Here is an 87,621-nt window from a genome sequence, read left to right as displayed (position 1 = left end):
AATCCTGAATAACTCCGGACACAATTTCGGAAGCAGACGCACTTCCTCCATTTGTTAGAACTATTAATGGAATTTCTGTATCTGTGGGTTGGTTGAGGGTTTTATAAGTTTTGTTCCATTGTTCCATTTTACCTCTGGTAGACACTACTTCCCGCCCCTTAGGAATAAACACATTAGAAACATTCACAGCCTCGCTAAGCAACCCTCCTGGGTTACCTCGTAAATCAAGAATAATTTTGTTGGCTCCTTTACCTTTTAAATCCTTAACAGCATCAGCCACCTCCCGGCCTGCTTCCGTTGTAAAATCATCAAGCTTTATGTAACCGATATCTTCATGAATGATACCGAAGTAAGGCACATTATCTACTGTAATAGTTTCTCTAGTAATGGAGAACGTTAGAAGAGCCTTTTCTCCATAACGCTTAATTTTCACCTCTACGGTTGTATTTGCAGGCCCTTTAAGCATGGCGCTGACATCGGCAGTTTCACTCTCACTTATTTCCTTACCATCCACGGCTATTATTTCATCTCCCACTTTCAGGCCGGAATTATAGGCTGGAGCTCCCTCATAAGGCATGGTAATAAGTACCCGATCTTTAAGCTTACCGATTAAAGCTCCTATACCGGCATACTGACCAGTAGTCATAGTTCTAAAAGACTCTAAATCTTCTTCTGGGATGTAATTAGTATAAGGATCAAGGGAGGTAAGCATAGCATCAATCCCTGTATTGATCAGTTGATCTGGATCAACCTCATCGACATAATAGACATTTACTTCTTTAAACAGCGTAGCAAAAATGTCTAGGTTTTTAGCTATTTGAAAATACCGATCTGGCGGTGAGATGGCTGAAATAAGCCCCACACAAATTATCAGTATAAAAACATGCCTTCGGTTAAGTACTTTTCTTCCTTTCATCTACAGTAGAACCTCTTTTCTTTTTCAAACGTTCACTAATATTTATCAGCTTCCGCTCTATGTCTTGATAAGACAAAATTTCTTTAGCAGTATAAATATAGGCAATACGCAACTTTTGTTCATCAGGAAAAAGAGTCTTATTGAGTCTATAGGCTTCTCGAGTTCTTCTTTTAAGCAGGTTTCTTTTAACAGCCTTTTTGAAATTCCTCTTTGGAATAGAAATTAATATTTGGTGAACAGGGCTGTCACTTGCAGGCAAGAAAAAAACCTTGAATGGGTATAAATAAAAAGAGGAACCCTTAGCAAAGAGTTCCTGAATTTCTTTTTTCTTATATAGTCTCTCTGACTTTTTTAAAGTCTCTGGCATTACGCGAAAGCTATTTCAATAGATAAAACTTTACTGCGTAACCTCACGATTACGAGCTTAAAAAAGAAGAGAATTATTTGTGAGTTTTCTCGTCAGAAACAGTAAGTTTTTTTCTTCCTTTAGCTCTTCTTCTTGCTAAAACCGCTCTACCATTAGCAGACTCCATTCTAGATCTGAAACCGTGCTTGTTCTTTCTTTTTCTTTGCGATGGTTGAAATGTCCTTTTCATTACTTTATAATTTTAACTCTTAACAAGAAATACAATTTTCTAATTTAAATAAGGCTGCAAAGATAAATAGCTTTTCGATATTATCAAACAAGCAGACGTTATTTATCCGTATTTTTAATTGATAAACAAATATACTACGGATTTTGATAACATAAAACCTGCACAAAATCTTAATAATAAAGATATTTTGTAACTATGGACTAGCTTTGATAAAAATCAGTAGATATGAATTACAGACTTACTTTAAATAACCCACTCTCCCACTTTATCAATATAGAATTAGAAATAAATAATATTTCGAATAATGAAACTACATTGGCGTTACCCATTTGGCGACCAGGTAGATACGAAGCGGCTAACTTTGCTAAATACCTTAAGAATTTTACTATTACTAATGACACAGGTGAAGAATTAACTTATACAAAGCCTTCTCACAGCCAATGGAAAATTAATACCACTAACGAAGAAAAAATAAAGGTTAGCTACAATTTTTATGCTAATAAAATGGATGCCGGAGGCAGTTGGTTTGATGATACTCAAATTTATATCAACTTTATTAATTGCATGATTTACGATACTTCTCGAATGAATAACATTTGTGAAGTGGCAATTAATATTCCTGATGATTACTTTGTGGCTTGTGGTTTACCAAGAGAAGAAGGTGTGTTAACCGCAAAAGATTACTATGAACTTGTGGACAGCCCACTTTTAGCATCTGCCACCATGTATCATGAAAATTACCTAGTGGGTGAAACTAATTTTCATATATGGGTAAATGGAAAAAATGACCTTAATTTAGATACTGTTAGTAAAGACTTTAAAAAATTTACTACAACACAAATTGAAATAATGGGTGAGTTTCCTGAGAAAGAATATCACTTTTTAATTCATGCACTCCCATTTAAATTTTACCATGGGGTAGAACATCATGATTCTACGGTTATTTGTCTTGGTCCTGGTGAAAATTTAAACACTGAAGAAGCTTATACACAACTTTTAGGTATCAGCTCGCATGAGCTTCTCCATGCTTGGAATATTATAAAAATAAGGCCAAGCGAATTAATGCCATATGACTTTAACGCTGATGCGATATTTCCTACTGGCTTTGTAGCTGAGGGCTTTACAACTTACTATGGTGATTTATTTTTATCAAAAAGCGGGGTTTTTAACAAAGAATCTTATTTCAAGGAGTTAAACACATTATTTAAAAGACATTTTAACAATTTTGGCAGGCTCAACTATTCTGTATATGATTCATCTCTTGACTTGTGGGTGGATGGGTACGCACTCAACTTTCCTGATAGAAAAAGTTCTATTTATGTAGAAGGAGCGATGGTAGCCTTATGTCTTGATTTAATGATAAGACAGAAGACCAAGAGTGAAAAATCATTAGATGACGTTATGCGTATATTGTGGAATAAACATGGAAAAACAGCTATCGGTTATACTTACCAAGATGTTATAAACATTTGCTCAGAAGTATATGGAGATGACTTGAAAGACTTTTTCCAAAAACACGTAGAAGGTGTAGAAGACAAATACGTAATCATCAATTCTTTGTTAAAATATGTAGGCTGTAGCCTTATAAAAAGTGAGTCAAATATTGTGTTAGAAAACCTGTTGGGTATTAAGCTCACCAATACTCCTTCGGAGGGAAAAGATCATTTCAAAATTGCTCACATCGCCCCTGAATCTATCAGCGAAAGCTATTTTGCTCTCAATGATGAAGTAATCAGTATCAATGGAGAAAAACCAGCCATAGAAACCCTTAATGCTCCGGCTCTTGAAGCGTATGATTTTGTGGTTAAAAGAAGTTTTGGCAGAGAACTTAGTTTTACCATCACTCCTGCTCATGAACGTTACTTCCACCAATACACGATATCTCCAGTAAACTCTCCAAGTGAGAGTCAGCAAAATGCCTTTCTTGCTTGGACAGGACACTCATTAAAATAGAAAAGGCGGCCAATTGGCCGCCTTTTCTATTTTAAGATGATTTTATTCTTATTGAAATTTACTATCGGGGATAGCATCATTCACTTTTATTTCGCTGGTTTCAACATTTAACTTCATTCCACCGCCCATAGGCTGTACCATAGTGAATGGAAATTTAATTCCAGATACTTCTTTATAATCTTGAAAGTCTGTAGCCAATTCCATCTCGCCTTGTGGCGCTTTAACTACTCTTACTTGTCTGATTTTATAACCAGTTTTAGTATCAAAATATAAAGTAAAGCTATTACCTGATTTAGAAGTTAATTTAATGGCATAAGCTTCAGTCCCATCAATTTTTTCAACACCAGTAAGTTCTGCTTTTACACCTGATTTAACATAATTTAATTCAGGAAAAAGGCTAGCCTCTAGTAACAATTCTTCTTTTGAATTCTCATCTAAAGGAACTTTATTACCCATCTGGCTCACCTCAATGTTATCACCATTTACTAATTGTTTGCTAATAACTGAACCCGCCATTTTAATCTCCATCAAAAACTTATTTGGAGCCTTTTTATAGGCCTCGAGCTCTAAACTTCTTCCCATCATATCAGCGGTCATTTTTGACGTTAAAGTTTTTACTGATTCTAACTTTTCTTTACCGCCAATGACTTTAATGTAATTATCAATCACCTTTTGTCCTGTTAGGCCTTCAGGGATTGTTGCTTTAATAGCAGGATCATACTCCTCTCCTTTGATGTCAAAATACTTTACTTCACCAAACTGTGATAACTTATCAGCCACCTCAGAGGCCTTGCCTACCACAACAATATTAGCATGATCAGGAGTAATGTACTTATCAGCAGCCATTTTCACATCATTTAAAGTGGTGGCCGATACATTTTTAAGGTAATTAGCATAATAATCTTCGGGCAAATTATAGCGCGCAGTATTAATGGCAAAACTTGCTATAGTTGAAGGCTCTTCTAACGATCTGGCAAAACTCCCTATGATGGAGGCCTTGGCCGCATCGAGTTCAGTTTGTTTCACTTCCTCGTTTCGTATCTTTTTTAATTCTTTTAAAAATTCGAATACTGCACTATCCGTTACTTCATTTCTTACACTGGCAGAGGCGGTAAAATCGCCAACAAGCTCATCGCTAGAAATAGAAGAACGCGCACCATAAGTATAGGCCTTATCTTCACGCAAATTCTGCATTAAACGAGAAGAGAAGCTTCCTCCAAGAATTTGGTTCATCACTCTTGCCTGGATACCATCGGTTTGTCCTGGTTTTAAGTTTACGGGGTAGCTTACATTAATTACAGACTGAACACTAGAAGACCTGTCTACCATGGCTACATAAGTTTTAGCAGGACTTTCAGGCACAGGGTAAGTTTCTGTAGGTACATCTCCCTTTTCCCAATCGCTAAAATACTTGTTGACTAACTTCTTGGCTTGTTTAAACTTAATATCACCCACTACAGCTAAGTAAGCTACATTGGGTTTAAAGTAAGTTGCATAATACCTACTAGCATCTTCAACAGTAATGTTCTCTACCGTTTCTTCAGTGGTAATCTCTCCGTAAGGATGATTTTTTCCGTACACCAAAACATCGGTTACATTACCTGCAATGGCATTAGGGTTTTCTTTACTAGCAGCTAAACTTGATAAGGTCTGTTTTCTGATTTTCTCCAATTCTGTGTTGGAAAATGCCGGATGGAATAAAACGTCAGTCATTAAATCCAATAACTTATCAGTGTGCTTGGTTAAACTAGCTGCATACACTCCATGTGCTGAAGTACTTAATGAGGCTCCAATAAAATCGATCTCCTCATCTAGTTCTGCTTTGGTTTTATTAGTAGTACCACTTCTTAAAAGCTGGCCAGTCATAGATACATACCCTGCTTTATCACCTTCCATTATAGGGTCTACATCTAATGTTAATGAAAATGCTACCCTAGGAATTTTATGATTTTCTACCACGTAAACCTTTAATCCGTTGTCTAGTTCAAATGATTGATATTTACCAATTTGAATTTTAGGGGCAGCGGCAGGCTCAGGGGCTTTACTTCTATCAACCTGAGCAAACAGACTCATTGAAAACAACAAGCCCAGTATTGAAAATATTACCTTTGTTCTCATTATTCGTTGTCAGTTTTAGGTTGATTTTCTTCCGTTTCCGGCTTAGCAGACTCAGGCAAATAATGTAATACTACACGGTTAGTCGCTTTTAAGTATTGATTGGCTACCCTTTTTATATCTTCTCTCGTCACTTTCATGTAACGGTCGATTTCTGTATTGATAAGGTTAGCATCTCCAAAATACACGTGGTAGTTAGCTAAATTCTCAGCTATGCCAGTAACTCTACTATTTTCAGTTACGATGTCACTTTCCACCTGATTTCTGATTTTTTGGAATTCTTTCTCAGAAATGAGTTCCTTTTTCACTTTTTCGATTTCGGCATTCATACCTTCCTCTAATTTATCAGCCGAGACACCAACATTGGCTAAACCAAACATTAGGTATAAGCCTGGGTCTTCAGATCCGAAAGGAATTGCAGCCACTTGCATAGCAATTTGCTCTTCATCCACTAACTTTTTATACATTCTAGCACTTTGACCTCCAGATAGCAAAGTACTCAACATATTTAATGCATAATAATCATCTGTTCCCTGTGCTGGCATATGGTACGCTTCTATTACAGCAGGAAGCTGAATTTTATCATAGATTATATCCCTTACCTCTTCCTTTTGCTCCGGCTCCACTTCCTTAGGGCGAGGCACTTCGTGGCCTCCTTTTGGAATATCAGCAAAGTACGCCTCTATCCATTTTTTAGCTTCTTCAATGTCTAAATCTCCCGCAATGGACAAAGTTGCATTTTCAGGAACATAAAAAGTTTTATAGAAATCTCTGAACTCTTCAATTTTAGCAGCATTCAAATGATCTAAAGAACCGATGGTAGTCCATCTGTATGGGTGTACTTTATATGCTCTTTTGCTGATTTCAGACAATATTGAGCCATAAGGTTGGTTATCTATACGCTGACGCTTTTCCTCTTTTACTACTTCACGCTGCGTTTCCACACCTACCTCATCAACCTTAGCATGCATTAATCTTTCTGACTCTAGCCATAAACCAAGCTTCAACTCATTAGAAGGCAAAACTTCGTAATAAAATGTACGGTCATTTGATGTATTAGCATTGTTAGTACCTCCAGCATTGGTAATGTACTTATCAAACTCTCCTCGGGCAATGTTTTCACTACCTTCGAATAGCAAATGCTCAAAGAAATGAGCAAAACCAGTGCGACTAGGATCTTCATTTTTAGAGCCAACATGATACATCATGGTTACAGCCACAATAGGAGTACTGTTGTCTTGATGTAAAATTACATGCAGCCCATTTTTAAGATCATATTCAGTAAATTCTATTTTCTTGCTTTGAGCATTAACAACAATGGCTACAGCAAGCAACAGAATAAACAATAATCCTGTTTTTTTCATTGTTTAGGTTTTATAATGTTTATTAAAACAGATGGTTTAAAATCTCTTTAGCCTGATGCCATTCTAAACGAGGGCCAAACTGCGTCACCACTTTTGATGAAGCCAAACTTGCTAATTTTCCGGCCTCGGCCATGCTATGTCCATTTGTGATAGCATAAAGAAATGCTCCTGCAAATAAGTCTCCTGCTCCATTTGTATCTACTGCATCTACTTTATAAGGCTCAATATCTACAAAAGTATCACCATCAAAAATCATGGCTCCATTTTCACCCAAAGTAACAGCAAACCTTTTTGCCACTTTTTTCAACTCTTCTCTGGCTTCGAGCATGGTCTCTTTTCCTGTAAATAATAATGCTTCTTCTTCATTACAAAACAGCAAATCAACACTAGCGCCTACTACTGCCTCCATTGGCTCTTTAAAGTATTTCACCATACTAGGGTCAGAGAAAGTAAGGGCTACTTTTACTCCATTGTCTTCTGCTAATTTTTTAGCATATTTCATCGCCTTTTGGCCGTTTTCAGAAGTTATTAAATAACCTTCAATATATAAATATTCTGAGTCTTTTAATTTAGCCTCATCTATAAGTTCTTCTGTATAAGATGCCGTAATTCCTAAATAGGTATTCATTGTTCTGGCAGCATCGGGAGTTGTCATTACTAAACACTTGCCTGTAATTCCTTCAGGGGCTGTAGCTTCAGTAAGTAAGGTATCTACTCCATTGTCTTTCAAATCATTTAAATAAAACTTACCCATCTCATCATTAGCCACCTTACAGCTGTAGAAGCACTTTGCACCAAACTGCCCAGCACCAATAACAGTATTAGCCGCAGAACCTCCACATTTCATATTAGCTTCTTCTAAATTAATCGCCTCCACTAATTCTGTTTGACGATCTTCTTCCACTAATGTCATGAAGCTCTTTTCAATTTTATATTGCTCCAAAAAGTTATCATCAACTTCTGTTACAATATCTACCAAGGCATTACCCATGCCATACACATCATATTTCTTTTTCATACTCTGATATTTTATATAAATGACGGGCTAAATTAAGTTTTTAGTACAGTAATTAAAAGCCCTGCGATTTTAGAGGGTTACTCAGCTACTTTTACGGTTAGCCCTAAAGCTTTTGCTTTGTTAGGATAGTCAGTAATAATTCCATCCACCTTCCACCTGATAAGTCTTTTAAATTCAGCGTCTTCATTAACAGTCCATGGAATAACTTTAATATTTAATTTATGTAAAGCTTTTACATCTGCCTCGGAAATTAATGTGTAATCAGGGCTATAAATTTCTGGCTTAAACCCTAGCTGTGCTAAGTTGGTGGTTACTGAATTTTTATTTTCTACTAATGCTGCCAATTTTACCTGAGGGTGTTTATCATGCCAGTACCTTAGTACTCTAAAATCAAAAGACTGGATGATTATACGATCCCACGGTAAATACTGATCGATAAGCGAATATACCAGATCAGAAAACTCTTCTGGTTTAGGGTGCAATTCACCATCTCCTTCTTCGGTGCTTTTTATCTCGATGTTATAATTAACTTCATATTGAGTTACGCTCTTGACATGTTGTTCCACAGCCTTAATCACATCACTTAAAAGAGGTTTATTCACTACCATTTTCTGCTGCTGAGGAAAACGAGTATTATTTAAACTACCGCAATCAAATCCCTTCACTTGCTCATAAGTCATTTCATAGATTTTGTACTCTTCATCTGGTCCAATAGCAGAACTATCGATATTTAAACAAATGGCAGGTGATATGTAAGGATCGTGCGATACCACCACGCGTTTGTCTTTAGTGATTACTACATCTAACTCCACAGTGGTTATGCCTTGATCCAGACCATAAATAAAAGCCGGAATGGTATTTTCAGGCATCATTCCTCTCGCTCCGCGATGCCCCTGTATATCGATTTTTTGAGCCATAGAGACATTAATTAATGTTAAGCATACGATTATTAAAGAGATTCTTTTCATGGTTTTGATAATGTTATACCCTATTTGTAATTTAAATTACATGTATAATATGAAGTAATAAAAAATTCTTGACGACTTCTATCAATGATAGAAAACGTCAAAATGCTAAAATTGATATATAAAGAAATTTATTAAGGCATAAAAAAAGCCTGAAATTCAGGCTTTTGATTTTAAAATTGAAGATCTGCGACCACTGGAAAGTGATCTGATGGATAGTGCAAATTGTATGAGTCTGTAAGGGTAGCATGATCTAACACTTGAAAACCATCATTTACGAAAATATAATCGATACGCTGAGTCGATTGTTTATTAAACTCAAATCCGTTGTAAGTGCCTACCCCTCCATAATGTGGAATTTCTGACAGGAGATATGTGTCTTTCATTTTTTTAGTAATAACTAAATAGGGTTTTGTTTCAGGCGTAAAATTAAAATCACCAGAAAGTATCACTTTTGCATTGCCTGCCTTTTCAGCTATTTGACTCAATATTAATTTTACACTTTCTTCTCGGGCTGTTACACCCACATGGTCAAAATGTGTGTTAAAATAATAGATAACTTCTTGTGAGCCCTTATGCTTTAACTTACCCCATGTACATATTCTTGGTAGCGCAGCATCCCATCCTTTTTTTATTTCGGAGGGTGTCTCATTTAACCAAAAAGTTCCGGAATCTAATAATTTAAAAACAGTAGTATTATAATAAATAGCACTATACTCGCCCTTATCTTCACCATTATCACGCCCTACACCTATATAACTGAATTGAGGCAAAGCCTTATCTATATAATTGATTTGATGATTTAGCGCCTCTTGCACGCCAAATAAGTCTGGCGAATGATACTGCAACAAGCCGATAAGATGTTCTTTCCTTTTATCCCAGTTATTTTCAGCATCATTAGGGTTGTCATATTTGATGTTATAAGTCATTAGCCTTATTTGATGGTGTTCATTTCTAATGGACGTGGCCTGAAAAAGAGGGTAAGATAAAAGCACCCACACCAGAATAACGGCTAGTTTACTATATATTTTCATTTTAATATCATGCGTTTGAGCTTGTAAACCATAAATGTATTAAAAAAATACAGCTTTCATTTTAGCAATATATTTTCTTAACATAAACTTCATTATCACTAAATAACAGGCACAAAAAAGCCCCGAACTAAAGTCCGAGGCTTCAACCCAAGTAAAGGTATATTTAGTTAACCAAAGTAAAATTCTTAGCATTAGTAGTGGACGAACTTGAGCCCACAAAAACAGTAAACTCACCTGGCTCAGCACCAAATTTTAGATCATGATTATAAAAAGAAAGGTCTTCTTCTGTCAGTTCAAAAGACACAGTTTTAGTTTCCCCTGGCGCCAGCATTATCTTTTCAAATCCTTTTAACTCTTTTACAGGTCTTGTAATGCTACCCACTATGTCTCTGATGTACAACTGCACCACTTCCGCTCCTTTTACCTGACCTGTATTGGTAACATCTACCGATACATTGAGCTTATCATGCATAGCTACATTTTCTGCACTTAACTTTACATCGCTGTATTTAAAACTTGTATAACTGAGTCCATACCCAAAAGGGTAAAGAGGATCATTAGTAACATCTAAATAATTTGATCTAAATTTCTGAAACCATCCACCTTCAGGTAAAGGCCTACCTGTATTTTTATGGTTATAATACAATGGCACTTGTCCTACATTTTGAGGGAAAGTAGCAGTAAGTTTTCCTGATGGGTTAACATCACCAAACAATACGTCAGCAATAGCATTGCCGGCTTCAGTACCAGCAAACCAAGCATTTAGTATGGCAGGTACGTTATCATTTTCCCATTTTATAGCCATAGGTCTTCCTGCAAATAATACCATTACTACTGGCTTCCCTGTTTTTAACATGGCCTTCATTAAATCTCTTTGATTCTCAGGAATCTCAATATCCGATTTACTAGAGCTTTCTCCAGCCATCTCCGCTGACTCTCCCATTGCCATTACTATAACATCGGCATTCTTGGCTATGGCATTAGCCTCCCTAATCATTTCTGATGCAGACCTCGAGTCTCTGTATGTAGGCTTCCCAAAAATACTTACCCTGCTTTCGAGCAAAGAATCAGCTGTAACATTGGCTCCACGAGCATACTTTACATTGCTCGCCCCTACTACTGCCTCCAAGCCTTGTTTTAATGAAATAGACTTTTTGAAATCACCAGCTACACTCCACGTTCCGGCCATGTTCTCACTATTGTCAGCCATTGGACCTACCAAAGCTATTTTAGTGTCTTTTTTTAATGGCAATATGTTATTATCATTTTTAAGTAACACTAAAGTCTGAGCGGCCAATTCACGAGCTTCTTTTCTATGCTCAGCAGTAAAAATGTCCGTTTTAGCCCTATTCACATCACAATATTTGTAAGGATCCTCAAACAGTCCTAATTTATATTTGGCTTCGAGAATTCTTCTGCAGGCTTCATTTATTTGTTCTTCTTTAATTACCCCTTCATCTAAAGACGCCTTCAACGTGGTCAAAAAGCCTTCGCCCACCATGTCCATGTCTACACCAGCATCAAGAGACCTGGCAGAAACAGTTTTTAAATCACCAATACCATGAGCTACCATCTCGTTAATAGCCGTATAATCCGTAACCACAAAACCATTAAAGCCCCATTGTTTTCTAAGCAAATCAGTCATTAACCATTTATTAGCACTTGCAGGAATTCCATCCACCTCATTAAATGAAGTCATAACGGTGCCCACACCAGCATCTACAGCTGCTTTGTAAGGCAGTAAGTACTCATTAAACATTTTTACCTTACCCATATCTACCGTATTATAATCTCTACCGGCCTCAACTGCTCCATATAATGCAAAGTGCTTCACACATGCCAAAATTGTTTTTTCATCGGTAAGGTCATCTCCCTGATAACCATGCACCATCGCCTTAGCTATTTTGGCTCCCAGATAAGGGTCTTCTCCACTACCTTCCGAAATTCTACCCCACCTTGGGTCTCGTGACACATCCACCATAGGAGAAAATGTCCAACAGATACCATCTGCTGTAGCCTCTTTAGCTGCTATCTGGGCAGTTCTTTCAATTAAGCCCATATCCCAACTACAGCTAAGCCCCAAAGGAATAGGAAATAAGGTTTGATAACCGTGAATAACGTCCATTCCAAAAATCAATGGAATTTTCATTCTGCTTTCTTCAACCGCAATCTTTTGAACATCACGAATCTTCTCGGCAGACTTAATATTAAATAGCCCTCCTACTTTACCTTCTTTAATTTTTGAGGCAATGTCAGAACTATTGGCCTGCCCGGTAGTAATGTCTCCTGAAGAAGGCAAGTTGAGCTGCCCCAATTTTTCTTCAAGTGTCATTTCATGAAGTAGTGAATCAATAAATTGATTGGCTTCTGAAGCCTTGCCAGTAGTATGCTCTACCTTACTACAACTTGCAAAAAAACTGGCTATGATTATTAAAGATAAAAAATGCCTTATCATAATATGTGTTAGTAAATTCTGTTGGTATTATTTATTTAAGCTTTGTTGAAAAAGCCATTCTAAAAAGTCAGGTTCTTTAAATGCCTTATTCCAGCTATTATGATCTATGTTTTCATAAAGTGTTAATTTGGCATTGCCTCCGGCATCATTAATAGCCTTGGCCATAACTTTGGAGTGCTCCACTGGCACTATGCTATCCTTTTCTCCATGGAATATCCAAAAGGGAACTTTTTCCGCATAAATTTGAGCGCTATTAGGGTTGTCTCCTCCGCAAATGGGTATGGCTGCCGCAAAAACATCGGGTCTTCTGCTCACAATTTCAAAAGTGCCCATGCCTCCCATGGATAAACCTACTGCATATACGCGTGATTTATCAATGTACTTAAGGGCAAGAAGGGCATCGAGCAATTTTTCTGCCTGCACCATAGCATGAGTAGGCACAGCGTCAGCAGCAAAGTTGAAAGTTCTTTTACCTTCTACTCTGGTGATGTTCACGTCTGCCCAATAGTCTCCCTTCTTACATTGAGGGAAAACCACTACAGCAGGATATTTTTCTCTTTGCTCAAGAAAAAGACTGCCACCATGCACCATTTGCGCCTCATTGTCATTACCTCTTTCTCCTGCTCCGTGTAAAAAGAATACTAATGGATATTGTTTTTTAGGGTCAAAATTATTGGGCAATAACATTCGGTATTTCAAGGTATCGTACCTGCCTGTAACCATATATTCATGGCTATAAGCAGAAAGATCCTGAGCTTTACTTGCCGTAAAGGATAGGCAGCAGCCAATGATTAGTATAAAACAACATATTGCTTTCATCTCCTATTCTGATTTGGCATACTCAAAACCCAGCTCCTGGAGACCATGCTGAACCTCTGGTGCTTGCATAAATAAATTCCATAACAGGCCAGACCTATAATTTTCAATCATTACAGGAATGGGGCCTTGATCTATAGCCAGATAATGTGGCACATACCAATCAGAGGAAATGCTAAACGCATCATAAGGACCATATTCACCAACAAGACTGTCGGCATCGTTGTACAAATATTTTAAGAACGCCATGCTTTCATCTGGCGTATAAGGGAAAGATGATAAAGCTGCGGTAGGCGAAATAACGCCTAAATCTTCCGCTACAGGATGATGCCCTGCATAACCATTGATGGAATAACTTGATGTCAAGCCCCAACAGTTAGGACCATAGCCTTCGTATCCTTTTGGGTTTTCTACACAATATTTGTAATCAATTAGTGCATGATTTTTAGTAGCCTGCCAATAATCAGTATGCTGGTCTTTAAGGTTACGCGGGTCTAAGCCTAAGTAAGAGTAATGAGCCCAAAATAATGGACCTACTGGGTCGTTATTAGTTTCATAATGATCCACTCCAGTTCTTAAGCCCATAAAAACGGTATCCATAGAAATAGAATCATTTCTAGCCCAACCTTTTTCATAAACTTCTTTTGTAATAGGATAAGTAGGTGAAGAAGCGGCCAGCACATACATAACCAAACATTCATTATACCCGCCTACAGGAAAATTCATTTTCCATTCATAATTTGGAGACCAATGCCAGTAAAGTACATCTTCTCCTTTAGTATACCAGCTCCACTCTACCTCTTTCCACATCTTATCTATTTTAGAGGCTACTGCTTTTTCTCTATCATTTCCATCCTTAAAATACTCTCTTACGCTCAGCAAGCCCTGAATTAAAAAAGCGGACTCTACCAGATCTCCACCATCATCCATTTTACTAAACGGTTTGGTGGTGCCATCAGCATTTAGCCAGTGTGGCCAAGCTCCATGAAAACGATCCGCAGCATCAAGGAATTTAACCATTCTTTCAAAACGCTCCAGCCCTTGCTCGCGAGTAATAAAACTCCTTTCAATACCTACTAATATGGCCATGATACCAAAACCAGAACCTCCTATAGTAACCACATTCTTATCATTCTGAGGATATTTGTTATCCATATGCGTACGTTCTCTGGCTAAACCAGAATTCGGCTCTGCATTTTCCCAGAAATACTGAAAGGTCTGATACTGAACTTTAGTTAGTAGAGAATCATCAGAGATGGCTACTTTACTTGTAGAAGACTCTTTTTCTTCATGTTCTGCCTTTTTATTATTGCCACATGAAGTAAAAAATAATGCTCCTGCCACAAAAGTTGACACTAGCAATAAGCTACTTTTAATACGAATTTTTAGTTTATTCTCACAGCGTGATATCATTGATTAGTAAGATTTAAAGTTTAGTTTCTCTAGTCCATTTTTAACTTCTTCATTTTCCATGAAATATTGCCATAATAACCCTGTTCTATAGTTTTCAATCATGATTATTATAGGTCCTTGGTCTATAGCCAAGTACGAATCAGCCACCCATTGCTCTGTATAGCTGAAAGCATCATAAAATCCGTAATTACCCCACAGCTTATCTCCTAATAAATAATAGAAAGTGTGCAATGCTGTCAAGGAGTATTCGGGTGTATAAGGTAATGATGATAATGCTGCTGTTGGGGTTATCACTCCCAAATCGTTAGTAGGTGAGTGCGCAGAATAGCCATTATAATTATCACTGGCTGTGATTCCCCACATTGAGCTATTATAACCAATATAATTTTCAGGGTTTTCAACACAGTAGGAATAATTAATCAGGGTATGATTTTTATTCTGAGTCCAATAGTTAGCATACTGGTCTTCAAGGTTTCGTGGATCTAGCCCAAGAAACGAATAGTGGGCAAAGAATAGCGGGCCGCCCTTATCGTCTCCTAATGGCAATGTATAATTATAGAATGTATGCCCATTAGCCATGGCTCCGTTTGATGCCCAGCCTTGCTGATATGTGGCTAAATCTATACTATGTGTGGGCGATGAAGCGGCCAGCACATAAGTGATCAGGGCTTCATTCCATCCCTTGATGGTGTGGTTCATGGCCCATCCATAATTAGGTGACCAGTGCCAATAAAGTACTTTTTCTCCTCCTCTGGTATACCAATCCCACTCAACGGCTTCCCATAAAGCAGTGATGTTATCTATAATTTCTTTTTCCTCTGGCCGGGTATCATCAAGATACTGCCTAACAGTCAATAATCCTTGTACCATAAACGATGTTTCTACCAAGTCACCGCCATCATCATTGGCACTAAAAGGAATAACATCACCTGTATTTCCATCAAGCCAATGAGGCCAAGCTCCATGAAAACGATCTGCTGTAGTTAAAAAATCAATAATCTTAGTAAACCTAGTTAAGGCTTCAGTTCTGGTAATAAAGCCTCTTTCAACCCCAACAACAATAGCCATAAGCCCAAAGCCTGATCCTCCTACTGTCACTATATTGCCCGAGCTATTTCGCTCTCGTGCCATACCGCTATTGGGCTCAGCCAAATCCCAAAAATATTTAAAGGTCTGCTCTTGTACCTTTGTCAGCAATTGATCATCTGTTAGCTCGGGAAATACCTGTTCATTTCCCAACTCCGTATAAAAGGAAAGCTCTTTACCTCCAAAAGCCTCTTGGTCTTGGCCGGCCAGTGTTTTGGCTACTAAAATTTGATATCTGGTGAGTGGCTCTAAAGTTTTTTCAGGAGTAATTATAATTTCAGATGCATTTTGGCCCCATTGCATTTGTACTCCTGAATTAATTCCATTTTTTTGAATCGAAATACTACTGATTGCTGCAGGAGAATCTAATGGCACTGAAAATTTCAATTTAAAAGAAGGTGATAACAGAATATCTTTATTTATAGCATTGAGATTGAGCGTGTCATTACCCGTGGTTACGCTTAATAATTCAATTTGCTTTGATGCCGTTTTAAAACGATAAGTTTTATTGTTTATAACTTCACCAATAGTAGAACTCAATGAATTTATTGATAGCCGATATACGGTATTATAGTTTAACGGTTGATTAGGTTTTAATAAAATGGTTTGATCATTATCGAGGTAGCTGATAGTAGTTTCCTTCAAAATATTATCAGATTCTACTTTTAATAACACATCTATTTGGCTTCTATCAACAGCAGCGTTTAGTCTGATTAAAATACCCTGATCTACTGCTACACCTTGAGTTACCGATGACTCGCTAAGCGAGATAGTACCATAAGCAACAGTTTGTATTTCAAAGTTATTTGCCGCAGGCTGTTCGGAGTCATCCTTATCAGAACAGGCAAATAATAATGCTATTAAAGAAAAGAAAATGGGTTTGTATTTAATCATAATTTTATAGTTGAGGGCAAGACCGAATGCTAAACAGTCTTGCCCCATCTTCAACTAAACTGTATATGAAAATATTTATCTTATGGCTTCTCTGAATTATACATCAGACGAACTTCTGTGCTAGTAATAGCTTTAGAGAAAATTCTAATATCATCTAGTTCTCCTTTAAAATGGTTATTATTTGGATCAGACGGGTCTGCCCAAGCATCTCCTACCACTCTGTTTTCAGATCCTTGGATAAAACCCAACGCTAATTTATTACCATTAGGATTTCCATTGTATGCAACTCCTGTCACTCTATGCTTCACATCTCCATCAGGCCACAGGTTAAAATTATGCACCTTCACTAATTCAGAATCGATATACATAGAATTCACTCTAGTAACACTATTGTAAGTGACTACTACTTGCACCCATCGGTTATCAAACCAAGTTTCGCCAACACCGCCAGAGGCCGTTACATCTTTATTTAAAGTGGCTCCTTGCCAACCTCCGTTATCTTTGGTTGTTCCATCACCATTATAAAAGCTATCTTCTCCTGTTTTGGTACCATCATCAGTTTTATACATCATGGCCATTTTCAGAGACTTTACACTATCGGCCATTTCAAACTGAAAGCCATACCAAGCCGCAAGTCCTAACACAAATTGGCCTTTTGGCTGAATTTGTGTTTTCACCCAAAAACTAATACTAAAATCATTATGAGATAAAAAATCATCAGCATTAGGTATTTCAATAAGAGAAGTGCTGCCGTTAAAAGAAGCGGCCTTACCTGCATTATTATTTCTAGAGTCTACATAAGTAATATCTTTTATGTATGCTGCTTCAGGATCATAATCACCTATCACATCTTCGGCAGAATTTTCGAAATTGTAATGCGCCACCACACCACTAGGAGCAAACGTGCCCTCTGTAGTAAAAGCCCTGGTAGAATTAGGGTCAATTAACTGACCCGTTTGAGACTTAAGCCCAACAAATGATACTCGGTATAAAGTCCCCTCGCCTAACACTTCTGAAGGTGTTAAAGTCAAAGTATTTCCTGAAACGGTCAGTGTATTTTCTATTTCTGCCAAATCATAATCTCTTATCAGCTTAACAGAAGCATCAGAAACACTAGACTCATCAAGGTTAGAAGAAAACTGCATAGTAATTATAGGGGCAGTTTCTATACCAGTGCTAGGATAAAGACCATTGAGGTCTTCATTAGCAGTGGAAATACCAGTAAGGATAAGTTCAGAATTACCATCATCATCGTTACAGGCGGCACTTAGTAACACAACTAGTGCCAGTATGTATATTTTATTGAATATCTTCATTTTTTATAACGTTAATAGCTACTACTGATTACCAATTATCATTTTGTTTCAATGAACCTTCAGTAAGGTCTATCTCAGTTTGAGGGATAGGCAATACTTCATGCTTGTTAGCTTTAAAACCTAATGGACCTAAAACCTGTGGAGCTTTTCCTGTACGCACTAAATCCCAGAATCTATGCCCTTCCATGGCCAATTCGTGGCGTCTTTCTTCTAAAATTAAATCCCTTAAGGCACCTTGCGCTGTTTCTGTAATATCAGGTAAAATTGAATCATCACCACCTCTTGCACGCGCTCTCACCTGGTTAAGGTAAATCAATGCCTGAGCTGGCTTATTATTTTCATTAAGTGCCTCAGCTGCATTCAATAAAACTTCGGCATACCTTATCAGTCTTCTATTGTGCGCTCGTGAGTCTTCAGGAGTTGCTCCTGGAGTCCATACTTTTTGATTATAAGTTTCATTGGCGTCATCCGTAAGGTCATCACCTATAATGGTCACACCATCGATCACCTCACCTAAGAAAATGACTGTAGCCTCCATTCTTGGGTCATCGTTATCAAAAGAGTTGATAAGGTCAGGAGTAGGCCTGTTAAAACCATAACCTCTGTTAGGATTGCCTCGCACACCTTGTGCATAAGCATATTCGTTTCCTCCCGCAGTTGTATTTTGAGCCCCTACACCTCCTACTTCAAATACTGATTCTATACCAAATTCTCCATTAACACTATTGGCATCTGCAAAATCTACCTCCAAGCCATACTCCATACTGTTAATCACTTCTAATGCATATAACTCAGCGCTGTCATACTGCTGTTTATATAAATAGGTTCGAGACAACAAAGCTTTGGCCGCGCCTTTTGTAGCTCTTCCTAGGTTGCTTTCGGCCATTCCAGATTTCTCAGGAAGCATTTCTATGGCATTTCTTAAATCGCCAATAATAACATTATACACCTCATCTTTAGAAGATTTGCTCATACCACTTTCAGGAGTTGTAGAGTTCACTATAGGAACCCCGCCAAAGCCCCTTACCAAATCAAAATAGAACAGCGCACGCAAGAACTTTGCCTCACCAATGTATCTGTTCTTAAGGCTGGCATCCATTTCTATTGAAGGTACTTTTTCTATCACCACATTAGCTCTCCTTACCCCAGTATAGAGGGCTCTCCACCAGCTATTGATCACCGTGTTGGTAGGTGTATGTTCAAACTTATCAAAAGGAAGCAATGTAGAAGCTCCATCATCGGGGTTACTCCCTTTGCTGGCATCATCAGACATAATATCATCAATAGGAAAATACCCTCTGTGATAGTTACCATCTCTCAGCGTGGAATAAACGGCATTGGTAGCAGAAAGTGCGTCATCAGCACTAACAGGGAAATTTTCTTGGTTGAGCTGCCCCTGTAGAGGCTTATCCAAAAACTTATCTTCACATGCAGTAACTGCGAAAACGAGTAGTGGAAGAATATATATATATTTAAATAATTTCATAAGTCTTAAATTCTAGAAGGTTAGATTTAGTCCTATAGTATAAATACTTGATACTGGGTATGAGCCAAGGTCCACATTACTCAATAATGGATTTGTTGAGCCTGTAACTTCAGGACTATAACCTGTATAATCAGTAACTGTAAAAATATTAGTACCTCGGGCGAATACCGATGCGCTTTGAATGGCCAATCTGTTAGCAAAGGCAGCAGGCACTTTGTATGAAATAGTAACATTTCTTAACCTGAAGAAATCTCCACTCTGCAAGAAATGAGTAGATGGCTCATAGTTATTTCCTCCTTGTGAAGGTCTTGGTTCAGAATTGCTAGTTCCTTCACCTCTCCAATAACCACTTACGTGTTGCTCGAAGTTGTAAAGGTTAGGTCTAATCAACTCTTTAATATTATAGATTTCATTACCACCTTGACCTTGGAAATCGAGGCCTAAGCTTATGTTTTTATATGTTACCCCTAAATTGATACCATAGTTGTAAGTAGGAATAGGCGAACCAATATTTGTTCTATCATCGCCATTGATTACTCCATTACCATCATAATCTACAAATTTAAGGTCACCTACCTGAGCGCCTGGCAATGATGGGTAATTAGCTAACTCCTCTTCGTTTTGAAATACGCCATCAGCAATGTAACCGTAAAACGCTCCAATAGGATCTCCCTTTTGCGTTCTTGTAATGGTTCTGGCATTGTTAGTTCCGAATAATGCTGCGTTACCGGCTCCAAAGCTGCTAATATCTGTAGTTTCATTATGGATAGTTGTTCCTACAACGCCAACATTATATTCAATATCACCAACTCTATCATTCCAATTTAAGGCCAGTTCAAAACCTCTGTTTCTTACTTCGGCAGCATTATAAGTAACTTGGTTACTACCATTACCAAAATACCCCGGCACATCTAGTGCTACTAAAATATCTGATGTTAATCTGTTGTAGTAATCTATTTCACCTGTTAAACGATTATCAAAAAAGCCTAACTCAATACCAATATCAATTTGTTTATTTTCTTCCCATACTAAATTAGGATTACCTAATGCACCATAAGTTTGACCTGGAGCTAAGGCCTCATCAGGACCAAAAACACCATTGACACCATTATCAACTACTGAATAAACTCTTGAATAGTCGATTTTTTCATTACCAATGATACCCCAACTGGCTCTTAGTTTTAAATCACTAAAAAGGTTAAGGTTATTCACAAAATCTTCGTTAATAAGATTCCAACCTAAGGCTAAAGAAGGGAAATTTCCAAATCGGTTATCGCCTAGAAACTTAGATGAGCCATCGCGCCTGAAGGTTGCGGTAAAAAGATACTTATCATTATAAGTATAGTTTAACCTTCCTAAATATGATACCATAGAATAGTTAAGCCCCGGCTCTACGGTATTCGTTAATTGAGACGGATCAATGTTATTACTATTAATATATCTAAAGTCTTCTTCTGACCTGAAAAGGTCTAACCCAACTAATTCTGTATACTCATTAGTATTATCTTGCAAAGTATAACCTGCTAACGCATCTATCCTATGCTTACCTATTTCTTTGTGGTAGTTAACCGTGTTTTCAAACAACCATTGCGCTCTATCTGAGGTCCTTTTTGTTAACCTACTCTGGTCTGCCTTTTGTGTTGGAGAAACAAAAAATTCAGGCAAAAAGCTCTCGTATTTTTCATACGCAGCGTCTACACCTAAACTAGTTTTAAAGGTAAAGTCTTTTAAAAATTTCGCTTCTAAGAAAAAGTTACTCACTGTTCTTATGCCTCTTGTTTTACGATCTGTATCGTATTGTAAATCTGCCAGCACATTACCTACACCAGGCACTTGAGAAAAAGATCCATCAGCCTGAAAAGGTTCGATTACCGGAGATGCTCTATAAGCAGTAAGAGGAGCATCAGAGCGTGTATCATTCTTTACAGTAGGTGTAACAGTAATATTGTTTCCCACCGTGATGTTATCAGAAATTTTAAACCTATTATTCATTTTCAAGGTCACTCTCTGATATTTTGATTCAGGGATAATACCTTCTTGGTCAAAATAACCTACACCAAAATAGTATTGATTTCTATCAGAAGCTCCACTTAATGAAACTTGATAGTTTTGAATAGGTGCTGTTTCAAAAATTTCATCTTGCCAGTCTACATTAGGAGCAGCATAAACATTATTGTAAGTTCCTGGAGTAATCTGATTGACTACCTCTGCATATTCAGGCCCGCTAAGCAAGTCTATTTTCTTCTGTAAAACTTGCAGGCTGTAATCTGCACTTACCGTAACCACAGGTTTCTCCTGACCCTTTTTACCAATTTTTGTAGTTATAATAATAACACCATTAGCACCTCTACTACCATAAATGGCTGTAGCTGAAGCATCTTTTAATACCTCCATCGATTGGATATCAGCGGCATTTAAATAATCAATGTTATCAGTGATCATACCATCTACTACATAAATAGGAGATGGATTACCCGGAGTACCTACCCCTCTAATTCTTACCGTAGGTGATGACCCCGGAGCACCAGAACCACTACTTACCTGTACACCGGCCATTTTTCCTTGCAATGACTGCATAGGATTAGAAGCGGGCACTTTTACAAGTTCTTCGCTATCGATAGATGAAACAGAACCCGTCAAATCTGACTTGCGTACCGTACCATAACCGATTACTACTACCTCGGCAAGCTCGTTGATGTCACTTTGTAATTGTACATCAATAGAAGACCTTCCATTTACTTGTTCTTTTTCGCTTACATAGCCTATAAAAGAAAATACCAATATGTTTCTGTCAGAATTTACCGAAAGAGAATAATTACCATTAAAATCGGTTACTGTTCCCTTGGTAGTTCCTTCTATAAGAATATTAACCCCCGGTAAGGGTTCCCCGTCATCGGCAGAGGTAACTCGCCCCTGCACCACATTCTGTGCTTGCACATCAATAGCCATAATTGCTAAAATGAGCAAACATGATACTCGTAGAAATTTAATCATAAGGTTAAAATGAATCTTAATTTTATCAATCGATTGCAATTAATGCTTAATGCTAGATGTATGTTTAGAATTTACCAAAAAACAATTACAAATAACCCCACAATTATGTCTTATACACACCAGTATTGAAGTGACATTTTGCGCTTAATAAACAATCATTTTAGGGCTATTTGAACTATTTTGAGTTTTAATCACAAATGCATTGCGCATTAATAACAAACCGGACAACTCCGAGTTATTTCTCGAAAATGTAGTAGAAATTAAGATTAGATTTAAGCCCAATAAAAAGGCCGGAAAACCTACTAAAAGTAAGTAATCCGGCCTGAAAACTTGACCTTATGTTAACTACCCCTTATTTAATTCTTCTATACTGACCTCTTTGGAATTATCAGTTATTAGAAAATCTTTTTTTGTTCTATTAATATAAGCTAATGCCTTTACTTGCTCTAGCATAAAAACGGGAATCTGCTCTAGGGCCTTCCACACTGGCTTAGGAGCTTCTCCTAGCTGCAATACCAGCAGAAAATTGCAAACAAAAAACACTAAAGAAATTATCAAAAACCCTGCTGATACCGGTGAAATAAACAATGAAACCAGAATAAGCGCAGCCGTACCTATACAAAGTAAAAACAATGGCGGAAAGCTGTTATAAACACCAAATAGCACCTGATTCCAGCTTTTATTCTTTACGCCTAAAAATGCAACTGCTAATGATGCTTTTAAATTATCGAAGTATGATTTTAACCACCTGCTCCTTTGATTTTGGATTTGATTTTTATCCTCCAGCTTTTCATCATACACTATGGCATCGTACTCATACGAAATCACATAGTCTTTTTTTATAATGTAATTGGCCAGCATCTTATCTTCACCAGATATTACACCGTCTATCTGCTGGTTGATTAAATCGCTATTAAGAAACTCTTGTAAAAGACCTGTTTCTAAGGCCATTCCAGAGCCAGATATGCCAGAGGAGGAGCCTAACTTATAAGGCACATACTTATCAGAGTAGTTATGGTACAACTCCCCGGCCGCATCTAATGCTGCTACAGGAGTATCCATATTTTTGGCCACACGCCTACCTTGTACCGCAGGATAATACGTTCTATGAATGTTTACTTTACTTAGAAAATCCCTGTGTACAAGATTGTCGGGGTCTAAAATAATGGAAGTGTCGTGCTGCCTGACAAAATTATCAATAGCATACCGAATAGATTTGAGCTTAGAGTTAAGGTGAGTAATGGGTAACAGCACCGTAACTTTATCGCTTTCAATGTTTAAATCCTCGCCTTCGCAAGCATCAGCAACCACGTATACATGATAGTTTTGATACTTCGATAGGGAAATTGACTTCAAAAGAGCAGGTATTAATTTCATGCTTTTATAAGCAGTAATAATTAATGCCATATCTTTTTCATCTTTTTCTTCAGGAAACTCTACCTTGTTTACAGTGAGGGAGATTAATGTGGCAACCAAATTGAATAACAGCAAGCATACCACTGCTGCTATGAATACAGTAAGAAGAGTGAACATGTTGAGTTGGTTTTGTTGATTAATAGGTTATTTTTAATTTAATCACAAACCATTCTAAAACAAAATATATTTATATAAATTCAATATTTAAAACAAGATTTTAACTTAATTAACAATTTTAAATATCGAATTATTAACCAAACACAAAATATAACAATCGCTAATATTTATTCCATTATTCAACATTCTTATAATAGAATATTAAAATAATACAACAGATCAAACAACTACCAGATTAATCATATTGTTGTTTATACAGACCTAGCAAAAGCAGAGCAGCATTAATATAAAGCATAAGATAGAATACTCGAAAAAGAATGGTGTCAATACATTTCACAATAAGAGCAGTGGCTAGAGCTTATACCATTAAAACACCGTGTCATTGGAACCCGGAGTGAATATAAGTAAAGTTCAGGTGCTATTGATGCATAACTAACCAGACAAGCAGTCAATGCCTACCTCTATGGAAGAGAATTAAAAACACTTTAGAATGAAACTTCTCTGACTCCGCTATATAGCTAGTATATTTGGGAGAGCATTTCAGACAACTTCTGGTAAAGAGACATCACGTTTAAGAAAGTTTGTTTTAGACAATAACAATGTATACATAATATATTGTGGACCTGATTGTCGAAATGCTGCAATATATAGATTAAATGACATGCTCTCAGTGAATATTTTTGGTATCTTAAAACTAATGTGGCCGTGCTGAGCACATGAGCAATGTAAATTACATTAATTAGGTCTTTTACATAAACCTGAGCAGGCTACATGGAAAAACCGACAACTCAACTATAACAATTAAATGTTCGAGCAATTCAGAGACAAATTTCACCTTGATGAAAATAAATGGAACGAATATATTTTCTTATCCTAACTGCATTAAGCTCCTGTAATTTTCAATTTGATAATTCTGAGACGTCCGAAATAGGATCAATGAACCCTTACTGCCTCGATAGTTTGGCTTGGGAACAAATGTGCTCCAAATTTTCAATTGACAGTATTAAAGATAAAAAACTTTTAAAACGAGTGAAGGACATTAAAAACCACTTCATTAAACCTGAGTATATACTATATTTTGACGAAGAACCTACAGAAATTATTGGGTGTGATTCGTATTCAATAAAAGTAGTATACAATGAAAAAATAGCAGATCAATTAATGACTGGGCGCTCACCCTTTTTAAGCAATGCTCAACAAAAAAGAATAAGAAATAGAGTTTTGAATGAGCTTTCGAAATATCAATGTGAGGAAGGAAGATTAGAAACTCTAGAAAAGCTAAAAGAAGAAGTTCCTTTTGCTGAATTGCATAGAGATTATCCTCTTAGTCTGCAACCAGAAATGATGGAGGCAATTTCGGATGAGGATATAAAAACTAATAAACCATAACATTCGGCCTTTCGTACTTAATAGAAAGCCAGTCAAATCACGGATTTGGTTTAGTTGCAAAATGAAATTATAGAACTCAAATCAGCCAAGCTTTATGCAGGAGGCTTTAGCTCCAATTTATTTATTGACAGATGAGTTATAGAAAACAAGAAGTAAATATTCCTACCGACTGGGAGATTAAGCGCCATGAGTTTTACAACATTGACATAGCTGACAACTCATCAGAGAACGACAAATACTCTTTAATTTTTGTTCAAGAAGACATGTTGTGGATAAAAAAAAGAAATTACAATCTTGACTTAGGTTGGTACGGAGGAGACGATTTAGATAATAAATGGACTGGATTCTGCATTTACTTATATCGTGGTGACGATTGGAATAAATGCGATCTTTTAGAAAAACACACTACTAGGAATAAGAAAAGCGTTGTTGACCTACTTCATCGTTTAATCCAATCCGTTGACAACGGAGAGTATGAAATATTATTGGCTATCAAATTGATGAAAACGACAGAACAAATCAAAACTCAATGGAGGACTTTAAAACATATTCCGCAAGAAAATAAACTGGCAATAATCAAGTAAACCGTCCTAATCGATTTGCTGCTTAGGGAGATTCTCACACTACGTGTAGAGCACATATCTCATACTACAAAATTCATTAAATCTCAGAATTTCAATCATTTACTACTTATTATTTCTTTATTAAATACACAAAAACTATATTAAGTTATAAAATACATCTACAGTAAATAATTTAATATATGTCACTTTTTAAGAGAATATTCGGAAAAGGAACTAAAGAGTCTGATGAAAGAGTTAATGACGATGTTGAAAAAATTAAGTCTGGCGAAATAACGAAAATATACCCTATACTAAAACCAGGCAACTGGGTAGGTATTCAGGCTGGTGCATTGAAGCAAACCTTAATAGGTTCACCGGAAGATCCCCAGCTAGTAGTAGGTTTTGGATATGACACTCCCTCTAATTTTATATTTTTAATGCCAAAAGATTTAGAAGGAAAAGACCCAAATGCACTTTTAAAGCAGGCCTACGATAATCTAGAAGAAATAGAATCTAAATTTGAAGTTTCTGACAAGCTGGGCGGAAAAGTAATTACCGCATCTGGCAATGACTTTGCAGCTGAAAAGATTCTATGCAAAAGCCACATGATGAAAGCTCATGAACTTTTACAAGCTGAAGAACTTTTAGTTTCGATACCGAGAAGAAGATGTATGATGATTACCTCTCGATTTGTGGACAACGAAACCCTAAGCATTTTCGAATCTCTTCATTTCGATGCCTGGCAAGATGACTCTTTCGGAAATGCCCAATTTTGGATGGATTTTTTGTAGTAATTAACGGAGAGATAGATGGCCTAATACCTCTAGGTTAAATGCACTTTGAGCATCTCTTGTTCCACTTAACAAAATGAAGCCACTTATTCGTTTTAGCAGCAAACCTATGACTAAGAAGCAATTGCCCATGTAAAATTGATAGAGGTAGGATGTAATAAAAAGAAAAATTATTAATTGTATTTTTTACAAATAATAATTTTATTATGCTTCAGTATTATACTGATAATATTATTTCAACCTACAACCTCATAAAGATGATTAATTTTACAAAAACTGGATTAAAGATAATCCTACTCACCTGTGTCCTTTTATCATGCGTAGAAGAAGACATAGAAAACACCTCGCCACAAAAAGTGGCCACCTCAAAACCTCAAAATAATAGCGCCATACCAGTACAATCAAGCTTTTGGGAGCTATCTGGCAATACCGTTTCTCATGACCCAACTGTAATTAAAGAACCCAATGGCTTATGGTGGGCATTTATGACAGGCCAAGGTATAGGTGTTAAATATTCTTCGGATGGTTTATACTGGACCCAAGGCATTCAGGTTTTTCCTAATGAACTTTCTTGGTGGCGCAGTTATGCACCAGAAATGGGCAATAATGATGTCTGGGCGCCATCCTGTTTATACTATCGAGATAGATATTGGCTTTATTATGCTATCTCACAATTTGGCACTAATACTTCAGCCATAGGTTTAACTTCCTGCCCCAGTATTGTTGGTGGAGGTTGGAGAGATGATGGCTTGGTACTGAGCACCAACAATAGCAGCGCTGCCAATGCCATAGACCCTAATGCATTTCTTGATGCCAGCGGCAAGCCTTGGTTAGTCTATGGTTCTTGGTTTGACGGAATAAAAGTAGTAAGACTTAAAGATGCCGATATGAAACCGACAGGCACACACTATGCCATTGCTCGCAAAAGTGGAGGCATAGAAAACCCGGCCATCGTCTACCATGATGGATATTATTACTTATTTATTTCTCTTGGAGTTTGTTGCAACGGCACTAATAGCACTTATAAGATAGCTTATGGCCGATCTACCAGCATTACAGGTCCCTATTATGACAAAAATGGGGTCAACATGCTTAACGGAGGGGCTACTATACTTGATGCTGGCAATGCAAAATGGGTGGGCCCAGGAGCAGAAGATGTTTACAAACACAATGGTAACTATATAATGAGCAGGCATGCCTATGATGCCGAAGATAATGGCACACCTAAAATGCTTATTAGTGATTTGTACTTTGTCAACGGGTGGCCTACTTATTAATTTAAAATAAATGGTATGGAATTACCTGACCTCTATATTTTATTTACTTTACAAAATCCAGCAGGTAATTCCATCTCTTTAAATATTATGTAATCAAAAAAATGCTCTTACCAGCTCCTCTTCGCTAATATTGCTAAAGTAATCACTACTTTTTATTTCCTTTAGCGTTTGTAAAATCACCTCTTCTCTATGTTCTTTCCCAATAAGAGCTTCCACCACCGGATCAATATCCTTATTCACAAAATAATCTCCAAAGATTTCTAAAGCAGTAATTACTCCTTTCTCCACATTCATGTGTACCTCCACATGGCCACCTACTGTCTTTACTCCATGCTTTAAGCCATAGTTGGGTGAATGCCCAAAATTCCATCCCCAGGTGCTGTATTTTTCATCTGCCAGCTGTTGTATAGCTGCTTTGTCAGCCTCAGAAAGTGTATAAGGTTTAGCATCAGGGTACATGTGTGTAATATGATCCATTACCTTCTTTCTAAACTGATCTACACCAATATCCTCCTTCAGGTGAGATGAAATGTTAGTGACTCTGCTACGCACTGATTTCCTGGCTTTATCCTGAAACTTCAGCGGATTTACCTTCAGGGCATCTGAAATATCTTTAATCTCAGACGAATAAAGTAAAGTACCATGATGCAACACGCGCTTTCTTTGATGAAATATGTGCTCAGCATTTCCAGAGAACTTCTGATCGTTAATTAGAATATCATTTCTGCCTGAAAAATGAGCTTGTACGCCCAAAGAAGCCAGCACATCAATAATAGGCTGATTGTATTTTTTAAAATCTACTTTGGCACCTTCATCACCAAAGCCCATGATAAAAGTATAATTTATGTTTCCAAGATCATGAAAAACTGCACCTCCTCCAGTAAGCCTACGCACCACTTTAATGCCCCTTTCTTTCACATGGTCCACATTTATCTCGGCTATGGTATTCTGATGTTTCCCCACAATAATGGCATTATCATTTCGCCAAAGCATGAAAATGTTTTCATCAGAATTTTTAAGAAAATACTCTTCTACCGCCTGGTTAAAGTAAGGCTCAATACTAGAATTATCTATACACAACATACGCTTAAGGTTTGGGCTAAATTAACGAATGACAAGCTATTCTGAAACCTATTGGTATAGGCTCCCCTTTCTATTAAATCTTAGAAGTAGACATGTGTAAATAAGTTCCACAAAAAACTTAGCAACTTATATGCTCCATCGATTAATAAAACATTCCAGCATCTAAATATGATTCAATAAATATATCGACCTAATCATTGTAGTATCCCGATACCGCGTGTATAAACCCCGGTACAAATCAGGCCTTCTCATTTCAGAAGGCTAAACATATCACTGACCACAAATGTTTTATATGATTAGATGGTTAGTGCGACTGTTAAGCATTATCAAATATGGCTACCAATAGACATAACATATCTGAATAATTAAATTATTAACAAATCAGATGTGATTTTTCGGCCATTACAGTATTGCTATTAAACCAATAACATTAAAGACATGTATAGTATTATTTACCTAAGCAAGGCAAATGAATATTTCAGTTTATATGACCTTATTGGTCTTGCAGATAAGGCCAAGAAAAAAAATGAAGCGTTAGAACTTACAGGTTTTTTGCAGTACAGAGATAATAATTTCTTACAATACTTAGAAGGTGATGAGGTTACTGTCAAATACCTCATGAAAACCATTGAACAGGATAGCCGACATCAAATAATTAACTTATTAGAAGTTCCCACATCTAAAAACAGGTTGTTTTACGATTGGCACATGTGCTATGTAAAGCAAGAAAGCCCTATACAACTTAGCTTAGTGGATCTACTGCAAGATGTAATAACCCATCTCGACAACCCTATTTATAATGGCGAGTATTTAAACCTCCGGATAACTCGGTTACTCAATAAAATTTCAGAAGTTAGAAATCAAACTAAATCACATTTCCCTAACAATGTAAATGCACCAGACTTCATGATAAACTAATTAGCTAATAATTAACAAATAGCGTTTTCACTATCTATTAAAGCACCTATTTTTTATTGTTTTACATGCAGACACACCTGCTTATAAATTTTGAGCTAAATGGTCTTTTACTGTCGCAGATACATTGTTAACAATAATTTTTTTTGCGATACACTACTTACCGCCTTACTTTTCAACAAGAGATTCTAGCTTCTTTACTACTATAAATAATGTAATCTTTCAAAGCTTTAAGAGTTCCCTTCCTATTTGCATTACTTTTTTTAAAGTAATAGCATCCTATAAATGAACTAAATATGCTTTTCAAGAAATAAATTAGTTATTATTTCAATAAAAATATTTATTAATCAACTATAAAAATATTATTTTGCATAATTCTATTAAAAAAAGAGATTGATCAAAATAAATTTATAGTTATGAATTTTTTAAAAGTTAGCATTTTTTGCCTTTCAATGGGGCTTTTCACCTATTGTTCTTCATCGAAGTCCGAACCAGAAGAACAAGAAACTACTGAAGCAACAACTACGGAAGAGACTAGCGATGCACCAGAAGCTACAGAACCAGTAAAAGAAGAAGTAGCGGCTGTATGTGTATGGGAAAACATTTCCATTAGAAAAGAGCCATCATCAAAATCTAAATGGTTAACATCTTTAAGCTTAGGAGAGACTTTAACCAGCTTAAAATCTACTGCGAAGGACAGTTTAGATAACAACAGAGAGTATACTTTAGTAACATTAGCCGATGGCACTAAGGGCTGGGCATTATCAGATTTTATCATTGAAGATGCCAAGGTAGGTGTTTTTGTAGATGAGGTTTCTATTTACAAACGCCCTGACCTACTAACTAAAACAGACAATAAGTTTCAAGAAATGGACATTATCGCCATTAAATCTACCGAAGGTGACTGGTTAGAAGTAGTAGGCAAAAGAACCGGTGGTAAATGGCTACAAACTGGATGGGTGAAAAAGGGTAACATTTCAGAAAGTGATATTGATGTGGCCGTTGCCAAATTTGCTCAACCTGCAATGCTACTAAACGACCCTGCGAAGAAGGAAGCGGCTATCTCAGAAATAGTAAACAATGCAGACCTCTCCACTTCAAGCTTTATTCCTGCTTTACAAGAAGAGCTTAACAAGCTGCAAGCTAAAGAAGAAACAGTAGAGCCGGATTCAGAAGTATATGAAGAAGAGGAAGTAATAACTCAAGAAGAACTTGAAGAAGGAGAATAACGAAATTTCTTTTTAAAAAATAAAGCCCAATTCAATATTGAATTGGGCTTTATTTTTTATTATTTCACTGATTTATTATTTATAATACGGTTTATCTGATCAAGCATTAACTGATTCATTTCTTTTAAACGCTCCGTTTCTTCTCTCTGCTGAGATAACTCTTCAATTAATGAAGAGATAACTTTATCTTGCTTAATAGAATAAAGTGTTAACTCTTCGATTTTTCTCAAAAGATTAGCATCCATTTCTGCTAAATAAAACCCATCAGCAGCTACCTCCTGCTCAGAAGGAATATTTGGCAAGTGACCATGCAAATTGATATATTTTTCTACCTCGCTTAAATCGGCCAATTGATACCCATCTTTAAAAACATAATCAGACCAATTAGAATAACTAGCCACTTTCACCTCTGTTGCTGCTATTTTGCCATTTACCCCTAATTTATACCCTTTAGGGTTAGTAGTTCCTATACCAACATTACCATTTTCTAAAATTGCTATATCGATATTTTGATAGCCCGTTGGGTCTGACTCAACATCATAACCAGTTGCAATATAGGCTACACCATTAAAGCTGCCAAAAATAGTACCTTTATTATTATTCTCGTTTCTTAGTCTAAAACCTCTTGCCCATCCCCCAGTAGTCCCTACAGTCATTTCCATACCAAAATCATAAGTTTTCAAGTGTCCAGATCCACTTAATTTAATATCTAATTTATGTTGTGGAGTAACTGTGCCAATTCCAATATTACCAGTATCTTGAATTAGATTTTGAGCAAATAAATTTGAACTCACAAGAAAAAACAACACTACTTTAACAACTTTCATAATTCTATTTCTTTTATTCAAAATTATACATTGTTACCCCAAAATGGAATGAATATTCAAATTAGTTAACCAACATATTTATCTATTATTAGAAGAATTTCAAAGATTGATATAATATTAACCAATAAAGAGACTAAGCCCGGTTTCAATTAAAAACATCAATAATCACTAATGATCAGCTTCACAGCTGCAGCCTACTTTCATGTAGCTTTCAGCTGATTCGTGCCAGTCAAAGGCTTGATTATATTTATTATTTTCCCAGTAAAATTTGGTTCTGGTTTGCTCATGATTACCCACTTCGTTCATAGTAGTGGCATCATACAAACGACCATTAGCCATAGTATAAACTACTGAATTACTATTAGTTATTCCTTCCAAAGGATTTTTATCCAATACTATCAGATCTGCGAGTTTACCGGCTTTTAGCGAACCTACCTGCTCATCAATGCCCAGGTAATTGGCTCCATTCAAGGTGGCTGCTCTTAAAGCTTCCATATTACTCATACCTCCTTGTTTCAACATCCAAAGTTCCCAGTGAGCTCCCAGTCCGTGAAGCTGTCCATGGGCTCCAAGGTTTACTTTTACCCCATTATCTGCCAGTGCCTTACATGTTTGTGACACTAAAATATGACCATTTTGATACTCCTCCTCAGGAGCCATAATTCTATGTCGAGACCTAGAATCAATCATTCCTCTTGGGTAGAAAGTGAGTAATTTTTCATCTTCCCACACATTATAATTTTGATAGAAGTAGTACTCACCACTTAATCCTCCATAATTAACAATGAGCGTTGGTGTATAACCTGAGTTGCTATTACCCCACAGTTCCAGTACATCTTTATAAACCGGGGCCACTGGTATGTTATGCTCTATACCAGTATGTCCATCCATAATCATGCTCATGTTGTGATAAAAAGTAGAGCCTCCTTCCGGCACTACCAACATATTTAGCTCCCTGGCAGCTTGTATCACCTGCTGTCTCTGATTTCTTCTTGGCTGGTTGTAACTCTTCACGGAAAAAGCTCCAAAGGCTTTGGTTCTTCGCAATGCAGAACGAGCATCATCCAAACTATTGATCTTGGCTTTAAAATCACCATCGGCACCATATAAAATGATTCCTGTTGAAAACAGACGAGGGCCGCTCATCTTACCTGACTTAATCAGCTCAGAAACTGCGAAAACCGTTTCCGTGTTAGCCGATGGATCATGAGCTGTAGTAACCCCGTAGGCAAGGTTAGCATACAGCGGCCAGTGTTTTTGTGGAGTAATGCCATAGCCAAAAGCGCTTACATGGGCATGTACATCTACAAAGCCAGGCATAATGGTTTTGCCCTTAGCATCATATACTTTAGCTCCTGCAGGTATGGCTACAGAAGCATCTCCAACTGCTTCGATCTTATTGCCATTAATAACAATAGTTCCATTTTCTATCACCTGATCACCTTCCATGGTTATGATGGTAGCACCAGTAAATGCAATAATTCCATCAGGCTTATACGTTTCAGCCTCCAAAGCTACCTTTACGCCTACTGTATCTATTGGAGGAATACTATCAGGAGATCCTTCAAGGAAGGTAAATCTCTCGTTAATATCATTGGTAAAATACTCATCACCCAAGGTCCAGTGGATTTTCTTGCTATCACCAGACCAGTGAAGATTGATTCCCGCATCTCTGGTAATGGCAGCCACAGGCACCGATTTGCTATTAGGATCAATATCCAGCGTTTGTCCGGTTAACGGAAGAGGCGCAATATATGCCTTATGCAGGTTAATAAAAGCAACCCATTTGTTATCAGGACTCGGAATGAGACGGTTAGCATATTTAGACTCTACATGTGTATGCTCATCATTACCCTGAAGGTTAACACTCTTTAAGTTTTTGGTAAGATTGCCAAAGAAATATCCTCCTGTTTGAAAGAACAATCTATCTCCTTTAGCGCTAAACTGTGGATATTCACCATCTTTCGTAACCAACTTGGTTTTACCTCCATCTATCGAAATGGTGTAGATGCCAGGATTTTTATCAAAAGTACCTCCTAACATGCTGTTTCCTGATTCTTTAACAAAAGCCACTAATTTTCCATCTGGTGAAATAGCTGGCGTGCGATAAATTCCCATCTCTTGAGTAATAAGCACAGGCTGTCTCTTTTTCCCTTTCAGAGACACTTTCTTTACGGCTCCCATATTTTCATCTTCCCAAGTTACGTATATCAGGGTATTACCATCAGCAGAAAATACCGGCTCGAATTCAAATTCTTTAGCCGATGTGATTCTCTCCGGTGAACCAGAAGGCAATTCTTTTCTATATAAATGACCTAGAGCATTAAACACCAACCATTTCCCATCAGGCGAAGTAATAGCATTTCTAATATCTTTTACCTCAAACTTATCAGGATTAATGTCTCTTTTAAACTTAAGCGCCTCCGCTATCTTTATGGTATTTTCCACCTCAAAAGGAATCTCAGTAACCTCCAATGAGCTTACATCAATTTTTTTGATCTTACCTTCTGCCCAGAAATAAATGAACTTGTCATCTGGTGACCAGTCGAAGTTAGGGTAGGTACCAAAAATGGCCCAGGCTTCCTGCTGATCTTTATTCAGTTCATCATAGATGGGCCACTCTTCGCCAGTAGCCAAATCTTGTAAATAGAGTACCGTTTTGGTACGAACGCGCTTTACAAAGGCCAAATACTTACCATTATTAGAAACTGTAGGCCTGCATGCTCCTCCAGGGCCACCTGTAATGGTTGTGGTTTCACCATCTTCAATGCTGTATCTTTTTACCGCATAGATCTGACTGTTAGGATCTTTGTTATATTGAAAATAACCTCCGGGATACACATCCTCACAGTAATACAAATATTTACCATCAGGAGATACATAAGGTTCGTTTACATCCTGCTGATCATTTTTTCTTTTGGTGAGCTGCAAGCCGCTGCCACCCGTAATGTGATACATCCACATTTCGCCAGCACCAAGACTTCGCCCAGAAGTGAAATGCTTACGAGCGATCAAATAATTACCATCGGGAGTCCAAACGGCATTATTAAGCAAGCGAAAATCCTCTTTGGTAATTTGCTTAGCATCGGAGCCATCAATATTCATTACCCAGATGTTATCACCTCCACCAGCATCGCTGGTAAATGATATTTTGGTGCCATCAGGACTGAATCTTGGCTGCACTTCAAAAGGCACACCCGACCTAAGGGCAGTGGCCTTACCACCTGTGGAAGGCATAATATAAATATCGCCCAGCATATCAAAAGCGATTTTACTGCCATCTGGGCTTACATCCAAGTTCATCCAAGTGCCCTCGGTCGTAGAAAGGGGCATTTCTTTATAGTTCCAGTTGCCTGTAGGGTCGGCCACATCCCATTCCTTTTTATCCTGAGCACTGACCGCACTGGTAATCATTATTAAAACACAGAGGTATAAGTATTTCATATTTTTTTAAATTGTAAATGTGCAATATACCTGATGCATAAAAAGTAAAGAAGGAAGTATTTATGAATGGTAAATTTTCAATCCGGCAACCTACTATACAAAAAAAGCTGCCACCTACAGAGGCAACAGCTCATAACATATGAATCATTATTTTTAGCCTTCTATTTTAATAATCCGCATAGGGCAATTTTTGGCTGCCTCAAGGTTTTCATCACGCTCGGCTTCATATATGGAAACTTGATGTATACCCTTCTTCTCTACTCCACCGACTAGGTTACATCTTCCATCTCTGGTAGATACGCGCCAACGATCAGGCGCGGCCTCTACGCATGCATTACATCCTATACATTTAATCCGCTGAAATAATATACGCGGCATAACTATGCTACTATAATTTTATATAACTTATCTGAAGGCCTCACGGCATTTTCAACTGGCATAGAAAACACATCTCCCTTGCTCACAAAATTAACGGCCTCGTCCGCTTTCCTGATTTCGCTTACTTCAGCATATACTGCTCCCGTAGTGGGCCCCGTAATCAATACTTTATCACCTTTATTTAAATGGTGCGCCTCCAAATGAAACTCGCCAACACCGATTTTACCAAAGTATTTCACTCCCTTGCCTAAATATATTTTCTTTTCCGTGGCCTTTGAGCCATAAGAATCATTCCACTCGCCCATCTTTCGACCAAGGTAATACCCATCCCAAAAACCACGATTATATACGGTAGCCAATCTTTGAGTCCAGTCTTCAATTTTTTCTTCGTTATAAGTGCCGTTCTCCAGAGCATCTACTGCTTCCCTATAACACCTCACTGTAGTGTCTACATAATCAGCTGACCGACCCCTGCCCTCAATTTTCAGAATTTGAATACCTGCATCAGTTACTTTATCCAAAAAACCGATGGTACATAAATCTTTAGCGCTCATAATATACTCATTATCAATAGCCAATTCTGTACCCTCGTCATCAGTGACAACATACGTTTTCCTACAATTTTGAATACACGCCCCCCTGTTAGCTGAGGCATTATGGGAATGAAGACTAAGATAACACTTGCCTGACACCGCCATACACAAAGCACCATGAGCAAAAACTTCTATTCTAATAAGTTGACCAGAAGGCCCTTTAATTTGCTGTCGCTCTATCTCTCGGGCAATATGTGCCACCTGCCTTAAACTAAGCTCGCGAGACAAAACCATTACATCAGCAAAGGCACTGTAAAACTCTATAGTTTCTATGTTAGTTACATTGGCCTGAGTAGAGATATGAACAGGCAAACCAATTTTTCTACAGTAAGCCATTACAGCATGATCAGAGGCTATAACTGCGGAAACACCGCTCTCCTTAGCCTGATCTACCAGCATTTTCATTAACCTGATATCATGATCATAAAGCACTGTATTAATGGTGAGGTAACTCTTTACGCCTTTTTCACTACACCGCGACACGATCTCTCGTAAATCATCAGTAGTAAAATTGACCGATGAGCGCGCGCGCATATTCAATTGCTCTACACCGAAATAAACTGAATCGCAGCCAGCGTTAAGCGCTGCCGCTAATGACTCAAAAGAACCCACAGGAGCCATTATTTCTGTTTTGCCACTTTGCATCTTCCTAACTTTATTAAAACAAAACACAAAATTATCTGATCAAGAAAAGCCACACCATGACATTCGTCAGGATAGCATAAAAAAAGCCCTGCGTTAATGCAGGGCTTTCTGATCTTTATATTGTGGCATTATAAATATCAATGAAGATTTCAGATGCAATACAATTGCGACCGAGCTGGGTCTATAAAATCTCTCCTTCTTCTGATAATGATATTAAATTTACATCTTTTATGTCTTTTAAAATTCTAGTTCTAATAAGAATCTCTTTAATATCTTTAGAAAAGTCATCTATTAATAATGGATGACTTGGGGAGCTAACCAAATGATAGTTTCTATTTGAAAAATCTCCAGGAGTGCTCTTATCATATGAATAAAATCCTCTTTTAGACATTGAAAAAAAATCTGACAGATACCTCTCTTTATCTCTCTCTGATTGAAATTGGACAAAATCTTGTAAAGACCTATTAATAGACACGTCCTGATTCAGAAGTGGTAAATTTCGAAAATAAATTGAAAGTTTATCAGTATCTTCCTTCGAAAGGGATATAGATTTTGGTATTAATCCACCACCTGAAGCAAAATGAATAATGAAACCATTTTTATCTATTGCAAACCAATCTATGTCAATAGTTGGCTGCATTTCTCTTGTATATTCCATATTAAAATCTATTTCTCAAGGTTTTATATTAAAAATATCCTGGCAATTCTGACAAGGTGGAATAACTTGACCTGTTCGTGGACGTACTGCCGGGGTGAATTTAATATCCGTAGGCTTATATCCTGGGTTTTCCAGCAATAATTGATTCCCTAAACGAAATTCCCCACAACACCCAATAATATTTCCTGCTCTTTCTGCACCTACACCACCAATTTTATTTGCAGCATTTTCTAAAGATGTGGCTACTGTTGAAGGAGGTGCTCCACTTGAACCAACTTTTGTTGCTCCATTTGGCAAACGACCTCCTACCACTGTTGCGGGCGATTGACCCGTCTTTTGCATTGTTGATACCGTAGCATCAACTTCAGATTGTACTGCCTTAATGCCACTAGCCTCTGCCTCTGAGGCTGAAACGGTGGAACCCTTAACTGCAACAGCTGCAACTACAATATCTGTTACCGTTTCTAAAGCAACTTCAGTTTTATCTGAAGCGTCTCCATTTTGGAAGCGATCTACCTTATCTTTTACCAAATGTGCAGCGGAAACCATATTCAATAATGGCTTATAATTCCCATTAGCAGTTTCTTCTGCGAGATTAACTATACCAACACCAATAGGAGTTACTTGACCCTTTGCCCACTTAAGAAACCCATTCAAAATAGTTGAGTCTCCATTCATGTCAACATAAAGAATGGGATTGTTTAATGCATAGTGATATGGGGCTGAACTATAATACTTTTCTGCAAATCTATCGACATTAAAAAACCTGCCAATACTCGCATCATAATTTCGTGCACCGTACGCATACCACCCAATATCAAGATCATTAATCAACTCCTTACCATTATACTTAAAATCATTCTCCTTAGCCGTCACTCTCTGATAACTATTAAACGTAAGCCCAAAAGGATAGTAATCATCTGTTTGTATAATTGGGCTTTCGTTGATGGCTATATCTATATCATCAAAGTAAACTTCTGTAAGGGTAGTACTTTCATTACTTAAGTACACCATTACATAACCTTTACCCGGTGCCACAAAGTCTTCTACCTGTAACTTGTCAAAGTTACCATTTTTAGGCTGGCCTATTGGCTGGGTAGCATTAATATCTATTTGGTCATAAGCAAAGCTAGCCTCATTCACCAAGTCTATTGACTCTCCTTCTGGCAAGTACATTACATTAATAAATGCACGTGGTGCACCATTATCAATTACAGGGAAACCTGGCTGCCCTATCAGTGAGCCCTGATTAAAATTATCACCTATAGTAGAAGCTCCGCCATCTACTACACTACCTCCAGTAGCGCCTGTATAGGCACTGATCAATGCACTGGCAATAGTGGTGGTAGCATTGGTAGCATCAGGAGTTATTTCTATATACTTTGCATATACCGAAGCAGAAATGGTATCGCCTGCCGCCACAGGTATGGTTATTACAGCACCTACTTGGCTACCGCTAGCTCCATTAAGCATTTGAGCTTTGTTGTAAGCAGTGCCAGCCGCATCAGTATGGTCAAAAATATCGTTTTGTATTACCGTTACTTCCTCAAATAATTCCTGATCATCATCCCCTGTGCCTTCATAGTTATTTGTAAAATGAAGTGTTTTAGGTTTAGTGGTAAAAGTTAAACGTGTATTACCCAAATGATCTTTCAGGTTATATTGGTACTCCCACTCTCCTGTGGTGGCATCTGGCACTATTCGCCCCTCTTCATGCTGAATAAACTGCAATGCTGAAGGCTCTTCTCCTTGCTGCTCATAAATAAATTCACCTATATAATCTGTGCGTTTCACCAAATTATCATTGGCGTCATATACCTCTTGAGCCAACTTCACTCCTGTAGCATCATAAATATATTTGATGTATTGCCCATCATCTTTGAGTACTTTCTCTGGCAAATTCAGGTAATTGTAAGTGATATCAATTATGCCTTTATTCAAATCTTGAATCATATTGCCATTAGCATCGTAGGCGTAGTCGTCCCCCTCATTTAGACCATCACTAAAGCCTGCAAGACGGGCATTATCAGACACACTACTTAATTGGTTACCATTTTTATACGTGTAGTTTAAAGCATCTATAGTTTGTATATCTGTATCTATAGCTTGCCTGTTTAAGGTTTGAATATTCCCATTTAAATCATATCCAATACCTGTTACACTATAGCCTCCTTGTGCTTTAGTAGTAGTCCAGTTGTTCCCTTGGCTTACTCCTTCAGCATAATGTGCATCCGTTATCCGGTTCATCGCATCATAATGATAAGCATACACATGCTCATTATTATCTCCTGAATTTTTCCACTTTACAGCGGCTATATTACCATTATATTGAGGGGTATATGTTAGTGATTGATTTACAAGTAAATCAGTAAAACCTTGAGGTAAATCATACAATATATTGAAATTCTGTACATCCAAATTGTCCTGTATGTATGAATACGGCACCTCATTACCTCTAATATCAATTGTAATTTCCTCTGTCGGCTCCAAACCAATTAAATTAGGAAAAGTTGTTAATGCATTATTTTTAAGATAAGCAAATTCCAATTTTGGCAAAGAAAAAAGCTCCCGGGGAACGGAAGTAATTTGATTATTGGAAAGTTCTAGCTCCCTTAAATTAGTCAACTGCGCAAACTCTACGGGCACTCCCCCAACAATATCATTGTCCTGAACGTAAAAACTTTCCAGTGAAGCCATATCACCCATAGCTGATGGTAACTCGCCTTCAAAATTATTCCCCCAAAGCGTCAAAGTTGTTAAATTTTGTAATTGCCCTAAAGAAGCCGGTAGCTCTCCACCAAAATTACAATTGTACAACTGCATTACAGTCAAATTAGACAGTTCACCAATTCGCTCTGGAATAGGTCCTACTAAGTTTCTGTTTAATATTGCAATGAACCATTCCAATGCCTTCAAGTCACCAATAGCCTCAGGAAGTGTTCCGTTTAATCCATAATTAAAGAATAATAACTGAACAACATCACCATCTCTAACAGTTACACCTGTCCAATCTATATCGCTAACTGACATATCATCAGGCCACAATTCTAAAGAAGGCCATCCTGTATCAAATGTCCAATTCGGACCTCCAGTACTCTCATAAAACGCCTTTAATGCCTGCATCTCTATTGCATCAGGCACTAACCCCTCTCCATCTGCCAGTTCCAAACAATTTACTACACCAGAAGATGATGTACTGCCTCGGTACGGCAACTCCATTCGAATATTATTTGACGCATCATCCAATTCATTTATTGCAAATACTGTGCTTTTTACATTCAGCACAATAAAACAAAGAATAATAATTTTAGTATATAATTTATTCATTAGGTAAGCCAATTATTGGTTGATTATAGATAAGGTCCATCCCAAAATAATCTGGAACAGGATCATTAACATTTTTGCCAGGTAATTCCACCAGATTACTGCCGTTGATACTTTCTAGCCAGCCTCTAATGTTATAGCGATAATCTATCGATTGACGTGGCTGGTTATTTTCCACATGCAATCCTTTATCTATCAGCTCCCCCAACTCGTTATACTCATTCTGAGACAGTAAAACACGCTCGCTATCATCAATCTGATGCCAAGTATTCATCAACCTGCCTGCATGGTCATATTCGTATTCTCTTATAATATTTATTTCTCTACCTTGTTGATGATGACTATTTTTAGCCCTCAAAACCCATCCTGGAAAATTGTAAATATTACTCAATATATCTATACTGATTAAATCTGATGGGTTAGTGGTAAGATTTTGTATTACTCTATATTTATTGTCATAATACGTTACACTTTTTATCCATTTATTATCAGCCCCCAATACTCGACTCATACTACCCGTTACCTGACCTTTAACTCTTTCAAATGCAGCATCTGGAAAATCATATGTACCTTGGGCACATGTAGCATTATTCAACTGAGTATCGTCATAGGTATACGCTTCTCCGAAATAATTACCAGATATGAAATTATAGTTATCATAAAAAGTATAGGTGTTATACTTTAGGTTTTCATTTGGAAAAGAATTGTTAGTATAAAGCCCTGTTGCCGCATCGAAGGTTTCATACCACAACAAACCACTACCTACAGTGGTATTCACATATTCCTGCATCTGATCTACAGCGATTACATCATTATTGGTATATACACCAGTAGTAATAGGTCGGTTTAATGCATCGTATTTAGTAAATGACCATTGCTTAGCTTCACGCTGGTTTCCATCTTGAGTCAAAACAAGGCGATCTCTTTTATCATAAACCATATAGACCCAATCTGCTCCCGGAACTCTCTTTGCTGTCATACGGTTTCGATAATCGTATTGATATTGAAAGGCTAATGCATTCAATTCAGACTCATCAGGCAAGTAACTTTCAGTAGCATACAACTCATAACTTAATAATGGAGGCAGTACATAACGAAGATTACCATAAACGTCATATATATAATAGGTTTGTGCCCAAGAAGCACGATCATCTAGAGACTCAATATTGTTTAATGATTGAACCTTCTTTAAAACAGTTTGACCTGACTTATTTACATATTCCCTTACTGCCATTCCCGACTCATCTTTGGTCTCATTAACATACAACTGCCCTGACTCATAGTAACCTCCTGCTGCAATATAATCTTCCTTCTCTAAGGACCTAGATAAATAACCGTCTCCATCTATCTCAAAACTTATTACATGTTCTGAGCCTTCATCAGATCCCAATGAATTAATCAAATAACTATGTGCAATGTATTTTCCGGCTGAAAACCAATCTTCACCAGGTAAGTATTCCTTAATTACCCTATTTAAAGGAGATGGTTCATAAACCAGCTGTGTGAATGGCCTACTATCTGAGTAACTGCCTATGGCCATACCAATATATGTACCACTAGACAAATCAATAATACTTGAATTATCTACATAATTATCAAATGTAATTGGTTGAGAAGGAACAAATGGAAGATAAGATCTATATTCCCGACCGTAGTTATCATAAATAATTGGCTTTACTATATTTAACTCATCAGGTGAACTATGCCATTGAACCTCCTGCTTAGGTCGTCCTAAGCCATCATAATATACTGTAGACACCTCCTTCTGAGCCCTTCCAAATTCATTTAAATCTACCACAGACTTAACTTCGACAATAGGGGTAGTGACCCTTATATAATTCTGATTATTATCTTGCCCTAAACAAAATATTTCGGCCATCAATGACAATAAAACGAATATAATTAATGATATTAATCTCATTTACATATAAATATTTTCACTTAAATCAGTTTATTTAACAATTAAACCGTAAATTAATTAAGTTAGTTAGAAAATGTACATTCTATTTTTACCCTGAAGGAATCTCCACTACTAGAGGGTTTATAAGAAAACCCTGGCTTTAATACTACAGCTGTACTATGGATAATCTCTTGAGCTCCACTCTTTCCACTATAAGAACTCTTTATTTCCATGGCTGCATCATGACAAACTGGTGTAATATAACGATATTCGTTCGTATTTAAAATATTACCTTCTTCATCAAATACACTCTTTAACCGTCCCAAATTATCATATTGATAATAAGTCGTCTTATTATTGGTATCAGTCTCACTCGTAACTCCTACAAATGGATCATAAGTATATGTGGTTATTTCAGAGTTCAAAGGATAAAATCGTAACTCATCAATTGGACTTGAACTATTGACCATAATTTTATATTTAAAACTAGTGCCCAACACTTTGAACGTCTCCCTTATTAACTGCCATATACCTTCATTTCTCTTCCAATAAGTTAGAATATAATCACCTGAACTAAGGCCCTCCACATTTAATTCATAATCGGTATTTCGTACCCGATAACCTGTTTTGCTATTATCATCAGCAAAACCATCATCTTCAAAACTAGTTACATACCCACCTCCACCAGTTATTTGCGAAATCCTTCCAATAAGTATGGATTGGTCTTTAGCCCAGATATAATGAATAATTCGATCATGCTCGTTAGCAACAGTTACTGGCTTCCCTCCAGAAGTATAATTCAAATAATTTAAACGCCTCTCTTCTTCATGATCCCCTTTTTTTACAGTAACCGCTTGAGGAACAAACACACCAGAGTAAGGCTCATAGTAGTCTGTACGATTTAAAAAGTTAAGTTTTCCCTCACTATAATTACGCTTTTCAACGATCTGACTGAGCATATTATGCTCATACGATATCATTTTATTATATACTCCTTTTGGATCACGGCCAGTCTCTACCATATCTTTCGGGTAAGTATATTCCACCTTCAACTGTTGCCCCTTACTATTTCTTTGTGTGTATTTCCGAAGATAAAAGTCATCATCATCATATTCATAATTTACTTCATTAACTAATGACTTACCATTACTGTAATCAAATGTCGTAGTTTTAGAATGCTCCATTCTTCCTGCATCTGGATAATAATCATTGGTAATATAATAACTAGGATCAAACTCACTCCAGTTGTGACCACTTGAACCTAAAGTAAAATCATGATAAACAACTACACCTACTACGGAAGATCGAAAATGGTCAAAACGTTCAGGATCTTTCCAGTAATCATCTTGAATAAAATTATATTCATTGATTGTTCGTTTTATTACAACACCATCAGCATTTTTCACGATCTCTTCTTTAAGCAATCCCTTGCTATAATCTGAGAAGGAAGTAGGAGTAAAAGGATAATCATGTGTTATAGATGCCAAGCCAGTTGTAAATTTGCGTTCAATTTCACCCAATGTATGTCCATCTAGATCAATCTGCCGCTCTAACACCCTACTATACATTACTGGACTACCATTTACTGTTAATAGATTATGAATCGGGTTACTTGAACGTACCATATAGGGAAATGAACGAGGACTCGACAAGTAAATATCACCATCGACTGGCAGACTTTGGAATTCACTAAACCCATAGTTTACCTTATGAGAGTAAGTAGGATATATTGCAAGTATACCTGATGATTTACCATCCTCCCTAACATAACTGTACTCTCGTATACTTGCAGGCTTTTGGGGATTAGAAAAATCAACAATACGTTTTGCTCTAAGTCCTCCAATATAAAGCTGATCAATATGTATCTCCTGCTCTATTTTATCCCTTTCCTCAGTCCATTTGAAATTACATCCTGCAGTAGCATTTTGATAATAATAATTCATATTAGCTTTTAGCCAATACCTACGAGGGGTAAGCTTACTAGTATAAAAAGTTTGAGTATCTGTAGTTCCGCCATCGAGTTCAAAAACTTCTATAGGAGTAAAGTCATCCAGATCTTCATATAATTCCATCACAATTTTACAAGTAGAACCCAATGAGTTGCAAAATGGAGTACTGGTTAGATTGAAAGTAAAATAAGATCCTGTATTTGCCTTCCCTTCAAAATTAACTTCCACATAATTAACATAATCTGTAGTACAATATATGGACGTAGCACTCTTAGGGTAAGGGTCTCTTAAAATCGTAATGGTCTGACTTAATCGACTATCCGTGGCCTGATTAGCTTCCATTTCAAACAAAGTATACCCTCCCGTAGGGTAAGTAATTTTCTTTAATGACCCTGCTTTACAATAAGTAGAATTTGTCATTTTGTTTTCTCCATTCATCTTTTGATAGCCATTATTAAGAATTACATATTCTTCAGGTAATCCATTCCCCCCCCACTTATTATAAAACCCCCAATGATCTTTAGCCCCACTAATCCTATTGGGAAGAGGAAGATCATACTGCATAGCATAACCCGAACTTAAAAGCTCATTTCCTGAATGTCCTGAAAATGGGATCACCTTTAAAAGAGTGGCTCGATTTAAAGAATAGTCATGAACTAAATCAAAGCCCTTTCTATTTTGTTCATTATTAGAAATTATAATTTTATTCAATAGGTGATCTCCTTCCAAATCCTGCCTTTGATTGGCGTCATATTTAAATTCGAGAGTTACCTCATTTGGAAACTCAATGCTAGATAATCGTTTACCATGTACCCTAACAGATCTAACATTACTAGTGGTTTTAGATGGCGGACAACCAATAGCTCCACCAATTGGAAAAATTTGATTAATGCTAGATCCTACCTCATATCTATAATTAGTATCTTCATAAATAAGAGAAATTTTTTCATTACCAAAAGGAGGCTGTATTTCTGTCAAATACCAACTAGAAGAATAAGTAGAACGCGAGCCGAAGAGGCTCAAATCTGTAGTTGTTTCCATTGCATCAAAAATGAAACGATAACCTAATTCATCAGTAATAGTAAAGGAAAGAATTTTCTTTTCACATTTAGAGCAATCCTTGCCTATGATTTTTTCAATCTTAATATTAGATTGATCAAGCAATAATTGATCATTTCCCTTCCCTAAAACAAACTTACCGGCTTCTCCATTGAAACTGTAATTAAATATGTCAGATTCCGCGTCCAATATACCTGAAGCAATATTATTATTTACAGACGTATTAAGACCTAAAAAACTACCATTCCACAAGTTTCCTTCCATTTTGCCTGTGGGTAAAGAAGGTGTATTAATAAAACCGTAAATAGGAAATTCATCAGAAATCCCCCTTATTGTCCTTGAAATTACTCCACCTGCTATTAACGCCCATCCGATACCCACATTAGATGCTACTTCATCAACACGTATGCCACCAGCATGATAATCTAATCTAATATCTAACTCCATCCCATTAACCTCATTCTTATAAGAATAAATTGGTATTTGCACTTTAGGAATACCCGTAGACAGACCTACCGGAATATTGCCAAATTTCCCTAAAGCTGATGCATTAGGTGATGGGGGGATTAAATTCTCTAAAGAAGGATTCATTGGTATTTCAAAATCACCTTGAGCATAAAGGGAAATTGTTGGTGTAAACCAAAATAATATATAAAAAAAATTAAGAAATATTTTTATCATGCTTTAATTAAAGTAATAATAATTATAATTTAATTTTAACAATCAAATCTACTTATTATTTTGCCAAGATTAATATAATTACAAAAATTAATTCATAAACTTATAGACAATCACTTCACTATCATGACTTTAAATACTTTCTCATCTATGACCGTATTACTGCTCCAAAACTCAGTAAAACTACACATTCTTATGAAGCATCATACCTTGTGCTATTCTCTTTAAAAAAACAGACTAACATAAATACTGACCATGGCGTTTATAAAAATAGTTCCAAGTATGAAGAGTACTATTGCAAAAATCAATGCTCCTTTTACATTTCCGAATTTCTTCTTCATAAATGCGTTACATTTATAAAGCACAAACAAGCTTACGAGTACCCCTAGCGTACTTAAAATTGATTTCCACTTTCCATTGCTATCTGTCGCGTCTAATCGAGGTTGTTCATTAATAAGTTCCATTAGAGCAGCCAATGATTTGGCAACACCTGCATTAAAATCACCGCTTTTGAAATGTGGTATTAATATGGTATCCATTATTTTTTGAGCAGCTTGGTTGCTAACCACCGACTCCAACCCGCTACCCACTTCTATCCTGGCCTTACGATCATTCTTAGCAATTAATAATACTATGCCATCATCCACACCTCTCCTTCCAATACCCCACTGATTAGCTAGTTTTAATGAAAATTCTTCAATAGATTCCTCACCCGTAGTGGGCAAAATAAGCACTACAATTTGGCTACCAGTTGATTTTTCAAAGTCAGAAAGTAGACTGGACAAATCATTAATTTCATTTTCTGACAAGGTATAAGTTAAATCATTCACCCGACCTGACAACTTAGGAATTGCAACAGGGTTCGCCAACAAAGTAATTGAAAACGGGAAACAGATTAAGAATAAAGTATAAACAGATTTTAACAAGACTGATAATAGAGTTATAAATAATCAATAATTACTAAGCAGAAATTATTTAAATGAAATTATTACTACAATATCAAAAACAGATAAACTAAAATATTTTTTAAATATAATAAAAATAGTGTAATTTTTGAAGCGTTATTAATTCCTGAACAAAAGCTAAAACATACCTCCTTTAATAAAAGACACCTCTAAATGCCATAGCACTCCATCAACTCACCATCTTTATTGCCCGTTTAATGAAAATTCAACAGTAAATATTAATTGGTCAGATTCTTTTTTATATATTTAACTCGGTGGATATTCGATAAAGAGATTTACCTTATTTTTTTTATAATTCGTTCGTACATAACAAGCAGTTCATTTTGACAGTAAAGTCAAATTTCGCCAAGAATTTTAAATACTTTAGAGAGAAAGCTCGTTTGGGGCAAGAGGCTCTTGCTGAAAAAATAGGCGTAAACGTTAGGACCATTTCTATCTACGAAAATGGAAAAGGTTACCCTAAGGTTGATTTGCTTATGAAAATCAGCCAAGCCCTGGAAGTACCTACCGAACATTTTTTTGCTGATGACCCTGAAAGTGTTGCTAAAAATGGCTCCACGACTACAACTAACTCCACAATAAAAGGTGATGACCTCAGCACCTCTGGAAAAATAATAGCATATAGAAAATTATTAAATCAGTGCCATGATGCTGTTGAATCAGGAGACAAACAATTAGTACTGGATACTTTGCAAGCTTTTTCGTCAGCATTGCAAGACTTAGAAAATATTCATCGTCAAAACACTGAGATAGATGCTAAGCTTAAATATGCTACACAACTCATAAGTTCGTTAGCCGGAGGGAAGCCTTAATCAATAAAACGTTTTCTCCTTTTCGACATTTGGTGTAATAATATACGCCTTTTTTATACCTACAAAATACCTCTTTGAATAAAATCAACAAATAGAGGAAGTGCACAAGTCATTTAATACAATTTCTCACTGATTAGATGACCAAACCAGTCCTTTTCCCGGCAATACCAAAAGTCAAACACTTGTAAGTAACTGCATTAAATTAGTTTAATCATTAACTAAATACTTTGTTACTTGAGTGTGATAAACAAAACTACTTACAACATCATGGAAAAGTTAAAAGAATTTAAATCTCTGTCGGGGGCAGTGTATGCCACGGTTTATTATGATGCAAGTACAAATACCCTGATTGATGAGTGGGAAGGTGTTTTTGGATCTCAAGAAAATTTCAAAAGAGTAATCTCTTATATAAGAGACTTTATTTTAGAGAAAAAAGTCACCAAATGGCTTGCCAATTTACGTGAAATGAAAGGTTCTTTTGATGGATCTAAAGAATGGGTCCTCACGCAAGTAATGCCTCAGCTAATAGAATCAGGTCTTGCGTTAGAAGCAGTAGTCATTCCAAAAAATGTTTTCGCAAAATTATCAGCTAAAGACACTGTATTGAAAATAGAAAATTTTGAGCTTCGCCAATTTGACCATGTGGAAGATGCTCTAATTTGGCTCAATGAGACAAGTCACCAATATGCGTAATGCATTACGTAACGGTATGCCGCTCAAAATAAGCCCAAGGCGAAGCTAGCTTCACCTTGAGCATTTTATCATTTCTCTTTCATCAACCTAAAAACAGGATACCTCAGATATTCCTTTTCGCGATATGGTGAATGTTCGTAAACAAACTTTAATTGCTTGTAACCATCTTTAGCAAAGTCTGCATCTTGCTTTTTTAATGTTTCAAATTCACCTTTTAATTGCGGGTTATTATTCAATAAATCAGCTGCAACATCTTCAAACACGTACGGTGAAAAATGTTCCTTTTGCTGCAGAATAGTATCAAAGAAATTCCAATTAAAATAAGAGTCTGGCGCCTGTGGCTCTAGGGTCTCCAACAAAAAACGTCCTCCTGGCTGCTCAATAGAAAAAATGTAATCACCCTTTCTCAACCTTACCATTATTAAAGTATCTTTAACTTTAGTATTATAATGTCTATAATGCCCTTCGTAAGGTTTGTTTACTGTTTCATACTCTTCCACAATATAACCATGCACTTCCCGTGTGGTATCTGCAGTTATTTGTTCATACATTATACCTGACCACTTCAGCCTATCAATTACATCGCTCCATCCCTGAGGGACAATATAAGCTTGCGGAACTGTTGTATTTACGCTTGCTTTAAAATGGGTATAATAAGGTATCATCCGCTCAAAAGGCTTTTTTCTATCATAATACAATCTGGGCAATCCTGAAACACGGCTAGCCTTATATTCACCCTCATAACCTTTAAAAAGCACCGTATCGGGCCTATCATGCTCTAGTTGCCAATTTAAAGGTCGTTGGTCTCCCGGTTTTAATATAGATGCATTGTGTAGATCAATTATCTGCTCTTTATCAGTTACCGTTAATTCCTTTACTACATCCAGAAAATTATATGTGGCTGTTACCCGCTGCTCAAAACTCTTCAGCATGTGTGTTTCAATCATAAAACCCAACGTATTAAATAGCGCAGTATAGCCTGTACTATATCTTGGGTAGTCCATAAACTGCTCTATGCCCTTTGCATCCGGAGTGGTATTAAACACATTTACATAGGGAGTAATTTCGCTATTTCGCTGTTTCATCAGTTTTTCTAAAGCAGGTGTAAAACTGGTATATATGTAGTCTCCCATTTCTCCTCCTATCTTATCATGCTGTGTAGCCAAGTGGGTAATTACATACTGATAATCAGCACCATTACTTACATGGGTATCAATAAAAACATCGGGCCTAAGCCACTGATATATTTCAAAGAATGCCTTCGCATTTTTGCTATCAGCTTTTATAAAATCCCTATTTAGATCATAATTTCTTGCATTACCTCTAAAGCCATAGCTTTCAGGGCCATTTTGATTGGCTCTGCTGTGCTCATTCCTATTTAATGCCCCTCCTATGTTGTAAATTGGAATCACGCCTATAATAATATCACTCATTGATTTGCGCTTTTTCTTATCAAAAGCATAATCTCTTAAAAGCATCATGCTCGCTTCCACACCATCAGGTTCTCCAGGATGAATACCATTATTGATCAGTATTATTGCTTTATTATTCGCCTTAGCTTTATCTATATCAAACTCCTTATCCACATCTAACAATACTAAATGCAGCGGATAACCGCTATCCGTTTCGCCCATCTCCATCATTTTAATATACGGTGATGCCTGGGCTAATTTTTCATAATAGCTAATTGCCTCTTGGTACGTGCTTGTTTTGGCTCCCTTAGATTTTTCAAAAACTGTTTCCATCTCGTTTTGCGCCTGCAAGCAAGAAAATGAAAATATCCAGAGTAGAGCCGTTATAATAAATTTCATTGGTTTAACTTTAAAAAAGATTCAATAAATGCTGTTGAGCCTGAAAATTAAGCAATTAATATGAGCCAAAATATGAATTTTATAGAAGCGGTTAACGAGTTAATACATTCCAGAAGATCTATATACACTAGTATGTTCTCTGGTGAAAAAGTAGATGACAAAGTGATTCATGCCATGTTGGAAAATGCCAATTGGGCTCCCAACCATAAGCATACAGAACCTTGGAGATTTACGGTGTTTGCAGACAATGGAATTAAGAAATTAGCTGATTATCAAGCAGAGTTTTATAAATCTCATACCGATAAATTTGATCAGAATAAATACGACAAATTAGCGTCCAAACCACTAGAGTGTAGCCACATCATAGCTATAGGAATGCATAGAGATAGGAAGGAAAGCATACCAGTAGTGGAGGAGATTTGTGCCACTGCTTGTGCTGTACAAAACATGCTACTCACCGCCTCGGCATACAAAATTGGCTGCTATTGGAGTACCGGAGGCATCACTTTTGAAGAAGAAGCCAAAGCTTTTTTTGGACTTGAAAAGCAAGATATGTTGCTAGGCTTTTTGTATATAGGCATGCCCAAATCTGACAAATGGCCCGCTGGCAAAAGAAAACCAACTGAAGAGAAAGTAACCTGGATTGTAGAATAATAGGATTTTTCACCACAATACATTGTGAAAAGAATCTACGAAATGCACAAAATCAAGCCCTGATAAAATCAAAAACAGCTATTAATCATCCATATAAAGAGAAGAAACAATTGGCATGATTATTACCTATAGATGATTACTAACATACTAAACGAAGGTAAAATCTATGGAACATATGCTGAGCATCAATTATGCAATGTTGTCACAAAAAGATAATGGGTTGATTAAAGAGATAAGAAAAGCGTTATGTATTAACAACCCTGAAAAAGCTGGCTTAATTATAAGTAGGGTATTGCACACGATAAGAAAGAGTTTGACATTTAAAGAATCTGCTGAATTCATTAGACGTCTGCCTGAATATTTGAAAATCATGTATGTAATGAATTGGGATCCCAAGGAAGTACATATAGACATAAAGCACTTAGACGAACTAACGGAAGAAGTATTAAAGGAAGATGAAAAGCATGAGGAAAAGGCATTTTTTAAAGAAGTTGATGCCCTCACAGCCGTAATCACGGTACTTAAAACACTAAACCAGCACATCAATCTTCTTAGCTTCCCTAGCTTTAATTATAACCTTAAAAGAGAGTTACAATCTACTTTATTAGTAGACACTGCCGCCTAGTTAATCATAAAGCAAAAAGAAGTGACAAATAATCATCACTTCTTTTTTGTTGTTCTTATTCCATTCGGGCATATGTAATATTATAATCTAATTCCAATATTAAATAATAACTAAATAAGCTATATTGTAATTAAGTCTCAAATAATTAATGCGCTATCTATAACCATTTTATTAAAGAAGCGTTAAGCTAGCTAAACAAATTACAATATGGAAACCTTGAATTCTGCGTACACCAAAAGCACTCCTATTAATATATTTTTGATAGGTAACAATCCCCTAGAGCTTAGTGGAATTTATGAAAAGCTTAACAGCCTACGACACAAGCAATTCACGGCTGAAATAGGTTTTGGGCTAAAAGGTCTCTATAAAAAGATCGTAAATAACAATCCTGCTTGTATTTTAATAGATGATAATTTTGACAGCCAGTATGTTAAAAATCTAGTAAAGCGCTTATCTAAAAACATTAAAACGAAAGATATTCCCATCACTATCATAAAAAATTCTAATTACAAAACCACGTATATTGATGGCGCTCAGGAGTATATTTTAAAAGATGGAATAACTGCCGAAGGGTTATCGAAGTCCATTTTAAATGCCATTAGATTAAAAACAATGCATCAGTATTTATACACTTCTTACAAGAAGAAAAAAATGATTATAAGAGACCTCTTACATATTTAAATAGAGCTCTTTAAAGCAAACTTGGTTGTAATACGTACATTGCCACGCATTACAACCATTCTAATTTTTTTATTTTCTTTACCATTCAAGTAATTCATTATTTCCCCGAGTTTTAAATTCTCAACTTTAAAATGATTGATGGAAATAATTTGGTCCCCCTTCATTAAACCATGCTCATCTGCCACAGAGTGTGGCCTTACTTCTATTATTTCAAACTTGTTTAAATAATGTCCTCCCGCTTTTATGGTCAGCCCGCTCATATTGTAATAAAAGCGTGCTTTAAATTTCCTATTTGGTTTAAGGTACATCTCCTCCTCAGGGAAATTAAAAACAACTTTAAACCTCGACAACACCTCTCCTCCTATAGAGCCATTTCGTACGGCTACTCCTTTTTCCAAACTATCGAGTACATCATATTCTTGAGGGAAAGATGCAATTACATCTTTCATGAACATATCACTCAACTGAAAACCTTTGAGCCGAGCCATTTTACCATGCATTACACCCGCTAAACCTCTACCCACAACGGCCTCAATAGAGGGCTCCGGTATATACAACTGAGCATCAGAGTCTGATTCAATTCTCAAACCATGGCTGGCACCAGTATCTACCATCAACTTTAATTTGTGTGTCTCCGCTGCAGAGTAAAACACCGAAGCTTCTATATATGGTTTTGTATCATTAATAGGCATGGGCAACTTCCGATACCTACGTTTTATCTTAAACGCTGAAGGCTCATATAGTGTAAGTATTTTTTTATCATAATCAATAGCTACAATAAATCTACTGAATAACTCATAGCCCAAAATACCATGAACATCAGCTCCTAAATAATTTCTCAGCTGCAAATAATCTTCTGCTAAAACTAGCATAGCATGCCCACGCCCCACCACACCTTCAAGACCTAATGAAACATTGTTCGTAATATAAGCGTCTATATAGCGTTGTTCTCCGTGACCGGAAATTGTAAATTTTTTAGTGTATTTTAAGTTTAAAAAATCACTATACACCTTATTGGTAAGAATAGCGGTTCTCACTCCGGTATCAATGATAAACTTTAAAGGAAGCTGATCATTGACCTTTACTGATACTACAACTAAATTATTATAAAGCTCAAAAGGGATTTCTACCTTTTTTAAATTATCGGTTAATGCAAATCCTAAACGCTGAGCCTGAAGAGAAAATGATTGAAAAGTAGCTATTAAAAATAATAGCCATACAAAATCTAAAGAATTGATCCTCACCTTGTAAATCATCATAAATAATATAATGATTTCTTTAAAGAATGAGTAGAAGTACCTTAATTATTGATCACAAACTACAGTATGCAGCTGAAAACCATTAGATACGGCAGGAAAACTATACAGGCCTCTTCATAAACTTAAGAGGCCATTATATATAGCTGATATTTTCTTAATTAACCTTCTTGCTTTGGAGTTGCTCCATTAATATCGTGCTCATTATCGCTCAACATACTATTAGGAATAAATATTGAAGATAAAATAGCTAGAACAAAAAGTACTAAAACGAGGACTAGTGATAAAAAACCCATATCTAATTCTTTAATTTGCTACAAAGATACTAACCGAGGTAAATAATTAAAGTAATTTTTAAGCTTAATTTACGCTATTTTAAAAGCTTACTAAATAAACGCTATTATTACACGTAATAAATAAACAGTGGCACGAATTTAGCAACGTAACATTCTGACTCAACGAGAAAGTAATACTCATGAAATTAATACAACTCATCACACTTTTTATATTAGCTTCTTTCGCTTCTTATGCACAAAGCACTAAACTTTTCACTCCCGATAGCAGCGTTTATGCTATTGGAGATGTAGTTGATGGCAAAAAAACAGGCAAATGGCAGTTTTATAACTCTAACGATATAAAAATTGAAGAAGGCACCTTTGAAAATGACCAGCGTGCGGGTGTTTGGAATATATATTACGTAAGCGGCAGGCTTATGGGAAAAATGCAGTATGAAAATGGGCAACCTAGCAGCTACATAGAATACTTCCCAAATGGAAGCACTTCTAGCGTAGGAAAATTCCTAAACGGAAAACAAAACGGGAAGTGGGTAAACTACTATGAAGAAGGAGGGATTAAAGAAATAACGAATTATGAAGAAGGCATAAAATCTGGAAGCTATCAGCTTTACGATGAATACGGAACTTTAGAAATTAATGGAAAGTACAAGCAGGACACTACAGATGGCATATGGAAAGAGTACAACCAGTATGGGCATATCGTCTCTGAAGGGGAGTATTCTCTTGGCACAAAAGTAGGCCATTGGGACTACTATTATAATTTTGGCCAACACAAAGCCTCTGAAAAATATGTGATGGGCAAGCCCGATAGCATTTGGACTGAATATCATGACAATGGTAAGCTTCAATCTCAGAAAGAATATCAAAATGGAATGGCCATAGGCACATGGAAAAGCTGGTTTAGCAATGGCAAAGTAGAAAGCATTAGCTATTATAAGTATGGTCAGCAAGACAGCGTTTATCTCACATTTTACAACAATGAGAAGCCTCATATCCAAGGCTATTATCAAAATGGTTTGAAAACCAAAAACTGGAGATTCTTCAATAAGGATGGCTACTTGATACAAGAGGGAGAGTACTTAGCTGATGAACAACACGGGCAGTGGTACACCTACTATGACAATGGCCAGCTACACACCATCGGAACTTTTAACTATGGCAAGGAATCAGGCCTTTGGGGTATATTCCACAGTACAGGACTGCTCATGCAGGAAGAAAATTGGCAAAACGGAAAATTAATGAGCGTAAGCCCGTATTATTCGGTATACGGAGACACGCTGACTTCTGGCACCTTAAAAAATGGAACTGGAACTAAAATCAACTATTACTTATCTGGCAAAAAAGAAGTAGAATGCGAATTTAAAAACGGCAGGCCCAATGGCACCTGGAGATATTATTATGAAGATGGCACACTAGCTGAACGTGGTCTTTTAAAAGAGGGAAATAAAGAGGGTGACTGGATTTATTTTTATGAAAACGGAAAAATGGAATCTAAAGGAGCCTATAAGAACGATGAGAAAAAAGGAGAATGGCTTTACTTTTACCCTTACGGCAAACTGAAAGCAAAAGAAACATATTAAGAATTATATCATTAGCCCGATAACTACGTTACAAAGAAAATCCCTTACTTTGTTTATTCATGAAAAGATTAATAGTTGTTGTTGGCTTAATTATCGCTATTGTAGCAGGGTCTGTTGTTGGTTTTAGGCTTTACACGAAATCCTTCAGCCCTGAGAAAATTGCACATTATGAAGAAAACAGTCTATCAATGTCTGTGCAATATAGTAGCCCACTAAAAAATGGTCGGAAAATTTTCGGGAACGTGGTTCCTTACAATCAAGTATGGAGAACTGGAGCTAACGAAGCTACTTTATTTAATACCAATCAAGATTTAATTGTTAAAAACAATAAACTAAAAGCCGGAACATACTCACTATTCACCGTGCCAGGCAAAGACTACTGGGAAATAATTTTTAATGATCAGATAGGCCAATGGGGCATAGATTTTATCTCTAAAAAAGCAAATAGAGACCCTAAAAACGATATTTTATCCATCAAAGTAGCATCTACCAAAATACCCGAAACTTATGAAAGTTTTACCATTGCTTTTGATCGAACTGAAGATAAAATAGAAATGCTAATGATGTGGGATCAAACGCTAGTAGCTGTACCTATTACCACTACTTAGTCATTTAAGCTAAAACTGTTAAAGGTATGCCAGTATTTATCTTTATAAATATCGTATTGAACATTTAATTGTTCCGCGTAGCGCCTTTCTATTTCGTTCATCACCTTAGAAGGCTTTCTAAAATCTTTACATGCAATATATATATCGCGAGTATCATTGGCAGTTTGTCGGCAAACATTTAAATAACCTTCATAATCTTTAAGCTCCCTCATCACCTCTTCTTCTATTTCACTCATTAAATGATAGGTATAATCATCAGGCATTCCATTTTCATTTCCATCATAACTAATCTCTATGTTCATTATCCAAGGGTGCGATGCCTTGCTGTCCCATCTTAGTAATGTGGTATTTACAATACCCGTCATTGGCAATCCGTTTTCTAACCAAGCCTCAAAACTGGAATAATTGTCTTTTTCGGTATTGTACCTCGTCCCATCATATTTTTCAATAAACTCCTTCTCTCTCCAGATCAAGTAAGATTTCAGCTTATCAATAGTTATCAAGTCTTGCTGAGGAATTTTATTTGTAATTAACTTGAGATTATCAATAGTGGTAAGACTATTTAACTCTCCTAAATAGTTATCTAAAAATAAATAAACTCCATTTGTAATTAAATCGCGGTCATTTTCATTGTAATATAGGTATACAATGCTGATGTTAATCTCATCAGGGTATTCTGGGTCATTCTCAGGAAAGAAGTAAATAGACTCAATGTCAAAAACATGATGATTTAATTTAATGCTTATATCATTAACATCATGCGCTGGCTTTAAAGCCACAAATTTCCAGTTCGGTAAATCGGGAGCGGCATCAATCAACTCCTCCACAAAGAGCACGTTTTTGATACTTCCGTCTGGCGTAATTACCAACTCTACCTGACCAGCTTCAGTAAAGCCCACAACAGGAAAACAGTCTTCACATAAATCATTGAGATGAAGTATTAGTAAGCTAAGAAAATTAGATTCTACATTATCATTAGCCTTAACTATTCTAAAGAACTCATTTTCATTTTCTTGAAACCAACTCCAAAAGTCCTGATAACTTTTGATCTCGGCTTTATTCATGGTGAGTATGTCCTTTAGAAATTTCATAGTCGATCTGCTCTCACTATAGCAGTAGGTTTTGTAGGTTATGGAGAATAATTTATCTAACTACAATTAATGCAATAACACAATATAATATTATTTTCAAACAAAAAAGGGCTATTTGACACATAAATATGTGTCAAATTTATCCACCCTTTTCTTTTACTTCACCAACAACCTCGTACTGAACACTTTCCCCTCTTTGTCGGTTATTTGAAGTATATACATGCCTGCACTTAAATTCTCATCTGTCAACACTAATGCACCCCCATTTACAGACATTTTTTTCTTTATTACTCCCGTCACATCTACGATAATAGCTTCAGTAATCTCACTGCTATCATGTCCATAATCACTCAATGTTACTATTGCTCTATCATCCATTGGGTTAGGAAATACTCGTATATTACCTTCCATTGTCATGTTACCATTCATCACAGTGTGCCATACAGTATTGGTGATTACAGGCTTTTCAAAATCGAAACTAATAGCTGCTTTATTATGTAACTCTGAACCTGAAGGCACATGTGGATCTATATTAACAGCAAAAGATATAAATCCATGACTATTAGGTTCATCTCTTGTACTATCTGGCAAATGTATTTTATCGAAATACCAAGTAACTTTAGCTCCTTCCATCATCACCCTATAATCATGACTTGCGCTAATCATCTTAAACGATTCCATATCTATATATTCAGGCAATAGGTCTTCTACTTTAACATTTTCAGCATAGTAATTTCCCGTATTTTGAAATCTAATTTTATAAATTAAAGTTTGCGAAGAAGCTATTAAATGATCTTTTCCAAAACCAGCAGGAAAAGCCTGAATATCATTAGGGTCAACTGCGCCTACAACCTCTTCTTGCAATAAGAAGGTATTGTCAGCAGGATTGTAATCATTAACTGAAGTTAAATTAGCACTAAGATCAACCAACTGAGACAGTGGCGCGGCTAACGATATTGAATCTTCTATAGCAATGGTATATACTCTACCCACTTTTATTGTATCAAGATACCACACAAAAGTGCTTCCTAAATTGACATCCCATGATTGGCTTGAAGATAAGGGCACTACCACATTGCCTAAATCAACAGTTAGGGTTTGATTATATGCATCTACAGTTCCATTATTTTCATAGGTAACAATTAGCTGATTTTTAAAACCTCTTCTTAAAGCAGTAGTTCCTAATGTCACCCTCAGGTCTTTTGCATTATACTTACTCAATATTGGCAAGTTATTATTTTCATAGCTAGAAGAAAGGCTAGAAACAGAAACTTGAACATTCCCCGCACAAGTACTCATCCACTCAGCACTATTACCTATAGACACTGTATGGTCACCAGCTAACACTTGCATTGTGTACATGCCATTGTCATCAGAAAACACCTTTTGCCCTCCATTCAGAACTGCTACGCCAGGGATCCCTCGTTCCCCCTCATCATAAACACAGTTTTCATTATCATCTACAAAAACTATCCCTGTAATTGTAGCAGTCTCAGCTTCCACTATGACTAGCTCCTGATTAATTGACTCTTCTGTTAAATATTGCTTTATACCTGAGGGCCATATCACCTCTACTGAATCCACTATACTGGCACTCACTAGCCCAAAATGTTGATTCAAACTATTTTGCCCTCCAAAACCGCTTTGGGACGAAACTTGCCTAGACTGCCAAACAGATTCACCTTCTATATTAGCCTTCACCCTCAACCGTGCTCCTATTGCAGACCTATTAGATACAGTCCCTACTAATTTCACGCTAAGCCAGTGATTATTATTTCCATTATTAACAAATAACTTATTGGTGTTACCTCCTCTGGTAGTAATAAACACGTCCAAATCACCATCTCTATCCATATCTGCTACACTGGCCCCCATAGCTTCCGGCATAAGTGTGGCAATATATTCGTAGTCAATAGATGTAAAGGATCCATTACCATTGTTTCTATATAAATAATTGGGCTGCCCGTTATTATTAGTAACAAATAAGTCTAAGTCTGCATCATTATCATAATCTAACCATGAGGCTCCGTGAGAATTTCCAAAATGCTGATTAAATGGAGCGATATTTTGTTCAATAAATGTGCCATCTCCATTATTTTTATATAGTTGGTTTTGCGATTTAGATGCATTAGCCACATACAGATCAAGATAACCATCATTATTATAATCTCCCCAAGCAGACGCAACAGAGTTAAATTTATCGGTTGCTATACTACCTGTAGTCACCTTCTCAAACCTTCCGTTTCCTAAGTTTCTGTATAGTGAATTGTAATCACCCGCACCATCGGCAGTTCCGTTAGGGATAAAGAGGTCTTGATAACCATCATTATCATAATCTGCCCAGCTAGCTCCAATTGCCCTCTTATTTTCTTTTGACAATAAATTATCATTGTTTCTGATTACATTAATTCCATCACCTTTAAATAACCTATTGAACCTAACACTTAAAAAATCTACTGCAAAAACGTCTAAAAGGCCATCGTTATCATAATCAACCCAACTAACTCCATGATCATAGCCGTCAATATCATCTATTCCAGAATCTTTAACAGTAAAGTTTCCTACTCCATCATTTATTAATATAACACTTGGCTGTCCCAAATTATTAGCTATCACAACATCTACATCACCATCATTATCATAATCCCCCCATGTACTAGCCACTGAAGATGCTTCCAACATACCCAACATTGGTGCAGTAAACTGCTGAAATTGTCCATTACCAATATTCTCGTAAAGCAAATTGGGCTGAGATCTACTATAAGATGGCACAAATAGATCTAAATCATTATCTCCATCATAATCTACCCAATTGGCAGTCCAGCTATCAGTAAAATCAACATTCCATGGAGCAGCCTCCGAAAGAGCAAAAAACATATTGCTCATATTAGAAGAGGAAACACTGATACCTGATGCAGAAGAAGTTTGCTGATAAACCCCCTCTACCATTCCGGATGATATTGTCTCTACTGAAAAAACCGCGTCTTCATCAATAACACTACCATCATTATATTTTAAATCTACCACTGCATAAGTTTCTACGGTATATGCTGTATTGGCTTCGAGCTGCGTAAGAGTCTCAAAATCACCTATAAACTGACCTGTGGTTGTTTCAACAAATACACCTTCGTAAACTTCACTTGTTGAGTTATTAACAAAATTAGAACTAATAGGAGTTAACCCATCAGGCACAATAACTTCCACAGAAGCATCGTCCACTTGTGAGCCCGTATTATTCACTACAGTGATTACAGAAACGGTATCACCCGGTGCACTATGCGTAGAAGAAGAAGAGGAAGTTTGTAAAAAACTTTGCTTTAATGAACTTCCAAAGTAGTTCATCCAATTATCATTAAAATTGGTTACCAATACCGAAATATTTTCATCCGACTCTATTATCAAATAGGGCCTATCAGCTCCCGAATTAGGATTACCATCGCCATTGTAAATAGATAACCATTCACTTTGGTTCAAATTACAATCAGCATAACGTCCTGCCTCTATTGTATAAGTTCTGTCTATTACCTGCCCTCCTGTGTTGGCATCTTTAACCGTTACCGTGGCGGCTTTACTACTTGCAAACAGGTAAGCATGTGACCCCGCAGAAAAGTTAGTGCCTGTAAAGGGGTCTAGCACATTATTCTCATACCCTGGTGGCGCCATATAAGCCAAAAACTCTGTACCAGAACTTGAACCCGACATGGAGCTAGCCATTGTAGCCATATCAGATGTGCCAATACTCCCGGTCTCCATCCAATTTGCCTCTAGCACCATTACCCTTTTACCCGGAGTACAGGTAACTCTAAATACTGTAGAGTATGTAACTCCCCCATCTGCTCTCCCCACCCATTCTCCGGGTTCCCTTCTATCCAACGTCCAATCTTTTACCTCTATCCATGCTCCAGATTGATATCTATGCAAGGCAACTTGATTATTATCATCTACTGAAATAATTCTGATTTCCTGTTCTTGATTCGCTTGAAATGGAACAGAAAAATAAAACAGCTCACCTATTGAACTTCCACTATTACTAGGCACATATCCACCTCCATCACGTGCATTTACATGCAACGCTCCATACTGAACTGTAATTGGCTTATTACTCTCTATCAGATAAGTATGGCCTGACTCCATAACATCTCGCCCATCTGTATAGTAATTAATGATGTCTTGACCTATGTCAATGCTCTTTTGAATAACAATATTACCCGCATCGGTATCCACCTGTGTATAACCGGTAGACAAAGTCGAGTATGTAGAAATTTTCCTGACAGTAACCGTGGTATTATCCTCATATGCAAATACATTAATATCCCTATTAGATGAGGATATTTGAGGAGCATATACTATAAATTTTTGTCCTTTTGAGGTTTGGTTGGTAGCAGGAACCCAGTCATGTTGCCAATCAGAGTTAGTTGATTGAGAAGCATAAACGATTTTATCAGAATTGACAATAAAATAATCTCCATCTGCCTTATTGCCAGGTGCTGCACCATCTGCATCATCATTTACCCCATTATCTTTAATGTATAATACGTAAGACTGCCCCGCCATTAACATTCCTGAATAACTATCGTCAGAATCCCCATCCATGTCATCATCAATGATGTTAAATGAAGTACTGTCATAAATGGCTGTAACTATTAACGCCACATGCCTTTGCGTAGCGTCATTATTAGGAGGCAGAAATATATTAAAATGTGTTGATGGCGCCCCTGTAGCCATCGCTTTCATAACCGCTATTGTAAATAATAATGTAAGTAAATGCTTTTTCATATCCATCCCGTTTTACCTCCCCCTCTACAAAACATTCATTGTACCAAGGCTAAAATATAAGCATATGGTGATTTTAACAGGATTGTTGAATGCTTTAATTCCAATAAGCACCCATCAATTTCCGCTGCATGGAATATCTACTGACCATGAACGGCTATACTTTTTGATAAAATCGAATGCAGTTCCCCTTCTATTTTACCGATATATTTTAACTAGATTTACAATACCACGAAAGACGTGGATAAATATTAAGCACAGCATTAAACTCACTAGTTATGAAAAAGCACTTTATAGACCTCTTCTCTTATAATGACTGGGCCAACAATAGAATAATGGTTACGGTAGAAGAGTTAAAACAGGACAACGATCAAGTATTAAAGCTTTTTAGTCATTTAATTTCTGCACAAATTATTTGGTTTAACCGTATCAATGATATCCCTACCTCTCCATTTCCCCTGTGGGAAAAATATAAACTTCGTGAGCTAAAAAGTATGACTGAAGAGAGTTCAAGAAACTGGCTAAGATTTATTGATGAGCATAGAACCGCCAGCTTTGAAGAAATGATATTCTACAAAAATAGCAAAGGGGTAAAATTTGAAAGTACACTAAGAGAAATAATGACACATGTTGTTAATCATGGCACATACCATAGAGGACAAATTGCGGATCAATTAAGAGAGCTCGGCTTACAACCAGACGTAACTGATTACATTGCTTATTGCAGGCAAAAGTAAACAAGAGCCCAAAGTATATCGTTTTACAGAACAACAAAACGATACAACTATGACCAAATTTTTAACTTTCATGGGCATATTATTCTGTTTCTCATCAGGATTATTTGCCCAAACTTCTAGTATTACCATTTGTAGAACCACTCCTACTCAAAGCTTTGCCGCTTTAGGCTCAGATCAAGAGTTTGTAACCGAACATAACAACCCTATGCCCTTCAGGTATAAAGACCAAGAAGGAGAAATGATCAGCATTAATACACCAGATGGGAAAACCACTAAAGCCTATTATTTAAAAGCTAGTGTTGACATTGACAGCTACATTTTGGTTTTTCATGAATGGTGGGGATTAAACGATTACATTAAAAAAGAGTCTGACAAGTATTACAATGCCTTTAATAAAAAAGTAAATGTAATAGCCCTAGATCTATATGATGGCAAAGTGGCTACTACTCGTGAAGAAGCGGCAAAATTGATGCAACAAGTTAATGAAGCAAGAGCTCAAGCAATTATTATTAATGGGGCTATTGAATTTGCAGGAAACAGTTCAGAAATAGCTACTCTAGGCTGGTGCTTTGGCGGAGGCTGGTCTTTACAGGCCGCTATGTTAGCTAATGACCACGCCAAAGGAGCTATAATGTACTATGGAATGCCTGAAACAGATAAAGACAAAATTAAAAGCATAGAATTTCCTGTATTGGGAATTTTCGCAAAACAAGATGACCATATTACTCCTGCTGTAGTCAATACATTTAAACAAGAAATGAATAAAGCCGGTAAAACTTTTTACCTGAATAACTACGAGGCTGTGCATGCATTTGCGAACCCTAGCAACCCGAAGTATGATAAAAAAGCTGCTGAAGATGCTTATAAAAAATCAATTACTTTTTTGAAAAGAGTGCTCGATTAAATGCTATCTAGTAAGAAATATGAAGCCCTGTAATTATTGCAGGGCTTTTTTCATACCAACTCTTACCTCAATTAATTACCTTTGAGTTTATGAGTAAACCTGAAAAAAAATTATTCTTACTAGATGCTTATGCATTGATATACAGAGCCCACTTTGCTTTTAGTAAAACACCTCGCATCAATACAAAAGGGGTTAATACCGGAGTAATGCTTGGCTTTACCAATACGCTGTTGGAAGTTATTCAAAAGCAAGAGCCAACTCATATTGCCGTTGCTTTTGACACTTCAGCACCTACTTTCAGACATATACAGTATAGCGAATATAAAGCCCACCGAGAAGAAACCCCGGAAGACATAAAAACAGGCGTACCCATTGTAAAAGATATTGTAAGAGCTTTTAACATACCAGTAATAGAACTTGATGGATTTGAGGCTGACGATATTATTGGTACAATAGCAAAAAAGGCTGCTGTCAATAATTTTGAAGTCTTTATGATGACTCCGGACAAAGATTACGGGCAGCTAGTTGAAGAACACGTTTACTTGTACAAGCCTGCCTACATGGGAAATGCAGTGGATATTATGGGGGTGGAAGAGGTTTGCAAGAAATGGGATATAGAAAATGTTAATCAGGTTATTGACATGTTAGGCTTGCAAGGTGATGCCTCAGATAACATACCAGGCATACCAGGCATTGGCCCTAAAACGGCAGCCAAACTTATCAAGCAATTTGGCTCAGTAGAAAACCTTGTAGCCAATACCGACCAGCTCAAAGGCAAGCAAAAAGAAAATGTAGAGAATTTTGGAGCACAAGGTGTGCTTTCTAAAGAACTCGCTACTATTAAAATAGATGTTCCTGTTGAGTTTAACGAAGAGGAAATGTTATACAATGGCCCTGACAAAGAAAAACTGCAGGCCATTTTTGATGAATTAGAATTTAAAACCTTAGCTAAAAGGGTATTTGGCGAAACCAGTACTGGCTCCACAAAAAGCAGTGGCAGCTCATCTGGCCAGCTTTCAATGTTTAGCGAAGCAAGCAAGCAAGCCATTGAAATCAACGAAGAAAGTGAACCTGTACAAAAGGACACTATTAAGTCGATAGAACATGAATATCACCTAATCTCAACGCCAGAGAAAAGGGCTGAATTAATAGAGTTTCTTAAAATACAAAAAGAGCTTTGCTTTGATACGGAAACCACTAGTATTGATGCTGTAGAAGCTGAAGTAGTTGGCATTGCCTTCTCTTATGTTAAAGGCGAAGCATTCTACGTAAGTGTACCTTTAGATTTTGAAGAGGCCAAGGCTATTATCTCAGAATTTAAAGAGGTACTAGAAGATGAAAAAATACTTAAGATTGGACAAAACCTTAAGTACGATATTTTAGCGCTTAAGAAATATGGCATCAATGTAAAAGGTCAAATATTTGACACCATGCTCGCCCATTATATTCTAGAGCCAGAAACAAAGCATAGCATGGATGCCATGGCAGAGCAATTGCTCAACTACATCCCTATCTCCATCACAGAGGTGCTAGGCCCAAAAGGCAAGAAACAGCTTAACATGAGGGACATAGCCCCTGAAGAGGTAGTGGAATATGCCGGAGAAGATGCTGACATCACTCTTCAGCTAAAGCATCACCTCTTTGATGAGTTACAAAAAGAAAAACTAACAACTTTATTAGAAGAAGTAGAGCACCCATTGGTTTATGTTTTATCCGACATGGAATACCAAGGGGTAAAAATAGATGAAAGTGCTTTAAAGCAGATGTCTCAGGAGCTATTAGAAGTTAGCAAAGAGGCTCAAGAAGAAATTTATAAAATTGCAGGACAAGAATTTAATATCGCCTCACCAAAACAACTTGGCGAAATTCTCTTTGACAAGTTAAAACTGGTAGATAAGCCTAAAAAGACAAAATCAGGCCAATATGCTACAGGAGAAGAAATATTGAGCAAGCTTGCAGGAGAGCATGAGATTTGTAGGAAAATTTTAGAATTTAGAGAATATCAAAAATTAAAATCTACTTACGTAGATGCGTTGCCTAAAATGATCAGCAAAGATGGCCGCGTACATACTGATTATGGACAAGCTGTAGCTGCTACAGGAAGACTAAGCTCTAATAACCCTAATCTTCAGAATATTCCTATTAGAACAGAAAAGGGAAGAGAAATAAGAAAAGCGTTTGTACCTAAAGATGACAATCATGTTTTATTAGCTGCGGATTATAGCCAAATAGAATTAAGAATAGCCGCTGCATTTGCAGAAGACAAACACATGATTGAAGCATTTAAATCAGGAAGAGACATCCACTCTACCACTGCTGCGAAAGTATTTGGCGTACCGGTGGAGGAGGTAGACTCCAACATGAGAAGAAAAGCCAAAGAAGTAAACTTCGGTATCATTTATGGGATTTCGGCATTTGGTCTGTCTCAAAACCTAAACATTAGCCGAACAGAAGCGGGAGACATTATAAAATCTTATTTTAAAGAATTCCCTTCTATTCAAGGCTATATGGATGACTGTATAGAGAAAGCACGCGAAAAAGAATATGTAGAAACCATAAAAGGAAGAAGGAGGTATTTAAGAGACATTAATTCTCGTAATGCCACTATGCGGGGTTATGCTGAGCGAAATGCTATTAATGCTCCTATACAAGGAAGTGCTGCAGACATCATTAAAATAGCGATGGTCAACATTCATCAATGGTTAAACGAGTCAGGGCTTAAAACAAAAATGATCATGCAAGTACATGATGAATTGGTATTTGAAGTACCTAAAGACGAAGTGGAGACCGTAAAAGAAAAGGTAAGAGAGTTAATGATGAGTGCGGTAAAGCTTGAAGTTCCTTTGGAAGTAGAAATAGGCATAGGAGAAAACTGGCTCAAAGCACATTAATATATTCACCGGTAGATTTCCGGTGTTTACCATATAACCAAAGGGGACTACCCTTTTAATTATTCATCTAATTGCTGCATTTTAATAGTTTGTGGCTATTAGATGAATAGTTATGAAAAAACAGATCAACACTCAAAAACTCCCCGTGCTAATAACAGGGATAATTGTAGCAATAATAATTTCGATAATACTGATATAGAATGAACAACATCCCTACGAAAGAGGATATTGAAAATGCACATGAACGGATAACTCCATATATTCATCGTACCCCGATATTAACCTCTTCAAAAATTAATGAGATAGCTGGGGCTGATATAATTTTTAAGTGCGAAAATCTGCAAAAAGTAGGGGCGTTTAAAGCTCGTGGAGGGATGAATGCTATTCTATCATTAAGTACTATTGAACGCGACAAAGGGGTGGCAACTCATTCCTCGGGCAACCATGCACAGGCGGTAGCTCTAGCTGCCCAAACTATTGGAATCCGTGCTCACATTGTAATGCCTTCCAACTCACCTAAGGTCAAAAAAAATGCCGTGATCGATTATGGAGCTAATGTAATTGAGTGCGAACCAACATTAGAAGCACGAGAAAAAACCCTTCAAAATGTTATTGATCAAGAAGGCTGCACCTTAATACATCCATACAATGATTATAAAATCATTACTGGCCAGGCTACAGCTGCCAAAGAGCTAATACAAGAAAGTAAGACAACATTAGATTATATTCTTACTCCGGTTGGAGGCGGTGGACTCTTGTCTGGCAGCAGCTTAAGTGCACATTATTATTCTCCTACAACAAAAGTAATTGGCTGTGAACCTACAGGAGCTGATGATGCATACCGTTCATTTCAAGCGAAAACATTAATTCCTCAAGTCGCCCCTGAGACTATCGCAGATGGCTTAAGAACTTCATTGGGAGAAAAGCCCTTTGGCATTATAAAGCAATATACCCATGATATTATGACCTGCAGCGAAGAACAAATTATAGAGGCCATGCAGCTCATCTGGGAAAGAATGAAAATAATTATTGAACCAAGCAGCGCTGTACCATTTGCCGTGCTACTTAATAACAAAGCATTATTTAAAGACAAGAAGGTAGGAATTATTATCAGTGGTGGCAATGTGGATTTAGCCAATCTTCCCTTTTGACAACTAAGGAACTATAAGGCTAAGTTTATGCTTGGCCACTTTTACCTGCACCCGTTTAAACTCACCAATAGTTTCACCATCTATTTGAAGGCTATCTTCAAGTTTAGAGGTTATCGTCACTTCTTTAGTCTGTATGATATCAACATAACGTGATCGCTTCATTGCACCTGTAAAAAAACGCAGTGCCAAACCAAAAATAGCATACCATGGATATGGCTTAAATATACACACTTCAAATTTACCATCATTTAACTCGCCATCTGGGTTTACTACTGCCCCGGTTCCATACATTTTGGCATTGGCAAAAACTACCATTTCTGCCCTTTGGTTAAATCGAGTATGATCAAACTCAAAACAGTATTTTCTGGGCTTTTTATTAAATAAAGTAGCAAAAAACTGGCGTGTATAACCTAGCTTACCCCTCATACCAGATGCTTCAAACCGCTTAATCAATTTCGCATTAAAACCAATATCACTTAAGTGAAGCGATATGTGCTCATGATTAATCCTCAGCACATCAATTTCAAGGCTACGCCCCTTTTTAATAACCTGAACTGCACGTTCTACCTCTTCAGGCATTTCAAGTTCTGTGGCCAAACCATTGGCAGACCCCAACGGCAAAATAGCCATTTTCAAGCCTGATTTGGGCATTACAACTTGCGCCACAAGGTTAACCGTTCCATCACCCCCACAAGCTATTACAACATCAGCCTCAAATTTCCTTATTTGAGTATCAATTCTTTTTTGATCATCATCACCCGTGGTCTCAATAACATCATAAGTTAAACCATGTCTATCACAGCTTCGTTTAATTTTACTGACAAGACCTGACTTATCGATACCACCAGATATAGGGTTAATAACAAACAATAATTTCTTCATACTATTTACAATAACATTAACGCCAAATAAATGGTTATGAAGTAAAAGCGGTACTATCAAAAAGTTTATAAAAAAACCGGTCAAAAAGCTTTCTCTTCGTTTCAAGAAAGCCTTAGGCGTACTCTCCCCGCCTGTAATAATACCGTATCGTGCCTATGGCAATCATCACACGGTTTATATTAAAGGGCATGTACTTGATGACAGATTACTTTATGAGTCTTCATCTGAAGATAAAAAAAGGAAAAATTTTAGGGCTATGATTAGCCGATATTTGAGTGAGGCAATACCAGATGTTAGGGTCCAAATAAAACTTTTTAATAGTAAGAAAATTGTAAAAACAGATGAGAATGGCCTTTTTGAAGCAGCCTTCACCTTTCCAGAGCCACTGCAAGTAGACGGATGGCACTCTGTGTACTACAAAGTATTAGACCAAATAGTAGAAGAGCAAAAAGAAATAGAAACAGAAGGCGAAGTGTATATTCAATGTAAAGATGCATCATATGGTGTTATTTCAGATGTAGATGATACCATATTGATTTCTCATGCCACTCAAACTCTTCGCAAGCTAAGACTAATACTTACTAAAAATTCAAAAACGCGATTACCCTTTACAGGAGTAGCTGCATTTTATGAAGCACTGCACACAGGCCTCCAAAACAGAAAAAGAGCCAACCCTATATTTTATGTAAGCAGCAGTGAGTGGAACCTTTATGATTTCCTTGAGGACTTCTGCGAAGTAAGAAGCATCCCCAAAGGGCCATTTCTATTGCAAGAGCTAAAAACAAGTTTGTGGAAACTGGTAAAATCTGGAGGTGGCACACATAACCATAAATTAGATAAAATAAGACATTTGCTTAACACCTTTAAGCACCTACCATTTATACTTATTGGCGATAGTGGCCAACGCGATAGCGAGCTGTATGCTGAAATCTGCAAGGAATACCCTGGCAGAATAAAGGCCATTTACATTCGTGATGTGTCTAAAATGTCGAAAGATAAGCTCGTAAGGAAGTTAGCTGAAGAAGTACAGCTCTTAGGGGTAGACATGCTACTAGTAAAAGATACTGCTGCCGCTGCCCGGCATGCTTATGTAAACAATTGGATTACAAAATCTGAGTACGAAGATGTGGTAAATGAAACTACATCACAAAAAGAAAAATCAGAAACACTGGTAGGCCAAATCATTGAAAATGAATAAAAAAGACTGAATCGTATGACCCAGCCTTTATCCTTAACACTACTACTTATATATTATGCATTATATGTGGTTATATACCTCTCTAGCTCTATGATGCTGGTTCTGAATTGGAAACCTCCATTTAATAAATCATAATTTTCTTTATCCAAAGTTCTTTTATAAGCCCATTTGGCAAATTTCAACTTACTATCTTCCAACACCAAGGCATTCATTATTTCACCTACATCACCAGCTGTTACCTTCTTATCTTTTATGGTAGAAGTGGCTATCATTAACTTATTTTTATCAGAATTAGCATTATTTAATTTATTAAGTACAGCATTCATTTCATTGTTAGAAAGAAGTGACGCATAGTACCTTTTGTTATAAAAGTTATCCGGTCTTCTGTACCTGTTATCGTACATTCTAGACACGCCTGTTTTCTTCAATGTCATTCTCTGTTCGTTCAGCTCTAGAATCATAAAGTCATTCTTATAACCAGCAAGCATCTCTATTTCATCTTTTACTAAAATCACCTTACTGTCAGTATATACTTTAATTTTCACATCATGCTCTCCTCCATAGCCCTGAACTTTTACCATAGATTTTGGCTGATGATTAATGATTTTATTATTTATGATTACTTGAATGTTTTCACCTTTTGCAGCTCTAAATGTAGCAGTAGCTTTCTCTGCCATTGATGTACCGATTGCCGCGATTGAAACTATTAGCATTAATAACAACTTTTTCATAGCTCTGTGAATTTATGTTCATTGAGATGAACTGTTCAACATATTTGATTAGATGCTATCAATAGCTATGCCAAAAAATGAAACACCATCACAAACAACTGACAATCAATACATTAAACATTAATTTCAATAGAATAAAAGCAGTTATTTTCCTTGCGTTTTTTGAGCAGAAGCAAAAAAAAAGCTGTACAATGTACAGCCTTTACTTATTTGTTAAAACAAAAATTATCAGTTAAAAATAGGCCTAACAGGAAGAGTATACTCCCTACCTTTATTTTCAGTTTTAAGGTAACTCATTAAAGGCTCGAAATATTCCAGCATAGCCTTTGCACTCATGTCCTCCCCAGTGGCTTCTTTTAGCAGCTTGCGCCAATCCGCAGTGCTCCCCTTTTTAAGAATATCATATAAGAATTTACCAACTTCTTTATTGCCATAATAATTGGTAGCTCTAGGATCTTGATGCAAGATATTTTTGGCTATATGGTTATGCAATTGAAATAAAATAGCATAAGACAAAGCATAGTCATAATATTGAGCTGCATCATTATTTATATGTGTTTTAGAGGTAGCATCAGCAAACTCCTCTCCTCTAGCAGTTGGAGGCACTATTCCCTGAAAAGTCTTCTTATACTCCCACCACTTTTTATTATACTGTGATATGGGCATATCATTAGCATATAAATCATGTTCGAAATGTGTCATAACACCAGCTGACCATGGGATAAACACTATATAATTTAGTGCTTCTTTTAATAATTGCTGTGTAGTATCTGTCTTAAGACCTTCTGGAATGAGGTCTAAATTAGCAAGAAAAGGCTTTTGCATAGCAGCAAGCCCCATCATACTACCAACGGCCTCATGAAATGCTCTGTTTGCTCCTTGCCTTAATAATGGAGGCACATCAGGATTAGTATATGACAAATAATAATAGATGTGTCCTAACTCATGGTGTGCAGTCTCATACCATTCTGCATTAGGCACCACACTCATCAAGCTCCTGACATCTTTTTTCAAGTCCATATGCCAAGCAGAAGCGTGGTTATTCTTTTTGTAACCAGCATCAGCAGGCGCAGGATACAAACTAGAACTGTCATAAAAGCTACGAGGCAAAGGGTCGAAACCTAAACTTACATAAAACCTCTCGCCTTGTTTCACCAGCCATTCATTTCCATTTTGACTTAAAACTTGGTCAAGGTCTATTCCCTCTACTTTTACTTCGGCAGACCAATCTTGCCCCCAACGGTTAGGCAACCAGTGCGCAGGTATCATTTCAGGCACTTCGCTTACTGCATATTTGCTTGCTAGCTCATACCTCATATATGTGTGCAGCTCTCTGTAGAGTGGCCACACCTCCTCAACTAATTGTCTGTTCATAGCCATCATTTCATCTACGGACATACCATAATCTGACACCTGATAGCTAAAATAATTTTTATACCCCAGTGCTTGCACCGTTTTGTTACGCAAAGTTCTGAGGGTATCTAGCCCTCCCTTCAATACTTTGCCCACTTCTTTACTGGCCTCCCACGCGGCTTCTCTTTTTAATAGATTAGTTTCATCTTTTAACGTGGCATCTATTTCGTTAGGAGATACCGACTTACCATCTATTTTAAAATCAAACCCAAAAAGTTTCTCCGTCTGGGCTGTCTCTGCTTTTATCCTTTGCTTTACCAATTCAGGCAATGTAGCAGGGTTATTGGCCGCCCTGTACAAGATGGTTTCGAGCTGTTTTATTTGAAGAGAATCTAAATCTTCCTTATGCGCTAAAAATTCCTTGGTTTTGGCAATAGCCTCTTCACTTCCCGAAAAGTTAGCCAAAGCTTCATTTGCTTGCTGAGTAGCATAGGCATTAATGGTATCCCCTTCAATGATGTGTGTATTGGACTTCCACTCTGCCAGAGAAGAAGCATAATTGAGCTTCAGATACTCTTGCGTATAATTATCTAAATAACTCTGCGCCTCTTCTTTAATTTGATTTTCACCTCCTCTATTACCAGAATTACAGGCCACCACCACAGTCAACACACCAAAGAAAGGCAACTTACTGAGTAAACCTTTTTTCATATATTAAAATTTATAGATCTTGAACTATTATTTAACGAGCTCATTCCTCAGGTTTTCTACATAGTTAGATAACGCCTCTTCCCAAGTAGGGGCTGCATCCCACCTCTTTCCTAAAAATACATTACCAGAATATATGTGCTTAATATAAAATTTATAAACAGGAGTTTCTGGACGGTAAGATTTCTTAGTGCTTTCACCTTTTATCACCACTTCAGAAACTATTTTACTCTGATTTTCTTTCACTTCATACTCAAGCATCTCTTCCACAGTAGTAGCTGTAGAATGCACGTAGTATAAAATATATTGATAACCATTAGACCTGATAAATTTTTCTTCCTCTTTAGGGTCTACAAAGCCATACTCATAAGGATAGTTGGTCATAGCTAAATTGATGCGGGCCGTATCACCAAAAACAGGGATCGCTAATTTTTCTGATGAAAAATTAAGGTCATAATATTCACCTCGTCTGCCTTTAATTACCTGTGGCATTTCTCCAAATTCAGGCACCTCCATTACTAAGAGGTTTTCTCTTTTTTGCGATGAATTAGCAGCCTTCTTATAAACATTATCCATTAATATATCTAAGCTCTTATTTTCATCCTGCCAAGCTTCTTCACCTGCATTGATAATATAATGTCCATCGTTAATTTTAGCCAACACTATTCTATAACTCCCCCCTGAACTTATAAGAAAAGCTATATTCTCAATTTGCCTGTCTTTTAATTGCTGTCTAAATGAATTATAAGATTCTTTACCACTATACACATCTTCTATATGGTAATACACCACGGCATCTATACCTGCTTTTTGAAAACCAGGCTGAGCCTGTTCTGCAAATGCTTCCCAATTGCCCCTTATATAAGGATCTTTACTTCTAGGTGGCACATCTACCAGTACCATTGTTTTGGTAGATAAAATATCTTTAGGGAGCTCATTAGTATAATTTAATGAATCTAAAATGGTTCTTATAGGTCGGTCATCCTGACCAAAAGATGAAATAACAGCTATTTTTAATATGAAAACGGCAGTTAATAAGTACTTATGCATAAATTCTATATTTCTATATCTTCAAATAACGTGGAAATTACAATTTATTGAAAACCCGTTCCACTTTATTATCATTCATAATTCACATCCTCTATGAATAAAATAAGACTGCCCGAGCTACAGACAGTCTTATAAATTTTAAAAGTTAATATGTATTAATGAGCAAAAATTTGATCATTATCTTGAAAGGCCTTAAACTCTAGTGCATTACCACTAGGGTCTAAAAAAAACATTGTAGCTTGCTCTCCTACTTGGCCTTTGAACCTCACATGAGGCTCAATAATAAATTTAATACCTTCTTTTTTTAATCTTTCCGCTAGCACTTCCCACTCTTCCCAAGGCAAAATAACACCGAAATGTCTCACCGGAACATTATCACCATCCACTTGGTTGGTAGTAGCTTTCCCTGCCTCTTCCGGACTTAAATGAGCTACCACCTGATGACCATATAAATTAAAGTCAATCCAACTCTCGGAGCTACGCCCTGTGCTACACCCTAAAACTTCAGTGTAAAACCTGCGGGCCTCATCTAAGTCGCTTACCGGAAATGCTAAATGAAAAGGTGCTGTCATTTTATATTTTTTAAGCGCTAGCAGCTGTTTGCGAAGGAGCAATAGGCTCTTCGGCTAATGCTGCCTCTTCTGCTTTTTGTTTTTTATAAGCTGCAATTTTTGCAGGGCTACCAAACATAAAGTAATAAGCTTCTTTAAATGACTTGGCTCCTTTCACATCTTTTGCAATATCACTCCACTCATGAAAATTAAGTGTAATAGGATTGTAAGAGTCTACAGGCTCGGTTATACCGTAAGTTGGCCTTTCTTCTTCTGGTTGGAAAGTACCAAATATGCGATCCCAAATAATAAATGTAGAACCATAGTTCTTATCTAAATACTTTGCATCACTGGCATGGTGTACCCTGTGGTGCGATGGTGTTGTAAATAAGTACTCAATAGGTCTTGGCAACTTAGTGATATATTCTGTATGAATCCAAAACTGATATAACACTTCTATTTGATGACAAATGAAGAAAACTACAGGATGGAAACCTGTTAGAGCTACAGGAATAAAAAATATAACCTTAATGTGCTGTGTCCAGCTTAGCCTAAAAGCAACTGACCAATTATACTTTGCTGAGTTGTGATGCGTAACGTGTGTAGCCCACCAAAAACGGTTTTCGTGACCTACTCTGTGCGCCCAATATCTCCAAAAGTCAATCCATACTAAGCAAAGTACATATGACCACCATGTTGGAGGAATAGACCAAGGCACCAGGTTATAAAAGAATAATATTACACCAAAGGTTAAAAACTTCAACCCTGCACTCATGGCTACATTTACTAAACCAATAACTGTGGCCGAGATAGTGTCCTTATTATCGTAAAACTCTTTTTTCTGCCTATAACTAATATACCATTCTAAAGCTACCAAACTAATCATGACCGGAGCGGCATAGACTATGATGTTTGGTAAATCCATAGATAGTATTTTCTCTACTGTGAATTTTTCTTTTTCCATAATCGGCTTTTCGGTGTGAGGGGCTAAGTTACCTGATAAAATATTTCTATATAAGCGTTTTAATAATTAATTATGGCACCCTCTGCATATAAACAGTAGCCAAATCCAACTCAATGGTAGCTTTCTGACAAACCCCATCATTAAAGTAATATTTATTAATGTTTTTATCTGGTTTGATCAGATCATACTCATGATTACCTACATTTTTAATAGTACAGAAAACACCATGCTTCTCTGAAAAAATTTTATTACTACGAGGCTCATTAAAGTATAAACCTGATATGGTTTCATGTATTGCTTCATTTATGACGTAGAGGTCTCCATCTTTAGTAACATGATATTCTCCATTATCATAACTTATTTCTGTTTCTGAACGTGGCTTATTATTTAATGTACCTTTCGTTAAAGCCTTCATTAAATTATTGTCTTCAAACGAAGACTCATAAGTCACTTCATGATGAAAACTAAATACCATACTAAATTTAGTATGGCTTTCAAGCTCGTACTCAGTCAGACTCCCCGATGCGCTTTTTTCAGCTCTCAGATACCCTATAGAATCGCCCTTCCAAATAATTTTATATGTCAGCTCCTGACCGTATAGGTCATTAGAAAAACAAATAACCAATGTTACTGCAGCACATAAAATAAGCTTATAAATATTTTTCAAGATTCTTCTCATTCAAAATTATGAATGTTTAACAGGCTCCATTTAAAATGGTTTATCTAAGTATATTAACGTCATTTTGATAGATAAATTTCAATTTAATTAGATATGATGTTCTATAACGTCATCACTGTTTTCAACAACTAGTAAATCGTTGGTTAAAAAAGATTGAGGCAAGAGATACTTTCTATTGATGGACTCAAGTATCTTTACTGGCGTAACCTTCCGAAAAAAGAACTTCTATTTAATGCTTAAAATACATCAGCATCCTGCTATTCAACATTTGCACAGTGAGTTTTTAGAGGCACATAATATACACCTAGCCATCAAACGCGAAGATCTTATTCATGAATGGGTAAGTGGCAACAAATGGAGAAAGCTGAAATACAATTTAAAAGCCGCAGTGGAACAAGGACACAAGACCATACTTACGTTTGGTGGCGCTTATTCCAATCATATTTATGCTAGCGCAGCAGCAGCAAAAGAAGTAGGTCTAAAATCAATAGGTATTATTAGAGGAGAAGAGCATTTGCCATTAAATCCAACTTTGAGTTATGCTAAAGCTCAAGGAATGGAGATACATTACATGGATAGGTCTACTTACAGACTAAAGAAAGATCCAGAAATTATAAAAAAATTAAATGCAACTCACGGTGACTTCTACTTAATACCTGAAGGTGGCACCAACAACTTAGCCATAAAAGGATGCGAAGAAATTATAAATGATGAAGTAAAACGCTTCGATCATATTTGCACAGCAGTAGGCACCGGAGGCACTATAGCAGGAATTATCGCAGGTATGGGAGGTGAAAAGCAAATTATTGGCTTTTCTTCATTAAAAGGCAATTTTTTGCATGATGAAGTGACCACCTTACTAGATAAGTACAATTGCAGCTTCAAAAACTGGGATATTATTAATGAATATCATTTTGGTGGTTATGCCAAGGTTAAACCTGAGTTGTTAGAATTTATAAGTAATTTCAAAGACGATTTTGACATACAGCTAGAACCAGTTTACACGGGCAAGATGATGTTTGGCTTATGGCAAATGATAAAAAACAAGCATTTTAAATCAGGCAGCCAGATTTTAGCAATACACACTGGTGGCTTGCAAGGCCTTAAAGGCTTTGAAGCTTAAGCATAATTCCTAACTTCCAATAGATACCTTCAATAATGACAAAAAAACTAACCTTAGCAATATTACTATTTTGCATCTCTCTTTCGACATACGCTACCCACCTAAGAGCAGGAGAGATATCATATAAGCTAATAGATGAAGCGTTACTCAAATACAGAATCACTATTGAAGTTTATACTGATATAAATTCAGAAGTGCTATTTGGTGAGGGTTTGCTTTATTTCGGAGATGGCGAATACATAGAGCTGCCAATGGTTGAAAGCACAGGTTTGAGTGAGGAATTAGGGTATGCGACATACTCCATAGAGCATACTTATAAAAAACCAGATGATTATCTAATCTATTATGTAGAGGCAAATAGAAATCCTAATGTGTTGAATTTAGACAATTCTGTTAATGTACCTTTCTACACAGAGACCTTCTTACATATAGATAAAGATCCTACACTAAACGCTGAATCACCAAAATCTCTAGCGCCATTTGTATTTACAGCTCAATTTGGCGACAAACTTCGTTTGTCTCTTGCCTCTAAAATAAAGAATGGATTAAAATTAAGATACCAACTTGTGCCTTGTAATCGAGATTATGGAGTCACAGCAGCAGAATATCGTATGCCTAAAGGAATTGCTATCAATCCAATCACAGGACTTTTAACATGGAATCCTTATAAAGATGATATTTATGCAGTAGGGCAGTTCAACTTTGCCGTAAAGACAGTGGCTTTCGCAAAAGTCAATGGTAAATATAAAGTGATGTCTTATGTAATGAGAGACTTTCAAATTATACTAAAAGACTCCGAAGACAGTATTGAAATTGACACTTTAAGTAACGACCAATTAGGAAAAGACAATAGCATTGTACTTGAACCGGGAAAAACTACTGATCTCATTATGCGTAATGTATCTGACAGTAAAGTAGCCTTTAATGTATATAGCGAACTAGAAGGTCAAATTAAAAGCAAGCTTATTGGTTACAGCATAGTGGTTAACATAACAATGGTAGATTCTTTGAAAAGAGAAAATCCATATACCGTTATAATAAGAGCCAACAATGGCACCTCAGGCTTGGTCAAAGATTTCATTTACAATATTTACAGCCAACACACTGAAGAACCAAACTTAGAAATTCCTAGTATACAACAATTAGTTTCTTCCGTTGAACCATTAAATAACACTACTTTACACCCTAACCCGGCTAGTGATAGGATTTACATCGAAAATCATTTTAACGATTATCCGATACTAATTTTAGATTCATGGGGAAGAAAAAAAGAAGTAGCCATTTCTGAGAACGGCTACATTGATATTTCTAATTTCACTCCAGGCCAGTACATTATATATAATGGACAGAAGTACCAGAGGTTTATTAAAATATAATTATTTTCTACGCACTGAAGTCAACCAAGTACCAATACCTCTTCTACTTGGTTGCTCAACGAGTAAGCCCGTTTCACTAGCATTTTTCACAGACTCTACCGTGTAAAATGCTTTAGGCATTACTTGCTGCATATGGGCTATAAACCCAGATAAATTATCTCTATTTTGAACTGTAAACAGCAGTTTTTCTTCACCATGGTGAGTAGATGATGATACAATTGTATACTTTATATTCTTTTCATGAATATAATCCATCAGCCCTGAGAAATCGTCTGAGCTAATAATTCTTACCACAACCTTTCCTAGTGCCAACTGCTCTTCTATAAGCATCCCCACCAAAATCCCACAGCCAAATCCACCGGCATAAGCCACATAAGAATAAACATTATCTATATGCTGAAATATTTGCCCTATAGCAATCAGCCATATTAGTGACTCAAAGAAACCCAAAACACTACTTATGAACTTTCGCCCGCCCATCACGAAAATGATTCGTATGGTGTTAATGGAAACATCAAAAATACGAGCTAAAAAGATCAGAAGTGGCAGCACTATCATCCTGAAGGTATCAGAGGTGACACCCATATCAATAAAAAACTGTTCCATGCTTAAAACTAGCCAATCAAATGTGCAAAAACATCATTTATTTTGGCAAATGGCATTACCTCAATGTTATAATTCTGAACATCAATACCTTTCATTCCAAACTTAGAAACATAGATAGTTTTAAACCCAAGCTTCTGCGCTTCGGCTATGCGACTATCCAAACGGTTAACAGCCCTAAGTTCGCCACCTAGCCCTACCTCAGCGGCAAAACAGGCTTTTTCATCAATAGCAACTTCTTCCAAAGAAGAGGCAACTGCGCAGCATACGGCTAAGTCAATAGCAGGATCTTCCACTTTTATACCCCCTGCCATATTAAGAAATACATCATGCAGGCCTAACCTAAAACCGCACCTCTTTTCCAACACTGCCAAAAGCATATTTAGCCGTCTCTGCTCAAAACCTGTAGAACTTCTTTGAGGTGTACCATAAGCTGCTGTACTTACTAAAGACTGAATCTCTATTAGTAAAGAGCGATTACCCTCCATGGTGGCTCCTATGGTAACACCACTCAATTCACCTTCCTTTTGAGATATTAATATTTCAGATGGATTAGTCACTTCCCTTAAGCCACTGCCCAGCATTTCATAAATACCTAGCTCCGAGGTAGAACCAAATCTATTTTTTGTAGTTCTTAAAATACGGTAACTCATGTGCCTGTCACCCTCGAACTGTAGCACTGTATCTACCATATGCTCTAGCACCTTCGGGCCAGCAATAGCTCCATCTTTGGTAATATGCCCTACTAAAAATATTGGAGTATTAGACTCCTTTGCATATTTAATCAGCTCAGCCGTGCACTGTTTCACCTGCGAAACACTACCCGCAGCAGATTCTACATGATCAGAATAAAGTGTTTGTATAGAGTCCAAAACCACTAAATCAGGGTTTAGAGTTTCTGCCTGAGTAAATATATTACTTGTAGAGGTTTCGGCCAGCACAAAACATTCATCGGCTTTCTTCACTTGATCTTCTAACCGATCAGCTCGCATTTTAATCTGCTGCTCGCTTTCCTCACCCGAAACGTATAAAACTTTGCAGTTGACCGATAGCGCTATTTGCAACATGAGGGTTGACTTACCTATGCCCGGCTCACCAGCAATTAAGGTTACCGAACCAGGCACTATACCTCCTCCAAGTACTCTGTTTAACTCATTATTTTTAGAATTAATGCGTAATTCCTTTTCCTGAGTTATTTCCTTAATCTTTTTAGGTAAAGAGTTGGGTCTATTATCACTCCTCCATTCATTCTTATCCGCCCCGGTTTTCTTCTTTACAAGCTCTTCTACAAAACTATTCCAGCTATTACATGCAGGACATTTTCCGAGCCACTTTGCAGACTCGTAACCACAGTTCTGACAAAAAAAGGTACTTTTTGATTTAGCCATTCACAAAGATAAGAAAAGCAATATTTCAATTAAAAATCAATATACGCGGGTTAGCCTATAATAATCAGAAACCGTTATTCTAAAGGCTTCCCTTTCTTGGTGTGCTTGTAAAATGGGGTATTTTTCACCTTCTTTTTCTAAGTAGAAGGTATCCTTATTTAATAGCCCGTCATATATATCAGAAATGAAATTAAGCATAGCTCCTCTATTAAATTCCTGCAAGCTTATGGTCTTTTGAGTTCCTTCGGTATTCTGATCTATAATTATAATTTGCTCTAAACCTTCCATCCACCCATTAGGCTCTACTAAAAGATATGCCTCATCATTAAGATAATTAATAATAATGGCCAAGTTTATGACAGGATGATCTTCCGTTTCAATTCTATCAGAAAAACGAAAAACATTAAATTTTGCTGCCTTATTCTCTTCTAGGTCATAATACGATTGCCGCATATTTTTAAAAAAGATTTCGGTATCGTCTCCTGTTCTAAAAGTAAAATGTTTTTTATCTACTTTTTTATCTGCATCTAGCTTGCAGGCTGCAAGCATACAGACCATTAGCACCATGCCTATTGCTTTCATACATTAATCAACTACCTATGTGGCAGATAAGTTTTGTTTATTTTAGCTTTACAAAATATTAATTATATCAACTTTTATTACAATACCTTAGTGAATACACCTATAGATAAAGAATTCAACAAACATCAGGATTTAGAATATTATCAAATTTACTTTGGTAAAGATGCTGAATACTACACTGAAATATTAAATAAATACACCAATGGAGTAAAGATTACGGCCAACATTTGGGCTTTTCTTTTTGGGTTTTTATGGTTGGTTTATAAAAAACTTTACAAACAAGCCTTCATTTTCATGGCCATACAACTGGCATTTAACTATACGCTTTCTGTGCTAGTTGAAGCATGCGAACTCCAAGCTTACCAAATGTACATTGACACTGTAAGCTTATTGGTGTTGAGTTTAGGCATTTGTTTAATAGGCAATTTGCTCTACATTAAGCAAGCCATTAAAACAGTAGAAAAAGTTAAATCTGAAGAATCAAGCACCTATGCCATTCAAGAAAGATTAGCTGAAAAAGGAGGAAGCAATTTTGCCAGTGTAATTATAGTAATTTTACTTTTCGTAATTATCTCATTGCTATTTGGCACCGGAACCTATTCTGCATAATAAACCCTTTTTACCCGTTGACTAACACTAGTGAGAATTTCATAGGGGATAGTATTAATTTTTGCAGCTATAGCTGAAATAGAAATATTATCTCCAAAAATCTCCACCTCATCTCCTTCTTTAACTGACAGGCCCGTAACGTCAATCATGGTCATATCCATACATACGTTGCCTATAACTTTTGCGCTATTACCATTTACCCAAACCTCTCCAACTCCATTGCTAAAGCCTCGGTTAAAACCATCAGCATAACCTATAGCAATAGTGGCTATTCTTGAATCCACATTTACCTTTCCTCTCCGACCATAGCCAATGGTTTCATTGGCTTTAACTGTTTTTATTTGAGAGATAATAGTCTTCAATTTACTTACTGGTCTTAATGCGTCTTGCTCCAAGTTATTGCCTTCTACACCATATAACCCTATTCCTAACCGCACCATATTCAGCTGATATTCAGGAAAACGAATAATACCAGAACTGTTAAGGATATGCTTTAAAGCATTAATATTTAAATGACTTTCTATCTGTGCACTCGCGTTTTTCAAGTGCTCTACTTGACTTTGCGAAAAAGTATTATGATCGCTTGAATCGGCACCAGCCAAATGACTAAATATGGACTTCACCTCAATATTACTATTGGCAGACAAAAGGGATAATAATTCTTTAATATCATCATCCTCAAAACCAAGCCGATGCATCCCGGTGTCAATCTTGAGGTGCACACCTATAGGTCTACCTTTCAAAAACCTGATAAGGCTACGAAGAATATTTAAATTGTATATTTCAGGCTCTAGTTCATACTTCAATACTGTGTCAAAGCTATCTTCGCTACAGTTCATAACCATGATAGGCAAATAAACTCCATTACGCCTCAGGTACATGCCTTCATCGGCATAGGCAACCCCCAAATAATCTACTCTATGAAATTGCAAAAGATTGGCAATTTCAAGGCTGCCACTGCCGTAAGCAAAGGCCTTTACCATTACCATCAATTTGGTATCGGCATTAACTTTTGACCGGTAAAAATTTAAATTATTAGTAAGAGCATCAAGATTTATCTCCAATTGAGTACCATGAATACGCTCTTCTAAAGCATGTACAATTTTTTCAAACTGAAAACTTCTAGCTCCTTTTACCAGAATAATTTCATCTTCGAAAATTTCATTTAACGGTAAAGAAAGAAAGCTTTCGGTCTCTTCGTAAAATTGGCCCGACATGTCGAAGACATCACTGTGCTGTGTCATTTGAGGCCCTATACCTATTAGTTTTGACACTCCGGCTGCCATTAATAACTCGTTGAGCTCAGTATACAGCGTAACTCCATCTAGGCCTGACTGCTGTATATCCGATAATATTACTGTTTTTTTATGATGTTGCTTTTGGTGAGACAAGAACTCTAAGGCAATCTGCAAACCCGCAATATCATTATTATAAGTATCATCAATGAGGTGACTATTGTTTAGTGCTACTTTCATTTCCAACCTCATCTGCACATTATTAAGTCTTTCGAGCCCTTGCTGCACTTGACTCCATTCATAACCGGCATAAAGCATGTAGGCAATGCAATGCATACAATTTTCAAATGAGGCTTTATCAACAAACGGAATTATGAAGGTGAGTTCTTGACCTAAAAAATTTAACATCACTTGTGTTTTACCTCCATCGGCAGTGATGCTCTTTGAGGCAATTTGGATATTACTCCATTCCTCTTCACCCCAACTAAACCCTTTCTCAATAAGTATTTCGTGTTTTAACCCATGGTCAGCACAACAAATCACAACTTTGGAATTCTTGAAAAGCATCATCTTTTCGTTGAATTTTTCTTCCTGAGATGCAAAGCCCTGATCATGTGCTGAGCCAATATTCGAAAATATACCTATTGTTGGCTTTATTACTTCCTCTATTCTTTGCATTTCGCCAACCTGTGATATACCAGCTTCAAAAATACCTACTTCATGAAGAGCATTAATCTGCCAAACACTTAAAGGAACACCCAGCTGTGAGTTATAACTATGAGGATTTTTCACTACTTTTTGCCAAGGCATTAACATTTGGTAAAGCCATTCTTTTATTATGGTTTTGCCGTTGCTGCCCGTTATACCAATTATAGGAATATGAAACTGGCTTCTATGGTAGGCTACTATTTGCTGCAGTGCATGAAGTGCGTTCGGAACTTTAATAATATTACATTCGGCCAAAGAAATTGATTGCGGTATTTCTTCAACCACAAACTGCCTCACACCCTTTTGGTATAAATCGGCTACAAATTTATGTCCATCATGATTTGCCCCATTTATGGCAAAAAAAATCACGCCTTTTGCAAAAAAAGCCCTTCTACTATCAGTAAGTAAATACTTTATATCACCATTATAGTTGCTAGAAATAATTTCAGCACCATCTATAAATGAGAGCTCGGTAAACTGCAGCATATATATTGTTTTATAACTCGCTATAAAGTTAAAATCATTTCGTATTGATTTAACTCATTATGAAAGCCCAATCGCTCAAAAAAGTTGAGCGCATGTAAGTAGGTATCATTGATATTAATGATGGAGAGTTTTTTATATTGACTCTGCTCATAAATATGATTTATAATAGTAGTCCCTATTCCATACCGCCTAAAATCTGGATGCACAGCAATTTGGCTTATTCTCCCAATGTGAGGCTGAAATATAGCATAACCAATACAGACATGATCTACATGAACCTCTACAATGCTTTCATTAACTAAGTTTTCATTAATCATTTGTGGAGAGTCTAAAAATGAAGTAGACTCATCACAAAACTCATTGTATTTATCCCAATTGGGTGTATTTACAGTAAAAACTTCAAAAGGAAATGGAATAGATCGGTCTACGTTCCTTAGCCGATCGAGAATATAACATTGGTAGTTTTTTTCCTTTACAAATCCGATTTGCTCATACGTTTTTATAGCCCTTTCATTCTCTACCAATACTTCCAATACACATTGTTTGATCTTTCGTTCCTCAAACAATGGAACCAAAAATTCAAACATTTTACGGGTTATCTTTTTACCCCTATAATAAGGCCTTACCCCCGTACCTCCATTATATGCAGTTAATTGACCGTTATAATAATTCACCGAAGTAAATACAAAGCCGGCCATAGCATCATAATCAAAGGCGCCTACAGAAAGAGAAAAATCTATTTTAAGTTTTTCTACAAACTTTCTCACAAACTGCTCTTTTGACAAGCGGAAAGGCACTGAGTAGTCCGAGAAAGCATCTAAAAAAGCCAAGTACATCTGCGTTAACTCAGCAGGTCTTAAATTACGTATTTGAAAATCATCCGGCATCTGACCTATATTAAACGACTACCATTAGGCACTTTATTATCAGGGGTAGCCAATACTATATTTCCATCTTCATCTGCAAAGCCTGTCACCAATACCTGTGATTTAATTGGCCCTATTTGTTTTTCAGGAAAATTAACAACACAAAGCACTTGCTTGCCTACCAACGTTTCGGGTGTATAGTGTTGTGTAATCTGTGCACTAGACTTTTTAATTCCCAATTCATCGCCAAGATCAACCCACAATTTATAAGCAGGTCTTCTGGCTTCGGGGAAGGGTTCGGCCTGCGTAATAGTGCCTATTCTAATTTGCACTTTCTCAAAGTCATTCCATGATATCAATTCCATAATATTTCGCTTTTCACAAATATGTCAAATTAAAATTTGCCTTCCAGTCCAAAATCTATCGGATTTTAAAAAACTTTATGTATATTAGTCCACTTTGAAGGAACCTATGAAACTAAGCATGCGCAAATCTTTGCTAATAGTTTTTATTATGGGTATAGGGTATACTCACCATGCCAATGCACAAGAGGGTGGTTTTATGCTCGATGACAATACCTCTGAAAGAGCACCCAGCGAGATGAATACCGCTGGCATGGAGGACCACTATTCCTCAGGCTCAACGTACCGTTCCAGATCAGACCACTCCATTACTACCAAAACTGTTAAAAATAGTACTGGAGAAAACGGAGATAAAAGTAAAAAAGAAAATAAGGAGAATAAAGGCAGTGCCACAGAAAATCAAAAAACTGTACCTGCTTATCACAAAACAAATACTCCCTACCAAGACAAAAAACCTGCTGACTCAAATTATAATGAGCCAACAGATAATAACTCCGAAGATCCTAACTCAGTACTTTCATTCAACTTTTTACACTACATGATTCAGAAATTTAAATTTTCTGACATGGTAGACCAATAATTACTTGCTATTAAGAGCTTCTCTCCTTTTTTTAAGTTTTTCCTCTCCAGAAATACTGTAATCATTATCATAAATAGCAGATTCCCATTCACCATACATGGGGTTAGGCAACATTACAAAGTTATTTAACAGTTCCTGCTTATGCTTTGCAACAAGCTCTTTGCCTCCGGTTTCATCTCTATCTGCATATAATTGAGCGTAATCCGTCAGGTTATCACCCACAAACAATATAATATCATAATCTTTGGCCACACGGCTTCTTCTTTCAGTTTTATCGCTTGTATTAGTCTTTAATATCACGTGATTTTGATCAGCATTGGGGAAATTCAAAAACTGAAGATTCTGAATGGTAGCATCCAACTCATGCTCCTTGCGATTAGAAATATAAAAAACTTCTACTCCTTTCTCTTTAGCATATTCTATAAAAGCTAATGCGCCTGGCAATGCATCGGCCTTAGCCTCATCAGTCCAGGCCTTCCATGAATCTGAACTATAAACAGTGCCTTCTTTAATTAAGCGAGCCTCATATGGGCTGTTGTCGAGAACCGTCTCATCTATATCTAACACCACGGCTGGCGGAAGTTTCACTGTCATTGTATCCAGTTTACTAGCCAAAAGCAGCTGTCCATATCTATACGCCTGATTATAGCTTGCCACCATTTCGGCAGACCTTTGATACCAAAGTACCCCAGCAGTTAATTGATTACTCAATTCTTTCTCTGGAGACACTGAACTCTTATGTGCTGTTTGATTGGACGAACAGCCGAAAATAAGTAAGCCTAGCGAGGCCGCTACCATACATTTCTTCATTTTCATATAACTAAAATCTTATGATTTACATATCTATTGTGCAATACTAAAATGTTTAGAGCGCCTGATGTTAAATAATTTAAAAAAAATTGGTGAAATAAACTTTTTTTAGATCAGTCACTTGCAACTTTGTTGCAACATAATTTTAAATTAGGGAAATGAAAAAATACGTCTTTGTCAGCCTAATATTATTTAGTGTAGCTATTGAGGCTATTGGCCAAAACAAAAACTGTAAATCAACCTGCTCTTGTTTTATTCAAGGACATGTAGTGGACGCCAAAACAAATGAACCTATTGCTTACGCATCAGTTCAAATTAACGACACACAAAAGGGAGCAATGACTGACGAAACTGGACTTTTCAAAATCGAAAAGGTGTGCGACCCTGAAGCAGACATTACTATATCTCATATTGGATACAAAACACTTACGCACCATCACGACTCTCATCACGAAAGCTTAGTAGTTCAACTGGCTCCGGATGACCTCATTTTAGAAAGTATTGTAGTAGAGAGCGAAAAGGGCGACACTGACTTATCATCGGTCAGTGCCAACACACTTGAAGCTAAAGACCTTGAATTATATAAATCTGAC

Annotated in this window: 68 protein-coding genes (2 of these 68 running past the window's edge); 24 read left to right on the top strand and 44 right to left on the bottom strand. The window is 36.7% G+C overall.

From position 1 onward, the window contains the following. The 3 genes from ACXACQ_RS05960 to rpmH all read right to left on the bottom strand — a co-directional run. Positions 1-916: the 5' portion of a S41 family peptidase gene (locus ACXACQ_RS05960; RefSeq protein ID WP_474975022.1), read on the bottom strand. It extends 743 nt beyond the left edge of the window; only the first 916 of its 1,659 coding nucleotides appear in the window; it begins with the start codon at positions 914-916; its stop codon lies off the left edge, out of view. Next, on the bottom strand, positions 894-1,283 hold the full coding sequence (gene rnpA / locus ACXACQ_RS05955) for a ribonuclease P protein component (RefSeq protein ID WP_474975021.1): 390 nt from the start codon (positions 1,281-1,283) through the stop codon (positions 894-896). Before rnpA ends, ACXACQ_RS05960 begins: the two co-directional genes overlap by 23 nt. 73 nt (positions 1,284-1,356) lie before the next feature. Beyond that, positions 1,357-1,512 carry a 50S ribosomal protein L34 gene (gene rpmH / locus ACXACQ_RS05950; protein WP_155170611.1) on the bottom strand — a complete coding sequence of 52 codons (156 nt, stop codon included), beginning with the start codon at positions 1,510-1,512 and terminating at the stop codon, positions 1,357-1,359. A gap of 225 nt (positions 1,513-1,737) precedes the next feature. Here rpmH and ACXACQ_RS05945 point away from each other — a divergent pair, with 225 nt between their 5' ends. Continuing rightward, the gene (locus tag ACXACQ_RS05945) at positions 1,738-3,465 is read left to right on the top strand and encodes a M61 family metallopeptidase (protein ID WP_474975020.1); all 1,728 of its coding nucleotides are present in this window, start codon (positions 1,738-1,740) and stop codon (positions 3,463-3,465) included. A gap of 48 nt (positions 3,466-3,513) precedes the next feature. Here the strand turns inward: ACXACQ_RS05945 and ACXACQ_RS05940 are convergent, their stop codons facing one another. The 13 genes from ACXACQ_RS05940 to ACXACQ_RS05880 form a co-directional block, all read right to left on the bottom strand. Next, complete coding sequence (locus tag ACXACQ_RS05940; RefSeq protein ID WP_474975019.1) at positions 3,514-5,583, bottom strand: M16 family metallopeptidase; 2,070 nt, start codon at positions 5,581-5,583, stop codon at positions 3,514-3,516. Beyond that, complete coding sequence (locus tag ACXACQ_RS05935; protein WP_474975018.1) at positions 5,583-6,944, bottom strand: M16 family metallopeptidase; 1,362 nt, start codon at positions 6,942-6,944, stop codon at positions 5,583-5,585. The genes ACXACQ_RS05940 and ACXACQ_RS05935 overlap by 1 nt, the downstream gene beginning before the upstream one ends. 22 nt (positions 6,945-6,966) lie before the next feature. Beyond that, the gene (locus ACXACQ_RS05930; protein WP_474975017.1) at positions 6,967-7,962 is read right to left on the bottom strand and encodes an adenosine kinase; all 996 of its coding nucleotides are present in this window, start codon (positions 7,960-7,962) and stop codon (positions 6,967-6,969) included. 77 nt (positions 7,963-8,039) lie between these two features. Then, entirely contained in the window at positions 8,040-8,879 is an 840-nt protein-coding gene (locus ACXACQ_RS05925) for a glycerophosphodiester phosphodiesterase family protein (protein ID WP_474975016.1), read from the bottom strand. A gap of 221 nt (positions 8,880-9,100) precedes the next feature. Further along, the gene (locus ACXACQ_RS05920) at positions 9,101-9,961 is read right to left on the bottom strand and encodes an endonuclease/exonuclease/phosphatase family protein (protein WP_474975015.1); all 861 of its coding nucleotides are present in this window, start codon (positions 9,959-9,961) and stop codon (positions 9,101-9,103) included. 163 nt (positions 9,962-10,124) lie between these two features. Further along, entirely contained in the window at positions 10,125-12,416 is a 2,292-nt protein-coding gene (gene bglX, locus ACXACQ_RS05915) for a beta-glucosidase BglX (RefSeq protein WP_474975014.1), read from the bottom strand. Between the two features lie 27 nt (positions 12,417-12,443). Further along, positions 12,444-13,235, bottom strand: a complete 792-nt coding sequence (locus ACXACQ_RS05910) for a carboxylesterase family protein (RefSeq protein WP_474975013.1) — start codon at positions 13,233-13,235, stop codon at positions 12,444-12,446. Between the two features lie 3 nt (positions 13,236-13,238). Next, the gene (locus tag ACXACQ_RS05905) at positions 13,239-14,645 is read right to left on the bottom strand and encodes a glucoamylase family protein (protein WP_474975012.1); all 1,407 of its coding nucleotides are present in this window, start codon (positions 14,643-14,645) and stop codon (positions 13,239-13,241) included. 3 nt (positions 14,646-14,648) lie between these two features. Beyond that, positions 14,649-16,625 (bottom strand): glucoamylase family protein, encoded by a 1,977-nt coding sequence (locus ACXACQ_RS05900; RefSeq protein ID WP_474975011.1) that lies wholly within the window; start codon positions 16,623-16,625, stop codon positions 14,649-14,651. Between the two features lie 80 nt (positions 16,626-16,705). Continuing rightward, entirely contained in the window at positions 16,706-17,941 is a 1,236-nt protein-coding gene (locus ACXACQ_RS05895; protein WP_474975010.1) for an Ig-like domain-containing protein, read from the bottom strand. 28 nt (positions 17,942-17,969) lie between these two features. Next, entirely contained in the window at positions 17,970-19,427 is a 1,458-nt protein-coding gene (locus tag ACXACQ_RS05890; RefSeq protein WP_474975009.1) for a RagB/SusD family nutrient uptake outer membrane protein, read from the bottom strand. A 12-nt stretch (positions 19,428-19,439) separates the two neighbouring features. Beyond that, positions 19,440-22,421 (bottom strand): SusC/RagA family TonB-linked outer membrane protein, encoded by a 2,982-nt coding sequence (locus ACXACQ_RS05885; protein ID WP_474975008.1) that lies wholly within the window; start codon positions 22,419-22,421, stop codon positions 19,440-19,442. Positions 22,422-22,766: 345 nt separating this feature from the next. After that, a complete protein-coding gene (locus tag ACXACQ_RS05880; protein WP_474975007.1) occupies positions 22,767-23,954 on the bottom strand; it encodes a glycosyltransferase family 2 protein in 1,188 nt (395 codons plus the stop codon). A 960-nt stretch (positions 23,955-24,914) separates the two neighbouring features. Here ACXACQ_RS05880 and ACXACQ_RS05875 point away from each other — a divergent pair. From ACXACQ_RS05875 to ACXACQ_RS05860, 4 genes are all read left to right on the top strand, one after another. Next, complete coding sequence (locus ACXACQ_RS05875) at positions 24,915-25,343, top strand: hypothetical protein (protein WP_474975006.1); 429 nt, start codon at positions 24,915-24,917, stop codon at positions 25,341-25,343. Between the two features lie 131 nt (positions 25,344-25,474). Further along, positions 25,475-25,927, top strand: coding sequence for a hypothetical protein (locus ACXACQ_RS05870; protein WP_474975005.1), 453 nt, complete (start codon positions 25,475-25,477; stop codon positions 25,925-25,927). Positions 25,928-26,106: 179 nt separating this feature from the next. Next, the gene (locus ACXACQ_RS05865) at positions 26,107-26,697 is read left to right on the top strand and encodes a hypothetical protein (protein WP_474975004.1); all 591 of its coding nucleotides are present in this window, start codon (positions 26,107-26,109) and stop codon (positions 26,695-26,697) included. Between the two features lie 257 nt (positions 26,698-26,954). Then, the gene (locus tag ACXACQ_RS05860; RefSeq protein WP_474975003.1) at positions 26,955-27,974 is read left to right on the top strand and encodes a glycoside hydrolase family 43 protein; all 1,020 of its coding nucleotides are present in this window, start codon (positions 26,955-26,957) and stop codon (positions 27,972-27,974) included. Positions 27,975-28,067: 93 nt separating this feature from the next. Here the strand turns inward: ACXACQ_RS05860 and ACXACQ_RS05855 are convergent, their stop codons facing one another. Continuing rightward, the gene (locus ACXACQ_RS05855) at positions 28,068-29,057 is read right to left on the bottom strand and encodes a lipoate--protein ligase (RefSeq protein WP_474975002.1); all 990 of its coding nucleotides are present in this window, start codon (positions 29,055-29,057) and stop codon (positions 28,068-28,070) included. Positions 29,058-29,495: 438 nt separating this feature from the next. Here ACXACQ_RS05855 and ACXACQ_RS05850 point away from each other — a divergent pair, with 438 nt between their 5' ends. Next, positions 29,496-29,975: a BLUF domain-containing protein gene (locus tag ACXACQ_RS05850; RefSeq protein WP_474975001.1), complete on the top strand. Its 480-nt coding sequence runs from the start codon at positions 29,496-29,498 to the stop codon at positions 29,973-29,975. A 413-nt stretch (positions 29,976-30,388) separates the two neighbouring features. Further along, entirely contained in the window at positions 30,389-31,201 is an 813-nt protein-coding gene (locus tag ACXACQ_RS05845) for an SH3 domain-containing protein (RefSeq protein ID WP_474975000.1), read from the top strand. 59 nt (positions 31,202-31,260) lie between these two features. Here the strand turns inward: ACXACQ_RS05845 and ACXACQ_RS05840 are convergent, their stop codons facing one another. From ACXACQ_RS05840 to ACXACQ_RS05800, 9 genes are all read right to left on the bottom strand, one after another. Next, a complete protein-coding gene (locus ACXACQ_RS05840) occupies positions 31,261-32,028 on the bottom strand; it encodes a hypothetical protein (protein ID WP_474974999.1) in 768 nt (255 codons plus the stop codon). Between the two features lie 168 nt (positions 32,029-32,196). After that, the gene (locus tag ACXACQ_RS05835) at positions 32,197-35,472 is read right to left on the bottom strand and encodes an amidohydrolase family protein (RefSeq protein ID WP_474974998.1); all 3,276 of its coding nucleotides are present in this window, start codon (positions 35,470-35,472) and stop codon (positions 32,197-32,199) included. A 153-nt stretch (positions 35,473-35,625) separates the two neighbouring features. Then, positions 35,626-35,850, bottom strand: a complete 225-nt coding sequence (locus tag ACXACQ_RS05830) for a ferredoxin (RefSeq protein WP_474974997.1) — start codon at positions 35,848-35,850, stop codon at positions 35,626-35,628. A 2-nt stretch (positions 35,851-35,852) separates the two neighbouring features. Further along, positions 35,853-37,088 (bottom strand): peptidase U32 family protein, encoded by a 1,236-nt coding sequence (locus ACXACQ_RS05825; RefSeq protein ID WP_474974996.1) that lies wholly within the window; start codon positions 37,086-37,088, stop codon positions 35,853-35,855. Positions 37,089-37,269: 181 nt separating this feature from the next. After that, a complete protein-coding gene (locus tag ACXACQ_RS05820) occupies positions 37,270-37,746 on the bottom strand; it encodes a hypothetical protein (RefSeq protein WP_474974995.1) in 477 nt (158 codons plus the stop codon). 15 nt (positions 37,747-37,761) lie between these two features. Further along, a complete protein-coding gene (locus ACXACQ_RS05815; RefSeq protein ID WP_474974994.1) occupies positions 37,762-41,073 on the bottom strand; it encodes an RHS repeat-associated core domain-containing protein in 3,312 nt (1,103 codons plus the stop codon). Next, positions 41,066-42,991, bottom strand: coding sequence for a DUF6443 domain-containing protein (locus tag ACXACQ_RS05810; RefSeq protein WP_474974993.1), 1,926 nt, complete (start codon positions 42,989-42,991; stop codon positions 41,066-41,068). The genes ACXACQ_RS05815 and ACXACQ_RS05810 overlap by 8 nt, the downstream gene beginning before the upstream one ends. A 62-nt stretch (positions 42,992-43,053) precedes the next feature. Next, a complete protein-coding gene (locus ACXACQ_RS05805; protein ID WP_474974992.1) occupies positions 43,054-46,659 on the bottom strand; it encodes a hypothetical protein in 3,606 nt (1,201 codons plus the stop codon). Between the two features lie 221 nt (positions 46,660-46,880). Beyond that, a complete protein-coding gene (locus ACXACQ_RS05800) occupies positions 46,881-47,486 on the bottom strand; it encodes a TPM domain-containing protein (protein ID WP_474974991.1) in 606 nt (201 codons plus the stop codon). Between the two features lie 458 nt (positions 47,487-47,944). On the opposite strand from ACXACQ_RS05800, the gene ACXACQ_RS05795 reads away from it, so the two are divergent. Together ACXACQ_RS05795 and ACXACQ_RS05790 are read left to right on the top strand one after the other, a co-directional pair. Then, entirely contained in the window at positions 47,945-48,433 is a 489-nt protein-coding gene (locus tag ACXACQ_RS05795) for a helix-turn-helix domain-containing protein (protein ID WP_474974990.1), read from the top strand. A 267-nt stretch (positions 48,434-48,700) separates the two neighbouring features. Further along, complete coding sequence (locus ACXACQ_RS05790) at positions 48,701-49,126, top strand: hypothetical protein (RefSeq protein WP_474974989.1); 426 nt, start codon at positions 48,701-48,703, stop codon at positions 49,124-49,126. A gap of 68 nt (positions 49,127-49,194) precedes the next feature. Here the strand turns inward: ACXACQ_RS05790 and ACXACQ_RS05785 are convergent, their stop codons facing one another. After that, positions 49,195-50,937, bottom strand: coding sequence for a M14 family metallopeptidase (locus ACXACQ_RS05785; RefSeq protein WP_474974988.1), 1,743 nt, complete (start codon positions 50,935-50,937; stop codon positions 49,195-49,197). A gap of 72 nt (positions 50,938-51,009) precedes the next feature. On the opposite strand from ACXACQ_RS05785, the gene ACXACQ_RS05780 reads away from it, so the two are divergent. From ACXACQ_RS05780 to ACXACQ_RS05770, 3 genes are all read left to right on the top strand, one after another. Further along, positions 51,010-51,591 carry a nitroreductase family protein gene (locus ACXACQ_RS05780; RefSeq protein WP_474974987.1) on the top strand — a complete coding sequence of 194 codons (582 nt, stop codon included), beginning with the start codon at positions 51,010-51,012 and terminating at the stop codon, positions 51,589-51,591. A 166-nt stretch (positions 51,592-51,757) separates the two neighbouring features. Continuing rightward, positions 51,758-52,216 (top strand): DUF2267 domain-containing protein, encoded by a 459-nt coding sequence (locus tag ACXACQ_RS05775; RefSeq protein WP_474974986.1) that lies wholly within the window; start codon positions 51,758-51,760, stop codon positions 52,214-52,216. A gap of 207 nt (positions 52,217-52,423) precedes the next feature. Then, entirely contained in the window at positions 52,424-52,897 is a 474-nt protein-coding gene (locus ACXACQ_RS05770; protein ID WP_474974985.1) for a hypothetical protein, read from the top strand. Here the strand turns inward: ACXACQ_RS05770 and ACXACQ_RS05765 are convergent. Then, positions 52,894-54,156: an aspartyl protease family protein gene (locus ACXACQ_RS05765; protein WP_474974984.1), complete on the bottom strand. Its 1,263-nt coding sequence runs from the start codon at positions 54,154-54,156 to the stop codon at positions 52,894-52,896. The genes ACXACQ_RS05770 and ACXACQ_RS05765 overlap by 4 nt on opposite strands. 472 nt (positions 54,157-54,628) lie before the next feature. On the opposite strand from ACXACQ_RS05765, the gene ACXACQ_RS05760 reads away from it, so the two are divergent. Both ACXACQ_RS05760 and ACXACQ_RS05755 read left to right on the top strand, forming a co-directional pair. After that, positions 54,629-56,029 carry a toxin-antitoxin system YwqK family antitoxin gene (locus ACXACQ_RS05760; protein ID WP_474974983.1) on the top strand — a complete coding sequence of 467 codons (1,401 nt, stop codon included), beginning with the start codon at positions 54,629-54,631 and terminating at the stop codon, positions 56,027-56,029. A 59-nt stretch (positions 56,030-56,088) separates the two neighbouring features. Then, entirely contained in the window at positions 56,089-56,637 is a 549-nt protein-coding gene (locus tag ACXACQ_RS05755; RefSeq protein WP_474974982.1) for a DUF2911 domain-containing protein, read from the top strand. On the opposite strand, the gene ACXACQ_RS05750 is transcribed toward ACXACQ_RS05755, so the two are convergent. Both ACXACQ_RS05750 and ACXACQ_RS05745 read right to left on the bottom strand, forming a co-directional pair. After that, positions 56,634-57,728 carry a DUF695 domain-containing protein gene (locus ACXACQ_RS05750; RefSeq protein WP_474974981.1) on the bottom strand — a complete coding sequence of 365 codons (1,095 nt, stop codon included), beginning with the start codon at positions 57,726-57,728 and terminating at the stop codon, positions 56,634-56,636. The genes ACXACQ_RS05755 and ACXACQ_RS05750 overlap by 4 nt on opposite strands. Before the next feature lie 156 nt (positions 57,729-57,884). Then, complete coding sequence (locus ACXACQ_RS05745) at positions 57,885-62,504, bottom strand: FG-GAP-like repeat-containing protein (protein ID WP_474974980.1); 4,620 nt, start codon at positions 62,502-62,504, stop codon at positions 57,885-57,887. A 275-nt stretch (positions 62,505-62,779) separates the two neighbouring features. On the opposite strand from ACXACQ_RS05745, the gene ACXACQ_RS05740 reads away from it, so the two are divergent. The 4 genes from ACXACQ_RS05740 (at position 62,780) to ACXACQ_RS05725 (ending at position 68,184) form a co-directional block, all read left to right on the top strand. Then, positions 62,780-63,238, top strand: a complete 459-nt coding sequence (locus ACXACQ_RS05740; protein ID WP_474974979.1) for a DinB family protein — start codon at positions 62,780-62,782, stop codon at positions 63,236-63,238. A 49-nt stretch (positions 63,239-63,287) separates the two neighbouring features. Beyond that, positions 63,288-64,142 (top strand): dienelactone hydrolase family protein, encoded by an 855-nt coding sequence (locus tag ACXACQ_RS05735; protein WP_474974978.1) that lies wholly within the window; start codon positions 63,288-63,290, stop codon positions 64,140-64,142. Positions 64,143-64,231: 89 nt separating this feature from the next. Next, positions 64,232-67,033, top strand: coding sequence for a DNA polymerase I (gene polA, locus ACXACQ_RS05730; RefSeq protein WP_474974977.1), 2,802 nt, complete (start codon positions 64,232-64,234; stop codon positions 67,031-67,033). Positions 67,034-67,233: 200 nt separating this feature from the next. Then, on the top strand, positions 67,234-68,184 hold the full coding sequence (locus ACXACQ_RS05725) for a threonine ammonia-lyase (protein ID WP_474974976.1): 951 nt from the start codon (positions 67,234-67,236) through the stop codon (positions 68,182-68,184). 3 nt (positions 68,185-68,187) lie between these two features. On the opposite strand, the gene ACXACQ_RS05720 is transcribed toward ACXACQ_RS05725, so the two are convergent. Beyond that, a complete protein-coding gene (locus ACXACQ_RS05720) occupies positions 68,188-69,066 on the bottom strand; it encodes a diacylglycerol/lipid kinase family protein (protein WP_474974975.1) in 879 nt (292 codons plus the stop codon). Between the two features lie 256 nt (positions 69,067-69,322). Between ACXACQ_RS05720 and ACXACQ_RS05715 the strand changes: the two genes are divergently transcribed. Then, on the top strand, positions 69,323-70,264 hold the full coding sequence (locus ACXACQ_RS05715) for an App1 family protein (RefSeq protein WP_474974974.1): 942 nt from the start codon (positions 69,323-69,325) through the stop codon (positions 70,262-70,264). A 53-nt stretch (positions 70,265-70,317) separates the two neighbouring features. On the opposite strand, the gene ACXACQ_RS05710 is transcribed toward ACXACQ_RS05715, so the two are convergent. From ACXACQ_RS05710 to ACXACQ_RS05685, 6 genes are all read right to left on the bottom strand, one after another. Beyond that, entirely contained in the window at positions 70,318-70,995 is a 678-nt protein-coding gene (locus tag ACXACQ_RS05710; RefSeq protein ID WP_474974973.1) for a DUF4476 domain-containing protein, read from the bottom strand. A gap of 228 nt (positions 70,996-71,223) precedes the next feature. Beyond that, a complete protein-coding gene (locus ACXACQ_RS05705; RefSeq protein WP_474974972.1) occupies positions 71,224-73,059 on the bottom strand; it encodes a M2 family metallopeptidase in 1,836 nt (611 codons plus the stop codon). 27 nt (positions 73,060-73,086) lie between these two features. Next, on the bottom strand, positions 73,087-74,106 hold the full coding sequence (locus ACXACQ_RS05700; protein ID WP_474974971.1) for a hypothetical protein: 1,020 nt from the start codon (positions 74,104-74,106) through the stop codon (positions 73,087-73,089). Between the two features lie 155 nt (positions 74,107-74,261). After that, entirely contained in the window at positions 74,262-74,678 is a 417-nt protein-coding gene (locus ACXACQ_RS05695) for a VOC family protein (RefSeq protein WP_474974970.1), read from the bottom strand. 10 nt (positions 74,679-74,688) lie between these two features. Beyond that, positions 74,689-75,621 carry a sterol desaturase family protein gene (locus ACXACQ_RS05690; protein ID WP_474974969.1) on the bottom strand — a complete coding sequence of 311 codons (933 nt, stop codon included), beginning with the start codon at positions 75,619-75,621 and terminating at the stop codon, positions 74,689-74,691. A 70-nt stretch (positions 75,622-75,691) separates the two neighbouring features. Beyond that, positions 75,692-76,300 carry a DUF6134 family protein gene (locus tag ACXACQ_RS05685; protein ID WP_474974968.1) on the bottom strand — a complete coding sequence of 203 codons (609 nt, stop codon included), beginning with the start codon at positions 76,298-76,300 and terminating at the stop codon, positions 75,692-75,694. Positions 76,301-76,532: 232 nt separating this feature from the next. On the opposite strand from ACXACQ_RS05685, the gene ACXACQ_RS05680 reads away from it, so the two are divergent. Further along, positions 76,533-77,423, top strand: coding sequence for a 1-aminocyclopropane-1-carboxylate deaminase/D-cysteine desulfhydrase (locus ACXACQ_RS05680; RefSeq protein WP_474974967.1), 891 nt, complete (start codon positions 76,533-76,535; stop codon positions 77,421-77,423). A 35-nt stretch (positions 77,424-77,458) separates the two neighbouring features. Beyond that, a complete protein-coding gene (locus ACXACQ_RS05675; protein ID WP_474974966.1) occupies positions 77,459-78,799 on the top strand; it encodes a hypothetical protein in 1,341 nt (446 codons plus the stop codon). Here ACXACQ_RS05675 and ACXACQ_RS05670 read toward each other — a convergent pair whose 3' ends face one another. The 3 genes from ACXACQ_RS05670 to ACXACQ_RS05660 are packed head-to-tail and all read right to left on the bottom strand — an operon-like array spanning position 78,800 to position 81,372. Next, positions 78,800-79,405, bottom strand: coding sequence for a DUF2179 domain-containing protein (locus ACXACQ_RS05670; protein ID WP_474974965.1), 606 nt, complete (start codon positions 79,403-79,405; stop codon positions 78,800-78,802). Positions 79,406-79,413: 8 nt separating this feature from the next. Next, on the bottom strand, positions 79,414-80,790 hold the full coding sequence (gene radA, locus ACXACQ_RS05665; protein WP_474974964.1) for a DNA repair protein RadA: 1,377 nt from the start codon (positions 80,788-80,790) through the stop codon (positions 79,414-79,416). Positions 80,791-80,826: 36 nt separating this feature from the next. Beyond that, on the bottom strand, positions 80,827-81,372 hold the full coding sequence (locus ACXACQ_RS05660; protein WP_474974963.1) for a hypothetical protein: 546 nt from the start codon (positions 81,370-81,372) through the stop codon (positions 80,827-80,829). 90 nt (positions 81,373-81,462) lie between these two features. On the opposite strand from ACXACQ_RS05660, the gene ACXACQ_RS05655 reads away from it, so the two are divergent. After that, the gene (locus ACXACQ_RS05655) at positions 81,463-81,981 is read left to right on the top strand and encodes a DUF2628 domain-containing protein (protein WP_474974962.1); all 519 of its coding nucleotides are present in this window, start codon (positions 81,463-81,465) and stop codon (positions 81,979-81,981) included. Here ACXACQ_RS05655 and ACXACQ_RS05650 read toward each other — a convergent pair. Genes ACXACQ_RS05650 through ACXACQ_RS05640 form a run of 3 tightly spaced genes read right to left on the bottom strand, consistent with a single transcriptional unit; the run spans position 81,969 to position 85,641 of the window. Continuing rightward, complete coding sequence (locus ACXACQ_RS05650) at positions 81,969-84,410, bottom strand: bifunctional UDP-N-acetylmuramoyl-tripeptide:D-alanyl-D-alanine ligase/alanine racemase (RefSeq protein WP_474974961.1); 2,442 nt, start codon at positions 84,408-84,410, stop codon at positions 81,969-81,971. The genes ACXACQ_RS05655 and ACXACQ_RS05650 overlap by 13 nt on opposite strands. Before the next feature lie 20 nt (positions 84,411-84,430). Beyond that, positions 84,431-85,297 (bottom strand): GNAT family N-acetyltransferase, encoded by an 867-nt coding sequence (locus tag ACXACQ_RS05645; protein ID WP_474974960.1) that lies wholly within the window; start codon positions 85,295-85,297, stop codon positions 84,431-84,433. Positions 85,298-85,302: 5 nt separating this feature from the next. Then, positions 85,303-85,641, bottom strand: coding sequence for a tRNA-binding protein (locus ACXACQ_RS05640; protein ID WP_474974959.1), 339 nt, complete (start codon positions 85,639-85,641; stop codon positions 85,303-85,305). A gap of 118 nt (positions 85,642-85,759) precedes the next feature. Here ACXACQ_RS05640 and ACXACQ_RS05635 point away from each other — a divergent pair, with 118 nt between their 5' ends. Beyond that, on the top strand, positions 85,760-86,218 hold the full coding sequence (locus tag ACXACQ_RS05635; RefSeq protein WP_474974958.1) for a hypothetical protein: 459 nt from the start codon (positions 85,760-85,762) through the stop codon (positions 86,216-86,218). Here the strand turns inward: ACXACQ_RS05635 and ACXACQ_RS05630 are convergent, their stop codons facing one another. Beyond that, the gene (locus ACXACQ_RS05630; RefSeq protein ID WP_474974957.1) at positions 86,219-87,034 is read right to left on the bottom strand and encodes a 5'-nucleotidase, lipoprotein e(P4) family; all 816 of its coding nucleotides are present in this window, start codon (positions 87,032-87,034) and stop codon (positions 86,219-86,221) included. A 152-nt stretch (positions 87,035-87,186) separates the two neighbouring features. Between ACXACQ_RS05630 and ACXACQ_RS05625 the strand changes: the two genes are divergently transcribed. Continuing rightward, positions 87,187-87,621 carry the 5' end (the start) of a TonB-dependent receptor gene (locus ACXACQ_RS05625; RefSeq protein WP_474974956.1) on the top strand. 1,995 nt of this gene lie beyond the right edge of the window, so the window shows 435 of its 2,430 coding nt (coding positions 1-435); its start codon is at positions 87,187-87,189; its stop codon lies off the right edge, out of view.

The sequence above is a fragment of the Fulvivirga sp. AWR4_260 genome, assembly GCF_056158185.1.
This window is presented reverse-complemented; position numbering and strand designations above follow the sequence as displayed.

Excerpts from the sequence above, each read along its gene's own strand:
- ACXACQ_RS05860 (WP_474975003.1), top strand. The coding sequence starts at position 26,955 with ATGATTAATTTTACAAAAACTGGATTAAAGATAATCCTACTCACCTGT.
- ACXACQ_RS05930 (WP_474975017.1), bottom strand. The coding sequence starts at position 7,962 with ATGAAAAAGAAATATGATGTGTATGGCATGGGTAATGCCTTGGTAGAT.
- ACXACQ_RS05775 (WP_474974986.1), top strand. The coding sequence starts at position 51,758 with ATGGAACATATGCTGAGCATCAATTATGCAATGTTGTCACAAAAAGAT.
- ACXACQ_RS05760 (WP_474974983.1), top strand. The coding sequence starts at position 54,629 with ATGAAATTAATACAACTCATCACACTTTTTATATTAGCTTCTTTCGCT.
- rnpA (WP_474975021.1), bottom strand. The coding sequence starts at position 1,283 with ATGCCAGAGACTTTAAAAAAGTCAGAGAGACTATATAAGAAAAAAGAA.
- ACXACQ_RS05745 (WP_474974980.1), bottom strand. The coding sequence starts at position 62,504 with ATGAAAAAGCATTTACTTACATTATTATTTACAATAGCGGTTATGAAA.
- ACXACQ_RS05870 (WP_474975005.1), top strand. The coding sequence starts at position 25,475 with ATGAGTTATAGAAAACAAGAAGTAAATATTCCTACCGACTGGGAGATT.
- ACXACQ_RS05725 (WP_474974976.1), top strand. The coding sequence starts at position 67,234 with ATGAACAACATCCCTACGAAAGAGGATATTGAAAATGCACATGAACGG.
- ACXACQ_RS05825 (WP_474974996.1), bottom strand. The coding sequence starts at position 37,088 with ATGCAAAGTGGCAAAACAGAAATAATGGCTCCTGTGGGTTCTTTTGAG.
- ACXACQ_RS05710 (WP_474974973.1), bottom strand. The coding sequence starts at position 70,995 with ATGAAAAAGTTGTTATTAATGCTAATAGTTTCAATCGCGGCAATCGGT.
- ACXACQ_RS05805 (WP_474974992.1), bottom strand. The coding sequence starts at position 46,659 with ATGATAAAAATATTTCTTAATTTTTTTTATATATTATTTTGGTTTACA.
- ACXACQ_RS05945 (WP_474975020.1), top strand. The coding sequence starts at position 1,738 with ATGAATTACAGACTTACTTTAAATAACCCACTCTCCCACTTTATCAAT.
- ACXACQ_RS05835 (WP_474974998.1), bottom strand. The coding sequence starts at position 35,472 with ATGAAATACTTATACCTCTGTGTTTTAATAATGATTACCAGTGCGGTC.
- ACXACQ_RS05895 (WP_474975010.1), bottom strand. The coding sequence starts at position 17,941 with ATGAAGATATTCAATAAAATATACATACTGGCACTAGTTGTGTTACTA.
- ACXACQ_RS05670 (WP_474974965.1), bottom strand. The coding sequence starts at position 79,405 with ATGGAACAGTTTTTTATTGATATGGGTGTCACCTCTGATACCTTCAGG.
- ACXACQ_RS05810 (WP_474974993.1), bottom strand. The coding sequence starts at position 42,991 with ATGAGATTAATATCATTAATTATATTCGTTTTATTGTCATTGATGGCC.
- ACXACQ_RS05900 (WP_474975011.1), bottom strand. The coding sequence starts at position 16,625 with ATGATTAAATACAAACCCATTTTCTTTTCTTTAATAGCATTATTATTT.
- radA (WP_474974964.1), bottom strand. The coding sequence starts at position 80,790 with ATGGCTAAATCAAAAAGTACCTTTTTTTGTCAGAACTGTGGTTACGAG.
- ACXACQ_RS05685 (WP_474974968.1), bottom strand. The coding sequence starts at position 76,300 with ATGAGAAGAATCTTGAAAAATATTTATAAGCTTATTTTATGTGCTGCA.
- ACXACQ_RS05865 (WP_474975004.1), top strand. The coding sequence starts at position 26,107 with ATGTCACTTTTTAAGAGAATATTCGGAAAAGGAACTAAAGAGTCTGAT.
- ACXACQ_RS05910 (WP_474975013.1), bottom strand. The coding sequence starts at position 13,235 with ATGAAAGCAATATGTTGTTTTATACTAATCATTGGCTGCTGCCTATCC.
- ACXACQ_RS05750 (WP_474974981.1), bottom strand. The coding sequence starts at position 57,728 with ATGAAATTTCTAAAGGACATACTCACCATGAATAAAGCCGAGATCAAA.
- ACXACQ_RS05890 (WP_474975009.1), bottom strand. The coding sequence starts at position 19,427 with ATGAAATTATTTAAATATATATATATTCTTCCACTACTCGTTTTCGCA.
- ACXACQ_RS05905 (WP_474975012.1), bottom strand. The coding sequence starts at position 14,645 with ATGATATCACGCTGTGAGAATAAACTAAAAATTCGTATTAAAAGTAGC.
- ACXACQ_RS05885 (WP_474975008.1), bottom strand. The coding sequence starts at position 22,421 with ATGATTAAATTTCTACGAGTATCATGTTTGCTCATTTTAGCAATTATG.
- ACXACQ_RS05755 (WP_474974982.1), top strand. The coding sequence starts at position 56,089 with ATGAAAAGATTAATAGTTGTTGTTGGCTTAATTATCGCTATTGTAGCA.
- ACXACQ_RS05720 (WP_474974975.1), bottom strand. The coding sequence starts at position 69,066 with ATGAAGAAATTATTGTTTGTTATTAACCCTATATCTGGTGGTATCGAT.
- ACXACQ_RS05715 (WP_474974974.1), top strand. The coding sequence starts at position 69,323 with ATGATTAGCCGATATTTGAGTGAGGCAATACCAGATGTTAGGGTCCAA.
- ACXACQ_RS05830 (WP_474974997.1), bottom strand. The coding sequence starts at position 35,850 with ATGCCGCGTATATTATTTCAGCGGATTAAATGTATAGGATGTAATGCA.
- ACXACQ_RS05780 (WP_474974987.1), top strand. The coding sequence starts at position 51,010 with ATGAATTTTATAGAAGCGGTTAACGAGTTAATACATTCCAGAAGATCT.
- ACXACQ_RS05705 (WP_474974972.1), bottom strand. The coding sequence starts at position 73,059 with ATGAAAAAAGGTTTACTCAGTAAGTTGCCTTTCTTTGGTGTGTTGACT.
- ACXACQ_RS05690 (WP_474974969.1), bottom strand. The coding sequence starts at position 75,621 with ATGGAAAAAGAAAAATTCACAGTAGAGAAAATACTATCTATGGATTTA.
- ACXACQ_RS05700 (WP_474974971.1), bottom strand. The coding sequence starts at position 74,106 with ATGCATAAGTACTTATTAACTGCCGTTTTCATATTAAAAATAGCTGTT.
- ACXACQ_RS05925 (WP_474975016.1), bottom strand. The coding sequence starts at position 8,879 with ATGGCTCAAAAAATCGATATACAGGGGCATCGCGGAGCGAGAGGAATG.
- ACXACQ_RS05785 (WP_474974988.1), bottom strand. The coding sequence starts at position 50,937 with ATGAAATTTATTATAACGGCTCTACTCTGGATATTTTCATTTTCTTGC.
- ACXACQ_RS05630 (WP_474974957.1), bottom strand. The coding sequence starts at position 87,034 with ATGAAAATGAAGAAATGTATGGTAGCGGCCTCGCTAGGCTTACTTATT.
- ACXACQ_RS05740 (WP_474974979.1), top strand. The coding sequence starts at position 62,780 with ATGAAAAAGCACTTTATAGACCTCTTCTCTTATAATGACTGGGCCAAC.
- ACXACQ_RS05635 (WP_474974958.1), top strand. The coding sequence starts at position 85,760 with ATGCGCAAATCTTTGCTAATAGTTTTTATTATGGGTATAGGGTATACT.
- ACXACQ_RS05845 (WP_474975000.1), top strand. The coding sequence starts at position 30,389 with ATGAATTTTTTAAAAGTTAGCATTTTTTGCCTTTCAATGGGGCTTTTC.
- ACXACQ_RS05695 (WP_474974970.1), bottom strand. The coding sequence starts at position 74,678 with ATGACAGCACCTTTTCATTTAGCATTTCCGGTAAGCGACTTAGATGAG.
- ACXACQ_RS05640 (WP_474974959.1), bottom strand. The coding sequence starts at position 85,641 with ATGGAATTGATATCATGGAATGACTTTGAGAAAGTGCAAATTAGAATA.
- ACXACQ_RS05770 (WP_474974985.1), top strand. The coding sequence starts at position 52,424 with ATGGAAACCTTGAATTCTGCGTACACCAAAAGCACTCCTATTAATATA.
- ACXACQ_RS05920 (WP_474975015.1), bottom strand. The coding sequence starts at position 9,961 with ATGAAAATATATAGTAAACTAGCCGTTATTCTGGTGTGGGTGCTTTTA.
- ACXACQ_RS05675 (WP_474974966.1), top strand. The coding sequence starts at position 77,459 with ATGACAAAAAAACTAACCTTAGCAATATTACTATTTTGCATCTCTCTT.
- polA (WP_474974977.1), top strand. The coding sequence starts at position 64,232 with ATGAGTAAACCTGAAAAAAAATTATTCTTACTAGATGCTTATGCATTG.
- rpmH (WP_155170611.1), bottom strand. The coding sequence starts at position 1,512 with ATGAAAAGGACATTTCAACCATCGCAAAGAAAAAGAAAGAACAAGCAC.
- ACXACQ_RS05645 (WP_474974960.1), bottom strand. The coding sequence starts at position 85,297 with ATGCCGGATGATTTTCAAATACGTAATTTAAGACCTGCTGAGTTAACG.
- ACXACQ_RS05660 (WP_474974963.1), bottom strand. The coding sequence starts at position 81,372 with ATGAAAGCAATAGGCATGGTGCTAATGGTCTGTATGCTTGCAGCCTGC.
- ACXACQ_RS05855 (WP_474975002.1), bottom strand. The coding sequence starts at position 29,057 with ATGTTGTGTATAGATAATTCTAGTATTGAGCCTTACTTTAACCAGGCG.
- ACXACQ_RS05820 (WP_474974995.1), bottom strand. The coding sequence starts at position 37,746 with ATGGAATATACAAGAGAAATGCAGCCAACTATTGACATAGATTGGTTT.
- ACXACQ_RS05880 (WP_474975007.1), bottom strand. The coding sequence starts at position 23,954 with ATGTTCACTCTTCTTACTGTATTCATAGCAGCAGTGGTATGCTTGCTG.
- ACXACQ_RS05940 (WP_474975019.1), bottom strand. The coding sequence starts at position 5,583 with ATGAGAACAAAGGTAATATTTTCAATACTGGGCTTGTTGTTTTCAATG.
- ACXACQ_RS05735 (WP_474974978.1), top strand. The coding sequence starts at position 63,288 with ATGACCAAATTTTTAACTTTCATGGGCATATTATTCTGTTTCTCATCA.
- ACXACQ_RS05680 (WP_474974967.1), top strand. The coding sequence starts at position 76,533 with ATGCTTAAAATACATCAGCATCCTGCTATTCAACATTTGCACAGTGAG.
- ACXACQ_RS05850 (WP_474975001.1), top strand. The coding sequence starts at position 29,496 with ATGTATAGTATTATTTACCTAAGCAAGGCAAATGAATATTTCAGTTTA.
- ACXACQ_RS05935 (WP_474975018.1), bottom strand. The coding sequence starts at position 6,944 with ATGAAAAAAACAGGATTATTGTTTATTCTGTTGCTTGCTGTAGCCATT.
- bglX (WP_474975014.1), bottom strand. The coding sequence starts at position 12,416 with ATGATAAGGCATTTTTTATCTTTAATAATCATAGCCAGTTTTTTTGCA.
- ACXACQ_RS05650 (WP_474974961.1), bottom strand. The coding sequence starts at position 84,410 with ATGCTGCAGTTTACCGAGCTCTCATTTATAGATGGTGCTGAAATTATT.
- ACXACQ_RS05765 (WP_474974984.1), bottom strand. The coding sequence starts at position 54,156 with ATGATGATTTACAAGGTGAGGATCAATTCTTTAGATTTTGTATGGCTA.
- ACXACQ_RS05815 (WP_474974994.1), bottom strand. The coding sequence starts at position 41,073 with ATGAATAAATTATATACTAAAATTATTATTCTTTGTTTTATTGTGCTG.
- ACXACQ_RS05840 (WP_474974999.1), bottom strand. The coding sequence starts at position 32,028 with ATGAAAGTTGTTAAAGTAGTGTTGTTTTTTCTTGTGAGTTCAAATTTA.
- ACXACQ_RS05790 (WP_474974989.1), top strand. The coding sequence starts at position 48,701 with ATGGAAAAGTTAAAAGAATTTAAATCTCTGTCGGGGGCAGTGTATGCC.